The 113290-nt window shown below is 57.9% G+C and carries 109 protein-coding genes and 3 tRNA genes (1 of these 112 cut by a window edge); 54 read left to right on the top strand and 58 right to left on the bottom strand.

Annotated features, from left to right (window positions below; translation table 11 throughout):
- The 3 genes from GOW40_RS00560 to GOW40_RS00550 form a co-directional block, all read right to left on the bottom strand.
- A protein-coding gene (locus GOW40_RS00560; RefSeq protein WP_171129446.1) for an alcohol dehydrogenase catalytic domain-containing protein crosses the window boundary here: on the bottom strand, positions 1–367 show its start. 662 nt of this gene lie to the left of the window's left edge; the window shows 367 of its 1029 coding nt (coding positions 1–367); it begins with the start codon at positions 365–367; the stop codon falls past the left edge of the window.
- 167 nt (positions 368–534) lie between these two features.
- Positions 535–1092 carry a hypothetical protein gene (locus GOW40_RS00555; protein ID WP_171129448.1) on the bottom strand — a complete coding sequence of 186 codons (558 nt, stop codon included), beginning with the start codon at positions 1090–1092 and terminating at the stop codon, positions 535–537.
- A 214-nt stretch (positions 1093–1306) separates the two neighbouring features.
- Positions 1307–1396: transfer RNA gene (locus GOW40_RS00550), tRNA-Ser, on the bottom strand.
- Between the two features lie 123 nt (positions 1397–1519).
- On the opposite strand from GOW40_RS00550, the gene GOW40_RS00545 reads away from it, so the two are divergent.
- The 10 genes from GOW40_RS00545 (at position 1520) to GOW40_RS00500 (ending at position 9497) form a co-directional block, all read left to right on the top strand.
- A complete protein-coding gene (locus GOW40_RS00545) occupies positions 1520–2362 on the top strand; it encodes a DUF2059 domain-containing protein (protein ID WP_171129451.1) in 843 nt (280 codons plus the stop codon).
- A complete protein-coding gene (locus GOW40_RS00540) occupies positions 2362–3165 on the top strand; it encodes a DUF2059 domain-containing protein (protein ID WP_171129453.1) in 804 nt (267 codons plus the stop codon). Before GOW40_RS00545 ends, GOW40_RS00540 begins: the two co-directional genes overlap by 1 nt.
- Positions 3166–3374: 209 nt before the next feature.
- The gene (locus GOW40_RS00535) at positions 3375–4016 is read left to right on the top strand and encodes a 50S ribosomal protein L21 (protein ID WP_171129455.1); all 642 of its coding nucleotides are present in this window, start codon (positions 3375–3377) and stop codon (positions 4014–4016) included.
- An 11-nt stretch (positions 4017–4027) separates the two neighbouring features.
- Positions 4028–4297 carry a 50S ribosomal protein L27 gene (rpmA, locus tag GOW40_RS00530; RefSeq protein ID WP_039535512.1) on the top strand — a complete coding sequence of 90 codons (270 nt, stop codon included), beginning with the start codon at positions 4028–4030 and terminating at the stop codon, positions 4295–4297.
- An 84-nt stretch (positions 4298–4381) separates the two neighbouring features.
- Entirely contained in the window at positions 4382–4882 is a 501-nt protein-coding gene (locus tag GOW40_RS00525) for a GNAT family N-acetyltransferase (protein WP_171129457.1), read from the top strand.
- Positions 4879–5487 (top strand): LysE family translocator, encoded by a 609-nt coding sequence (locus GOW40_RS00520; RefSeq protein WP_171129459.1) that lies wholly within the window; start codon positions 4879–4881, stop codon positions 5485–5487. Before GOW40_RS00525 ends, GOW40_RS00520 begins: the two co-directional genes overlap by 4 nt.
- Positions 5484–6020 (top strand): GNAT family N-acetyltransferase, encoded by a 537-nt coding sequence (locus tag GOW40_RS00515; protein ID WP_171098964.1) that lies wholly within the window; start codon positions 5484–5486, stop codon positions 6018–6020. The genes GOW40_RS00520 and GOW40_RS00515 overlap by 4 nt, the downstream gene beginning before the upstream one ends.
- Before the next feature lie 37 nt (positions 6021–6057).
- The gene (gene obgE / locus GOW40_RS00510) at positions 6058–7092 is read left to right on the top strand and encodes a GTPase ObgE (RefSeq protein ID WP_171098967.1); all 1035 of its coding nucleotides are present in this window, start codon (positions 6058–6060) and stop codon (positions 7090–7092) included.
- Positions 7080–8186, top strand: a complete 1107-nt coding sequence (proB, locus tag GOW40_RS00505) for a glutamate 5-kinase (protein WP_171129461.1) — start codon at positions 7080–7082, stop codon at positions 8184–8186. The genes obgE and proB overlap by 13 nt, the downstream gene beginning before the upstream one ends.
- Before the next feature lie 48 nt (positions 8187–8234).
- Complete coding sequence (locus GOW40_RS00500; RefSeq protein WP_171129463.1) at positions 8235–9497, top strand: glutamate-5-semialdehyde dehydrogenase; 1263 nt, start codon at positions 8235–8237, stop codon at positions 9495–9497.
- On the opposite strand, the gene GOW40_RS00495 is transcribed toward GOW40_RS00500, so the two are convergent.
- Positions 9494–10090, bottom strand: a complete 597-nt coding sequence (locus GOW40_RS00495; RefSeq protein WP_171136394.1) for a histidine phosphotransferase family protein — start codon at positions 10088–10090, stop codon at positions 9494–9496. The genes GOW40_RS00500 and GOW40_RS00495 overlap by 4 nt on opposite strands.
- Positions 10091–10132: 42 nt before the next feature.
- On the opposite strand from GOW40_RS00495, the gene GOW40_RS00490 reads away from it, so the two are divergent.
- The 5 genes from GOW40_RS00490 (at position 10133) to tsf (ending at position 13935) form a co-directional block, all read left to right on the top strand.
- Positions 10133–10315, top strand: a complete 183-nt coding sequence (locus GOW40_RS00490) for a DUF3553 domain-containing protein (RefSeq protein ID WP_008756567.1) — start codon at positions 10133–10135, stop codon at positions 10313–10315.
- A gap of 103 nt (positions 10316–10418) precedes the next feature.
- Positions 10419–11174 carry a GNAT family N-acetyltransferase gene (locus GOW40_RS00485; protein WP_171129467.1) on the top strand — a complete coding sequence of 252 codons (756 nt, stop codon included), beginning with the start codon at positions 10419–10421 and terminating at the stop codon, positions 11172–11174.
- A 4-nt stretch (positions 11175–11178) separates the two neighbouring features.
- The gene (locus GOW40_RS00480; RefSeq protein ID WP_171129469.1) at positions 11179–12015 is read left to right on the top strand and encodes a 1-acyl-sn-glycerol-3-phosphate acyltransferase; all 837 of its coding nucleotides are present in this window, start codon (positions 11179–11181) and stop codon (positions 12013–12015) included.
- Positions 12016–12181: 166 nt separating this feature from the next.
- Complete coding sequence (rpsB, locus tag GOW40_RS00475) at positions 12182–12982, top strand: 30S ribosomal protein S2 (RefSeq protein WP_171098979.1); 801 nt, start codon at positions 12182–12184, stop codon at positions 12980–12982.
- A gap of 77 nt (positions 12983–13059) precedes the next feature.
- The gene (gene tsf, locus GOW40_RS00470; protein ID WP_171129471.1) at positions 13060–13935 is read left to right on the top strand and encodes a translation elongation factor Ts; all 876 of its coding nucleotides are present in this window, start codon (positions 13060–13062) and stop codon (positions 13933–13935) included.
- 390 nt (positions 13936–14325) lie between these two features.
- Here the strand turns inward: tsf and GOW40_RS00465 are convergent, their stop codons facing one another.
- From GOW40_RS00465 to GOW40_RS00455, 3 genes are all read right to left on the bottom strand, one after another.
- A complete protein-coding gene (locus tag GOW40_RS00465; protein WP_171129473.1) occupies positions 14326–15081 on the bottom strand; it encodes a LuxR family transcriptional regulator in 756 nt (251 codons plus the stop codon).
- Complete coding sequence (aroQ, locus tag GOW40_RS00460; protein WP_171129475.1) at positions 15078–15527, bottom strand: type II 3-dehydroquinate dehydratase; 450 nt, start codon at positions 15525–15527, stop codon at positions 15078–15080. Before aroQ ends, GOW40_RS00465 begins: the two co-directional genes overlap by 4 nt.
- A 126-nt stretch (positions 15528–15653) precedes the next feature.
- A complete protein-coding gene (locus GOW40_RS00455) occupies positions 15654–16655 on the bottom strand; it encodes an NADPH:quinone oxidoreductase family protein (RefSeq protein ID WP_171129477.1) in 1002 nt (333 codons plus the stop codon).
- Positions 16656–16778: 123 nt separating this feature from the next.
- Between GOW40_RS00455 and GOW40_RS00450 the strand changes: the two genes are divergently transcribed.
- Together GOW40_RS00450 and GOW40_RS00445 are read left to right on the top strand one after the other, a co-directional pair.
- Positions 16779–17597: an SDR family NAD(P)-dependent oxidoreductase gene (locus GOW40_RS00450; protein WP_171129479.1), complete on the top strand. Its 819-nt coding sequence runs from the start codon at positions 16779–16781 to the stop codon at positions 17595–17597.
- A gap of 11 nt (positions 17598–17608) precedes the next feature.
- Complete coding sequence (locus GOW40_RS00445; RefSeq protein ID WP_171129481.1) at positions 17609–18634, top strand: phosphotransferase family protein; 1026 nt, start codon at positions 17609–17611, stop codon at positions 18632–18634.
- On the opposite strand, the gene GOW40_RS00440 is transcribed toward GOW40_RS00445, so the two are convergent.
- Positions 18618–19223, bottom strand: a complete 606-nt coding sequence (locus GOW40_RS00440) for a 2-hydroxychromene-2-carboxylate isomerase (RefSeq protein WP_171129483.1) — start codon at positions 19221–19223, stop codon at positions 18618–18620. The two genes, GOW40_RS00445 and GOW40_RS00440, sit on opposite strands and share 17 nt — an antisense overlap.
- A 119-nt stretch (positions 19224–19342) precedes the next feature.
- On the opposite strand from GOW40_RS00440, the gene GOW40_RS00435 reads away from it, so the two are divergent.
- Positions 19343–20548 carry a serine hydrolase gene (locus GOW40_RS00435; protein WP_171230824.1) on the top strand — a complete coding sequence of 402 codons (1206 nt, stop codon included), beginning with the start codon at positions 19343–19345 and terminating at the stop codon, positions 20546–20548.
- 35 nt (positions 20549–20583) lie between these two features.
- Positions 20584–21453 (top strand): acyl-CoA thioesterase II, encoded by an 870-nt coding sequence (locus GOW40_RS00430; RefSeq protein ID WP_171129488.1) that lies wholly within the window; start codon positions 20584–20586, stop codon positions 21451–21453.
- Here the strand turns inward: GOW40_RS00430 and GOW40_RS00425 are convergent.
- From GOW40_RS00425 to GOW40_RS00370, 12 genes are all read right to left on the bottom strand, one after another.
- Positions 21450–22217: an SDR family oxidoreductase gene (locus GOW40_RS00425; protein WP_171129490.1), complete on the bottom strand. Its 768-nt coding sequence runs from the start codon at positions 22215–22217 to the stop codon at positions 21450–21452. The genes GOW40_RS00430 and GOW40_RS00425 overlap by 4 nt on opposite strands.
- Positions 22218–22319: 102 nt before the next feature.
- Positions 22320–23549: an acyl-CoA dehydrogenase gene (locus GOW40_RS00420; protein WP_171129492.1), complete on the bottom strand. Its 1230-nt coding sequence runs from the start codon at positions 23547–23549 to the stop codon at positions 22320–22322.
- Between the two features lie 122 nt (positions 23550–23671).
- Positions 23672–24361, bottom strand: a complete 690-nt coding sequence (gene phoB / locus GOW40_RS00415) for a phosphate regulon transcriptional regulator PhoB (RefSeq protein ID WP_171129495.1) — start codon at positions 24359–24361, stop codon at positions 23672–23674.
- Between the two features lie 11 nt (positions 24362–24372).
- Positions 24373–25074 carry a phosphate signaling complex protein PhoU gene (gene phoU, locus GOW40_RS00410; RefSeq protein ID WP_171099005.1) on the bottom strand — a complete coding sequence of 234 codons (702 nt, stop codon included), beginning with the start codon at positions 25072–25074 and terminating at the stop codon, positions 24373–24375.
- A gap of 16 nt (positions 25075–25090) precedes the next feature.
- The gene (gene pstB, locus GOW40_RS00405; RefSeq protein ID WP_305848781.1) at positions 25091–25888 is read right to left on the bottom strand and encodes a phosphate ABC transporter ATP-binding protein PstB; all 798 of its coding nucleotides are present in this window, start codon (positions 25886–25888) and stop codon (positions 25091–25093) included.
- 12 nt (positions 25889–25900) lie between these two features.
- Positions 25901–27232 carry a phosphate ABC transporter permease PstA gene (gene pstA / locus GOW40_RS00400; protein ID WP_171129499.1) on the bottom strand — a complete coding sequence of 444 codons (1332 nt, stop codon included), beginning with the start codon at positions 27230–27232 and terminating at the stop codon, positions 25901–25903.
- A complete protein-coding gene (gene pstC, locus GOW40_RS00395) occupies positions 27229–28701 on the bottom strand; it encodes a phosphate ABC transporter permease subunit PstC (RefSeq protein WP_171129501.1) in 1473 nt (490 codons plus the stop codon). Before pstC ends, pstA begins: the two co-directional genes overlap by 4 nt.
- A 92-nt stretch (positions 28702–28793) precedes the next feature.
- A complete protein-coding gene (locus GOW40_RS00390; protein ID WP_171129503.1) occupies positions 28794–29834 on the bottom strand; it encodes a substrate-binding domain-containing protein in 1041 nt (346 codons plus the stop codon).
- Positions 29835–29989: 155 nt separating this feature from the next.
- Complete coding sequence (locus GOW40_RS00385; protein WP_171129505.1) at positions 29990–31036, bottom strand: ATP-binding protein; 1047 nt, start codon at positions 31034–31036, stop codon at positions 29990–29992.
- Positions 31037–31054: 18 nt separating this feature from the next.
- Positions 31055–31588 carry a gamma carbonic anhydrase family protein gene (locus GOW40_RS00380; protein ID WP_171129507.1) on the bottom strand — a complete coding sequence of 178 codons (534 nt, stop codon included), beginning with the start codon at positions 31586–31588 and terminating at the stop codon, positions 31055–31057.
- Entirely contained in the window at positions 31585–32226 is a 642-nt protein-coding gene (gene gmk / locus GOW40_RS00375; RefSeq protein WP_171129509.1) for a guanylate kinase, read from the bottom strand. Before gmk ends, GOW40_RS00380 begins: the two co-directional genes overlap by 4 nt.
- Positions 32227–32243: 17 nt before the next feature.
- Complete coding sequence (locus GOW40_RS00370; RefSeq protein ID WP_171129511.1) at positions 32244–33134, bottom strand: YicC/YloC family endoribonuclease; 891 nt, start codon at positions 33132–33134, stop codon at positions 32244–32246.
- Between the two features lie 296 nt (positions 33135–33430).
- Here GOW40_RS00370 and GOW40_RS00365 point away from each other — a divergent pair, with 296 nt between their 5' ends.
- Positions 33431–34051 carry a PAS domain-containing protein gene (locus GOW40_RS00365; RefSeq protein WP_171129513.1) on the top strand — a complete coding sequence of 207 codons (621 nt, stop codon included), beginning with the start codon at positions 33431–33433 and terminating at the stop codon, positions 34049–34051.
- Positions 34052–34104: 53 nt separating this feature from the next.
- Here GOW40_RS00365 and GOW40_RS00360 read toward each other — a convergent pair whose 3' ends face one another.
- The gene (locus GOW40_RS00360) at positions 34105–35475 is read right to left on the bottom strand and encodes a class II 3-deoxy-7-phosphoheptulonate synthase (protein ID WP_171129516.1); all 1371 of its coding nucleotides are present in this window, start codon (positions 35473–35475) and stop codon (positions 34105–34107) included.
- 167 nt (positions 35476–35642) lie between these two features.
- Between GOW40_RS00360 and GOW40_RS00355 the strand changes: the two genes are divergently transcribed.
- A complete protein-coding gene (locus GOW40_RS00355; protein WP_171129518.1) occupies positions 35643–36647 on the top strand; it encodes a GlxA family transcriptional regulator in 1005 nt (334 codons plus the stop codon).
- 5 nt (positions 36648–36652) lie between these two features.
- On the opposite strand, the gene GOW40_RS00350 is transcribed toward GOW40_RS00355, so the two are convergent.
- Both GOW40_RS00350 and GOW40_RS00345 read right to left on the bottom strand, forming a co-directional pair.
- A complete protein-coding gene (locus tag GOW40_RS00350; RefSeq protein ID WP_171129520.1) occupies positions 36653–37180 on the bottom strand; it encodes a GNAT family N-acetyltransferase in 528 nt (175 codons plus the stop codon).
- An 81-nt stretch (positions 37181–37261) separates the two neighbouring features.
- Positions 37262–38353, bottom strand: a complete 1092-nt coding sequence (locus tag GOW40_RS00345) for a PQQ-dependent sugar dehydrogenase (RefSeq protein ID WP_171129522.1) — start codon at positions 38351–38353, stop codon at positions 37262–37264.
- A 162-nt stretch (positions 38354–38515) separates the two neighbouring features.
- Here GOW40_RS00345 and GOW40_RS00340 point away from each other — a divergent pair, with 162 nt between their 5' ends.
- From GOW40_RS00340 to GOW40_RS00315, 6 genes are all read left to right on the top strand, one after another.
- Positions 38516–39697, top strand: a complete 1182-nt coding sequence (locus GOW40_RS00340) for an ABC transporter substrate-binding protein (protein WP_171099031.1) — start codon at positions 38516–38518, stop codon at positions 39695–39697.
- A 127-nt stretch (positions 39698–39824) separates the two neighbouring features.
- On the top strand, positions 39825–40613 hold the full coding sequence (locus tag GOW40_RS00335) for an ABC transporter ATP-binding protein (protein WP_171099033.1): 789 nt from the start codon (positions 39825–39827) through the stop codon (positions 40611–40613).
- A 108-nt stretch (positions 40614–40721) separates the two neighbouring features.
- Positions 40722–41435 (top strand): ABC transporter ATP-binding protein, encoded by a 714-nt coding sequence (locus GOW40_RS00330; RefSeq protein ID WP_171129524.1) that lies wholly within the window; start codon positions 40722–40724, stop codon positions 41433–41435.
- A 427-nt stretch (positions 41436–41862) separates the two neighbouring features.
- Positions 41863–42873, top strand: a complete 1011-nt coding sequence (locus GOW40_RS00325) for a branched-chain amino acid ABC transporter permease (protein WP_171099039.1) — start codon at positions 41863–41865, stop codon at positions 42871–42873.
- On the top strand, positions 42870–44183 hold the full coding sequence (locus GOW40_RS00320; RefSeq protein ID WP_171129526.1) for a branched-chain amino acid ABC transporter permease: 1314 nt from the start codon (positions 42870–42872) through the stop codon (positions 44181–44183). The genes GOW40_RS00325 and GOW40_RS00320 overlap by 4 nt, the downstream gene beginning before the upstream one ends.
- Before the next feature lie 162 nt (positions 44184–44345).
- Entirely contained in the window at positions 44346–44597 is a 252-nt protein-coding gene (locus GOW40_RS00315) for a hypothetical protein (RefSeq protein ID WP_171129528.1), read from the top strand.
- Positions 44598–44611: 14 nt separating this feature from the next.
- Here the strand turns inward: GOW40_RS00315 and GOW40_RS00310 are convergent, their stop codons facing one another.
- Positions 44612–46159: a helicase HerA-like domain-containing protein gene (locus GOW40_RS00310; protein ID WP_171129530.1), complete on the bottom strand. Its 1548-nt coding sequence runs from the start codon at positions 46157–46159 to the stop codon at positions 44612–44614.
- 462 nt (positions 46160–46621) lie between these two features.
- Here GOW40_RS00310 and GOW40_RS00305 point away from each other — a divergent pair, with 462 nt between their 5' ends.
- Positions 46622–47194, top strand: coding sequence for an invasion associated locus B family protein (locus GOW40_RS00305; protein ID WP_171099047.1), 573 nt, complete (start codon positions 46622–46624; stop codon positions 47192–47194).
- A gap of 46 nt (positions 47195–47240) precedes the next feature.
- On the opposite strand, the gene GOW40_RS00300 is transcribed toward GOW40_RS00305, so the two are convergent.
- From GOW40_RS00300 to GOW40_RS00285, 4 genes are read right to left on the bottom strand one after another with little or no spacing between them, the layout of a single operon-like run.
- Complete coding sequence (locus tag GOW40_RS00300) at positions 47241–48449, bottom strand: beta-ketoacyl synthase (RefSeq protein WP_171129531.1); 1209 nt, start codon at positions 48447–48449, stop codon at positions 47241–47243.
- Between the two features lie 8 nt (positions 48450–48457).
- Positions 48458–48715, bottom strand: a complete 258-nt coding sequence (locus GOW40_RS00295; protein WP_171099051.1) for an acyl carrier protein — start codon at positions 48713–48715, stop codon at positions 48458–48460.
- A gap of 32 nt (positions 48716–48747) precedes the next feature.
- On the bottom strand, positions 48748–49839 hold the full coding sequence (gene lpxD, locus GOW40_RS00290; RefSeq protein WP_171129533.1) for a UDP-3-O-(3-hydroxymyristoyl)glucosamine N-acyltransferase: 1092 nt from the start codon (positions 49837–49839) through the stop codon (positions 48748–48750).
- A 36-nt stretch (positions 49840–49875) separates the two neighbouring features.
- On the bottom strand, positions 49876–51474 hold the full coding sequence (locus tag GOW40_RS00285; protein ID WP_171129535.1) for a murein L,D-transpeptidase: 1599 nt from the start codon (positions 51472–51474) through the stop codon (positions 49876–49878).
- A 344-nt stretch (positions 51475–51818) separates the two neighbouring features.
- Between GOW40_RS00285 and GOW40_RS00280 the strand changes: the two genes are divergently transcribed.
- Positions 51819–52388: a DUF882 domain-containing protein gene (locus GOW40_RS00280; protein ID WP_171129537.1), complete on the top strand. Its 570-nt coding sequence runs from the start codon at positions 51819–51821 to the stop codon at positions 52386–52388.
- Positions 52389–52490: 102 nt separating this feature from the next.
- Here the strand turns inward: GOW40_RS00280 and GOW40_RS00275 are convergent.
- The 9 genes from GOW40_RS00275 to GOW40_RS00235 form a co-directional block, all read right to left on the bottom strand.
- A tRNA-Arg gene (locus GOW40_RS00275) sits at positions 52491–52567 on the bottom strand.
- 74 nt (positions 52568–52641) lie between these two features.
- Positions 52642–53862, bottom strand: coding sequence for a cysteine desulfurase (locus tag GOW40_RS00270; RefSeq protein ID WP_171129539.1), 1221 nt, complete (start codon positions 53860–53862; stop codon positions 52642–52644).
- Between the two features lie 12 nt (positions 53863–53874).
- Positions 53875–54441, bottom strand: a complete 567-nt coding sequence (locus GOW40_RS00265; protein ID WP_171129541.1) for a Yip1 family protein — start codon at positions 54439–54441, stop codon at positions 53875–53877.
- On the bottom strand, positions 54438–54923 hold the full coding sequence (locus GOW40_RS00260) for a YIP1 family protein (RefSeq protein ID WP_171099073.1): 486 nt from the start codon (positions 54921–54923) through the stop codon (positions 54438–54440). Before GOW40_RS00260 ends, GOW40_RS00265 begins: the two co-directional genes overlap by 4 nt.
- Entirely contained in the window at positions 54923–56203 is a 1281-nt protein-coding gene (gene sufD, locus GOW40_RS00255) for a Fe-S cluster assembly protein SufD (protein ID WP_171129543.1), read from the bottom strand. Before sufD ends, GOW40_RS00260 begins: the two co-directional genes overlap by 1 nt.
- Complete coding sequence (gene sufC, locus GOW40_RS00250) at positions 56203–56958, bottom strand: Fe-S cluster assembly ATPase SufC (protein WP_171099077.1); 756 nt, start codon at positions 56956–56958, stop codon at positions 56203–56205. The genes sufD and sufC overlap by 1 nt, the downstream gene beginning before the upstream one ends.
- Before the next feature lie 71 nt (positions 56959–57029).
- The gene (sufB, locus tag GOW40_RS00245; protein ID WP_171129545.1) at positions 57030–58550 is read right to left on the bottom strand and encodes a Fe-S cluster assembly protein SufB; all 1521 of its coding nucleotides are present in this window, start codon (positions 58548–58550) and stop codon (positions 57030–57032) included.
- An 18-nt stretch (positions 58551–58568) separates the two neighbouring features.
- Positions 58569–59612 carry a cysteine desulfurase family protein gene (locus GOW40_RS00240; RefSeq protein ID WP_171129546.1) on the bottom strand — a complete coding sequence of 348 codons (1044 nt, stop codon included), beginning with the start codon at positions 59610–59612 and terminating at the stop codon, positions 58569–58571.
- Positions 59613–59660: 48 nt separating this feature from the next.
- Complete coding sequence (locus GOW40_RS00235; protein WP_171129548.1) at positions 59661–60119, bottom strand: Rrf2 family transcriptional regulator; 459 nt, start codon at positions 60117–60119, stop codon at positions 59661–59663.
- A gap of 179 nt (positions 60120–60298) precedes the next feature.
- On the opposite strand from GOW40_RS00235, the gene GOW40_RS00230 reads away from it, so the two are divergent.
- The 4 genes from GOW40_RS00230 (at position 60299) to GOW40_RS00215 (ending at position 64572) form a co-directional block, all read left to right on the top strand.
- Entirely contained in the window at positions 60299–60952 is a 654-nt protein-coding gene (locus GOW40_RS00230) for an alpha/beta hydrolase (protein WP_171099085.1), read from the top strand.
- Entirely contained in the window at positions 60952–61197 is a 246-nt protein-coding gene (locus GOW40_RS00225; protein WP_171099087.1) for a hypothetical protein, read from the top strand. The genes GOW40_RS00230 and GOW40_RS00225 overlap by 1 nt, the downstream gene beginning before the upstream one ends.
- A gap of 483 nt (positions 61198–61680) precedes the next feature.
- A complete protein-coding gene (typA, locus tag GOW40_RS00220; RefSeq protein ID WP_171129551.1) occupies positions 61681–63498 on the top strand; it encodes a translational GTPase TypA in 1818 nt (605 codons plus the stop codon).
- Between the two features lie 288 nt (positions 63499–63786).
- Positions 63787–64572 carry a hypothetical protein gene (locus GOW40_RS00215; protein WP_171129553.1) on the top strand — a complete coding sequence of 262 codons (786 nt, stop codon included), beginning with the start codon at positions 63787–63789 and terminating at the stop codon, positions 64570–64572.
- A gap of 111 nt (positions 64573–64683) precedes the next feature.
- Here GOW40_RS00215 and GOW40_RS00210 read toward each other — a convergent pair whose 3' ends face one another.
- The 4 genes from GOW40_RS00210 to recA form a co-directional block, all read right to left on the bottom strand.
- On the bottom strand, positions 64684–65220 hold the full coding sequence (locus GOW40_RS00210; protein WP_254444216.1) for a transglutaminase-like cysteine peptidase: 537 nt from the start codon (positions 65218–65220) through the stop codon (positions 64684–64686).
- A 412-nt stretch (positions 65221–65632) separates the two neighbouring features.
- Positions 65633–65920 carry a DUF1330 domain-containing protein gene (locus tag GOW40_RS00205; RefSeq protein WP_171129557.1) on the bottom strand — a complete coding sequence of 96 codons (288 nt, stop codon included), beginning with the start codon at positions 65918–65920 and terminating at the stop codon, positions 65633–65635.
- 1 nt (position 65921) lies between these two features.
- Positions 65922–68594, bottom strand: coding sequence for an alanine--tRNA ligase (gene alaS / locus GOW40_RS00200; RefSeq protein ID WP_171136398.1), 2673 nt, complete (start codon positions 68592–68594; stop codon positions 65922–65924).
- Positions 68595–68772: 178 nt separating this feature from the next.
- Positions 68773–69840, bottom strand: coding sequence for a recombinase RecA (gene recA, locus GOW40_RS00195; RefSeq protein ID WP_171099099.1), 1068 nt, complete (start codon positions 69838–69840; stop codon positions 68773–68775).
- A gap of 312 nt (positions 69841–70152) precedes the next feature.
- Here recA and GOW40_RS00190 point away from each other — a divergent pair, with 312 nt between their 5' ends.
- Positions 70153–70746 carry a sulfotransferase family 2 domain-containing protein gene (locus GOW40_RS00190; protein ID WP_171129561.1) on the top strand — a complete coding sequence of 198 codons (594 nt, stop codon included), beginning with the start codon at positions 70153–70155 and terminating at the stop codon, positions 70744–70746.
- Between the two features lie 2 nt (positions 70747–70748).
- On the opposite strand, the gene GOW40_RS00185 is transcribed toward GOW40_RS00190, so the two are convergent.
- The 3 genes from GOW40_RS00185 to guaB form a co-directional block, all read right to left on the bottom strand.
- Positions 70749–73040 carry an ATP-binding protein gene (locus GOW40_RS00185; RefSeq protein ID WP_171136399.1) on the bottom strand — a complete coding sequence of 764 codons (2292 nt, stop codon included), beginning with the start codon at positions 73038–73040 and terminating at the stop codon, positions 70749–70751.
- Between the two features lie 103 nt (positions 73041–73143).
- The gene (locus GOW40_RS00180) at positions 73144–74307 is read right to left on the bottom strand and encodes an RsmB/NOP family class I SAM-dependent RNA methyltransferase (RefSeq protein ID WP_171129566.1); all 1164 of its coding nucleotides are present in this window, start codon (positions 74305–74307) and stop codon (positions 73144–73146) included.
- A 22-nt stretch (positions 74308–74329) separates the two neighbouring features.
- Complete coding sequence (gene guaB, locus GOW40_RS00175; RefSeq protein WP_171099108.1) at positions 74330–75778, bottom strand: IMP dehydrogenase; 1449 nt, start codon at positions 75776–75778, stop codon at positions 74330–74332.
- A gap of 216 nt (positions 75779–75994) precedes the next feature.
- Here guaB and GOW40_RS00170 point away from each other — a divergent pair, with 216 nt between their 5' ends.
- Both GOW40_RS00170 and GOW40_RS00165 read left to right on the top strand, forming a co-directional pair.
- Positions 75995–78040, top strand: a complete 2046-nt coding sequence (locus GOW40_RS00170) for an ASKHA domain-containing protein (protein WP_171129568.1) — start codon at positions 75995–75997, stop codon at positions 78038–78040.
- Between the two features lie 24 nt (positions 78041–78064).
- On the top strand, positions 78065–78922 hold the full coding sequence (locus tag GOW40_RS00165; RefSeq protein WP_171129569.1) for a class I SAM-dependent methyltransferase: 858 nt from the start codon (positions 78065–78067) through the stop codon (positions 78920–78922).
- Positions 78923–78930: 8 nt separating this feature from the next.
- Here GOW40_RS00165 and GOW40_RS00160 read toward each other — a convergent pair.
- Positions 78931–79004, bottom strand: a tRNA-Gly gene (locus GOW40_RS00160).
- A gap of 80 nt (positions 79005–79084) precedes the next feature.
- Positions 79085–79456 (bottom strand): VOC family protein, encoded by a 372-nt coding sequence (locus GOW40_RS00155; protein ID WP_171129571.1) that lies wholly within the window; start codon positions 79454–79456, stop codon positions 79085–79087.
- A 39-nt stretch (positions 79457–79495) separates the two neighbouring features.
- On the opposite strand from GOW40_RS00155, the gene GOW40_RS00150 reads away from it, so the two are divergent.
- Entirely contained in the window at positions 79496–80032 is a 537-nt protein-coding gene (locus GOW40_RS00150) for a winged helix-turn-helix transcriptional regulator (RefSeq protein ID WP_171129573.1), read from the top strand.
- A 56-nt stretch (positions 80033–80088) separates the two neighbouring features.
- Here the strand turns inward: GOW40_RS00150 and GOW40_RS00145 are convergent, their stop codons facing one another.
- The 4 genes from GOW40_RS00145 to GOW40_RS00130 all read right to left on the bottom strand — a co-directional run bounded on the left by GOW40_RS00145 (position 80089) and on the right by GOW40_RS00130 (position 84544).
- Positions 80089–81150 carry a methyltetrahydrofolate cobalamin methyltransferase gene (locus GOW40_RS00145; protein ID WP_171099117.1) on the bottom strand — a complete coding sequence of 354 codons (1062 nt, stop codon included), beginning with the start codon at positions 81148–81150 and terminating at the stop codon, positions 80089–80091.
- A gap of 9 nt (positions 81151–81159) precedes the next feature.
- Positions 81160–82086, bottom strand: a complete 927-nt coding sequence (locus GOW40_RS00140) for a methylenetetrahydrofolate reductase (RefSeq protein ID WP_171230900.1) — start codon at positions 82084–82086, stop codon at positions 81160–81162.
- Positions 82087–82112: 26 nt separating this feature from the next.
- Positions 82113–82409, bottom strand: a complete 297-nt coding sequence (locus tag GOW40_RS00135; RefSeq protein ID WP_171129575.1) for a virulence factor — start codon at positions 82407–82409, stop codon at positions 82113–82115.
- A 248-nt stretch (positions 82410–82657) separates the two neighbouring features.
- A complete protein-coding gene (locus GOW40_RS00130) occupies positions 82658–84544 on the bottom strand; it encodes a PhoX family phosphatase (RefSeq protein WP_171230823.1) in 1887 nt (628 codons plus the stop codon).
- Positions 84545–84723: 179 nt separating this feature from the next.
- Between GOW40_RS00130 and GOW40_RS00125 the strand changes: the two genes are divergently transcribed.
- A complete protein-coding gene (locus tag GOW40_RS00125) occupies positions 84724–85836 on the top strand; it encodes a Ppx/GppA phosphatase family protein (RefSeq protein WP_171099123.1) in 1113 nt (370 codons plus the stop codon).
- Entirely contained in the window at positions 85836–86552 is a 717-nt protein-coding gene (locus GOW40_RS00120; protein ID WP_171129579.1) for an RlmE family RNA methyltransferase, read from the top strand. The genes GOW40_RS00125 and GOW40_RS00120 overlap by 1 nt, the downstream gene beginning before the upstream one ends.
- A gap of 3 nt (positions 86553–86555) precedes the next feature.
- Here the strand turns inward: GOW40_RS00120 and GOW40_RS00115 are convergent, their stop codons facing one another.
- From GOW40_RS00115 to GOW40_RS00105, 3 genes are all read right to left on the bottom strand, one after another.
- The gene (locus GOW40_RS00115; protein ID WP_171129581.1) at positions 86556–86750 is read right to left on the bottom strand and encodes a hypothetical protein; all 195 of its coding nucleotides are present in this window, start codon (positions 86748–86750) and stop codon (positions 86556–86558) included.
- Positions 86751–86842: 92 nt separating this feature from the next.
- Entirely contained in the window at positions 86843–88738 is a 1896-nt protein-coding gene (locus GOW40_RS00110; protein ID WP_171136400.1) for a cytochrome c3 family protein, read from the bottom strand.
- Positions 88735–89601, bottom strand: coding sequence for a YihY/virulence factor BrkB family protein (locus tag GOW40_RS00105; RefSeq protein WP_171129585.1), 867 nt, complete (start codon positions 89599–89601; stop codon positions 88735–88737). The genes GOW40_RS00110 and GOW40_RS00105 overlap by 4 nt, the downstream gene beginning before the upstream one ends.
- A 169-nt stretch (positions 89602–89770) precedes the next feature.
- Between GOW40_RS00105 and GOW40_RS00100 the strand changes: the two genes are divergently transcribed.
- From GOW40_RS00100 to GOW40_RS00065, 8 genes are all read left to right on the top strand, one after another.
- Entirely contained in the window at positions 89771–90856 is a 1086-nt protein-coding gene (locus GOW40_RS00100; protein ID WP_171129588.1) for an AI-2E family transporter, read from the top strand.
- On the top strand, positions 90857–91972 hold the full coding sequence (locus tag GOW40_RS00095) for an acetoin utilization protein AcuC (RefSeq protein ID WP_171129590.1): 1116 nt from the start codon (positions 90857–90859) through the stop codon (positions 91970–91972).
- Positions 91973–92085: 113 nt separating this feature from the next.
- Positions 92086–93063, top strand: a complete 978-nt coding sequence (locus tag GOW40_RS00090) for a MoxR family ATPase (protein WP_171129592.1) — start codon at positions 92086–92088, stop codon at positions 93061–93063.
- Position 93064: 1 nt separating this feature from the next.
- Positions 93065–94012 carry a DUF58 domain-containing protein gene (locus GOW40_RS00085; RefSeq protein ID WP_171129595.1) on the top strand — a complete coding sequence of 316 codons (948 nt, stop codon included), beginning with the start codon at positions 93065–93067 and terminating at the stop codon, positions 94010–94012.
- The gene (locus tag GOW40_RS00080; protein WP_171230822.1) at positions 94009–94482 is read left to right on the top strand and encodes a DUF4381 domain-containing protein; all 474 of its coding nucleotides are present in this window, start codon (positions 94009–94011) and stop codon (positions 94480–94482) included. The genes GOW40_RS00085 and GOW40_RS00080 overlap by 4 nt, the downstream gene beginning before the upstream one ends.
- Complete coding sequence (locus tag GOW40_RS00075; protein WP_171129599.1) at positions 94482–95465, top strand: VWA domain-containing protein; 984 nt, start codon at positions 94482–94484, stop codon at positions 95463–95465. The genes GOW40_RS00080 and GOW40_RS00075 overlap by 1 nt, the downstream gene beginning before the upstream one ends.
- Positions 95465–96967, top strand: a complete 1503-nt coding sequence (locus GOW40_RS00070; protein WP_171129601.1) for a VWA domain-containing protein — start codon at positions 95465–95467, stop codon at positions 96965–96967. The genes GOW40_RS00075 and GOW40_RS00070 overlap by 1 nt, the downstream gene beginning before the upstream one ends.
- The gene (locus GOW40_RS00065) at positions 96964–98184 is read left to right on the top strand and encodes a BatD family protein (RefSeq protein ID WP_171230821.1); all 1221 of its coding nucleotides are present in this window, start codon (positions 96964–96966) and stop codon (positions 98182–98184) included. Before GOW40_RS00070 ends, GOW40_RS00065 begins: the two co-directional genes overlap by 4 nt.
- On the opposite strand, the gene GOW40_RS00060 is transcribed toward GOW40_RS00065, so the two are convergent.
- Positions 98181–98840, bottom strand: coding sequence for a Crp/Fnr family transcriptional regulator (locus GOW40_RS00060; protein WP_254444215.1), 660 nt, complete (start codon positions 98838–98840; stop codon positions 98181–98183). The genes GOW40_RS00065 and GOW40_RS00060 overlap by 4 nt on opposite strands.
- A gap of 221 nt (positions 98841–99061) precedes the next feature.
- Between GOW40_RS00060 and GOW40_RS00055 the strand changes: the two genes are divergently transcribed.
- From GOW40_RS00055 to cls, 3 genes are all read left to right on the top strand, one after another.
- Entirely contained in the window at positions 99062–100672 is a 1611-nt protein-coding gene (locus GOW40_RS00055) for an arylsulfatase (protein ID WP_171099149.1), read from the top strand.
- A gap of 75 nt (positions 100673–100747) precedes the next feature.
- Positions 100748–101722: an HAD family phosphatase gene (locus GOW40_RS00050; protein WP_171129605.1), complete on the top strand. Its 975-nt coding sequence runs from the start codon at positions 100748–100750 to the stop codon at positions 101720–101722.
- 20 nt (positions 101723–101742) lie between these two features.
- Positions 101743–103155: a cardiolipin synthase gene (gene cls, locus GOW40_RS00045; RefSeq protein WP_171230820.1), complete on the top strand. Its 1413-nt coding sequence runs from the start codon at positions 101743–101745 to the stop codon at positions 103153–103155.
- Here cls and GOW40_RS00040 read toward each other — a convergent pair.
- Entirely contained in the window at positions 103152–103586 is a 435-nt protein-coding gene (locus GOW40_RS00040; RefSeq protein WP_171129610.1) for an ion channel, read from the bottom strand. The genes cls and GOW40_RS00040 overlap by 4 nt on opposite strands.
- A 173-nt stretch (positions 103587–103759) precedes the next feature.
- Between GOW40_RS00040 and GOW40_RS00035 the strand changes: the two genes are divergently transcribed.
- The 4 genes from GOW40_RS00035 (at position 103760) to GOW40_RS00020 (ending at position 108723) form a co-directional block, all read left to right on the top strand.
- Positions 103760–104407: an ABC transporter ATP-binding protein gene (locus GOW40_RS00035; protein WP_171129612.1), complete on the top strand. Its 648-nt coding sequence runs from the start codon at positions 103760–103762 to the stop codon at positions 104405–104407.
- Positions 104404–106818, top strand: a complete 2415-nt coding sequence (locus GOW40_RS00030) for an FtsX-like permease family protein (protein ID WP_171129614.1) — start codon at positions 104404–104406, stop codon at positions 106816–106818. The genes GOW40_RS00035 and GOW40_RS00030 overlap by 4 nt, the downstream gene beginning before the upstream one ends.
- On the top strand, positions 106808–107842 hold the full coding sequence (locus GOW40_RS00025) for a lipocalin-like domain-containing protein (protein ID WP_171129616.1): 1035 nt from the start codon (positions 106808–106810) through the stop codon (positions 107840–107842). Before GOW40_RS00030 ends, GOW40_RS00025 begins: the two co-directional genes overlap by 11 nt.
- Before the next feature lie 65 nt (positions 107843–107907).
- On the top strand, positions 107908–108723 hold the full coding sequence (locus GOW40_RS00020; RefSeq protein WP_171129618.1) for a sugar phosphate isomerase/epimerase: 816 nt from the start codon (positions 107908–107910) through the stop codon (positions 108721–108723).
- A gap of 2 nt (positions 108724–108725) precedes the next feature.
- Here the strand turns inward: GOW40_RS00020 and GOW40_RS00015 are convergent, their stop codons facing one another.
- The 3 genes from GOW40_RS00015 to GOW40_RS00005 all read right to left on the bottom strand — a co-directional run bounded on the left by GOW40_RS00015 (position 108726) and on the right by GOW40_RS00005 (position 112840).
- Positions 108726–109157 carry a universal stress protein gene (locus tag GOW40_RS00015; RefSeq protein ID WP_171129620.1) on the bottom strand — a complete coding sequence of 144 codons (432 nt, stop codon included), beginning with the start codon at positions 109155–109157 and terminating at the stop codon, positions 108726–108728.
- Entirely contained in the window at positions 109154–111763 is a 2610-nt protein-coding gene (locus GOW40_RS00010; protein ID WP_171129622.1) for a TRAP transporter permease, read from the bottom strand. Before GOW40_RS00010 ends, GOW40_RS00015 begins: the two co-directional genes overlap by 4 nt.
- A gap of 108 nt (positions 111764–111871) precedes the next feature.
- Positions 111872–112840: a TAXI family TRAP transporter solute-binding subunit gene (locus GOW40_RS00005; protein WP_171129624.1), complete on the bottom strand. Its 969-nt coding sequence runs from the start codon at positions 112838–112840 to the stop codon at positions 111872–111874.
- Positions 112841–113290: the final 450 nt, after the last annotated feature.

The following is a 113290-nucleotide window of genomic DNA, read 5'->3' as shown; positions in this document are numbered from 1 at the left end:
TTATCGCCTGTGTCACCACATATTCCGCCCAAGCGCCCGAGCCTGCCGCCACAAAGGCCACGCGCTGTCCGATCAGCCCTTCGGCGCCGTCCCCGGCTGCCACCACGTCACCGCAGCCTTCAAATCCGGCAGGCATGCCTTTGACGCGGGGCTGACCGTATTCACCTTTGATGAAATGAATATCCGAGGGGTTGACCGAGGCCGCCCGCATCCGGATCAGAACCTGACCCGCCGCAGGTTCGGGCAGGGGAACCTCGGCCTCTGCCACCCAATCGGTGGCGTCCTTGATCACAGGCCCGGTGGCCGACGCGGAATAGCCATCATGGGTTTGAACAACAGCAAACATCGAAGCGGGCAGGGTGGTCATTGGGCGATCCTTCGTTTCGGACGTGACCGCACTCTCCGATGCACATCATATCGGACGGTCACGTTGGACAGGTTGAGAAGGAGTCAAACAAACGCGCTGCAGAGCGTCAACCGGTCAAGCGCGTGACCTGAAGGCAAGGGCCGGCCACACGCGCCGACCCAAGTGTTTTATTGCGGTTGCGTCAAAAGCTGCTGCAACTCCTGCATCTTTGTGACCAAGGTCTCGGGTGAGGCTTTGATCTCATCCAAAATCACAATCGCCTGGGTCTTAATCTCTTGCGCCAATGCGCTGTCCCGCACCGACGCGACCATGCTGTCATAGTCGAACTGTCCCGTTGTCAGCGTACCGTCTTCGATCCACGAATTGAACAGATCCTGACCCTGTTGCGACAGCGCTGCAATTTGGTCGCCTGCCTCGGTTGCGGCGTCTTCGACCTGCGTCCCAACAGATGACGCGCCGTCGCTGATCTGATCTGCTGCTGCATTTGCAGTATCGGTCACAGCCTCTTGCGCCGCCTCTGCGGTCTCGGTGGCCTGATCAACGGCACTGTCCAGCGCGTCGCTTACCGCCTGGCGCGCAGCTTCGGTCGCTTCACCAGCAGCTTCACCTACGTCCTGCGCTGCGGATTGAAGCTCTTCCGCCGGTGTCGGTTCGGGTTGGTTCAGGTAGTAATACGCGCCTGCGCCGATGGCGGCTATGGCGACAATCAAAAGTGTGCGTGACATGGAAATGCTCCTTAGGGGTGAGTTGCGAGGGTTCCATCGCCCCAAAAGTAGCGAGTCGAAAGGGGAAAACCGATGCGCCGCACCCCTATGTCCGAATTGGGCCAGTGTCTGCTGATCACCCGGCAGCACAGCGGCAAAAACACGCCATGTCGCTCGCGGCATATTGAAACTGTCGTGCTATTGAAACAATCGCAGCGCACTCGCGCTGATCAAATGGCGGAGAGACAGGGATTCGAACCCTGGGTGGGCTTGCACCCACAACGGTTTTCGAGACCGCCCCGTTCGACCACTCCGGCACCTCTCCGCGGGGGTCTGTGAGGGGGGGATTTAGTGAGGAACGGGCAGGGGCGCAAGCAGAAAATTCCCCAAATTTCCCTTTGTGGGATTTTCCATTGCCAGCCAGCCGAATAGGCCTAAGCTTGCCAGTATGACAAACCTTGCTCGCCACCTGCTTTCGCCCTTTATGCTCACCTGCGCCATAGTTTTTGCTCTGACCGTTCCAGTGTCAGCCGCAAATCGGGACAGGATCGAGGCCTTTCTGACCACCACCGGCTTTGACGTTGCTTTGGAAAGCATCGCGCTGGCCTCTGCCTCGGCGCCCGAGATGCTTGGCATTGATCCCGACGGGTTCGGATCGGATTGGGCCCGCCTGACCGAAGAAGTGTTCGACACGCAAGAGATGCATGAAACTGCCGTATCGATCTTAGAGCAAACCCTGAGCGAAGAGGCCCTGAACCACGCGGTCGAGTTCTATGCCTCGGACCTGGGACAGCGGCTGGTCGTGGCTGAAAACGCCTCGCATATGCAAGAAGATGATGCAGCCACTCAGACGGAAGGGCAGAAGATCGTGGCCGATCTGATTCAACAAGGCTCGGACCGGGTGGAAAGCCTGAAACGGATGAACCGCGCGGTGGATGCCAGCGGGACGTCTCTTCGGGCGTTGCAGGAAATTCAAGTGCGGTTTTTGATGGCCGCAAGCGCCTCGGGCGTGATCGAGCTGCAACTAAGCGGCGATGAGCTGCGCGAGATGATGCGACAGAACGAGGGCGAGATGCGCCGGTCGCTGCAACTGTCGGCCCTGGCCGGTGCCGCCTATACCTATCAGGATTTCTCTGACGCCGATGTTGATGCATATGTCGACGCATTGGAACAGCCGCTGATGCAAGAGGTCTATGAACTGCTGAACGCGATCCAGTACGAAATCATGGCGATGCGGTTCGAAGTTCTTGCCACACGGATGGCCGAACTGCGCCCGGCACAAGATATCTGATGCGGCTTGTCGCTTTACTGATCGCTGCGCTGCTTTGGGCCGGGCCGCTGGCCGCCAGTGACAATCTTGAGCGTTTGGCCAAAGCCATGCACTTGGCAGACGTGGCGGAAATTCTCCGGGCCGAGGGGCTAGAGCAGGGAAAGGATCTGAACGAAACCCTGCTGAACGGGCGGGCAGGGCAATATTACGAGGAACAGATCGACCTTTTGTTCGATGAAACACGCCTGCATGATCAAATCGCGTCCGCTTTGGATCGAAAAATGACCGATGCGCAGATCGAAAAGGCTGCGATTTTCTTCGAATCCGAACTTGGGCAGTCCATCGTCACCCTCGAAAACGCGGCCCGGCGTGCTTTCTGGGATGAGCAGATCGAAGACTATGCGATTGCCTCTTATCGCGACGCTGACCATGACAGCCCGTTCTATCGGCTGATCGAAGAGTACATCCGCCTGAACAATCTGATTGAACTGAACGTTCAAGGCTCGATGAGCGCGCATTACAACTTCTATCTCGGTCTGTCCGAGGGTCGCGACTCTTTTGCAAGCAGTGACAGTTTTCTGCTGGGGCTGCTGGACGATGAAGTTTCGAAAGCGGAAACCACAGAATGGCTCTATTCCTTTCTACTGATGGCCTACCGTCCGCTGAGCGAGGCCGAGCTGCGCGAGAACATCGCCTTTTCGCGCACCGAGACGGGGCGCGCTTTGAACAGGGCCTTGTTTGCGGGGTTCGATGACATATTCGACGGCATCTGGTACCAGCTTGGAACGGCCGTTTCGAAAGAGATCAACGCGTCCGATCTCTAAGACCCATTTAGGGTTGACTTTACCCTCCAATCTCTGGATAAGCGCGCATCCCGGCCGGTTTTCCGCGCCGGGTATCGTTATTATTTGACCCACGGCCATTAGGCCAAAGGTCAGTCACACAGCCCGAAAAGGGCGCGCTGTTCGAGGTGGCGAAAGCCGACAACACCCGTATGGGGACCACAGAACGCGGTATGGAAAAGGAAAGACGCATGTTTGCGGTCCTCAAGACTGGCGGCAAGCAGTACAAGGTTCAGGCGGGCGATATGCTCCGTGTTGAAAAGCTGGCTGCCGATGCAGGTGAAACAGTTCAATTCAACGATGTTCTGATGCTGGGCGGTGACGCTCCGGTTGTTGGTGCACCTTTCGTTGAAGGCGCAGGCGTTCAGGCCGAAGTGATCGAACAGATCAAAGGTGACAAGGTCATCAAATTCGTCAAACGCCGTCGTAAGCACAGCTCGAAGCGTACCGTTGGCCACCGTCAGAAGCTGACACTGGTCAAGATCACCGACATTCTGTCGTCGGGCGCTGACAAGTCGGGCGTCAAAGCCGCAACCGGTTCGGTCTCGGCCACTGCCGTCGAAGCTTCCGCTCCAAAGAAAGCGGCCCCCAAGAAAGCAACCAAGGCCGAAGCGCCTGCCGCTGCTGAAGCGGGTGCAGACGATCTGAAGAAATTGTCGGGTGTTGGCCCCGCGCTTGAGAAAAAGCTTCTCGACGCAGGCGTGACCACATTTGCTCAGATTGCGGCATGGACGGAAGAAGACGTTGCTGCTATGGACGAGAAACTGTCGTTCAAAGGCCGGATCGAGCGTGAAGGCTGGATCGAACAGGCCAAAGAACTGGCCAAAGGCTAAGGAGAGAGAGAATGGCACATAAAAAAGCTGGCGGTTCCTCCCGTAACGGTCGCGACTCAGCGGGTCGTCGCCTTGGCGTGAAACTCTATGGTGGCCAGGCGGCCATCGCGGGCAACATCATCGTACGTCAGCGCGGCACCAAGTTTTGGCCGGGCGAAGGCGTAGGCATGGGCAAAGATCACACCATCTTTGCAACCACCGATGGCGCCGTGAAGTTCCACAAGGGACTGAAAAACCGCACCTTTATTTCGGTCCTGCCAGTGGCGGAGGCCGCAGAGTAAGCCGAAACCCATAAGGTTAGCAAAAAATTCATGGGGGACCGGCAGAACAAGCCGGCCCCCTTTCTCGTTTTCAGGAGCGGTCCTATGACCGAAGTGATCAAAACACAGCGTCTTGTCTTGCGTCGGTTCCGGCGCGAGGACGCATCGCGTTTGGTCGACCTCCTGAATGACCTGGATTTGGTACGGTGGCTGACTGTGGTTCCCTATCCCTACGATACGGACCACGCCATCGACTTCATTAACAACATCGCCGGTCCCTCGGACGCCTTTGCCATTACATTGGATAACAACCTTATTGGTTGCATCTCTCTTGGCAATCAAATGGGGTATTGGATCGAAAAGGGGTCTTGGGGGCACGGTTACGTCACCGAAGCCGCGCAGGCGATGACAGCACGGCATTTCCGAACCGATTGTGAGGATATCGACTCGGGTTATCACCTCGGCAACGAGCGATCAAAGGCTGTGCTGTCCAAGATTGGCTTCCGGCCAACCGGTCGACGCCCGGCCAAAGTCGTGTCGGCTGACGAAGACGTGATCATTCAGGAAATGGCGCTCTCGCGCGCAGATTGGGAGGCGGCGCAATGACGGTTGCCACCACCAGTTTCCTGATCTTTGCTGCCAGCCAGGTTGGCACGCCGGGACCCGCCAACATGGTTCTGCTGGGCACCGGTGCGCGTTATGGCTTTCGGGCGGCGCTGCCATTTGTGGGCGGGGTCATCCTGGGCAAACAGCTGATCATCTGGCCTGTGGGTTTTGGCCTGCTGCAACTGGCCGAACAGGCACCGATTGTGTTTGCCGTTCTGAAATACGCGTCGGCGGCTTATATCATCTGGCTCGCTTGGAAGATCGCCAATACGCGATTGTCCAGACAAGCCTCAGAAGGTGGTGCGCCGGGCTTTTGGGCCGGGTTGATCGTGCATCCGCTGAACCCCAAGGCCTGGGCGATGATCATTGCCGGGTTTACCGGCTTTGTCGCCACAGGAACGCCAAGTTTGCAAGCTACGATCACAATCGCTCTTTGTTTGTTGATTTGCCAGGTCGTGCTTCACCCGATCTGGACATTTGCGGGTGACAGGATCGCCCATGCGGTTGAAGGACGGCCTGCGGAAAAATATCTGATGTGGACCTTGGCGGGTCTCACAGTCGCGTCTGTATTTTTTGTGTTGTTCGGAGGAGGAACGCACTCATGAAACTGGAAGCCATCATAAATCAGCCGGTCATAGAAACCGAGCGGTTCGACCTGCGCCCTCTGCGCCGGTCGGATATGGGGCTTATTGAACATTACGCCAGCGACGAGCGTGTCGCGCGGATGACGACAAAGATCCCGCATCCGCTGCCGCCGGGCTCGATCGAGGCTATGGTCACGCGCTCGATGGCCGAGGACCGCGATGAGGACGTCTGGGTCATTGATGACACCAAGGAAGGCGGGCCGGAACTGATCGGTCTGATCTCGCTGCAGCGGCTGGATCGCAATCAGTCCGAGGTCAGCTATTGGGTCGCGCCGCTCTATTGGAACACAGGCGTTGCGTCCAAAGCGGTTGAGGCTCTGGTGATGACCAACCCGCTGGACAATGCCAACATGTTTGCCAGCGTGTTTCAGGACAACCCGGCCTCGGCGCGGGTACTGACCCATTGTGGCTTTGAGTACCTGGGGGACGCTGAAAGCTATTCGGTGGCGCGCGACGCGAATGTGCCCACCTGGACCTATAGTAAAAAACTCTGACTTGTGGCCGGTGGGGCCTTTGCAGTAGGGGACAGTCATGAAATTTCTCGATCTTGCAAAGGTCTACATCCGGTCCGGGGCCGGGGGTAATGGCTGCGTCAGCTTTCGGCGCGAAAAATATATTGAATATGGTGGCCCCGATGGGGGTGATGGCGGCAAGGGCGGCTCGGTCTGGGCCGAGGTTGTGGATGGGCTGAACACCCTGATCGACTTCCGCTATCAACAGCATTTCTTCGCCAAGAACGGCCAGCCGGGCCGGGGCCAACAGCGCACCGGTAAGGATGGCGATGACATCATCCTGCGCGTGCCCGTGGGCACCGAGATTCTGGACGAAGACGAAGAAACCGTGATCTGCGACCTGACGCAGGTGGGTGAGCGGTTCTTGCTGGCCAAGGGCGGCAATGGTGGCTTTGGCAACCTGCATTTCAAATCGGCCACCAACCAGGCGCCGCGCCGCGCCAATCCGGGGCAGGCGGGGATTGATCGCACGATCTGGCTGCGGCTCAAGCTGATTGCCGATGTGGGGCTGCTGGGGATGCCCAATGCGGGCAAGTCGACCTTTCTGGCGGCCACCTCGAACGCACGGCCCAAGATCGCCGACTACCCGTTCACCACGCTCCATCCCAATTTGGGCGTAGTCGGTGTCGACAATGTTGAATTTGTCGTGGCCGATATTCCCGGCCTGATCGAAGGTGCGCATGAAGGGCGCGGCATTGGCGACCGGTTCCTGGGCCATGTGGAACGCTGCGCGGTGTTGTTGCATCTGGTGGATGGCACGTCCGAGACTGTGGCCGAGGATTACCGGACGATTATTCACGAGCTTGAGGCGTATGGCGGCGCGCTAGCGGAAAAACCCCGCATCACTGTATTGAACAAGGTCGATGCGCTGGATGAGGAAGAAATGTCTCTGGCCAAGGCCGAGCTGGAAGAGGCGGTCGGCGGCCCCGTCATGACCATGTCCGGCGTGGCGCATCTGGGCGTGACCGAGGTGCTGCGGGCCTTGCGCGCGCAGATCGACGAGAACCGTTTGCGCCAGAAACCCGTCGAGGAGGCCGCGCCTTGGCAACCCTAACGTCGGCGCGCCGGCTTGTTGTCAAGATCGGCTCGGCGCTGCTTGTAGACCGTCATAGCGGCCTGTTGCGATCGGACTGGCTGAAGTCACTGGCAGAAGATGTCGCCTGGCTCAAAGGGCAGGGTACCGATGTCGTTCTTGTCTCGTCTGGGTCAATCGCATTGGGGCGTGAGGTTTTGGGCCTTCCGAGGGCAACCTTACCGCTAGAGCAATCGCAGGCCGCTGCCGCGGTTGGGCAAATCCGTCTGGCCCGCGCCTATGAAGAGGCGCTGACCCCGCATGACATCAAGACAGCGCAGGTTCTGGTAACGCTGGAAGACAGCGCGGATCGCCGCCGCTATCTGAACTCGCGCGCAACGCTTGAGACGTTGCTGAGCCTCGGCGTCGTGCCCATCGTGAACGAGAACGACACCGTTGCCACGGACGAGATCCGTTATGGCGACAATGATCGTCTGGCGGCTCAGATCGCGGTTACGGTTGGCGCGGATCAGTTGATCCTGCTCTCGGATGTAGACGGCTTCTATACCGGCAACCCGGTCGAGGATCCTTCTGCCACGCGCTATGACCAGATCGACACAATCACGCCCGAGATCGAAGCGATGGCGGGTGATGCCGGGTCTGGCCTGTCCAAAGGTGGGATGAAGACCAAACTTTTGGCCGCCAAAATGGCCACGGCGGCAGGCTGCACCATGGCGATCACCGAAGGTTCGCCTCTGAACCCTCTGAAATCACTTGAAAACGACGCGAACTGCACCTGGTTCACGGCAGCGCTCGACCCGCATGCGGCGCGTAAACGCTGGATTTCAGCGATGAAGCCGCGCGGGGAAATCACGGTAGACGCGGGTGCGGCCAAGGCGCTGACGAACGGAAAAAGCTTGTTGCCTGCCGGTATTGTCGAGGTGACGGGGGATTTTGAACGCGGAGATCCGGTTGCAATTCTCGACCCGGCAGCGCGACCGCTGGCGCAGGGCCTGACGCGATACACCGCGCAAGAGGCGGATGCCATCAAGGGGCGCAAATCCTCCGAGATCGAAGCCACCCTGGGTTATCCCGGGCGCGCGGTTCTGATCCACCGGGACGATCTGGCGCTTTGACCACCACAGGATTAGACTGAGACAGCCGTTAAGCGAAAGGCAGATGAGATGAAGGATCTAGACAATATTCCCGGCCTGATGGCCGATCTCGGTCAGCGCGCCAAGGCGGCGTCCAGCGAATTGGCCTTTGCCAGTGCCGAGCGCAAGCACGCAGCGTTGATTGCCGCTGCCGAGGCGGTCTGGGCCAATCGGGCGCAAATCATTGAAGCCAATCAGAAAGATCTGGAGTTTGGGCGCAACAAGGGCCTGAGCCCGGCAATGATGGATCGCCTGATGCTGGATGAGGACCGTATTCAGGGCATGGTCGATGGCCTACGTGCCGTGGCCGAACAAACCGACCCGGTCGGAGAGGTTATGGCAGAATGGGACATGCCCTCGGGCCTGAATATCCAGCGGGTGCGCACGCCTCTGGGCGTGATCGGAGTGATCTATGAAAGCCGTCCCAATGTGACAGCTGATGCAGGGGCACTGTGCCTGAAATCGGGCAACGCAGTAATCCTGCGCGGCGGGTCCGAGAGCTTTCATTCCTCTATCGCCATTCACGCCTGTCTGGTCGAAGGCCTGAAGGCGGCCAACCTGCCCGAAGACGCCATTCAACTGGTGCCCACGCGTGACCGGGCTGCGGTGCAGGAATTGCTGACCATGACCGAATATGTCGATGTCATCGTCCCGCGCGGCGGTAAGGGTCTGGTGGGGCTCGTGCAGCGCGAGGCGCGCGTGCCGGTCTTTGCGCATCTTGAGGGCATCGTTCATATCTATATCGATAAATCCGCTGATCCTCAAAAAACCCTGGACGTCGTGCTGAACGCCAAAACCCGTCGCACAGGTATCTGCGGTGCCGCAGAATGTCTGCTGGTGCATCAAGATGTTGCTGAAACGCTCGGGCGCGACGTTGTCGCATCGCTTATGGCGGCGGGAGTCGAAGTCCATGCCGAAGGTGTGCTGGCTCTGGACGGTTCTGTGGGCGCAACCGGTGAAGATTGGGGCAAAGAGTTCCTGGACAGCATCATCGCTGCGAAACCCGTTGAAAACATCGACGCGGCCATTGCCCATATCCGCCGCTATGGTTCGAACCATACCGATTGCATCATGGCCGAAGATGACGCTGCGGTTGCAAAGTTATTTGAGCAGCTCGACAGCGCCATTCTGATGCACAATGCCTCGACCCAGTTTGCCGATGGTGGTGAGTTTGGGATGGGTGCCGAGATTGGGATCGCCACAGGCAAGATGCACGCGCGGGGCCCGGTTGGGGCCGCGCAGCTGACCAGCTTCAAATACCTTGTCCGGGGCGACGGAACGATCCGCGCCTAAAACCGGATCACGATGCGCGTCGATGCAGTTTCCGCACTGACGCGCCGCCCCATCCCGCGCGCGGTTTCTGGCAAAAGAGCGAACTGAACCTTTCCTAGGGTCACCGCTTCGGCAAAGCGCCCACTTGGCAGGCCCGACCAGAGGCCTGTGTCGATCTGGATCTTGTCGGACATAGCGGTAATCGTCCAATCCTTGCCGTCTACGGTAACGGCCACAGATCCGCCCAGAGGCATCGCGGATTCACAGCATAACAAGGCCAGAAACGCCAGCTTCACCTGATTACGGGGGACCGGTTCCGTGACATGCCAATGCACTTTCACACGGCTGGCAATCTCGATATCGGCCAGTAAACCATTGACCTCGGCCCGGCCCAGCGGTTGATCACTGGCTGCCCCAAATGCCACCCGAAAAAACCGGATCTTGGCACCCGCGCTTCCTACGCTGCCCGAGATTAACTCCATCTCGGGGCCCTGCATGGTGCCCACCATTTCCAACAGCTCCAACCCGTTGGTGATCGCCCCGATCGGACTTATCAGATCGTGACAGATCCGAGAGCCGATCAACTCGGCAAGGTTGACGTCTGATGCGCCCATGCGTACCTCCTGCTGTATCTGCTGCCGGATCGGAGCCCTTGCATGACAGACCTCAATGCTATTCTTGCACCGGGCATGTATGTCCGCCACCCTGATTTCCCCGATTGGGGCGTCGGACAGGTGCAGTCCAACATTGCAGGCAAGATCACCGTTAACTTTCGCGAGCAGGGGAAAGTGGTAATCGACGGAACACGTATAGCCCTGATGCCCGTCTTTGATCCGTGAAACTGGTTTATGAATGGTTAACAAATCGCCGACGACAGCGCGGTTCTTGCGCTTGATCGGTCAATCGCGGTAACTGCGCGCAACTTTAAAACGGACACCGCCCATGCCAGAGGCTGGCTCTTCTTTCACAGTCAAACTCGCCGAAACAACCGAGGAACTGCGCGCTGCGCAAAGGCTGCGCTATGAGGTCTTTGTGCGCGAGCTGGGTGGTGGCGGCGACATGGTCGACCACGAAAAGGGGTTGGAGCAGGATCGGTTTGATCCGTTTTTCGACCACATGCTTGCCGTCGACAACGCGACCCAACAGGTGATCGGTGTCTACAGGCTGTTGCCCGGCGACAAAGCGGCTGAGATCGGGCAATTCTATTCCGAGGATGAATATGACCTGAGCATCCTCAAGCACAGCGGGCGCAAACTGCTGGAGCTGGGGCGGTCCTGCATACATCGCGACTATCGCGGGGGGATGGCGTTGTATCACCTGTGGAACGGGTTGGCCACCTATGTGAACGACCACGACATCGAAGTTCTGTTTGGCGTTGCCAGCTTTCACGGTACCGATATCGCGGCTTTGGCACAGCCGCTGTCCATGCTGCACCACAACCATCTGGCACCCGAAGATCTGCGGGTGCGCGCGCAGCCTGACGTATTCCAATCAATGGACCTCGTGGCCCCGGACGCGCTGGACAGGCGAACAGCAATGGTTCAAGTGCCCGCTCTGATCAAAGCCTATCTGCGTTTGGGCGGTTTTGTGGGCGAGGGCGCCTATATCGACCATGCGTTCAACACCACCGATGTCTGCCTGATTCTGGACACCTCGCGGATGAACGAACGGCAGCGCCGTATGTACAGCGGAACCTGAAAGCTTGAACAACGTTTCCTGGCAAAGCGAAGACGCGCCTGATCCCATCGAACTGGGCGTTCTGGGCTGGATTTTAGTGATCTTGCGCGGGCTGCCCCTATCCATCTTGGTCTTTGGCGGTTTGATCGTCTTGTTGGCTGTCCGTCTCGTTGAACGTCCGCTCTATGGCCTGCACCGACCGGTTACGCCCTATATTTCGCAGTTTGTCTGCCGTAACGCGTTTCGCATCCTTGGAATCGGATTCAAGACTTCCGGTGCTTTGATGCAGCATCCCGGGGCCGTGGTCGCAAACCACACCTCGTGGCTGGATATCTTTGCCCTGAACGCGCGCAAAAGGGTCTATTTCGTATCCAAGGCCGAAGTCGCGAACTGGCCCGGTATCGGCTGGTTGGCACGCGCCACAGGCACCGTATTCATCGAACGCAACCCCAAGAAAGCCCGCGAGCAGACCCAAATCTTTGAGGATCGCCTGAAGGCAGGACATAAGCTGTTGTTCTTCCCCGAAGGCACATCGACCGATGGCTTGCGCGTTTTACCATTTAAAACAACGCTCTTCGCGGCATTCTTCACAGAAGAGCTGCGTCAATCCATCTATGTGCAGCCTGTTTCCGTGATATATCATGCTCCTAAAGGGCAGCCGGATCGCTTTTACGGCTGGTGGGGCGACATGGATTTTGGTCCGCATCTGCTCAAGACGCTGGGGGCAAGGCGCCAAGGCTCGGTCGAGCTGATCTATCACGCGCCCGCCAGGGTCAGCGACTTTGAAAACCGAAAACTGCTGGCGGCCCATTGCGAAGACGCCGTGCGCCACGCTCACAGCTGGGCCCGGCTTGAAAAATAAGGGCAAAAGGCCCTTGCGCTGCATGAAAACCTGCCGTATACGCGCGCCATTCAAACCCGCAGGCGGGGTTTGGGACTTTTGAGGGAGACATCCTCATCAGGACCGCCGGTTGGAGCATCCGCTTCTTTCACCCCCGCCCAGGCGTAAACCGGAAAAGGAAAATTGCATGGCTCTTCCCGAGTTCACCATGCGTCAGCTGCTGGAAGCTGGCGTTCACTTTGGTCACCAGACACAGCGTTGGAATCCCCGCATGGGCCCGTTCATCTACGGCTCGCGCAATGGCATCCACATCATGGACCTGACACAGACTGTTCCGATGCTGGACCAGGCTCTGCAGGCCGTCCGTGACACCGTTGCAAAAGGTGGCCGCGTTCTGTTTGTGGGCACCAAGCGTCAGGCCGCTGGCCCGATCGCCGAAGCTGCTGAAAAGTCGGCCCAGTACTTCATGAACCACCGTTGGCTGGGTGGCACGCTGACCAACTGGAAAACCGTTTCCCAGTCGATCAACCGTCTGAACCAGATTGATGAAGCGATGGAATCCGGCGCCGAAGGCCTGACCAAGAAAGAGCGTCTGGGCATGGAGCGTGACCAGGCCAAGCTGCAAGCCTCGCTGGGCGGTATCCGCGAGATGGGTGGCGTTCCTGACCTGCTGTTCGTCATCGACGTCAAGAAAGAGGCTCTGGCCATCGCCGAAGCCAACAAGCTGGGGATCCCGGTCGTGGCCGTGGTTGACACCAACTGCTCACCCGATGGTGTCGATTACATCATCCCCGGCAATGACGACGCAGCCCGCGCAATCGCTCTGTACTGCGACCTGGCCGCACGCGCCGCACTGGACGGTATGACCGCGCAGTTGGGTGCAGCGGGCGTTGACCTGGGCGAGTTCGAAGAAGCTCCGGTTGAAGAAGCGGTGGCAGAAGAAGAAGCCCCGGCCGAAGCAGCAGCAGAAACACCTGCCGAAGCGTAAGCTGCCCGTCACGTAAATGATATGTGGGGCAGGGTATGACCTGCCCCAATTCCGTTTGAATTGAGGAGAGCCTAAAGATGGCAATCACAGCAGCAATGGTAAAAGAACTGCGCGACTCGACCGGCGCAGGCATGATGGACGCAAAAAAGGCGCTGACCGAGACCGGTGGCAACATGGACGAGGCCGTTGATTGGCTGCGCACCAAAGGCCTGGCCAAAGCGGCCAAGAAATCGGGCCGTACCGCTGCCGAAGGTCTGGTGGCCGTACACGTAAGCGGTGGCAACGGTGTTGCTGTCGAAGTGAACTCGGAAACCGACTTCGTTGCGAAGAACGCTGAGTTTCAGGAAATGGTTGGCAAGATCACCTATGCCGCCGAAGGCGTCGACGATGTCGAAGCTCTGCTGGCCGCAGATCTGGGTGGCAAATCGGTTGCTGACACCCTGACCGACAAGATCGCTACCATTGGCGAGAACATGTCGGTGCGCCGTATGTCGAAACTGTCGGGCGACACTGTTGTGTCTTACGTGCACAACGCAGCCACCAACGGTATGGGCAAAATCGGTGTTCTGGTTGCTTTGACCGGTGGGGACGAAGCCATCGGCAAGCAGATCGCGATGCATATCGCAGCTGTGAACCCGGCCGCTCTGTCCGAGGCAGACATGGACCCGGCGATTGTCGAGAAGGAAAAGCAGGTTCAGATGGACATCGCCCGCGAATCCGGCAAGCCGGAGCAGGTGATCGAAAAAATGATCATCGGCCGTATGAAGAAATTCGTGGCTGAATCGACTCTACTGAACCAGCAGTTCGTCGTGAACCCTGATCTGACCGTCGAAGCTGCAGCCAAAGAAGCTGGCGCTACTGTCACCGGCTTTGTTCGCATGGAAGTTGGCGAAGGCATCGTAGTCGAAAAAGAAGACTTCGCAGCCGAAGTTGCCAAAGCGGCACAAGGCTAAGGCCTATGCGGCCTGTCAATTGATCAGGCCGCACATCTACCAAAACCGGCGACGTGGACACGTGGCCGGTTTTTTGTTTTCAGAATCTCAGGATCACCGCACATCAGAATGGGGCTGATCCAGCACAGGGATGAAGGATAGGAAGAGGGGCCCCGCAGATGGGGATGGTCGGGACCCCTCAAAATCCCAGCCGTCGCACGCGGATAAATACGCGCCCTAGTGCCAGATTGGTCAGAGAGCTCTGATATTGCAAAGATCCGACCGAAACGTTCCCTGGCAAAAAGCCACCACTCACGGAACATGGCCATATTGCATTGTCCCGCTGGGCGGGCCTAGTAGTGTATTCCTTACCTTAGGTAAATTAGCGCTTTTTTGACGCTGTTTTTGGATTTAGGCTTCAATAACGAACATTTGGTTCTGCAACGAGGCCTTCAAAACCGCCTGTGCCGTGGTTTCGACGCTCAAAGCTTCGCGTGCCAGACGCAGGTGTTTCTCAACTGTTGCCGATGTAAGCCCCATCAGAATCGCGATGTCCTGAGTTGTTTTTCCGTCACCGACCCACTCAAGTGCCTCGCGCTGACGCTTGGTCAAAGCGCGGTTCGGAGGGTTGTAGGGCAGAGTGAGAATTTTCAGATGAGCCATATTGTTCATCAACAAAATTTCGTCACCATACTGCTGCCACATCTCGTCCAATTCTTCTTGTGACTTGTCTCCAAAATGGGCCATCGAAATCGCCCCTTTTGAACGTATCGACACCGAGGTAAAGCTGATCGTGTACCCTACTGTCGCGCCGAAAGACCTGTTGAAGTCATAAACCTCACGTTCTTTTTCGGTCATGGTGCCAGCCGACATCTTTTCCTGGATCAGCTTCCAGCTTGCAGCGCCCTCATTCTCAAGCGCCCAATGCAGCATCGGCGCATGAAAATAGAGGCCCGAACGCAGGAACCCATCCAAATATTCGGTGCAATGATTGGTGAGGATGATGAAGTCTTCAGGATCACCCAGCGACGTTTCGGTTCGGTATCGCGTATGGCCATAGAGCAGCCGGTCAAAACCATACTCAGCCATCTGCGCGCAATGGGCGGCCCAAAGCTCTTCCAGCGTTTTGGCGTAACTGATGAATTGCAGATATTCGTTCAGCTTCATGACCCATCACCTTCTGACAAGTGGACGGCCAAGGCGTCGAGCGCCATTTTGTAGCCCAGTGCTCCGAACCCGCAAATCTGTCCGATTGCGACCGGCGCAATGTAGGAGTGATGGCGGAAAGCTTCGCGTGCGTGGATATTGGACAAATGCACCTCCACCACGGGCACTTCAGCTGACGCAATCGCATCCATCAGGGCAACAGATGTGTGCGTGAAAGCCCCAGCGTTCAGAACGATGCCATCGTGAACTCCACGAGCGGCGTGAATCGCATCGATCAGCACACCCTCATGGTTGGATTGCAGATGAGAAACCTGCTGGCCCAGGCTCTGACCATGTGCAGCGCACATGTCTTCCACCATCTTCAACGTGGTGGTCCCGTAAACTTCGGGCTGGCGCGTGCCCAACAGATTCAGGTTCGGGCCATTCAGAACCAGGATTTTCTGCATTTTCACTGTCCCCATCTGTATTTTTATTAAACCTGAAACCTGAGGACGTCTAGATATCGCCGTAACAGCCTAAAATGTCTTTTTTGTTTCAGGGCAGCCGACCTCAAACAGAATCGCGATGTCTGGTTATGTCGAATACATCGAAATGACAACTTTTCCGAGAGTTGACCTATCGGCAAGAAGCGTCAAAGCCTCACTTGCTTGTTCCAGCCGAAAACGAGCGGTGATTTTCGGTTTGATCTTTCCCTGAAGGTACAGATCGAACAATTCGCCCACATTGGCTGCATGCGCCTTTGGATCACGGAACACTGACGATCCCCAGAACACTCCAACAATCTGGCAGCCTTTCAGCAGTGTCAGGTTCAACGGAATGCTCGGAATACCCGCAGGAAAGCCAACAACAAGGAAGCGTCCGTTCCAGGCCATGCTGCGCACAACAGGTTCTGCATAGTCGCCACCAACCGCATCGTAGGCAACATCGACCCCTGAACCGCCTGTCAGTTGCTTGATTTGTGCCGACAGTTCTTTCTGCGCCTCGCGCGTCATCTCGCGCGGGTAAATCAACGTCTCATCAGCCCCGATGGACGTGCAGAATTCAGCCTTTTCTTCAGACGACACAGCCGCGATCACCCGCGCACCCATGGCTTTGCCCAGCTCGATCGCTGCCGATCCAACTCCACCTGCGGCACCCAGAACCAAAAGTGTTTCTCCGGCGTGCAGCGCACCCCGGTCTTTTAGGGCGTGGTACGAGGTGCCATAGGTAAACAGGAAACATGCGGCCTCGTCATAGGGCATCGCTTCGGGGATTTTCACCGCAGTGGCGGCTTTCAGACACAGATGAGTTGAAAAACCGCCATGCACCGTCAGGGCAAGCACGCGGTCACCGGGGTCAAAACCGGTAACCCCCTCACCAATGCTCACGACTTCGCCTGCGATCTCACCGCCGGGCGCGAAAGGGCGGGGCGGTTTGATCTGATAGAGATCCCGGATCACCAGCGTGTCGGGGAAATTGACACCAGCGGCGTGTACACGCACCAAAAGCTCACCGGGTTTTGGTTCCGGATCAGGGAGAGTTCTAAGCTCCAAAGTTTCGGGCCCGCCCGGTGTGACGCTGAGTAATGACTGCATCCGACCCTCTCGCCTCTTGCCTTGTATCCGTTGAACGCGTTGGATCAGACTAGAGGATAATACGGCGATTGCCAGCCAAGGGTCCGTGACGTCAATTTGGGCCCAACACAAGGAGGAGAGCACATGACACCCGAAGCCCTGTTTTCGTTGAACGGAAAAACCGCTTTGGTTACCGGTGGTGCCACAGGGATCGGGCGCATGGCCGCCGAAGCGCTGGTGCGGGCTGGAGCGCGCGTACTAATCGCGTCGCGCAAACGCGAGGCCTGCGAAGCTGTCGCGGCTGAACTGAATGCGTTGGGCGCACCCGGTCAGGCCGAAGGTTTCGGTGGCGATGTCAGTTCTGAGGCAGGGATTGATGCGTTGGTGGAAGAGGTCAAGAGCCGCACGCAAACACTTGATATTTTGATGAATAATGCGGGTGTATCGTGGGGGGCACCGATGGGGCAATTCCCCTATGATGCCTGGGACAAAGTCATGTCGGTGAATGTGGCGGGAATTTTCCACCTGACCCAGAAGCTGTTGCCTTTGCTGATGCAATCGGCCAGCGACGATGATCCCGCGCGGGTGGTCAATGTGGGCTCGGTCATGGGCGAAGTGCCTATGGGCGACGGGGCCTATAGCTATTCCGCGTCAAAAGCCGCCGTGTTGCACCTGACCAAAATCATGGCCAAGGAATTGGCTTCGTACCGGGTCACCGTCAATGCTTTGGCGCCGGGGCCATTTGTATCGCGCATGACCGCCTTTGCGACCGCTGACGAAAAGACCCGCGAGAAGGTGGGCGACGCCGTGCCGCTGGGCCGGGTCGGGCGAGAAGAGGATATCGCAGGCTGCATGCTGTTTCTCTGCGGGCAGGGCGGCAGTTATGTTACAGGCGCGGTGATCCCGGTGTCGGGAGGGATAAATGTTCAAAGCGGCGGTAATATCTTTGCGGCAGCGCTTTAAGGGGCTGTGACATGACACAAGCCTTGGACGTTCAGGCCGTAGATGCCTATTTGCAGCACCACCTTGAGGGGTACAAAGGCCCGCTGGAGGCGGAGAAATTCGCGATTGGCCAATCCAACCCGACATTCCTGCTACGCACGCCCAAGGCGCAATACGTGCTGCGGCGTAAGCCCGAAGGCGTTTTGCTGAAATCTGCTCATGCCGTTGACCGCGAATACCGCGTGCAACGCGCGCTGGCAGACAGCAACGTACCGGTCCCCCGAATGCATCTTCTGTGCGAAGATGACAGTGTGATCGGATCTGCCTTTTACGTGATGCAGCATCTACCGGGTCGCATCTTCATGGAACCTGCGATGCAAAGCGAAACAGCTCGGACCCGCGCAGCCGTAATGGAAGAGATGAACCGGGTTCTCTCCGAATTGCACATGGTCGATATCGACGCGGTGGGCCTTTCGGATTTTGGACCGCCCGGCAATTACTTCGAACGCCAGATTGCGCGCTGGACCAAGCAATACCGGGCATCCGAGACGCAAACCATCCCGGTGATGGATCAGTTGATCACAGAACTCGAGCAGCAGATCCCCGAGGATGATGGCCAACGCACCCTGGTGCATGGTGACTATCGGATCGACAACCTGATGTTCGAGCAGGACGGCACTCGCTGCATCGGGGTTCTGGACTGGGAACTCTCGACCATCGGGCATCCCTATGCCGATCTGGCCGCCGTCATCATGCAATGGCAAATGCCGCCCGGAAAAGAAGGGCGCGGGCTGGCCGGTCTGGATCGCGAAAGCCTGGGATTGCCGTCAGATCAAGCCTTTATCGACGCATATTGCAGTAAGCGCGGGATGGCCGGGATCGACAATTTCGGCTTTTATCTGGGCTTCACCTTCTTCCGCATGGCCGGAATTCTTCAGGGCGTCTACAAGCGCGCCTTGGACGGTAACGCCTCGGATCCTGCACGAGCGCAAAAGTTCGGAAACTATGTGCCGATGTTCGCGCAGCATGGGGTTGCCGCGCTCAGATCGACTGTTTGATCTCAAGCTCGAGATTTCCAAGGCTGTTCTTGCCAAAAAACATCTCAGAACCCCAAAACAATGTCGGAACGCCAAACACACCGCGTCGCACGGCAGCCTTTGTTTCGTCTTTCACGCGCTGTTTGATCTCGGGATCAGTCATCGCGTCACGGATCTTGCGCACAGGTAACTCGTGTTCCTGCAACACATCGGTCAGTACGTTCAGATCATCAATCTTTTGCCCATGAACCCATATCGCATCAAATACGGCATCTATATATTTGGATTCCCAAGATTTTTCTTGAGCAAAACTCGCCCCGCGCATTGCAAATTTTGTGTTTAATGGAAAATGCGGGCTCATGTGAAAACTCAAACCCCGACGCCGCGCGAACCGGTGCAGATCATGGGTCAGGTACGAGGTCTTTTGCCGGTTCTCGGAATAAGCCTGAAACGGATTCTGATTGTTGGTCAACTTGAACACAAGGCTCAGCAGAACAGGCTGAAAAACAATCCCTGACTTTGGCCGCGGCTTCAGACCAGACAGCGCTTTATGGGCCAAATATGCGTTCGGACTGCAAAAGTCGTACATAAATTCAATGTGTTGCGACATCCTGCTTCTCCGGTTCAAGATTGTTGAGGGGCCGAATCTTTATATCCAATAGACTAGCATTTTTCATGACATGTGTTTTTTCATGGTCACAGCAGAACATCAAACAGGCGGATTTCATAATGGGATTTGATCCTCAGAGATTGCAACTCATCCGTGATTGGATGCAACGCTATGTCGACGAACGGAAATATGCAGGTTGCGCCCTGTTGCTAAACCGTTTTGGCACCGAAGGCTTCTTTCACAGTTGCGGCCAGCGCAGTGTTGAAAAGGATCTGCCATTTCAACGCGATACGATCGCACGGATCTATTCTATGACCAAACCCGTCACCTCGGTTGCTCTGATGCAGATTTTGGAGCGCGGGATTTTGCATCTGAGTGCGCCGGTCAGCGAATTTCTACCGGAATTCAAGGATATGCAGGCTCTGATTCCTGACGCGCGCAGCATCGATCAGACCGAACCGGCTAATACGCCGACATTGGCGCAGTTGCTGACCCATACCAGCGGGCTGAGCTATCCGTTCAATCCCGGTATTCTGCCCGCCGCAATGGATGAACAAAACCTAAATTTTGCACCCGACCAGGGACCGTTGTCGAAACGCATCCACGATCTGGCCCGGCTTCCGCTTGCGTTTCAGCCCGGAACGCGCTGGGAATATTCGGTCGGGATCGACGCGATCGGTCGCGTGATCGAAGTGGTGTCCGGCCAGTCACTGGATCGCTATTTCGCCACGCATGTTTTCGACCCCTTAGGCATGAGCGAAACCGGGTTTTCGGTACCAGCCGGGGCAGGGGACCGGTTCGCTTCGCTCTATACGCCGCTGGATGGCGACGCGATGGACCTGAACGCTGCTCAAAAAGGCTCGGATACGTTGCGCCTTGTGGATCGTCCTGGCGATTCCCCGTTCGAAGCCGCGACAACGTTTTCTGGCGGCGGCGGTCTTGTCGGCACCATCGACGACTACAGTCGTTTTGCCGAGATGTTGCGCTGCCCAAACAGTGATGTGCTGAGCGCAAGGATCAAAAACTTTATGATGCGCAATCACTTGCCAGGCGACATTGCCTCGATGGGACCGCGTAGCTTTGCAGAACAACCGATGGAGGGCATGGGTTTCGGCATTGGTGGGGCTGTTGTTCTGGATCCAGGACGGCTTCAGGTGCCGGCCGCCATTGGCGATTTCAGCTGGGGCGGCATGGCGTCGACCTTTTTCTGGGTGGATCGTGCCAACGACATGACTGCCGTCTTTTTCACCCAATTGTCGCCCTCCAGCTCTTACCCGTCCCGCGCGCAGCTGCGAGCCCTTGTGCAGGTCGCTTTGGTGGACTAACGCAGACAACATACACCACGACCGGAGCGCGCCCGATGACCGAAGCTGAACGCATTCTGCTGGAATTGCTGAATCTCGAGCGGCTTGAGGTTGACCTGTTCCGAGGCGTCGGCTCGGGCGGTGAGACGCCCACGCGGATCTTTGGCGGACAGGTTATCGCCCAAGCTCTGTCAGCCGCCTACCGGACCGTTGAGTCGCGCAGTTGCCATTCGCTGCACGCTTATTTCATCCGGCCCGGAGACCCGGACAAACCTGTTATTTATCAAGTGGATCGAGCACGGGATGGAGGCTCTTTCACCACCCGTCGGGTGGTGGCTATTCAGCATGGCAAACAGATTCTGAACATGTCGGCCTCGTTCCACATACAGGATGACGGCTGGGACCATCAGCACCCCATTCCCGATGTGAAGGGCCCGGAAGCGCACCCGCTCCGCAACACGTTGCAACAACAGTATCTGTCCCGCGTACCGGAAAAGTTCCAGTCCGAACTGATGCGCGAACGACCTATCGAAGTGCGCGAAGTTGACCACCAGGACCTGTTTCACCCGGCAAAAACCGACGACCGCAACTCGATCTGGTTTCGAATGAATGCCGCCGATCAGGCCGATCCCGTAACTCAGCATCTGCTGCTGGCCTATGCCTCAGACATGAGCTTGCTGGGTTCGGGTTTGCGTCCACACGGGCTCAGCTGGTTCACCGGAGAGGTCAACGCCGCCAGCCTGGATCACGCGCTTTGGTTTCATGCACCGGTTCAGTTCCAGAACTGGCATCTTTATGCGATGGATTCACCGTGGACGGGGCAGGGGCGCAGTTTCAACCGGGGCTCTATCTATGCTCAAGATGGCACGCTGGTTGCGTCTGTGGCGCAGGAAGGCCTTATGCGCCGGGCAAAACCAAAAGGTTAGCTTTGAACGCCAAAGCGCTGATTTAATTTATTCATTCCCTCGATCCAACGGTCATAGTCAGCTGTTTTCAATCGGATGTAGTCCAGAACCTGCGCGTGCGGCAGAATGAGGAACCGTTCTTCCTCGATCGCTTCAACACAGATTTGAGCGACGATTTCAGGCTCTAACATGCCGTCAATAGCCGCAACAGAGTTCTCATGACCCTTCGTCATCTCGGATCGTACCGCCTGAGGGCACAAAACAGACGTCTTGATGCCCTGATCGCTGTACGTCAAAGCAACCCATTCGGCAAAACCGACCGCTGCATGTTTGGTGACACCATAAGGCGCTGCACCCGGTTGGTTGAGCAAACCAGCGGCGGATGCCGTGGTCATGAAGTATCCGCCACCGCGTGCGATCATCCGCGGAATGACATGTCGCGCGGCCCAGACATGCGACATGACATTAACGCGCCAGATTCGATCCCAGTCTTCATTCGGCACGTCCAGACCGCCAAGCGTCAGAATTCCTGCATTGGCGCAAAACAGATCAATCGGACCAATCTCAGCTTCGACTTTGTCAATCAGCGCCGCGGTGTGATCTTCGCTGGACACATCGCAATGAACTGCGTGTCCGCCAATCTGGTCCGCAATATCTTTCGCGCCGGTTTCGTCGATATCGGCACAAACGACACGCGCACCATCACGGGCAAAACGCTCAGCCAGGGCACGCCCAATCCCTTGAGCCCCGCCTGTGATAACTGCGGTTTTGTCTTGTAACTGCATGATAAGCCATAGTTTCTGACGTTTACTTAACCAAGATACACAAAGCGACGTCAGGTGTCTGCACTACTGTTAATATAACATAATACTGATTACACGCACTTCTCAATAAAAAGCCTGCAACCCTGTCTGCGCTCGGCCAAGGATCAAGGCGTGCACGTCGTGGGTTCCTTCATAGGTGTTCACAGTCTCCAGATTGATCATGTGGCGCACAACCTGAAATTCCAGAGAGATACCATTGCCCCCATGCATGTCCCGTGCCATCCGTGCGATGTCGAGCGCTTTGCCGCAATTGTTGCGTTTGACGATTGAGATCATCTCGGGCGCGGCCTGAGCTTGATCCATCAAACGGCCAACCCGCAGGCTGGCTTGCAGGCCCAATGCGATCTCGGTTTGCATGTCGGCCAGTTTTTTCTGGTAGAGCTGCGTCTGGGCCAAGGGCTTGTCGAATTGCTTGCGGTCCAGCCCGTATTGCCGGGCGGCGTGCCAGCAGGCTTCGGCGGCGCCCATGGTGCCCCAGCTGATGCCATAGCGGGCGCGGTTTAGGCAGCCGAACGGGCCCTTCAAACCTTGCACATGGGGCAGCAAAGCGCCCTCGTCCACTTCGACACCGTCCAGGACTATCTCACCCGTGATCGAGGCGCGCAGGCTGAGTTTGTTTTCGATCTTCGGCGCGCTCAGACCTTTCAGGCCTTTGTCCAGAACAAATCCCCGGATCTTGCCGTCATGGGCGTCAGACTTGGCCCAGACCACAAAAACATCTGAAATCGGCGCGTTCGAGATCCACATTTTGCTGCCGGTAAAACGGTAGCCGCCATCGATCTTTTCGGCGCGGGTTTTCATGCCTGCCGGGTCCGACCCGGCATCCGGTTCGGTCAGGCCAAAACAACCGATCCATTCGCCACTGGCCAGTTTCGGCAGGTATTTCCGGCGCTGCGCCTCGGATCCATAGGCATAGATCGGATACATCACCAGCGAGCTTTGGACCGACATCATAGACCGGTAACCTGAATCGACCCGTTCGACCTCGCGCGCGACAAGGCCGTAGCTGACATAGCCCGATCCAAGCCCGCCATATTCTTCGGGAACGGTGATCCCCAACAGCCCCATCTCGCCCATCTCGCGGAAGATTTCGGGGTCGGTTTCCTCATCCGCAAAGGCTTGGGTCACCCGCGGCTGCAGCTTTTCCTGCGCATAGCTGCGGGCACTTTCCGCGATCATGCGCTCGTCTTCTTCCAACTGGTCAGACAGGCGAAACGGATCGTCCCAGCTAAAGCTTCCCAGGTCGGGTTGATCCTTGGCGCGCAATGTCGGTTTGGTGTCGGGGGCGTTCATCTGTCTCTCCGCTGAAGCAGTCGTCGGAGATCATAATCCGACTTGCCCGCGAAGGACAGCAAGACATTCTCAAGATGGCATGACCAAACCGCATAAGTTGGGCTTTGGACGCCCTACCCCGGTCAGCCCAATGCGTATCCTGCGCCGCGTACCGTGCGCACCGGATCCGCGCCGCCATGTTGGGTCAGCGCCTTGCGCAAACGCCCGATATGGACGTCCACAGTCCGCGTATCGACATAAATATCGCGGCCCCAGACCCGGTCGAGCAATTGCTCGCGGCTCCAGACCCGGCCCGGTTTCTCCATGAATGTGCTCAGCAAGCGAAACTCGGTCGGGCCCAGTTTCAGCGGCTTGTCACTGCGACTGACCTTGTGGGTCTCGGAATCGAGGATGATGTCGTCAAACTCCAACCGCAGCCCGACGGTCGCGGGGCGCACGCGCCGCAGCTGAGACCGCACCCGCGCCATCAGTTCGACCACCGAATAGGGTTTGACCACATAGTCATCGGCTCCCGTTTCCAGGCCACGCACCTTGTCGACCTCTTCGGATCGCGCCGACAGCATAATGATCGGGATCGTGCGTGTATCGGGCCGGGTTTTCAGCCGACGGCAGACTTCGATGCCGCTGAGATTGGGCATCATCCAGTCCAGAACGATGATGTCCGGGCTGTCTTCATCGACCAGCAGCAAGGCCTCATCCCCGCTGCCGGCTTTGGACACGCGAAAGCCTTCGGCCTCAAGGTTATAGGCCAACACTTCACGTTGGGCCAATTCGTCTTCGACCACCAGGACCGTTGGTTGATCAGCGGACATGTCGATGCCTCCTAGGCGGATTCTGCGGTCACGTCAGCCTTGGGCCGCGCTTCCGAGGGACGTTCGCCGGTGACCAGATAGACGACCTGTTCGGCAATCGCCGTCACATGATCGCCCATCCGCTCGATATTCTTGGCGATGAAATGCAGATGCATACAGGCGGTGATGTTGCGCGGGTCTTCGGCCATGAAGGTCAGGAACTCACGGAAGAGACCGTTGTACATCTGATCAACCTCCTCATCCCGGTCGATCACGTCGGTGGCCAGTTCCGCATCACGCTGGATATAGGCGTCCAGAGCGTCGCGCAGCATCAGCTCGACCTCACGCGCCATGCGACGCAAGGCGGCCGCGCTGCCGTTGATCTCACCCATACCCGCAAGAACAGTCGTGCGTTTGGCGATGTTTTTCGAGTAATCGCCAATCCGTTCAAGGTTGGCCGAGACTTTCAGGACCGACAGAACCAAACGCAGGTCACTGGCCGTGGGCGCACGCAGAGCGATCAAACGGGCGGTTTCCTCGTTGATCAACTCTTCCAACGCGTCGATTGCCTTGTCGCCGTTTCGAACCTCTTGGGCCAGCTCTTCGTCGCGCGATTCAAGCGACCGGGCCGAGCTCATGATGGCGGCTTCGACAAGGCCACCCATCTTCATGATATGGGCCTGGATCGCTTCCAGATCACGGTCGAATGCAGATGCAATGTGTTGTTCGCTCATAGGAAAATACCTGTGCTCAGCCGATCCGGCCTGTGATGTAGCTTTCAGTGCGCGGGTCTTCGGGGTTGGTAAAGATCTGCCCGGTTTCACCGAACTCGACCAGGTTCCCCAGATGGAAAAACGCCGTCTTCTGGCTGACCCGTGCTGCCTGCTGCATCGAGTGGGTCACGATGACCACCGAATAGCGCGCGCGCAGCTCGTCGATCAGTTCCTCGACCTGTGCAGTTGCAATCGGGTCCAGCGCGGAACAAGGCTCGTCCATCAACAGCACTTCGGGTTCGGTCGCGACTGCACGGGCAATGCACAGACGCTGTTGCTGACCACCGGACAGGCCAGTCCCCGGAGCATCCAGGCGGTCTTTGACTTCATCCCAGATCGCACCTCGGCGCAGGGATTTTTCGACAATCTCGTCCAGCTCGGCTTTGTTCTTGGCCAGCCCGTGGATGCGCGGGCCGTAAGCCACGTTGTCATAGATCGACTTTGGGAACGGGTTGGGTTTCTGAAACACCATCCCCACCTTGGCGCGCAGCTGCACCGGATCGACCCGCTTGTCATAGATGTCTTCACCGTCCAGCAGAATGTCACCCTTGACCTTGCAGATGTCGATTGTGTCGTTCATCCGGTTCAGACAGCGCAGGAAGGTGGACTTCCCGCAGCCCGACGGGCCGATAAAGGCGGTGACGGTCTTGTCTTCGATATCGACATTCACGTCCTTGATCGCATGGGTCTCGCCATAAAACACCTGAACATTCTTGGCGTTGATTTTGATGTCTTGGGAGTCCACAGCTCTCTCCACTCGTGTCATGTCATTCATTGTAGCCTCCATTTACCAGCGGCGTTCAAAGCGGCGGCGCAGGATAATTGCGATGATATTCATGGTCAGCAGGAACATCAAAAGAATGATGATCCCGCCCCAGGCTTTTTCGTAAAAGCCCACATCGGCGCGGGCGGCCCAGGTATAGATCTGTGCGGGCATGGCCGAGTTCGGCTCGGTAAAGCCCGCCAGGAACCCATCAGGGTATCCACGGGCCACAAAGCCAACCATACCAATTAGCAACAGAGGTGCGGTTTCACCCAAGGCTTGCGCCAGACCAATGATTGTGCCGGTTAGAATACCCGGTGCGGCCAGCGGCAGCACGTGGTGGAACACCGCCTGCATTTTCGAGGCCCCTACCCCAAGTGCTGCATCCCGGATCGATGGCGGCACCGCCTTGAGCGAGGCGCGGGTCGAGATGATGATTGTGGGCAGGGTCATCAGCGTCAGCACCAGCCCTCCGACCAGAGGTGCCGATTGCGGCAGGTGCATGAACTGAATGAACACGGCCAGACCCAGAATACCAAACACAATAGACGGAACTGCGGCCAGGTTCGAGATGTTCACCTCGATCAGATCGGTGAATTTGTTCTGTGGCGCGAACTCTTCGAGATAGATTGATGCTGCAACGCCGATGGGCAAGGACAGGACCAACACAACCATCATCATGAAGAACGAGCCCACAACCGAGGCCCCGATCCCCGCGCCGCCCGGGTTGTCCACACCTGAATCTGCACCGGTGATGAAGGGCCAGTTGAACCCCTGCTTGATGATTCCGGCCTCTTTCAGCGCATCGACCAGATCAAGGTCGCTCAGTTGCAGAAAGCGGCTGTCTTGCAGCGTGTCACGCGACACGCGGCCTTTGAAATATCCATCAACGCGGCTGGAGGCGGCCAGATCAAACTCGATCGGCTGCCCCAGCTGATCAGGGTTTTCGGCATAGAAGGTACGGATCGTGCCGCCAACCTTACCCAACAGACGCTCAATTGCGGCATCGTCGAAATCCACTTCGACCCCACGTTCTGTCAGCTCTTTATTGAGGGCTGCGATGAACAGATCGGAATAGGCTTTGGTTTTGAACAGGGTGCTTTCGGCCTCTTCCCGCTGCTGTTCGGTCAGGGTGAAGTCGACACTGACAACCGTGCGCTGAAAGGCCGGGATACCCTGCGACAGGATCGAGGCAAACAACACCACCAGAAAGAACAGACCGGTTGCGATGGCGACAATGCCATAGGTGCGGAACCGTTTCTCGGCCTTCGCGCGTTTGATCGTACGCGCATCGGTTGCTGTCAGAGACGCTGCGTGGCGACCGGTTTCGGGGCTTTGCATGCTGGCGTCGGTCATTCGTACTGCTCCCGGTATTTGCGCACGATATAAAGGGCAAAGACATTCAGCCCCAAGGTCAGAACAAACAGTGTCATGCCCAGGGCAAAGGCCACCAGCGCCTCGGGCGAGGCAAAGTCGGCATCGCCTGTCAACTGGCTGACGATCTTGGCGGTCACGGTTGTCATCGCTTCAAACGGGTTGAGGCTGAGGCGCGCAGCCGCGCCCGCCCCCAGAACCACGATCATGGTCTCGCCGATGGCGCGTGATGCGGCCAACAGGATGGCACCGACGATGCCCGGCAAAGCTGCGGGCAGCACCACCTGACGAATGGTCTCGGACTGGGTGGCGCCCAAACCGTAAGACCCGTCGCGCATGGCCTGCGGAACCGCGTTGATGATGTCATCCGACAGCGACGACACAAACGGGATCAACATGATCCCCATGACGACACCCGCCGTCATCACCGCGGTCCCGGCTTTCATCCAGCCCAGACCATCGGCACCAAAGATGTTCAGCAGCAGCGGACCCACTGTCAGCAAGGCAAAAAGCCCGTAGACGATGGTGGGGATACCGGCCAGCACCTCAAGCATCGGCTTGGCGACCGAACGGACACGCGGCGAGGCGTATTCGCTGAGGTAGATCGCGGCGAACAAGCCGATGGGCACGGCCACCAGAAGCGCCACGAACGAGATATAGAGCGTACCCCACAGCAGCGGGATGATCCCCAACTCGGACAGGCCTCCGCGCCCTGAAAAGCTGGGCGACCAGGTCAGGCCAAAGAAGAAATCCGTGGCGGGGTAAAGCTTGAAGAACTCCCAGGTGTTGAACACCAGAGAAAGCACGATACCGACCGTTGTCAGAATGGCGATGGATGCAGCGGCCAGCAGCAAAACGCCCACACCCTGCTCGACCACGTTGCGGGCGCGATAGTCGGCATTGGTCTGCAACCAACCTGCAGCGGCGCCGATCAAAGCGACAAACAAAACCACGAAGGACATGATCGTATAGCCGGTCGCGTTCATCAGGCGATAGCGCTGAGCAGCATTCAAGACCGGCTGAGAAATATCCGAGGTAACGACCTGTCCGGCATCTTTCAAAATCTGCGTCAATTCGCTGACATCGGCATCTGCGTTGTTTGCTGCTGTTTCGGACAACGTGCCCTGGGCAACAGCATTGTCCAACCCAGACGCTGTGCGTCGAACTTCGGCCATAACCAGGCTACGCGATGAGCCTTCCTTGATGGCGCTTTCCGGGATCATGTCCGAGATTTGAGAATTCACGAAGAGAGGCTGTGCCAGCAGCCACAGGATCAACAACCCAAAGGCTGGCACAACGGTTTTGAGTGCAACATTGGTGCCGTAAAAAACCGGCAGAGAATGCAAACCCCGGCTGTCCCCGCCGGCACTTTGCAAAGCGCGTGATCGTCCCAGAACATATCCGACCGCCGCAATCGCCAGCACGATCAGTATAAGCCAAGCTATTGGCATGACACCCCCGTTGCTCTCGGTTGAGAGACTTTAGAAAGACACAGAAGGGGGCGACTGTCCGCCGCCCCCAAACCGTCAAACCATCATCAGGCTTAGCTGCCCGAACCCATGGTCACTTCGTTGTTGATCGCTTCCTGAGTTTTCGCCAGCTCAGGGTCTGCCACCAGGCCATAGTTGGCCAGAGGACCCGACGGACCTGCGATTTCGTCAGCAGTAAAGAACTGAGCGTATTCTTTCAGGCCGGGGATCACGCCGATATGCGCTTTCTTGACGTAGAAGAACAGCGGGCGCGAAACGGGGTATTCACCGGTCGAGATGGTCTCGGTCGAAGGCGCAACACCCGACATGGTGCCCACTTTCAGCTTGTCGGTGTTGTTCTCATAAAACGCCAGACCGAACACGCCGATGCCGTTGGGGTTGGTGTCGATGCGGGCCAGTGTCTCGGTATAGTCACCGTCGATATCGACCGACTTGCCATCGGTGCGAACGGCCAGACATGCATCTTCCGCGTCATCTTCGCTCATGCCGCCATCGATCATGGCCTGCATCGCGCCGGTTGCTTCACAGCCGATCAGCAGAACTTTTTCTTCGAACACTTCACGGGTGCCGTGCTTGGTGCCCGGGATGAAGCCTGCGATTTCAACATCAGGCAGGTCCGGGTTGAACTCGGCCCAAGTGTTGTAAGGGTTATCAACAACTTCGCCGTCTTTCAGAACCTTCGCGCCCAGGGCGTTGAAGATGTCCGAAGGCTCGAACGCGTTGAAGGCCGGACCGGTCTGCTGGCTGGCGAACACGATGCCGTCATAGCCGATGCGGACTTCCATGATGTCGGTCACACCGTTTTCGGCGCAGGCCTTGATCTCTTTTTCGCGGATTGCACGCGAAGCATTTGCCACGTCGATGGTGTTCTCACCAACACCTTCGCAGAAACGCTTCAGACCAGCGGAAGAGCCACCCGATTCGACAACGGGTGTCGGGAAGTCAGTGTTTTCACCAAACAGTTCCGCAACGATCGAAGCGTAAGGCAGGACGGTCGACGAACCCGCGACTTGAACATTGTCACGCGCAGCAGCAGCAGTGGCCGAAACGGCAGCGATGGCCAGAGCCGAGGCCGACAGTTTTACAAAGGACATTCCAGTCTCCTTGATAGAAAAGTGTTGTGATCACCCCCATGATGATCTTGAGCGCAGCCCTAAATCGCGCTCGTAAGCCTTTTGTGACAGCTATGTAACAGTTTCATGACAGATCGCGTTTTTCGCGCATTTTTTGTCACAAAAGATGCGACGGCTCAGCGGGGCAGGATCACGGTGAAAACCGAACCCTTGCCCAGATCGCTTTCCACCCGCAACCGACCGCGATGTCGGTTGACGATGTGTTTGACGATGGCCAGCCCCAAACCGGTGCCGCCAAGTTGGCGTGACCGGTGGCTGTCGGCGCGATAGAAGCGTTCGGTCAGGCGCGGCAGATGGACAGAATCAATGCCCGGCCCCTTGTCGACGATCTGCACGCGCACCGCTGGGCCACGCATCGCCGTGTCGCGCTCAAAGACGCGCAGCTTCAATTCGACGCTGCCACCGGACCCACCATATTTGATCCCGTTTTCGATCAGGTTGGTGAAGACCTGGCGCAATTGATCGCTGTCGCCGGGGATCAGCACAGGATCATCGGGGGCGGTCAGTATCAGTTTAACGTCGGCGTCATCCGCCAAAGGCCGCAGCGTATTGATGGTGGATTGCAGCAAACCCGTCAGCTCAAGCTGTTCCTTCGGACGGACCCGTTCTTCGCTTTCGACCCGGTTGAGCGACAGAAGATCCCCAACCAGACGGTTCATCCGGTTCGCCTCATCTTCCATGATCTGCAAGAACCGCTCGCGCGCGACCGCGTCTTCCTTAGCCGGGCCGCGCAGGGTTTCGATAAACCCCATCAGCGCTGTCAGAGGCGTGCGCAGCTCGTGGCTGACATTGGCCACGAAATCGCGCCGCATCTGGCTGGCCTGTTCCAGATGGGTCACATCCTGAAACACCACCAGCGCCGCCCCGCCCGAAACCGCGCCAACACCGTTCAGATAGCGACATTCAACCTCAAACGTCACATCCTGCGCCCCATCATTTGTCAGATGGCGCGCTTTCGCTTTGCCCTTGCTGCGCAGGCTTTGTTCGATCGCCTCGATCACCAGCGGCTGACGCAGGATGGTGGCGAAATGGCGACCGGTGATGTTCTGCCCCAGAATGGTCGTCGCATCCGCATTGGCCGCGATGATGCGTTCGGTCTGATCGACCATCAAAGCGGGCAACGGAAGCGCTGAAACAAATTCTTCGGTCAGGTCTTGGGACATGATTATGCCTTTGATGCGTTAGGCGTCTGTCGAGACCTTTGTGAGGGTGTCACGAAACTTCCGCATGTTCTGCTGATAATGCAGCGCGCTTTGCGTCAAGCGCTGGGCGGCGGCCTCGTCCAACTGACGCACGACCTTGCCCGGCGCTCCCATGACCAGCGAATTGTCGGGGATCTCTTTGCCTTCGGTTATCAGCGCCCCTGCCCCGATCAGGCAATTGCGCCCGATCCTGGCACCGTTCAGCACAATCGCACCCATGCCGATCAGGCTGTTATCGCCGATCGTGCAACCGTGCAGCATGACCTTGTGACCGATGGTGCAGTTCTGGCCGATGCTCAGCGGATAGCCCGGATCGATATGCATCACACAGTTTTCCTGCACATTGCTGCCGGCACCCACCCGGATCTCTTCATGGTCCGCGCGCAAGGTGCAGCCAAACCAGACCGAGGCGCCCTGCTCCAGCACCACTTTGCCGATCAGATTGGCGTCGGGCGCGACCCAAGTGTCGTCGTGTATCTGCGGCGCGTCATCGCCCAGAGCGTAAAGCATCACGACTGTTCCTCGAATTCCATCTGCAGTTTGCGCACATGCTCTTGCAGCGCGGGTTGCTGGATTCGGCGCATCCGTTCGGCGCTGATGATGGTCTTCAGCTTTTCTTCGGTCGCGTCCAGATCATCATTCACCAGAACATAATCGTAATAACCCCAATGGCTGATTTCGTCCCAGCTTTTGAGCATCCGCTTGCTGATCACATCTGCGCTGTCCTGGCCCCGGCTTTCCAGCCTGCGTCGCAATTCTGGGATCGAGGGCGGAAGAATAAAGATCGACAGCGCGTGTTTGCCAAGATCCGAATTGCGGATCTGCAAATCCCCTTGCCAGTCAACGTCGAACAGAACGTCCCGGCCGCTGGTGATCGAGTCGCGCACCGGAGCGACCGGCGATCCATAGAAATTGCCAAAAACATGCGCGTGTTCCAGCATCTGACCGTCGGTCACCTGCTGTTTGAACGCTTCTTCGGTCAAAAAGTAATATTCGCGCCCATGCGCTTCGCCCGGGCGCGGCGCGCGGGTGGTGGCCGAGATTGAGAACTCCAACCCATCGTCCCACTGCATCAGTCGCCGGGCCAAAGTGGATTTGCCCGCGCCCGAGGGCGAAGACAGAATGATTAAAAGACCTCGGCGATCAGCCATCGTTTCCGTTCCTGCTTCTATTCTACGTTCTGCACTTGCTCGCGCATCTGATCAATGACGGCCTTAAGCTCCAGACCAACGGCGGTCAGCTCGGCGTTTTGCGACTTTGAACACAGCGTGTTGGCCTCACGATTGAACTCCTGCATCAGGAAATCAAGCTTACGCCCCACCGGACCATCCTGTTGCAACAGATCCCGAGCGGCCTCCACATGGGCGGCCAGCCGGTCAATCTCTTCTGTGATGTCGGCTTTAACGGCGATCAGGGCAAGTTCCTGCGCCACCCGATCCTCATCCGCTCCCTGACTGTTGTCCAGAACGCGGGCCAGATTGGCGCGCAGGTTCTGTTCCATCTCGCCTCGTCGCTGTTCAGCCAGACCCGCAGCCGCCTGGGTGAGTTCGGCAATCCGGTTCAGTTGATCGGCGAGGATCGCGGCAAGCGCCTGCCCTTCGGTTTGGCGCATTTCAAGAAACGCCGCCAAAAGGGGCCCGAATTCAGACTTGAGCTGTTCCACCAACGGCGCTGCGTCATCGTCTTCGCTTCCAGCCTCCATCATGCCCCGCAGGGACAGGAGGTCGCTTGCCCGCGATTGCGCCAGCGTGACGCCATGGGCATTGGCCATCTGCTCGGTGCGCGCAATGGCCTCAAGCGCCGCTTCCATTGCAGGGATATTCAGCCGCAGATCAGTTGCAGTTTCTTCCCGGCTGACCCGCAAAGACAGTGTAACGTTACCGCGGTTGACATTGCGCGTCAGCTCGGCCCGCAATGCTGCCTCCAGCCCGGTCAGCCAGTCGGGCAGACGCAAGCGCATATCCAGCCCCTTGCCGTTCACGCTGCGCAATTCCCAGCTCCAGGAATGAGGGCCAAACGCGCCTTTTCCAGCAGCAAAACCGGTCATGGATCTGATCATGTATGTCCCTTTTCGCAACGCATCGCCCCGCATCGGACGCACCTAATGCCATCAGGCCACCAAGAGCAAGGCCCCGCTCAGTCTCTGCATTACCGTGTTGGGTTAACCATTCGTTAAAGATTTCCTCCAAAATTGTATTAACCCCTGTCAATCTGGTGGAAACCTAAGCCGTGCTGCCAAGACCTCTGACCAGTATGCGGCATTTTAGGAAAAACGGCTTGGATTGACGTAAAGGTTGGAAAATGAGTTCTTTTTTTGGGAGTGAGCCCCGACAGGAATCGGGAAAAATCGTTGCGATGGACCGCTTTGACAGTGGGCGTAGCCTGTCCCCAATTCGTCAGGCCGAAGCGTATTGGACCGTATTGCTAACCGGCAATGCGGTGCCGATGCGTTCCCAGATCGATCCGCGTGGGCTTGAGAATATTCTTGAATACACTTTCATTCTCGAACGCATCGCCCCCGGTCTCGCCCGGTTTCGCCTTGCGGGTAGCCATCTGAACAAACTGGCGGGGATGGAAGTGCGCGGCATGCCGATGACAGCCTTCTTCGACCCAGCATCGCGGGACCAGATTACAGCTCATCTGGAACGTGTCTTTGCCGCTCCCGCCGTGGCCGAGCTGAGCATGATCTCGAAAGGCAAACTTGGGCGCACCAGCTTGCATGCACGTATGATCCTGCTGCCTTTGAAAAGCGATTTGGGGGATATCAGTCGCATTCTGGGGGTGATGGTCAGTGACGGGGTTATCGGCACAACACCGCGCCGCTTCACATTGACAGGCGATCACATTCGCAATGTCTCGGACGTGCAGCGCCCGCCGCAGAAGGTCAGTGAACCGGAACCAGGTTTTGCCGAAGACCGGAGCGAATTTCGTCCGGCAGGCCGTCATCTGAGACTGGTCGTGTCGCGCGACGACTGAAACAAAAAACGGCGGACCCAAGGCCCGCCGCTTTCAGTCACAAAGCGATCACACTAGCCTGTTGCGCGTTTGCTGCGATCACGGCGCAGGTTGGTCAGCTCTTCGGCCACCAGGAAGGCCAGTTCCAGCGATTGCGAGGCGTTCAAGCGCGGATCACAGGCAGTGTGGTACCGATCCGACAAATCCTCTTCGGTCACAGCGCGCACGCCGCCGGTGCATTCGGTCACGTCCAGACCGGTCATCTCGAAATGCACACCACCGGGGATGGTATCTTCGGACTGGTGCACGCCAAAGAAATCACGCACTTCGCGCAGGACCGAGTCGAACGGGCGCGTTTTGTACCCGGTTGCCGACTTGATGGTGTTGCCATGCATTGGGTCGCAGACCCAGGTGACCTTGGCGCCCTCTTCCTTGACGGCCTTGATGAGCCGCGGCAGATGCTCACCCACATTGCCAGCGCCAAAGCGCGCGATCAGGGTCAGGCGCCCTTCTTCGTTCTTGGGGTTCAGCTTGGACATCAGAACCTTGAGGTCTTCAGCCGTGGTTGTCGGTCCGCATTTCAGGCCAATCGGGTTCTGCACACCACGGCAAAACTCGACATGCGCACCATCGGGCTGACGCGTGCGGTCACCGATCCAGATCATATGACCAGAACCGGCCAGCCATTTGCCCGAGGTGGAATCCAGACGCGTCAGCGCCTCTTCATATTCCAGCAACAGGCCTTCATGGCTCGTATAGAACTCGACGGTCGAGAACTCATGAGTCGTGTCCGCCGTGATTCCGGCCGCACCCATGAAATCGATGCTGTCCTGAATCCGGTCCGCGATCTCCGAGTATTTCTGAACGTCCTGTTCATCGGCAAAACCAAGCGTCCAGGCGTGAACACGGCTCATATCTGCGAAGCCACCGGTGGAAAACGCGCGCAGCAGGTTCAGCGTGGCGGCTGCCTGCGTATAGGCCTGCAGCATCTTTTCCGGGTTCGGAATGCGCGCTTCGGGGGTGAAGGCCAGATCGTTGATGATGTCACCGCGATAGCTGGGCAGTTCCACGCCATCCACTGTCTCGGTCGGTGCGCTGCGCGGTTTGGCAAATTGCCCCGCCATGCGGCCCACTTTGACCACCGGCACTTTGGCCCCATAGGTCAGAACCATGGCCATTTGCAGCATCACCTTGAACGTGTCGCGAATCGCATCCGCGCTGAATTGCTCAAAGCTTTCGGCACAATCGCCACCTTGAAGCAGGAAAGCCTCACCGCGCCCGGCAGCGCCCAGCTGCTGTTTCAGACGGCGCGCTTCACCGGCAAAGACCAGCGGAGGATATTGAGAAAGCTGAGACTCTACCTTGGCCAACGCAGCCGCGTCGGTATAGTCGGGCATCTGAACCCGGGGCTTGTTGCGCCAGTTCGATTTGTGCCACTCGGTCATAGCTTTGGTCTCCACTGAGGTAATTCAGGTGGTCTCTATACAAAAAGCAATTCAAGGACGCCATATCCGAATTGCGCCTCTTGACGTCGCAATCAAGCTTTGACCAAGGTGGCGGGCAAAACTTCTGCCTGGTGGGTACCGCAGGCACGCAGCAAGGACACGACGTCATGCAAGAGCAACGCCAAGTTGTCACAGTGGACGGCACCGACGCCAAGCCCAAGAATTTCGTTTTTGTCTTGCTCGAGGGCTTTTCACTTTTGTCCTTCGCATCGGCGCTGGACAGCCTTCGTATCGCCAACCGAATGGCCAACGAAACGATTTATACGTGGTCCCTGGCCGGTGAAGGTGGTGAAATCGCCAAATGCTCGGCCGGAACATCATTTCAGCTGGATTCTGATTTGGATGAGTTGCAGCGGGACGAAGTTGTGCTGGTCTGCGGCGGTGTGGACGTACAGACCGCGACCACCAAGCGCGTATTGAACTGGCTGCGGCGCGAGGCGCGCAAAGGTGTCAAGATCGGCGGCTTGTGCACGGCTGCCTATACGCTGGCCAAGGCTGGGCTTCTGGACGGTAAAAACGCGACGATTCATTGGGAAAACTCGGACAGTTTCACCGAAGAGTTTGAAGACGTTCACCTGACCAAATCCGTGTTCCAGATCGACGGCAACCGGATGACAACGGCGGGTGGCACTTCCTCGATCGACCTGATGCTCAAACTGATCGCGGATGACTACGGCGAAGATCTGGCTAATGCGGTGGCAGACCAGATGATCTATTCCTCGATCCGGACAGATCAGGATACCCAGCGCCTGTCCACGCCGACGCGGATCGGCGTGCGCCATCCCAAGCTGAGCCAAGTCATCCTGATGATGGAAAAGAACATCGAAGAGCCGATCTCGCCATCGATCCTGGCCAAAGATGTCGGCATGTCGACCCGCCAGCTGGAACGTCTCTTCCGCCGGTACCTGAGCCGGTCGCCCAAGCGCTATTACATGGAGCTGCGCCTGCACAAAGCGCGCAACCTGCTGATGCAGACGGATATGAGCGTCATCAACGTGGCGCTGGCCTGCGGCTTTGCCAGCCCGTCACATTTCTCGAAATGCTACCGGGCGCATTACAACACCACGCCGTATCGTGAGCGTGGCGCACAAGGCGGGCGCCTGTCGGTGTGACGCCTTTACAGGTGCTTTTCGAAATAATGCAGATGTGGTCGCAGCATCGGCTGATCCAAATAAGTCGTTGTTTCAATCGGATCCTCTAACTCGACAAATCCGAGTTTGGGATAGAGATCGCGCATTTCGACATTGGGTGTAAGCGTATCGGCAATCAGTCGCGTCAGCCCCATATCCCGTGCAGCCTGCTCTCGCGCTTCGATCAGAGCCCGCCCCGTGCCGGTGCCCCGAGCCGCCTCAGTCACGAAAACCCGTTTCAATTCGCCCGTGACGTCATCAAAGCGTTTCATCATGCCGCAACCGACGATCTCGCCCGTCTCACTGCGCGCCACAACCAGGCACCCTTTCGGAGGCAGGTAATCATCCGCATTCGCCCAATACTCGGCCAATGCGCTTTTTGGGGCAGCCGGATCGATATCGAACCCCATGGCGCCCATACGTTCAACGATCAGCCCGTAATACTGCATCAGAATGTCATTCAACGCCGCTTTGGGTGGCATTTCGGTGCAAAGTTCAATGTCAAAAGCGCTCATGACTGCAATCTGGCATAACGGGCGGCCGATGAGAAAGTCTTTCGTCTGAAACAGCCCGCGATCACATTCATTTGGTGAAAATCACGGCGTCATGCGATAGACCGCGCCCTCGCCCACCGACAAGAACCAGATCGCCCCGTCCGGGGCCTCGACGATGTCGCGCACCCGCGCGGTCTCAGGCCCTTTGATCTGCTCAACCTCGCGCACAGGCGATCCGTCAAGTCGGGCGATATAGTCGAACTTCAACGACCCAACGAACAGGTTGTCCTTCCATTCGGGCCAGAGCTTGCCGGAATAGACCAGCAACCCAGACGGCGCGATGGACGGATCCCAATAGTGTTCAGGTTGTTGCATCCCCGCTTTCGAGGTGCCTTCACCGATTTTCTGGCCTGAGTAGTGCACGCCATAGGAGATCACTGGCCATCCGTAATTCGCGCCGGGTTCCACCAGATTCACCTCGTCACCGCCCCGCGCGCCATGTTCCGACACCCAAAGCCGCCCGCGCGCATCCAGACCCGCGCCTTGCGGGTTGCGATGACCGTAAGACCAGATCTCGGGCCGAACGCTGCTTTCGCCGATGAACGGATTGTCTGTGGGCACCGATCCGTCCCGATTGATCCGGATCACCGATCCCATATGCGTCAGCAGATCCTGCGCCGAGGGCCGGTCGCCGCGGTCGCCGATGGTGACGAACAGGCTGCCATCCGGCGCTTCAACGACGCGCGATCCGAAATGCCGGCCACCGGACCCGCCGGGCGTGGCCTCAAAGATCACCCGGAGGTTGGTCAGTCGCGCTCCGCTTTCAGTAAGCCGCGCCACTGCCAGAGCGGTGCCCGCACCGCCGTTTTGCGGCTTAGAGAAGGTCAGGAACACCTCGCGGCTCTGGGCAAAATCCCTTGGAATGGTCACGTCCAGCAACCCGCCCTGCCCGCGCGCTGCGACCTTGGGCACACCGCGTACCGCCTTGGCTTGGCCATCTTTGACATAGAGCAACTCGCCGTCTCGCTCGGTCACCAGGAAATCGCCATCCGGCAGGATGCCAATGGCCCAAGGCGTATCTAGGCCGCCGATCTGTTTGGTCAGAGTGACCGGCCCCGCGCTGGTTTGGAGCGTATCAGCCATGGCACCGGGGACGAACAGGATCAGAAGCAGTGACGAAACAAGTCGGAGCATTTCAAACCTCTTGCAAGCGGGACAAGCGTTCCAAAGAACAAACCTATCAAAGCAAATAGTTTTAGCCTGCGTAAAAGCACGTTTGCGTTAAGACTTTTCTTTTGCGAACGGCTTGCCTAGGGTCTGTCGCAGAAGAAGACTATGACAATAGGGAGTAACACAATGAAAAAGCTGCTGACAGCAACCGCAGCAACTGCTCTGCTGGCGGGCACCGCTATGGCAGACGATGTCAAACTAGGCATCCTTTTGGGCTTTACCGGTCCGATTGAATCGCTGGCCCCGGCCATGGGATCAGGCGCCGAGATGGCGATTGCCGAAGTCACCGAATCCGGCAAGCTGCTGGACGGCACCACAGTGACTGGTGTGCGCGCCGATACAGGCTGTATCGATAACGGTCTGGCCACGTCCAATGGTGAACGCATGATCGCCGATGGTGTCGCAGGCATTATCGGTGGTGACTGCTCGGGCGTGACAGGGGCGATCCTGCAGAACGTGGCGATTCCGAACGGTATGGTGATGATATCACCTTCGGCCACCTCACCGGGTCTTTCGACCATGGAAGACAATGGACTGTTCTTCCGCACCGCTCCGTCGGATGCGCGTGAAGGTCAGGTGATGGCGGACATCCTGAATGATCGCGGCATCAGCTCAATCGCGCTGACCTACACCAATAACGACTACGGCAAGGGTCTGGCGGACGCGATCCAGTCCTCTTTCGAGGCATCGGGTGGTGAAGTGACCATTGTGGCCGCGCATGAGGACGGCAAGGCCGACTATTCCGCTGAAGTGGGAGCGTTGGCCTCGGCTGGTGGCGACATTCTGGTCGTCGCAGGCTATCTGGACCAAGGCGGTCTGGGCATCATCCAGTCGGCGTTGGACAGTGGCGCTTTTGACACTTTCGGTCTGCCCGGTGGCATGATCGGAGATTCGCTGCCAGCCAATGTCGGGCCTGACCTGAACGGCTCGTTCGGTCAGATCGCCGGTTCGGGCGGTGAAGGCGCTGAGAAGTATTTTGCCATGGCCGAAGCCGGTGGCTTTGACGGCTCGTCGCCCTATTCGCCGGAATCCTATGACGCCGCGGCGTTGTTCATGCTGGCCATGCAAGCCGCAGGATCGACCAACCCGGCCGATTATGCAGCCAAGGTCATGGACGTGGCCAACGCACCGGGCGAAAAGATCTATCCCGGTGAACTGGCCAAGGGTCTCGAGTTGTTGGCCGCGGGTCAAGAGATCGACTATGTCGGTGCCTCGGGTGTAGAACTGATCGGCCCCGGTGAAAGCGCAGGCTCTTACCGCGAGATCGAAGTCACCGACGGTGAAAACACAACCGTCAACTTCCGTTGATCCTGCGTAAACGATCATAAACACAAGCAGCCCGGGCCTTGTGCCTGGGCTGTTTCAGTGACAAAAGGCGCCACCTTTCTCAGGGTCGGGGCAATAAGAACGCCAAACAGGGCGGCAAGGGGATATGATGATCGTCGTCGAAGACGTGCACAAGCATTTCGGCGGGTTTCATGCGGTGGATGGGGCATCGCTGGAAATCCAGGAAGGCTCGATCACCGGGTTGATCGGACCAAACGGAGCCGGGAAAACCACTCTGTTCAACGTGATCGCCGGGGTTCTGCCCCCCACCAGTGGCCGGGTCTTCATGGATGGCGAAGATATCACCGGCCTGCCACCGCATGATCTGTTTCACAAAGGTCTGCTGCGCACGTTTCAGATTGCGCATGAGTTTTCCTCGATGAGCTGTCGCGAAAACCTGATGATGGTGCCCGGCGCGCAATCAGGAGAGTCGCTGTGGAACACCTGGTTTGGGCGCAAACGCATCGCCGATGAAGAGCGCGCTTTGAAAGCCAAGGCCGATGAGGTGCTTGAGTTTCTGACCATCGAACATCTGGCCGATCACAAGGCCGGTCAGGTCTCGGGCGGGCAGAAAAAGCTGCTGGAGCTTGGCCGCACCATGATGGTTGACGCCAAGATCGTGTTTCTGGATGAGGTCGGCGCGGGTGTGAACCGCACCCTGCTGATGACCATCGCCGACACGATCCTGCGTCTGAATGCCGAGCGAGGATATACCTTTGTCGTCATCGAGCATGACATGGACTTCATAGGTAAGATCTGCGATCCGGTGATCTGCATGGCCGAGGGCAAAGTGCTGGCCCAAGGCACGCTGGATGAGATCAAGGCCAATGAACACGTGATCGAGGCCTATCTGGGCACCGGTTTGAAAAACAAAGACAAACTGGAGGCCGGGGCGTGATGGATGTGATCCAAATGAGCGCCTGCGGCGCGCTTTGTTTTGCAGGATGGGGGCTCTGCCTCCAAGACCCCCGGGATACTTATGGCCAGATGACAGGGGATCCGGTTTATGGGTGAGCCTTTTTTGATCGGTGACACCATGACCGGTGGCTATGGCAAGGGGCCGGATATTCTGCATGACTGCACGATTGCGGTGGATGCCGGTGAAATTGCCGTGATTGTCGGGCCCAACGGGGCGGGCAAATCGACGGCGATGAAGGCCGTCTTTGGGATGCTGGACGTGCGCGCCGGTACGGTGCGGTTGGATGGCGAGGATATCACAGGGCTGTCGCCGCAGGATCGGGTGGTCAAGGGTATGGGGTTTGTGCCGCAGACCGCGAATATCTTTACCTCGATGACTGTGGAAGAAAACCTTGAGATGGGGGCGTTTATCCGAACCGATGATTTCTCGGACACGATGGAGCAGGTATTTGATCTGTTCCCCATCCTCCGCGACAAGCGGCATCAGGCGGCTGGAGAGCTGTCGGGTGGGCAGCGTCAGCAAGTGGCTGTCGGCCGGGCGCTGATGACCCAGCCCAAGGTGTTGATGCTGGATGAACCCACGGCCGGGGTTTCCCCCATCGTGATGGACGAGCTCTTTGACCGGATCATCGAAGTGTCGCGCACCGGTTTGCCGATCCTGATGGTCGAACAGAACGCGCGGCAGGCGTTGGAGATTGCCGACAAGGGCTATGTGCTGGTTCAGGGGCGGAATGCCTATACCGGCACCGGCAAAGAGCTGTTGGCCGATCCTGAAGTGCGCAAGAGTTTCTTGGGGGGGTGAGGATGAAATTTACCCTTTCAGCATCGTTCGCTTGGTTGATCCAAACTTCCATTCTATCTGCCGCGTGGGATCAGTCCGGCTACCCCGCGAATTGCTTTTTGTACTCCGCTTGTGAAGGTCAAGTCTGTGTGAGTGCGAGTATGCCTCTCAGCTCAGTAAAACTAACCCTAGATGGAGACACATACCATTTAGAGGGTCGTGGAAATGAGCGTCTAAAGCTTGGATATTTCAAGGACTTAGATCAAGCGGTCAACTACCTAGAATCAAGAACTAGACCAGACTTTTCGACCGTTATTGTGCCCAACTACGAAATCGCTGACGCCTTTGGAATGAACCTCATTCCGCTTGTTCGTCGCGGTGACAGCACTGTTATGTCTAATCGAGTTTCCAAAATACTGTGCAGTGCAATAGCGGATGGGCTCTACTAATGGACTTCCTCAACGCCCTTGTGGCGCTCTCCAACTTTGTTCTTGTTCCCGCGATTGCCTATGGCAGCCAGTTGGCGCTGGGCGCGCTTGGGGTGACGCTGATCTATGGTATTCTGCGGTTCTCGAACTTTGCCCATGGCGACACGATGGCTTTTGGGGCGATGATTGCGGTTCTGGTTACCTGGGGGCTGCAAGCCGCCGGGGTCAGTTTCGGGCCGTTACCCACCGCCCTGCTCGCCCTGCCCTTTGCCATACTCGGCTGTATCATTCTGGTGCTGATCACGGACCGGCTGGTTTACAGGTTCTACCGCGAACAAAAGGCCAAGCCCGTCATTCTGGTGATCGTGTCGATGGGTGTGATGTTCATCATGAACGGGTTGGTGCGTTTTGTGATCGGGCCCGATGATCAGCGGTTCTCGGACGGGGCGCGGTTCATCGTGTCGGCGCGGGATTTCAAGGAAATGACCGGGCTGCGCGAGGGGTTGGCGATAAAGACCTCTCAGGGCATTACGGTGATCGTGGCCGTTCTTGCCGTGGCGCTGCTGTTCTGGTTTCTCAACAAGACGCGCACCGGAAAATCGATGCGGGCCTATTCCGACAATGAGGATCTGGCGCTGCTGTCCGGCATCAATCCCGAGCGGGTGGTGATGATCACCTGGATCATCGTGGCGGCACTGGCGACCACAGCAGGCGTGCTCTACGGGCTGGATAAAAGCTTTAAGCCCTTTGTCTATTTCCAACTGCTGCTACCGATCTTTGCCTCGGCCATTGTGGGCGGATTGGGCAACCCTCTGGGCGCGATTGCGGGCGGGTTCATCATCGCCTTTTCCGAGGTGACGATCACCTATGCCTGGAAGAAGGTGCTGACCTATCTGGCCCCCGAAAGCCTTGAGCCTTCGGGATTGGTGCAGTTTCTGTCGACCGATTACAAATTTGCGGTCAGCTTTGTGATCCTTCTAATCGTGCTGCTGTTCAAGCCCACGGGTCTGTTCAAAGGGAAAGTGATATGAGCGAGCCCGTCAAAAACACGCTTCTCTTTGTCGTGGTCGGTGCGCTGATCCTGTTGACCGGGTTCACGCAGAGCTGGAACGCAGCGATCCTGATCCTGAATATGGGGCTGATCTCGGCCATCATGGCCATCGGGGTGAACCTGCAATGGGGGTTTGCGGGGCTCTTTAACGTGGGTGTCATGGGCTTTGTGGCGCTGGGCGGGCTGGCGGTTGTGCTGGTTTCCACCCCGCCGACTCCGGGGGCGTGGTCGTCGGGCGGCTATGGCATAGTGCTGGCCCTGCTGTTGGGGGCCGCGACCGTGGTGGCGGCTGTTCTTGTTGCGACGCGGATGGCTACGGGCCGTATGCGGACGCTGACCATCATCGGAATTCTGATCGCGGGGTTCTTTATTTATCGTGCCGTGTTCGACCCCAGCGTTGCAGGCGTTGAAGCCATAGATCCTGCGATTGCGGGCAATCTGGGCGGGTTGAACCTGCCAGTGCTGCTGGCCTGGCCTGCGGGCGGCTTGTTGGCTGCCGGGGCGGCGTGGCTGATCGGGAAAACGGCGCTGGGGCTGCGCTCGGACTATCTGGCGATTGCAACGCTGGGCATTGCTGAGATCATCATCGCCATCATGAAAAACGAAGACTGGCTGGCCCGGGGCGTAAAGAATGTTTACGGCATTCCGCGCCCGGCCCCCGTGGTCGGCTATGAAGTCGAACTACAACAAGACCCGGCCTTCCTGGCGCGGGCCGAGTGGTTCGGGCTGGAACCGGTCACCGCGTCGACCCTGTCGGTCAAGCTGGGGTATTCACTGCTGTTCATGATCGTTCTGCTGGTGCTGCTGTGGATGGCGCAAATGGCATTGAAAAGCCCGTGGGGCCGGATGATGCGGGCCATTCGCGACAATGAGGTCGCGGCCGAGGCAATGGGCAAGGATGTCACCCGCCGCCATTTGCAGATCTTTGTTCTGGGCTCGGCCATTTGCGGTATCGCGGGTGCGATGATGACCACGCTGGATGGCCAGTTGACCCCAAGCGCCTACCAGCCCTTGCGGTTCACCTTTCTTGTCTGGGTGATGGTGATCGTTGGGGGATCGGGCAACAACTTTGGTGCGGTTCTGGGTGCGTTTCTGATCTGGTTCCTTTGGGTTCAGGTCGAACCCATTGGGCTGTGGCTGATGAACCTGATCACGGCAGGCCTGCCGGATGGAAGCGCTTTGAAAGCGCATCTGGTGGAAAGCGCTGCGCATATGCGCCTGTTCACGATGGGGCTGATTTTGCTGATTGTCCTTCGGTTCAGCCCACGGGGCCTTATCCCCGAAAAATAGACGAAACATCGCCTCAGTCATACAAGCCGCGCCGTTCGACGGCGCGGTTTCTTGCTATTTGGTTAATAAAATACTAATGCAGGGACGCACCACTCAACGGCTCTGGCCTATTTGGCCAGTTGTTAAAGATCGCCCTGTTAACTTGGAAAGCCTTGTTTCGTGATGAAGAAATCGCTCACCTTCTCTCTTCTGACATCGGCTGCTGTCCTGATGGCTGCATGTGTCCCCAGCCCGTCCGATTTTGAGACAACACCCGTTCAGGTTTCAACATCCAAGGGCGTGGTGACCTGTCAGCTCTATCGCCTGGATCGCGTAGACTGGGATCGCGCGATTGATTTCCCGGCTACCAAAATGACGGTGCCCGAAGCGGATCAGATCTGCCGGGATGAAGGCCTGCGGATCAAGAATTCCTAAGCGCTGAGGCACACCTATCGGTTCTTGAACAATCCACCCAGAATGCCGCGAACTATGCGGCGTCCGGTTGTGCCTTTCAGCTCTTTGATCACAGCCTCACTCATGGCGGTTGCGAAGGTGTCCTTTTTCCGGCTGACACGAGACGAAGATCGTCCGACGCGGCTGCCGGAATAACGCCTTGCCGAGGCGTACTCGCGTTCTGCAGGCGATTGGCGTTCGAATATGTCGTCAGCCTCAGCCGCCTCGGCCTCTTTTGCGGCGGCATCCGCACGGGCCTTAAGGATTTCAAAGGCTGACTTACGGTCTTTCACGGCATCGTATTTTCCGGCCATCGCAGAGCCTGCCATGACTGCGGCCCGGTCTTTCTGCGTGATCGGACCAAGCTGCGACCCCGGAGGGCGGATCAGCGTACGCTCGACCATACCTGGGATCCCCTTTTTCTCGAGCATCGAGGTCACGGCTTCGCCGACTCCCACTTCGCGGATGGCGGTTTCGGTATCGAAGGCCGGGTTCTCGCGATAGGTCTCGGCAGCCAAGCGCAGGTTCTTGCGATCCTTGGCGGTAAAGGCGCGCAGCGCGTGTTGAATACGATTGCCCAGCTGTCCCAGAATATCTTCTGGAATATCTGCCGGGTTCTGCGAGATGAAATAGACCCCAACACCTTTGGATCGGATCAGACGCGCCACTTGCTCGACCTTATCGACCAGCACTTTGGGCGCGTCTTCGAACAGCAGATGAGCTTCATCAAAGAAAAAGACCAGTTTTGGTTTTTCCGGGTCACCGACTTCGGGCAATTCTTCGAACAACTCGCTGAGCAACCACAGCAGGAACGTCGCATAAAGACGCGGTGCGCCCATCAGCTTGTCGGACGCCAGAATGTTGACCATTCCATGCCCGTTTTCATCTGTCCGCATCAGATCTGACAGCTCCAGCGCCGGCTCACCGAACAACCGCGTCCCGCCCTGGTTTTCAAGCACCAGCAACCGTCGCTGGATTGCCCCGATTGATGCGGTGGACACATTCCCGTATCGCAGCGACAGCTGAGACCGGTTCTCGCCGATCCAGACCAACAATGCCTGCAGGTCTTTCAGGTCCAGCAGCGGCAGACCGTCCTCATCAGCGACGCGGAAGGCAATGTTCAGAATACCCTCTTGTGCCTCCGACAGCTCGAGCAGACGAGACAGCAGCAACGGGCCCATTTCTGTGACAGTTGTACGCACCGGGTGGCCCTGCTCGCCGAACAGATCCCAGAACGTGACCGGGCAGGCGGAATAGGCAAAATCAGGCAGACCGATCCGCGTTACGCGATCCATGAATGCTTGATGCAACTTATGCGTTTCACTCCCGGCAAGGGCCAAGCCGGACAGGTCTCCTTTGATGTCCGACAGGAAGACAGGAACGCCTGCTTTCGAAAAACCTTCGGCCAAAATTTGCAGCGTTACCGTTTTGCCGGTTCCTGTTGCCCCGGCGATCAAACCGTGGCGGTTGGCATAGTTCAAAGACAGCCCTTGCGGCTGCCCATAGTCCTGACCAGCGCCGCCCACAAAAATCTTGTTTTCCATACTATTCTGTCCCAAAGCTCAACGGTTTGGTGCAAGCATACAAAGTTAACCTTTGCCTGCGATAGTCATTTTGTTTTCTCGCGGGGTTAGCCCCCAAAAGAAGGCAAACTTCCTCCCTGTCGACTGGCCGTGCCTTCGGGCACGGCTTTTTCCTGCCCTGAACCCTAAAAACCTCTGTAACAACAGATTAAATTTCGAGGATAACAGTTGACCGAGCGCCGCCCCTTTCGTAACGTCTGCGCATAAATAAGTCGGCCAGTCCGACGGGGAGAACTATTATCGAAAAGGGGGCTGGTCGAACGGCTCCCTTTTTGGCGTTTTTGAAGGCAGCTCGCGTAGCGCAGGATTCAATTTGCCGAGCGAAAAACGTTCATTTTTGCCAGCTGTGCACGGTTTGAACCTGACACCGCCCCGCCGCGATGGTAGACCGAAAAAAACAGAGATCAGCAGCATGAGGCAATTATGATCAGGACCCTTCTCCCACTCTCGGTGGTCGCCACAGTGGTTTGCACTGGAATTGCTACCGCACAGGAAGCTTCCGACAACGGAACCGGCCTGGACCTTGGTCAAACAGGTCCACGAATTGGCGAGCAATACGTAAAAGAAGAATCCGGTTCATGGAACATTTCTTGCATCAAAGCGGAAACCGGCGAAGATCCCTGCGCCATGGTTCAAATCCTGAACGGGCCCCGGGATGAACCGATCGCAGAGGTGACGATTGGCAAGCTGCCTGAAGGCAATGCCGCCGTCGCTTGGGCCAATGTCATTGTGCCGCTTGAAACACTCTTGCAAGCTCAACTGGCCATGTCGATCGATGGTGCTCCGCGCAAGCTTTACAATTATCACCATTGCATCCCGGTCGGGTGTGTCGCGCAACTGGGTCTGACCCAGGGTGATATTGATGCGATGCGGTCCGGGTCTTCCGCCATACTCTCGCTGGTGCCGGCGCGCGCGCCCGATCAAATTCTGGATATGGAGATGTCTTTGTCCGGCTTCACCGCCGCATTTGATCAGATCGGCGTATCGCTCAACTGATTCAAACCATCTGAACAGAAAGCCGTCAGCCTATCTGACGGCTTTCTTATATTCGTTTGAGCGCAAGCACCGCGTTCAAGCCACCAAACGCGAACGCGTTGCTGATCGCAACATCAACTTTTGCCTCTCGCGCATCGTTGGGAACAACATCAAGCGCACATTCCGGGTCGGGCTCTTCATAGCCGATGGTCGGAGCGATGACCCCTTCACGCAGCGCCATGATACAGGCCAAAAGCTCGACCGCGCCGGTACCACCGATCAGATGTCCATGCATGGATTTGGTCGATGAAATCATCAGATCATCCGCGTGCTGGCCAAAGACATCCGCCACCGCAGCACATTCGGTCTTGTCATTGGCCGCCGTGCCTGTGCCATGGGCGTTGATATAGCCAACCTGATTGGCGTCCAAACGCGCATCCGCCAAGGCGCCGGCCATCGCGCGTGAGGCGCCTTGCTTGCTGGGCATTACGATGTCGGCCGCATCCGAGGACATGGCAAACCCCGCAACCTCGCACAGAATATCTGCCCCGCGAGCACGCGCATGTTCGTACTCTTCGAAGACAAAAACGCCCGCGCCTTCACCCTGCACCATGCCGTTGCGATTCGCACTGAAGGGGCGGCAGGCGTCTTTGGACATCACCCGTAGCCCCTCCCATGCTTTGACCCCACCAAAGCACAGCATCGACTCGGACCCGCCAGTCAACATGGCCGGTGCGGCACCGCTGCGCACCATCTGAAACGCCAGAGCCATGGCATGGTTTGACGAGGCGCAGGCGGTCGAAACGGTAAAGCTGGGCCCTTTGAGGTTGTATTCCATCGACACATGGCTGGCGGCCGCGTTGTTCATCAGCTTTGGAACAACAAAAGGATGCACCCGGTTTTTACCATCCTCATAGACCGAGCGGTAATTGTCGTCCCAAGTCGAAACACCGCCCCCGGCAGTCCCCAGAACCACGCCGGACCGCGCGGCCAAATCGCCATGGAACACAAGGCCCGATTGCTCAATCGCCTCTTTGGCTGCGGTCAGCGTGAACTGCGTGAACCGATCATAGAGCGACATTTGCTGGCGGTTGAAACGGCCCTCGGCCTCGAACCCGCGTACCTGACCACCGATCTTGATCGCCAGACGTTCAACATCGCGAAACTCAAGCTCGGTGATCCCGCAGCGACCTTCCCGCATCGCTTCAAGCGTGTCCGGCACCGAATGGCCCAGCGAATTGATCGTGCCGGCGCCTGTGATGACAACGCGTTTCATCGTCTATGTCAGACCTTTTCCGCCACAAGCTTTTCTATGCCTGCGATAATGGCCGCCACATTTGTGATGTCAAAATCGCTGGCGCTGGGTTCGTTGGCGTTGAAGGGGATCGAAATATCGAACTCTTCCTCAATAGCGAAAATGCTTTCGACCAGACCAAGACTGTCGATGCCCAGATCTTCCAGCGTGCTGTCGGGGGTCACATCCGATGGCTCCAGAACGGCCTGCTCTGCAATGATTGCGATAACGCGGTCGCTGATGCTCATGTCGATACCCTGATTTTCTTGTTGGGCATGATTTAATCGCTCGTGCCCGGTTTGAAAACAGCCTTTTTGAGCGCTTCGATGTCGCGGGCCAGCCGAGGCAGTCTGCGTTGCGACTTATAAATCTCGGTATGGCTCTCCATTTTGATGCCCGGATACCCCATGATGACGCGGCCCGCAGGTACGTTGGACAGGATCTTTGTACCACCACCCGAAATCACACCGTCACCGATAAAGATGTTATCGACCACGCCAGTTTGGCCCCCCAGTACCACGTTATTGCCGATCTCGACCGAGCCCGACACACCGGTTTGTCCGCAAAGCAGACAATCGCGTCCAACGCGTGTGTTGTGACCAACATGAACGAGGTTATCCAGTTTCGACCCATCGCCGATGACCGTATTGCGAATGGTGCCGTTATCGATCGTGCAATTGGACCCGATCTCAACATCGTCGCCGATCTGAACAGCCCCCAGCGAGTGAATCCGCATCCAGCTTTGTGCTTTTGCATCGCCCTGATCACCCATTGTCTTGCGCGCATTTTCTGCGCCCGAAACCTCTGGTGTGACATAGCTGAACCCATCTCCGCCCACGCGTGCGCCGGGTTGCGCGATGAAACGGTCGCCGATCTTTGCGCGCGCGCCGATGCTGACCATCTCGCGCAGCAGCGCATTCTCGCCCAGAACGGCATCCATACCAACAGTAGCATGGGCCCCTAGGATCGAACCCGATCCGACCCGCGCCCGGGCGCCAATCACCACAAGCGGGCCGATTGAGACGTTTTCGCCGATCTCGGCTGTCGGATCAATCACGGCAGACGGGTGGACACCCGGAACGACACCCTGCCCGCGATCCATCATCGCGGTAACACCCGCCATCGCCCGGCGTGGGCGTGCAACAAAGATGGCGGCTTCAAGCCCAAGCGCCTTCCAATCAGCCCCGTCCCACAATACCGCCGCACGGGCGGTGCCACCGGACAGAGACTCGGCGTATTTCGGGGACATGGCCATCGCCAAATCCGTTGGTCCCGCGTCACCCGGTTCGGCGGCGCGCAAAACGGTCAGGTCGGTATTGCCCGCGGCCTCAACACCCAGGGCATCGGCGATTTGCTGAATGGTGAACTGCATGTGGGGCGTCCTTCTGGCAGGATTTGCGCCCCGTGCTTACCCCTGAACGTCCGGCAGGACCACCCCTGCCTTTTGCAACGCCTCCCAGATCTTGCGATCCCGGTCATAAACGTCGCGGCGATATTGAACCTCGCCTTTTGGGCCGATGAAAGCCGTGCGATAGATCAGATGCACAGGGATGGGTTGGTCGAGTTTGACCGTAGCTTCGCGCCCCGCATCCAGCACGCGGTGGAAAAACGCTTTTGGGTCTTCCTCTTGGACAGCCAACAAGGCGTAGGCGAACTCGAAGGGTTCCGCCAGTCGAATACACCCGTGCGAGAAAGCCCGAACCTCACGCGCAAACAGGTTTTTCTGAGGCGTATCATGCAGATAGATGTTGTACTTGTTGGGGAACATGAATTTCACCAACCCCAGCGCGTTGCTGCCGCTGGGTGGTTGACGCATCGCAAACGGGAAGTCGCGCGCAGTGAAAGTGGTAAAGTCAACAGCCCCGCGGTCAACCCGGCGGCCGCTACGATCAGTGATCTCAAGATGGCTGACCGCATTCGGGTTGGTCTGCAATTGCGGCAGATATTCTTTGGTGATGATCGAGCGTGGCACATGCCAGCTGGGATTGATCACCATATGCTCCATCACATCCGAAAATTCAGGGCTGCGACGGTCATGCACATTCTTGCCGATCACTGCGCGCGTTTCGAAGGTGATATGCCCGTCGTCGACGATCTTGGCCGAGAAATCCGCCTGATTCACCAGCACATGTCTGGGCCCGCGTTCATCAGGCAACCAGCGTTCCCGCTCCAGCGCGACCAAAACAGCACGCAGGCGGTCCGACGCGGGCCGGTTGAGCTCGGTCAGGGTGCCCTGCCCGGCCACACCATCCGCCGCCAATCCGTGCGCGGTCTGAAAGGCCTGTACCGCCGCCAGCAGGTTGGCGTCGAAGGCGGGGCTGGCTGTAGGCTTCATATAGCCCATCGCAACCAGTCGGTTGCGCATCTTGATAACTGCGGGACCCGTATCGCCAAGTTCCAACTTGGCCACTGGAACCGTCGGCCCCCAGCCGCCGTCGGCAATCAGCTGTTCCAATACCAATTTCTGCTTCATCAACGCGCGATACTGGCGCGACTGCGGCATCAAGGAATGGAAGTATTGTGTTGCGTCTGCTGAGGAAATTTCTCTCAGATAGTCCTGGGCCAAGCGGTATTCGACCTCGCGCACCAAACCGTCGTCGATGCTGCCTGGTTTCAGGAACCCTGACTGCAATTGAGTGGCATAGTCCACAAAAAGCTGGCTCAATTCCGCTTCAATCTGCCCCAGATCCCGCAGCGAGCGCGCAGTCTCAAGCCGGTTGAGCAAAGCTTGCACATCCGCGCGCTGCGGCAGGCCATGCATATGAGCCGATGACAGGGCTCGGATCAGCCCTGCGCGCCGGGCAGCATATACCTCACCCTCACCGACCCAAATCGGTTGGAAACCTGTCTCGCGATAGAATGCCGCTATATCGGACCGTTCTGACGATTGCTCGGCTACAGCCATCCGGAACGCGGTTCCCTCGGTCGCGGCCTGAGCAACCGAGGCGGCCGCCATGAAACAGGCCGCAAGTAAAGCACGTGTTGAAGTCCGAAAAACTGAGGTCATGGCATAGCCTTGGATCTTGAAACTGGAACGGCGCGAAAAAGGAGCGCCTGAAAATAATGTTTTCCTACGGAAATCTTGTCCATTCACAAGTACATCACCCAACGGTTCATCTGTCACCTGATGCGCGTTTGCATCGTGACTGGAAAAATGCACGTTATAATTGCACAAAAACATCAATTGCGCAGAAATTTGCCGAAATTTCCCCCTTGCCGGCGGATTGTTCAAAGTTTCCTTGGCCCGCGAATCTGCTTGTGCCATACATTCTGCATCTGGGATGGGGAAAAAATTAAGACGGCGCGCGTAACATCGTGCGCAGGCAGGAACTAGTACGGGACGAAACAAAAATGACCACGAGCAGTTCTTCGGGCTTGACCCGACGTGCATTGTTGGGTGCGTTTGCAGCCACAGCCGTTGTTGGAGCCCCCACCTATTCAAACGCAGCAGGTTTTCTACGTGGCGGCGGGGATATCCGCCGCATCCGTATGTATTCGGGCCGCACGGGCGAGCGGATCGATATGGTATATTGGGTGGATGGCAAATACATCAAGGATGCCGTCAAAGAAGTGAACTACTTCATGCGGGATTGGCGCAGCGATCAGGTCAAGAAAATGGACCTGCGCACCATCGATATCATGGCTGCCTCTCACAATCTTCTCGATGTGAGCGAACCTTACATGCTGCTCTCGGGTTATCGCTCACCCCAAACAAACGCCATGCTGCGATCAAAGTCGCGCGGCGTTGCGCGTAACTCCCTGCATATGAAAGGCCAAGCGGCTGATCTGCGGCTGTCCTCGCGCTCGGTCACGCAAATGGCCAAAGCCGCCATGTCCTGCCGTGCAGGCGGCGTCGGAAAATATTACCGCTCGAACTTCGTCCATATGGATTGCGGAGATATCCGCACCTGGCGCGGCTAACCCAAAGCCATAGCCAATTACCCCCTCGAACCCCCGTCAGCTGAGCTGGTGGGGGTTTTGTTTTGCCTGTTTCAAAACGTCGGGAACAACAAAATGGTGAAATGGCGCACCTGAGAGGATTCGAACCTCTGGCCTCTGCCTTCGGAGGGCAGCGCTCTATCCAGCTGAGCTACAGGTGCGTTGGGGTTTAGCTACCCTCGTTCTGATTTGGGCGCAACTGCAAAACGCTGCGCGTGCGCCCGGTTCTTTGCGCTCAGGCAAAGAGTTCATGGGCCAGTTCCAAGGCCTCGATCAGCGTGTCGACCTCATCTGTGGTGTTATAGAGCCCAAAGCTTGCGCGGCAGGTTGCCGAGACACCCAGATGATCCATCAACGGGCCTGCGCAATGGTGGCCTGCCCTTACGGCGACACCCTTTTTGTCAAGGATGGTCGAGATATCATGCGGGTGTCCTGCCCCGTCCAGCGTAAAGCTGAAGATGGCGGCCTTGTTTGGCGTTGTGCCCTGAACCTGCAGCCAGTTGAGCCCGGTGAGGCGCTGCATGGCATAGTCGCGCAAACCCGCTTCGTGGGCCGCGATATTCTCCATCCCCAGGTCCATCATGTAGTCCAGCGCCACGCCCAGCCCGATGGTTTGGACGATACCCGGCGTTCCAGCCTCGAACTTCATTGGCGGATCGTTATAGATGACCTGATCCTTGGACACTTCCTTGATCATGTCGCCACCGCCGATAAACGGCCGCATCTCGGCCATGCGTTCGGATTTGATATAGATCGCCCCCGACCCTGACGGGCCGTAAAGCTTGTGGCCGGTGATCGCGTAGAAATCGCAGCCAATATCGGCGACGTTCACCGGCATATGGACAGCGCCCTGGCTGCCATCGACCAGCACGGGCACCCCCTTGTCATGCGCGCCCTGTGTGATCGCTTTGACGTCAACAACCGTACCCAAAACGTTCGAACACTGGGTGACCGCGACCAGCTTGGTCTTGGGACCAATCGCATCGATCACCGCTTGCGGATCCAGATGCCCCACCGCATCCACATCGACCCATTTCAGAACGACGCCCTGCCGTTCTCGCAGGAAATGCCAGGGAACGATATTGGCGTGATGCTCCATCACACTCAGAACGATCTCATCACCCGCCTGCAGGCGTGGCATGGCCCATCCATAGGCGACCAGATTGATCCCTTCGGTCGTGCCCGAGTTCAGAACGATCTCATCCTCGTCTGGGGCCCCAAGAAAGCGTGCGATTGTTCCGCGCACGGATTCGTATTTCTCGGTCGCGAGGTTCGAGAGGTAGTGCAGCCCGCGGTGCACATTCGAATATTCATGCGCGTAGGCCTGCGTGATCGCATCAATCACCACCTGCGGCTTTTGTGCCGAGGCACCATTGTCCAGATAGGTCAGCGGCTTCCCATTCACCTCGCGGCTGAGAATAGGGAAATCGGCACGGATTTTCTGTATGTCGTACATGAGGATAAGTCTCTAGACCGGGCCGCCCGAAAACAGCATCAGAACAAAGGGAATGGCCACAACGCCCGAAATCAGGATCACCACGAAAGATCGGCCGAGCGAGTCAAACTTGTGCGCCTGATTGAGGAAATGCAGCGTGATGAACAGGCTCAACCCCAGCATCGCCAGGCTGAAGGGCAGGAACAGGAAGGGCAGCGCCAAGCCGCAGATGATCACGAAGGCCTGGCCGACGATCTGCAGCAGTTGCAGCCAGATGACCAGTGTCATGATCTCATAAAAATTTGCGGTGCCACCCAGCAGACGGCCGACGAGAAGGAAAGAGGCCACGCTGATCAGGATCGCTGCGACCGAAACCACAAGCGTGCGCGACAGCGGTTCAGCGACCTGAAGCGTGTCGGGGCTCAGAGCGGGCAGCATGATGTTCGCGACAGATTGCAGCGCTGCGTTCAGGATCACGGCCAGCGAAAATGCCAGCCACAGCACGTCGCCGCCAAGCTTCATGGCCAGCAAGCGCCGGGCAGCTTCGGCAGGATTGGTCAGGGTGAGCCCGACAAGGTTCAGTAATGATGCAGTATTCATGCCCTAACCCATAGCGATTGCTTCAGGCCAGACAACCAAAACCACAGAAAAACCGCCACCCAAAGTAGACCGGCCAGCGTCAGAGCTGGTCCGGGACCAATGAAACCGGCAACAAGACCGTTCAACAACACCAGCGGTGTCGAGGCCAGCAACGCCCAGAACAGCGCCAGACGCGCACCATAGCTGGACCCACTGCCACCGAACAAGCGAGCCACCCCGTGTGAGATCCAGGCCAGCACGTAAAGCAGCAGAGGCAGGATAAAGACCGACCCCATCAGCGCGCCGCCCATCAGCATGTTCAGCTCAAGATCTTCCAGATGAGCCCGACGCGCCAGGCTGGGCAGTTGCGCCACAAAGCCAATCACGCAAAAAGCCATAACAAAGGCCAGCGCGCGATCTTCGCGCGGGCCCATCTTCATCAGACGCCCGACCACCCGGCCGGGCCCGCGATAGGTTGCAACGATATCAGTTGTGACAGGCATCAGCGGCGGCGGGACAGCCATCCTTGCAAACGCTCGACAATGACCTCTGACAGAGCCTCGTTTTCGATCTCGTCCACGGCTTCGGCCAGGAAGGCCAGCGTCAGCATATCGGTGGCATCCGCAACCGGAACGCCGCGAGAGCGCAGATAGAACAGCGCCGTTTCGTCGATCGCGCCCGAGGTCGAGCCGTGTGAACAGGCCACGTCATCGGCATAGATCTCTAATTCCGGCTTGGCGAGGAACTGGCTGTCATCATCCAGCAGCAGAGACTGGCTGATCTGATACCCGTCCGTCTTCTGCGCCCCCTCTTTCACAAGGATCTTGCCTTGGAACACACCGGTCGCGCCGTTGCGCAGCACTTTCTTGAAGACCTGACGGCTTTCGCAATTCACCGCATCATGGGTAACGAACACCGTGTCGTCGTGATGGAAATCACCATCGCCAACACAAGCGCCGGCCACATGGGCCACAGCGTCATCGCCTGTCAGTTCCACAACCTGTTCATTGCGCGTAAGCACACCGTTCACGGTCAGAGTGAAGGATTTATAGACAGATTCCTTGCCCAGACGCGTGAACATATGGGTGGCCGCACGGCGCTGATGATCACGACCTTGCGCCCGGATGTGATGCAACGTGCCATTGTCGGCGATATCGATTTCCATGCACTTGTTAAAGCGCGAGGCCGCCGGGCCGTTCTCCAGAATGGTCACCTCGGCATCGCTTTCGACCCGCACGATATGGTGCAGGATGGCGTCCGAATCCTCGGAAGCATGGCGATAGACAAGATTGATCGGTTTCGACGGCTTGCCGGTGACACGAATGGCCACACCATCCGACGCAAAGGCCGTGTTCAACGCAGCCAGCGGGCGCTGAACCGGCACCTGACCACGCGTTTCCAGCACGCCATAGAGATCCTTGGCCCAATGGATATCCTTGCAGCAGATGTCCTCGAGCCGGTCAATCGAGACACCCTCAAGCGTCAGGTCGTCCGACTGCTCAGGGCTGAACACACCGTCAATGAATACGATCTGAAGGCGATCAAAGTCGTGGAAGATGTCAGGTTCTTCTCCGTCAAACAGCGCAGCGTGGGGTGCTTCGACCGAAACCAAAGTGTCGGGCCGGGTATATTTCCAATACTCGTCGCGACGCCCGGGCAGGCCCATCTCGCGCACGCGAGCAATCGCTGCCTCACGCGCCTTTCTGGTGCAACCGGCATCCGGCAGGCTGAGCGTTGCCAGCCGCTCTTCGGTCGCAGTCTGTTTTGCTTGCGGTAAAGCCATCAGTTCACCTCGGCCAGAATGTCGGCGTATCCGTTGTTTTCAACCTCAAGCGCCAGCTCGGGTCCGCCCGATTTCACGATCCGGCCATCGGCCATGATATGCACAACATCGGGTTTGATGTGATCCAGCAGGCGCTGATAATGCGTGATCACCAGGAACCCACGGCCCGCATCACGCAGCGCATTAACACCTTCGGACACCAGCTTCATCGCATCCACATCAAGACCCGAGTCAGTCTCGTCCAGGATGCACATCTTGGGTTCCAGCATGGCCATCTGCAGGATCTCATTGCGCTTTTTCTCACCGCCCGAGAAACCCACATTGACCGGGCGCTTCAGCATGTCGGCGTCGATCTTCAGCGATTTCGCTTTCTCACGCACCAGCTTCAGGAAGTCGGCTGCCGACAGTTCTTCCTGCCCACGCGCCTTGCGCTGTGCGTTCACGGCGGTCCGCAGGAAAGTCATGTTGCCCACGCCGGGGATTTCGACCGGATATTGGAACGCCAGGAAAATACCGGCTGCCGCGCGCTCTTCGGGCTCCATCTCCAGCAGGTCTTCGCCGTCCAGCGTCGCCGCGCCATCTGTGACCTCATAGCCGTCACGCCCCGACAGCACATAGCTGAGCGTCGACTTGCCCGAGCCGTTCGGCCCCATGATCGCGTGCACCTTGCCGGCCTCGACCGTCAGATCAACACCTTTGAGGATTTCTTTCTCTTCTTCCTCAAGTTTCACGTGCAGGTTCTTGATTTCCAGCATGTTTTGTCCTTTTGCATCTCGCAGGGGAACCCGCAGGCTCCCAATGTATCTATTCGTCAGGGAAGTCGAGCTTAGCCCACAGATCCTTCAAGGCTGATCGCCACCAGTTGCTGTGCTTCCATCGCAAATTCCATTGGCAGCGCCTGCAACACGTCCTTGCAGAACCCGTTGACGACCAAGGCCACGGCCTCTTCCTCGTCCATACCGCGCTGGCGGCAATAGAACAGCTGGTCGTCATCCACCTTGGATGTGGTCGCCTCATGTTCCACACGGGACGAGTTGTTGCGGACCTCGATATAAGGCACCGTATGCGCGCCGCATTTATCGCCGATCAGCAGGCTGTCACACTGGGTATAGTTGCGACTGTCTTTGGCCTTGGGGTGCATCGACACAAGACCGCGATAGGTATTCTGCGCCTTGCCCGCGCTGATGCCTTTCGACACGATCCGTGACTTGGTGTTCTTGCCCAAGTGCACCATCTTGGTGCCGGTATCGGCCTGCTGATAGTTGTTGGCAATCGCGATCGAATAGAACTCACCCTGGCTGTCATCGCCGCGCAGGATGCAGGACGGGTATTTCCATGTCACGGCAGAGCCGGTTTCGACCTGAGTCCACATCACCTTGGACCGATCACCGCGGCAATCGGCGCGTTTTGTCACAAAGTTATAGATGCCGCCCTTGCCGTTCTCATCCCCAGGGAACCAGTTCTGAACGGTCGAATATTTCACCTCGGCATCTTCTTCGATGATGATCTCGACCACCGCTGCGTGCAGCTGTGCGGTGTCGCGCTGGGGCGCGGTGCAGCCTTCGAGGTAAGAGACATACGAGCCCTTGTCGGCGATGATCAGCGTGCGTTCGAACTGACCGGTGTTTTCCGCGTTGATGCGGAAATAGGTGCTCAGCTCCATCGGGCAGCGCACGCCCGGTGGCACATAGACAAACGAGCCGTCCGAGAACACGGCCGAGTTCAGGGTGGCATAGAAATTGTCGGACACCGGCACAACCGAGCCCAGATATTTCTTGACCAGTTCAGGATGCTCTTTGATCGCCTCGGAAATCGAGCAGAAGATCACACCAGCCTTTTTCAACTCGTCCTGAAAGGTCGTGCCGACCGAAACCGAGTCAAACACGGCGTCCACCGCAACCTTGCGGCCCTCGGCAGGCATGTTCTCAGCACCTTCGACACCAGCCAGAATCATCTGTTCTTTCAGAGGAATACCTAGCTTTTCATAGGTCGCCAGCAGCTTGGGATCGACCTCATCCAAAGACTTGGGCTTTTCTTCCATCGATTTGGGACGGGCATAATAATACTGGTCCTGAAAATCGATCTCAGGATAGTTGACCATCGCCCATTTGGGCTCTTCCATCTGAGTCCAGCGCTCGAACGCGGCCAGGCGCCACTCGGTCATCCATTCGGGTTCTTCATTCTTTTCCGAAATCAGCTTGACGATATCGGGGTTCACGCCTTTGGGGGCGTATTCCATCTCGATATCCGTTTCCCATCCGTATTTATACGTGCTGACCTCGCGCACCGCATCCACGGTTTCCTGATCGACACCCTCTTTTACCTGGGTCTGGTCCAATGCGGCCATGTCTTACCCTCCTTGGGATCACGCAGCGCGCGCGTGATGCTTCTTTGCTTTATCAAGCCACGTCTCAGCGAAACGCAGCACGTCTTCTTCTGTTGTCTCGGGTCCTAACGATACCCGCACAGCGCTTGCCGCAACGGTTTCGTAATAGCCCATGGCCGTCAGAACCGCGCTTGCCCGCACCTTGCCGCTGGAACAGGCCGAGCCCGCACTGATGGCAAAACCCGACAGATCCATCTGCATCACCTGTGTTTCCCCTTTCCATCCGGGGGTCGCAAAACACAGCGTATTCGGAAGGCGATCCTGATCTTTCCCGACAAAAATAGTTGATTTAGGTCCGGCCTCAAGGGCATTTTCTAGAATAATTCTAAGATTCTCAACTTTTTCCCAGACACCATCGGCCAGATCCCGCGCTGCCGCTTCAGCTGCGGCCCCGAAGCCCGCGATTCCAATGACATTTTCAGTGCCCGAGCGTCGACCCATCTCTTGCCCGCCACCTTTGATCCTCGCGGCCAGTTCCGTGCCGCGTTTCAGCACCAAAGCGCCAATGCCCTTGGGACCGCCCAGTTTATGGGCCGAGATCAACGCCATCTGAGTGTCGAGCCAGTTGAACGCCACTGGAAGCTTGCCAAAAGCCTGAGTCGCGTCGGTCACGGCAAGCCCTTTGGGCAAAGTCTGGATGATCCCGGTTTCGGAATTGGCCAGCTGCAACGTAGCTTGTGCTGGGTCGGCTATGGATACCAAACCCGAGGGTGAAACAGGCAAAACCTCATCCGTCCAGGCGCGCACCGCATCATGCTCAATCGGAGCGCCAAGCAGGCCCCGACCCTCCAGTGCCAAAGCCGCAGCTTCGGTAGCGCCCGAGGTGAAGACAATATCGGCACCATCGGCACCAAACGCCTCGGCCACCTGCGCGCGGGCCCGTTCAACCAAGGCCTTGGCTGCGCGCCCTTCGGCATGAACCGAGGACGGGTTTCCACAAAGCTCCATCGCTGCAATCATCGCAGTACGCGCTTCGGCCCGCAGCGGGGTCGTTGCATTGTGATCCAGATAAACGCGCTTCATGGATGCATCTTTTCTGGTGCGATGAAGGAAGCTTGCGTGGACATCGGCCTATTCATCCACAACGGCAAACAGGCTTGGAACAGCCGGGCAAGGCGCGAGGTCGTTCTCGATCACATCAGACAAGCGAGTCTGATGCAGGAAAACATAGACATGCGCGCTGAGGCTTTCCCACAGACGGTTCGTCAACGACTGTGCGCGGCTGCCGGACGATCCACCGGACGCCCCCGCCCCCTTGTGCATGGCATCCACAGTTTCATCGACCGCTGCCAGAATCTCGACCACACGGATTTCCGACGCCGGGCGCGCCAGCTTATAGCCACCACCGGGCCCCCGGACAGAAGAAACAAGTTCGGCACGACGCAGCTTGACAAAAAGCTGTTCGAGATAAGGTAAAGAAATGTCTTGGCGGCCAGAAATTTCGCCCAAAGTCACCAATTGCTCCGCCGGTTGCAAAGCAATATCTGCCAATGCCACCATCGCATAGCGCCCTTTGGTCGACAGTTTCATGCTTTACCCCACCGGAAGTCGCGTGAAATCATTGACGTTACAACAGCCAGTGCGTATTTCCCACTGACAGCGTGTTCACGCGATGCAATGTAATTAGAACCGTTCTAAAGTGCCCGACGATTATCGTCAAGATAGTCCCGCTGAAGACGCGTTAAAAAAGAGACAGGACGAAAGCACTCATGCCCGAGGTGATTTTTCCCGGACCCGAAGGCCGCCTGGAAGGCCGCTACCACCCGCAAAAGGAAAAAGACGCACCGATCGCCATCGTGCTGCATCCGCACCCCCAATTCGGCGGGACCATGAACAACAAGGTGGTCTATAACCTGCACTATGCGTTCTATAATATGGGTTTCACCGTATTGCGCTTTAACTTCCGTGGTGTGGGTCGCAGCCAAGGCGAATACGACCAGGGTGTGGGCGAGTTGAGCGATGCAGCCTCGGCGCTGGACTACCTTCAGTCGATGAACAACAACTCCAAGCATTGTTGGGTTGCAGGCTTTTCCTTTGGCGCGTGGATCGGGATGCAATTGCTGATGCGCCGCCCCGAGATCACCGGCTTTATCAGCGTTTCGCCCCCGGCCAATATGTATGATTTCTCGTTCCTCGCCCCCTGCCCGTCGTCGGGCCTGATCATCAACGGCTCATCCGACCGTGTGGCCCCGCCCGCAGATACTGCGGCATTGGTCGACAAGTTGCATGAGCAAAAAGGGATCACCATCACTCACAATGAGGTCGAAGGAGCCGATCACTTCTTCCAGGATCGTCACATGGAGACGTTGATGACTGATGTGACCGACTATGTAAAACGCCGCCTGACCGAGAACACGCGCTGATGTCCGATACGGTTTCGACCCTCGCCGCCCGACTTGCGGAAGACACGTTGAAAGTCATGGATGAAACCGGCGACGACCGCTTCTTTGTCGAGGTGGGCGACCTGTTGGGAGCGTCGTCCCAAACATTGGAAGAGGCCTTTCTGACCGAAATTCGAGTTAGGCTGGCCGAACGCAAGGCGCGGCAGTTTGTCGTGAAACGCCTGTCACAATACCGGACAAAACAAAAAGCAATCGAAAAACAATAAGCTGAACCGTTCAACAGGATGGAAGATGCACAATGAAAAAGGAGCCCGAAGGCTCCTTTTTCACCGGTTACGACGCGACAACCACAAAACAATAAAACCGTTCAACATCAACGGATTGCAATAGAATAGACGGACCCCCCGTCTGCAAGCCACCCAATTGCCACGATCAGAACCGACACGGTTATGACGGATTTAACAAATATCGTCATGTCTAAAAATACTCATAAAAATCAAAGCACTATTTAATAACGACACCTCTACCATAGATGTTAATGCTTCGAAAAGTCTGGTTTCCCTGACCTATGGTAAACTTGACGCCAATGGGTTAGCCCAACCGCTCCAAAATCTGCTTCGTTTCTAATCTGTCCTCTGTGCTATTTGCGTTTTTCCAACGCTTCGGTCGCTGAACGCGCGTTTGGGCTGGAAGTTTGGTCCAAGCCGCGTTATGCGCGCGGCAACTTTCCGTTCAAAGGCTGACCTCTCATGGACCTGCGCAATATCGCAATCATCGCTCACGTGGACCACGGCAAAACGACCCTGGTGGATGAGCTGCTCAAACAATCCGGTGCGTTCCGGGAAAACCAGGCGGTCGCCGAGCGCGCCATGGACAGCAACGATCTGGAACGCGAGCGCGGCATCACCATTCTGGCGAAGGCAACAAGTGTCGAGTGGAAAGACACGCGCATCAACATTGTCGACACCCCCGGCCACGCCGACTTTGGCGGAGAGGTCGAACGGATCCTCAGCATGGTTGACGGCGTTGTTCTGCTGGTCGACGCGGCCGAAGGCCCGATGCCACAGACCAAGTTTGTCACCTCCAAAGCGCTGGCCCTGGGTTTGCGCCCCATCGTGGTGCTGAACAAGGTCGACAAGCCAGACGCAGAGCCTGACCGGGCCCTGGATGAGTGCTTTGACCTGTTCGCCAATCTCGGTGCCGATGACGACCAGCTGGATTTCCCCTCCATGTATGCCTCGGGCCGGTCGGGCTGGGCGGATATGGAGTTGGACGGGCCGCGCAAGGATCTGAGTGCGTTGTTTGACCTGATCGTCGATCACGTCCCGGCCCCGAAACAGGTGGACAAGAAAGACGAACCCTTCCGTATGCTCGCCACCACTCTGGGCAGCGATCCCTTCATCGGTCGTATCCTGACCGGTCGCGTCGAAAGCGGCACTCTGAAAGCCGGTGATACGCTCAAGGCGCTTAGCCGGGATGGTACGCTGATCGAAAACTTCCGCGCCTCAAAAATTCTGGCCTTCCGCGGTCTCTCGCAACAGCCCATCGATCAGGCCGAAGCGGGCGACATCGTCACCATTGCCGGAATGAGCAAAGCCACTGTCGCCGATTCTCTGGTGGCCCCCCAAGTGGAAGAAGCCCTTCCCGCGCAGCCGATCGATCCACCCACCATCACTGTAACCTTTGGTATCAACGATTCCCCGCTGGCCGGGCGCGATGGCAAAAAGGTGCAATCGCGCGTTATCCGGGATCGATTGATGAAAGAGGCCGAATCCAACGTGGCTATCCGCATCACCGACACTCCGGGCGGCGAGGCATTCGAAGTTGCCGGACGTGGCGAATTGCAGATGGGTGTTCTGATCGAGAACATGCGTCGCGAAGGGTTCGAGCTTAGCATCTCGCGCCCGCAGGTTCTGTTCCGCGAGGAAAACGGCCAACGTCTGGAACCCATCGAAGAGGTCACGATCGATGTGGATGACGAATATTCGGGCTCTGTCATCGAAAAGATCACCGGCGCGCGCAAAGGCGAACTGGTCGAGATGCGCCCAGCCGGCGCAGGCAAAACCCGCATCATCGCTCATGTGCCGTCGCGCGGGTTGATCGGCTATCACGGGGAGTTCCTGACCGATACCCGTGGCACCGGCGTTCTGAACCGCGTGTTCCATGATTGGGCCCCGCATAAAGGCCCGATCCCAGGGCGCCGCGCAGGCGTTCTGATCTCGATGGAGAAAGGTCAGGCCGTGGCTTATGCGCTGTGGAACCTGGAAGAGCGCGGACGGATGTTCGTGGGTCCGCAGGTCGAAGTCTATCAAGGCATGATCATTGGAGAGCATTCGCGCGACAATGATCTTGAAGTGAACCCGCTTAAGGGCAAGAAACTGACCAACGTGCGCGCCAGCGGATCGGACGACGCTGTTCGCCTGACACCGCATGTGCAGTTTTCACTGGAAGAGGCCATCGCCTATATCGACGATGACGAGTTGGTCGAAGTGACGCCAAATGTAGTGCGTTTGCGCAAGCGATACCTTGATCCGCACGAGCGTAAACGCATGTCCAAGGCCTCGTAACGCCGTTTCTAGGACGGCCACAATCACCCATATGTTGCATTTTTGCCCACATATGGAGAAACAATCAGGCGCCAAGACCCTATATAGTATAAGGTCTTAGCGCCCTTTTTTTACTCATTTTTCCGGAATTCAAGTGTCCGACCGCTGGTTCTTGAACTTGCGTCGTCTTGAAAGTCTGGCATTACGAAGGTGTATTTGCGGCCAAAGTGTGACGCTGTTCATATAAGCGCTTTGCCTGAATCTGTATCAGTCGTCGCAGTCGAGTTTATGAGTTCCAGGAGAAGCGCCATGCGCATCAAATCCAAATTGCTTTCTGTTGTACTGACCAGTGCGACTATCCCGTTTGTTATGTCTGCTCCCGCCTATGCCGATCAAAGATGTACGGTCGCGACCGGAAAACAATCCGTGGCAACGCAGACCTTGTGCGAATGCAAAGTAGTAACAACCGGCCTTATCAAATACCTGCAGAAACGTCCCGATTTTGACGACATTGTCGCCCGCACTGCATCGGAATGTGCACCGTTTGCAGCTGTGCTGACCGACTTCCCGACCTCATCAGTATCGGGCGCAGCCGACAACCGGTCGGGTGATGGCCCTGCCGACGAGAATGGCGCAGACAACTTCGGCGAAACCACCGGCGAAAACGAAAATACTGCGAACACCGGCGGCGGCGGCACCTCTGGTGGCGGTTCGAATGGCGGCGGCGGATCTTCCAGCGATACCGGCACAAACGGCGGCGGAGACGACACTGGATCCGAACGTGAAGAAGAGCGTGAGGAAGAAAGAGAAGAAGAACGTGAAGAAGAGCGTGAGGAAGAAAGAGAAGAAGAGCGCGAAGAAGAGCGCAAGGAAGAAAAAGAAGAAGAGCGCGAAGAAGAGCGTAAGGAAGAAAAAGAAGAGAAGCGCGAAGAAGAGCGTAAGGAAGAAAAAGAAGAGAAGCGTAAAGAAGAACGCAAGGAAGAAAAGCGCGAAGAAAAAAAGAAAGAAGAGCGTAAAAAAGAAGGCTACGAGGGCAAAGGCGAGAAGAGCCACGGCAAAGGAAAAGGCGGGAAAGCTAAGGAAGGCAAAAAGTAAACAGTAACAGTTTGCTTCCGAGGCAAAGCATCGCAATCGCGAGTTGCCTGACCCACCTATCAAACACCCACACGGCGCCGCCGAATTGTTCCTTGATGAGCGATGGCGGCGTCAGCTTTGCAGGTAGACACCAACCCAGTTTCGCGGTTGCCTGGGATCCTGCATCCTCAGAAACAAGTAGCGCGTTACAGACCAAGGCTTGATACGATTGGTCAAGTTATCCAGTACCAAATCTCCCTGGCTTGAACGATAGACCAATACCGCGTGTGCGTTTCGCTTTCTGTCCAGAACCGTCGCGATCAATAGCTTGCTGGGGTCGATCCCTGCTCGGATCAACTCACGCTTTTTGAGCAACGCAAAATCTTCGCAGTCACCGCCGCGCCTTGTGGGCAAAGCCCAGCGTTCTTGCATTCGGTACTGAGATTGATCGGTAACTTCCCGGGTCGACGCATTCACATGTCGATTGATCCGCCTGACCAATTCCATCTCGCGCTCACCCGACATCGAGACCGAAGTCGCGCTGGCACAAGCCCAGCTATACTGATCGCAAAGTTGGAGAGCGCCCGAAGGCGGTGGCGATGCGGAAACGACCGGCAAAAACGCAGTCCCGGACGCAACGGCCGTAGAGGGCAGTCCAGATGTACCCATGCAAAAAAGGGCCGCACCCAGCAGGGCAACCCCTCGTTTCAAAAAGCTTTTGTCCCTCGTGCCAACGAAAAGCATGACAGTCCCCCCAGGCGTCAGTCCGTTTAGGCGTTTGGCAAAATCACAATACATTCGTATTCCAGAAAGTATTCCTGAACATTTCGCCAACCGCAATGGTTATGACAGGTTGGTCCTGAAAAGCGGCGGAATCCCGATCAACTTCATGGCCATTTCGGTGCATCATCGTGGCAGGCCATGACACAATTTGAGCGACAAATTCGTAAAATATCGTTAAATTACTTAATCTTAACCAAAGACGCTCAGACGCACCCCGTCGGCCAACGGAAATGCGAAATCGCCGTCTGCAAAACGCAGATTCGTCAGGTTGGAACCGGTCAGCGCGCCCAAGTGCTTCCTATTCGGTGATCTCGACCACCATCAATTCGCGCTCGCTTGCCCCTCGCGCATGGGAAAGGGCTTCTTGATAGGCGTCTGAGTTATAGCATTCCACCGCCGCTTCCACCGACGGAAACTTTGCCACGACGTTGCGTGGGCGCTCTTTGCCTTCCAGTTGTACATAACGCGCTGCCCGCGCGATGAAATGTCCGCCATGGGCCGCGATTGCTGGGCCAGCCAGTTCAGCATATTTTCCGTATGCTTCCGCGTCTGTCACAGTGACATGTGCAATCCAAAGTGCAGCCATCTTACCCTCCCAATACCTGTTCTGCGGCCTTGATCGCGGCTTCGGTGTTCGACGCATCCTTGCCACCGCCTTGGGCCATGTCCGGGCGACCACCGCCCCCCTTGCCGCCCAGCTCGACCACTGCGGCCTTGACCAAATCAACAGCGGATATCTTGTCGGTCAGGTCTGGCGTCACACCGGCAGCGACAGCAGCTTTGCCGCCCGTATCTGCAATCAACAGAACCGCACCCGATTGCAGCCGCGCTTTGTGTTCGTCGATCAGCGACGGCAGGTCCTTGCCAGACACACCTGTGAGCGCCTGCGCCAGAAAGGCCACCCCGTTGATGTCGCGCGCCTCGGCACCGCCACCCTGCCCGGCCCCGCCGGCCATTGCCAAATCACGGCGCAGTTGGGCCACTTCGTTCTGCAAGGCCTTGCGCTCATCCAGCAACGCTTTGACACGCGGCACCACATCGTCAGGTTGCGCTTTAAGCTCCAACGCGACCTGCGCCAGCCGGTGATCCTGCGCCGAGAGATAGCGGAAGGCCTCATCGCCGGTCAGCGCTTCGATCCGGCGCACACCTGCACTGCTGGCGCTGTCGCCCAGCACAACAAAGGTGCCGATGTCACCGGTCTGGCGCACATGGGTGCCACCGCAGAGTTCAATCGACCAGGTTTCTCCATCTTGCCCTTTGCCGGTCGGCGCCTTGCCCATCGAAACAACGCGGACTTCATCACCATATTTCTCGCCAAACAGCGCCTGAGCTCCCAGGGCTCGCGCATCGTCAGGAGTCATGATCCTTGTTTCCACAGCCGAGTTTTGCCGAATGAAATCATTGACTTCACGCTCGACCTTCTGGATCTCTTCCAGGCTCAGTGCCTTGGAATGGCTAAAGTCGAACCGCAGCCGGTCCGCGGCGTTCAACGAGCCGCGCTGCGCCACGTGATCCCCCAGTGTCTCGCGCAGTGCTTCGTGCAGCAGGTGCGTGGCCGAGTGGTTGGCGCGGATGGAAGACCGGCGGGCATGATCAACCTCCAGTGCGATCCCGTCGCCTTTGGAAAGCGTGCCGGATTCGACGGTGACCTTGTGGCCATAGACCTTGCCATCGGCAAATTTTCTGGTGTCCGTCACCCGGCAAACATGCTCGCGATCTTCCAGACGGCGCAGCTCACCAGTGTCACCGATCTGACCGCCAGCCTCGCCATAGAATGGGGTCTGATTAACCACGACCCAGGCCTCTTGGCCTGCGCTGATACTGTCCGCCTGTGCGCCATCGACGATCAAGGCTGCCACCTGCGCCTCGGCGTTTTCGGTGTCGTAGCCCAGGAAATCGGTGGCCCCGGCATAGTCGAGCACATCAAACCAAACGGCCTGATCCGCAGCCTCGCCAGACCCGGCCCAGGCCGCGCGAGCCTTGGCCTTTTGTTCCGCCATAGCCGCATCAAACCCATCTGTGTCGACCTCACGGCCTTTTTCACGCAGCGCATCCTGGGTCAGGTCCAGCGGGAAGCCGTATGTGTCATAGAGTTTGAACGCCGCCTCACCCGACAAAGGTGCACCTTCAGCCAGGCCCGACACTTCGTCATCCAGCAGTTTGAGCCCGCGATCCAGCGTTTGCTTGAATCGAGTTTCCTCCAAAAGCAGCGTTTCTTCGATCAATGGCTGCGCCTGAGACAGTTCGGTATAATGGCCGCCCATCAGCTGCACCAGAGTTGATACAAGACGGTGCATGACCGGGTCTTTGGCCCCCAGCAGGTGTGCGTGGCGCATAGCGCGGCGCATGATGCGGCGCAGCACATAGCCGCGCCCGTCATTGCTTGGCATCACCCCATCGGCGATCAGAAACGAGGTCGAGCGCAAATGGTCTGCAATCACCCGATGATGCACGTTCTGGTCGCCGTAAGGATCAACACCGGTCGCCTCGGCCGACGCCTCGATCAGGGTTTTGAACAGATCCGTGTCGTAATTGTCGTGGCTGCCCTGAAGCAACGCACCAATCCGCTCCAACCCCATCCCGGTGTCAATCGACTGCATGTCAAGTTCGACCATCGAGCCGTCCTCGAACTGTTCGTTCTGCATGAAAACGACGTTCCAGATCTCGATAAACCGGTCGCCATCTTCTTCGGGTGAACCCGGAGGGCCGCCCCAGATATGGTCGCCGTGATCGTAGAAAATTTCGGTGCAGGGACCGCAGGGGCCGGTCGGGCCCATCTGCCAGAAATTGTCGCTGGTGGCGATGCGAATGATCCGATCTTCGGGCACGCCGACCTTCTTCCAGATCTCAAACGCCTCGTCATCGGTGTGGTAAACCGTGGTCAGCAGGCGGCTTTTGTCGATGCCGTATTCCTTGGTGATCAGGTTCCAGGCAAAGGGGATGGCCTCATGTTTGAAATAGTCGCCAAACGAGAAATTCCCCAGCATTTCAAAGAATGTATGGTGGCGCGCGGTATAGCCGACATTATCAAGGTCATTGTGCTTGCCGCCGGCACGTACACATTTCTGCGCCGTGGTCGCGCGTTTATAGTCCCGTGTCTCAAGGCCGGTGAACAGGTTCTTGAACTGCACCATGCCCGAGTTGACAAACATCAGCGTCGGATCGTTGCGCGGCACCAGAGGGCTGGACGCCACGACCTCATGCCCCTGTTTTTCAAAATAATTCAAAAAGGTTGATCGGATATCGTTCAGGTTGGGCATGGGGCTCTCTCGGCGCGCAGAAATCTTGGTTTTCGCAGGTTTATCCCCCCGGATTCAGACTGTCCACAGCCCAGATGACCGGATACGAAACAAGGCGGCCCGTTTGGACCGCCCTGCTCCACGTATTCTCAGCACCGTCGAAGTGCCGGGGGATTTAAGCTGTTCCCGTCAGCAACCTTCACGCTTCGAGGATGTCGTCATCCTCTGCCGCGCCGGGTGGCATGTCGAAATCAAGCCCATGTGCCGCGCGGATCTTGTCCTCGATCTCAAACGCAATGGAGGAATTGTCGCGCAGATATTGCTTGGCGTTCTCACGCCCCTGCCCAATCCGCTCATCACCATAGCTGAACCACGAGCCCGATTTCTCGACCACGCCCGCCTTGACGCCCAGATCCAATAGCTCACCCATCTTCGAGATGCCTTCACCATACATGATGTCGAATTCGACCTGTTTGAAGGGTGGTGCCACCTTGTTCTTGACGACCTTTACGCGGGTCTGGTTGCCGACCACTTCATCGCGGTCCTTGATCGCACCGATGCGGCGGATATCCAGGCGGACCGAGCTGTAGAATTTCAGCGCGTTGCCCCCGGTTGTGGTTTCAGGGCTGCCGAACATCACGCCGATTTTCATGCGAATCTGGTTGATAAAGATAACCATACAGTTCGAACGGCTGATCGAGCCGGTCAGCTTGCGCATCGCCTGGCTCATCAAACGGGCTTGCACGCCAACACTGCTGTCGCCCATGTCACCCTCAAGCTCGGACTTCGGCGTCAGTGCCGCGACCGAGTCTACGATGACCATATTCACCGCCCCCGAGCGCACCAGAGTATCGGTGATCTCAAGCGCTTGTTCGCCGGTGTCGGGTTGCGAGATCAGCAGTTCGTCAAGATCAACACCCAACTTGCGGGCATATTGCGGATCCAGCGCGTGTTCGGCGTCAACAAAGGCGCAGACACCACCGCGTTTTTGCTGCTCGGCAATGCAATGCAGAGTCAGCGTCGTTTTACCCGAACTTTCCGGGCCATAAATCTCAACAATCCGGCCCATCGGCAAACCACCGATACCCAGCGCAATATCCAGGCCCAGCGACCCGGTTGAGCTGGCTTCGATATCCTGCTTGGCGTCCTCGCCCAGCTTCATGATCGAGCCTTTGCCGAACTGCCGTTCGATCTGGGCCAGCGCGCTGTCGAGCGCCTTTTGCTTGTCTGCGTTTTTCTTGTCGCTCATCGTCAGAAGATCCGCCATTGTCCTGTCGCCTTCCTTTTGTCACACCCATGTACGGGCGGCAATCACTGCTTTGTTCGCCTCTTGTTCCTGATAGGACCAAAAAGAGAACATTTCAATAAAAACTTACTAAGCTCACCTTTTCCCAAACCGGTTAACGAGTGGTTTATTTCTGAAATAAAAAGTCGCACATCGAAAATTCGCGAGCTATCCGTATGTTTTGAAACAATTTTGCAACCCGATCCAAGGCGGTGCGCGGCCCGAGATTGGCGTCTCAGGCAGATTGCGATAAGCCTGTCCGTGTCATCCATTCTCGGAACCCCCGTCAGCCACATGCTTGTTTTTTTTGAAGAACGCCTTGCCCTGCTATCCATGCCCAAAACCGGCAGCACGGCCTATATCTCGGCCCTGAAGGACCGCGCGGATCTTGTGATCTCGCATCCACCCGAGCTCAAGCACGCGTCGGTCAGGCGGTTTGACCGGTTCTTTCAGACGATGTTTCAGAAAGTGTTCGACGCCGAGATGGAGATCATGGCTGTGGTGCGCGAGCCCGTAGACTGGCTGGGCAGTTGGTACAGGTATCGCAGTCGCCCGGATTTGATCGGGTCAGAGAACTCGACCCGGGATCTGAGTTTCGACGACTTCATCCAAGCCAATTTGCAAAAATCGCCCCCCGCTTTTGCCGATATCGGCCGCCAAAGCGATTTCCTCAAGCCCCGAAGCAATGGCGCAGGTGCAACCCACATTTTCAAATACGACCACCAAGGGGAAATCCGCACCTTCCTTGAAAACCGGCTGAACTGCGCGGTCTATCCGGCGCGCGAAAACGTCTCTCCGCGCCGGTCGCTGGAACTTTCAGAGGCCACACGATTGCGCCTTCGGTCCGAACTTGCGGCAGAGTTCGCGCTCTATGAGGCGGCGCAATAGGTCTAGTTCAGCCGTTGGAACACCGCTTCGGTCAGTTGGTTGAGCGAAAAGGGCTTCGGCAGGAAGGTGGAGTTTTCGACCTGCGGCCCGGCTTCATCAAAGGCGCCTTCAGCGTAGCCTGACATAAAGATCACCTGCACCCCGGGGCGTGTTTTCAACGCCTGGCTAACCCATGTGGGGCCATCCATCCCGGGCATGACAACATCGGTGACAAACACATCAACCGACAGATCCTTGTCCTCAAGCAGGGTCAAGGCGGCTTCGGCCGAATCCGCCTCGAGCACGGTATAGCCTTTCAGCCGCAATGCGCGCGTGGCAAAGGCCCGGACTGGCGCTTCGTCTTCGACCAGTAGAACCACCCCTTCGCCTTGGCGCCCGCCCAGATCCGGCACCGTTGCCGGGCCTTTTGGCGTTTCTTCAGGCAGCGCAACGCTGACCGGCAGATAGACTGTAAACTCGCTGCCGTGCCCCACAACGCTGTCGACAAAGATGAACCCACCGGTCTGCTTGACGATCCCGTAGACGGTTGAAAGACCCAGCCCCGTGCCCTCGCCCGTGCGTTTGGTGGTAAAGAAAGGCTCAAAGATCTTTTGCAGCTTGTCGGCGGCGATCCCCGTTCCGCTGTCGATGACTTTCACCGTCACATATTCACCGACCGGCACAGTGGCACGGTCACGCGTCAACGGTTGGTCAAGAGATAGGATCTCGGTTTCAATCCTGATCTCACCCCCCTCGGGCATCGCGTCCCGTGCGTTCACCACCAGGTTCATCAACACCTGTTCCAACTGCCGCTTATCCGCCCGTACGGGTTTGAGCACCGGATCATGGCTGAGGATCAGGCGGACTTTTTCGCCAACCAACCTGTTGAGCAGGTGGATCAGGTCGGAAATCGTATCGCGCAGATCCAGCATCTCGGGCCGCAGGGTCTGCTTGCGCGAAAAGGCCAAAAGCTGACTGACAAGAGCCGCGGCACGGTTTGCGTTTTGATTGATCTGCACCAGATCGCTGTAATTGGCATCGCTTTGGTCATGACGCAGCAGCAACAGGTCGCAATGCCCCGAAATCGCTGTCAAAAGGTTGTTAAAATCATGCGCGACACCGCCCGCCAGCTGCCCCACGGCCTGCATCTTTTGGCCTTGTACGAATTGCGCCTCAAGCGTCTTTAGCTCGGTCGCATCGTTCAGCACGGCGATCAGGCAGGGTTCACCATCACGCAGGATGCGCGACAGGGTCATTTGCACAAAAGTCTCTTTGTCCTGCCGTTTGAGACGCAGGATTTCTGTGTGCGGTGTCGTATCTTGCTCGGCAGTTTCGGCAAGCCAATCCTCAATTGGCCTGTTCAACCCTTGCATCATTTGGTCGATATTAGTTTTTCCGGGCAGCAAATCTCCGATCAGACGCGAGGCAAGCCGGTTGGCCTCAAGAATTTCGCCCTGCAGCGACAGGCGCATGATCGGGACCGGAAGATCCGAAAAGGACATCACCCCAGCCTGCCCGACACCGTGTTCCAGAGGCGCCAGCAGCAATGCGCGATCCAACCCTTTTTGTCGTAGTGTGGTCACAAGGAACGCCTTGGGTCCATGAACCGTTACAAGCCGTGTGACCCCTCCCGATTGCGCAACATCCGGTGGTAATAGGTGTTCGAGCTTGGGAGGAACACCACTCAGGAGCTTTCGGGCAGGTTCATTGGCATGCAAGATGACATCGTTTCGACCGATGTTCAGAACCGGAAGCTGAATGCTGTTCCAACTCTGCTGCGCCTGCAAATCGACACGCCAGTAGACCATCCCGTCGTTGAGCCAGGTTGCTGCGACGGGGATTGCGACGCCGCGGGTTGCGATGTCTTCCGATGCATAGCCAGCTTCTTGTGCCAGAGACTGCAAGCGGACCAAAATCGCGGCCGGATTGGCGAAAATGGATCTTAAGCAGGCCGCCATATGCGAACCCTGCACGGCCTGAAACCGGCTGCTCGCGAGCGTGTTCGCCAAAAGAACATTGCCTTCGATATCCGCTACGAAACAGGCAGCATCCTGGTTTTCCAACACCTTGGCGAGCACGTCTTTTGTCTGTGCAGCAGTTCGTTTTTGCAAAGTGTCGCGGCCAAGGATCACCGCTACGACACCCAGAAACGCCAATCCGATCGCGATCAGGCCAGCGCCCCAGGCTGGTGGAGCGATCCCCATCGCCGGAGCGAGCAAAAACATGATTGAAACCAAAATCAGTGAAATGACGCGTTTGCCTGAAACACCCACAAAGCGAGGGTCTTCGGTAATAAACTCAACAGAATCTGTCATATACGGCCCTGAATAGAACGTCGCAGAATATCAACTCGATATGGTTAACGACTGCTTAAAGGATCAAGCTGCCACTAACCCGTTAAAGTTGTATCTCAACGGTCTATTTTCGCGTCAAGTGTGCGCAAAAGAAACCATCCGTTCCGTGCGACACAGGCCACGCTTTACCAAAAATCGACGTCCAGTCCGGGCACGCTTGCAAGAAAGCATCCACGACCGCCTGGTTCTCAGCAGCCAGCACAGAACAGGTTGCGTAAGCCAGAATGCCTTTTTCCGCAACCAGAGGGATCACGTCACGCAGGATTTGCCCTTGTGTCACAGTCAGGCCGCGCAATGCGTCCTGCGTCAATGACCATTTCCCGGCGGGTGCACGGCGCCAGGATCCGCTGCCGGAACAGGGAACATCCGTCAGAACAACGTCGAACGGAGCCAATTTGGCCAGTTGCCCGTTGGAGAGTATAGGTATCTTTGCACCGGCCCGCTCCGCGCGTGCAGGCAGGTCGCGCATCCGCCCGGGATTGGCGTCATGCGCAAAGACCTCAACTTGCGGATCACGTGCAGCGATGGCCAAGGCCTTTCCGCCGCCACCCGCGCAATAGTCCAGAACACGCAGGCCCGGCTTCAGCGGGATGGAGGCTACCACCGCTTGGCTGGCAGCATCCTGCAGTTCAACAGTACCGTTCTTGTAGGCGTGGCTTTGCGCGATTCTTCTGGCCCCTTCGGTCACCTCAAGCGCGGTGTCGCAGGCCGGGTGGGCTTGGGTCGAAATGCCCTCCTGCGCTAATTGCGTGATGGCTTTCGCACGGGTCGTCCGTTGCAGATTCACGCGCAGATGCACCGGCGCGCGCGACTTTAGGGCCTGCGCCGCCGCCGCCGCGTCGTCCCCGAGGGACAGGGTGAATTCAGGCCAGAGCCAATCGGGGATGTCGAGCCGCTCAGCCTCGGACGCAAAGGCGCGCGGTGCTTCATCCTCACCAACCGGTGCCGACGCGTGCCGGTCGCCCGAGAACAGCATGTCGATGGCAAGGCCATGTGCACGGGCCAAGCCGATCATCAACCCTCGGCCACCCGGCGCACCACCCAATGCAGCGAAGGACCGCCTGTTCCTGATTGCATCAAACACATGATCCCGGATCGCCGCACGATCCTTGGACCCCGCAAACCGACTGCGCCGGGCCCAGCCGGTCAGCGCCTTTTCGACCGGAGCCCCTGACAGGATGTCGTCAAGGATCTCGATCGCGGCCTGCACACGGGCTGCCGGGGTCATGGCTGTCTCCGATCCTGGTCGGTTACATCACGCGGTAGTTCGGGCTTTCGCGGGTGATCTGCACGTCATGCACATGGCTTTCCTTCAGGCCCGCCCCGGTGATTTTGACAAAGTTGCAGTTCTTGCGCATCTCATCCACCGTGGCACAACCGGTATAGCCCATGGCCGCCCGCAGACCGCCCACCAGCTGGTGCACCACCGCGCTGGCCGAGCCTTTATAGGGCACCTGACCTTCGATGCCTTCGGGCACCAGCTTGTCATTGGCCGCATCTTTCTGGAAATACCGGTCGGCCGAGCCGCGCGCCATCGCACCCAAGCTGCCCATGCCGCGATAGGATTTGAACGACCGGCCCTGATAGAGGATCACTTCGCCCGGGCTTTCATCCGTGCCTGCAATCATCGAGCCGACCATGGCGCAGGACGCCCCTGCTGCGATGGCCTTGGCAAAATCGCCCGAGAACTTGATCCCGCCATCGGCGATCACAGGCACATCGCCAGCCGCTGCGGCGCAATCCATGATCGCGGTCAACTGCGGCACACCAACACCTGCGACCATCCGCGTGGTACAGATCGAGCCCGGCCCGATCCCCACCTTGATCGCATCCGCGCCCGCGTCGATCAGCGCTTTGGTTGCCTCAGCCGTGGCCACGTTGCCCGCGATGATCTGAACCTCATTCGACAGGGTCTTGGCGCGCTTGACCGCATCCAGCACCCCTTGCGAATGGCCATGCGCCGTATCGACCACGATAATGTCGACGCCGGAATCTACCAATTGTTCGGACCGCTCGAACCCGGCATCTCCGACCGAGGTCGCCGCCGCCACGCGCAATCGGCCCAGCCGGTCCTTGCAAGCGGTCGGGTTCAACACCGCCTGTTCGGTATCTTTCAGCGTCAGCAGGCCCGTCAGCTTGCCAGACCCATCCACAACCAGAAGCTTTTCGATCCGGCGCGCACGCATCAGGCTTTTGGCCTCTTCCAGATCCGCGGGCTCTTGCAGCATTGCAAGGTTGTCTGCGGTCATCATGGCATGAATCGGCGTGTCATCCGAAGTGGCAAAGCGCATGTCGCGATTGGTGACGATCCCGACCACCCGGCCATCGCCGTCCACAACCGGGAAACCGGTAAAGTTATAGCGTTCCACCAAAGCCTGCGCATCTGCCAGCGTTTGATCCGCACGCAAAGTCACCGGATTGTACACGATGCCGGATTCAAAACGCTTCACGCGGCGGATCTCACGGGCCTGTTCTTCGACCGACAGGTTCTTGTGGACCACCCCGATCCCTCCGGCCTGCGCCATAGCAATCGCCATGCGTGCCTCGGTCACCGTATCCATCGCCGAGCTGAGCAAGGGGATGTTCATGGTGATCTCACGCGTGACCCGCGTGCTGGTATCCGCCGTTGCCGGCAGCACAGTGGATGCGCCCGGAACCAGGAGAACGTCGTCAAAGGTGAGTGCCTCACGAATCTGCATCTGATAACCCCATGCAAAAGCCCGTTTGACGGCGACCCTATGGCATGGATTTCAACCAAGGGAAAGCCCCGAACCCAAGTTGTTTGCCTCTGCGGGGTTCTGCCGCGCCCCAAAACGACGCCTCTTGATCAAAACCTGCCGCGGAATGGCCTTTCCCTTTGCGAATTAACCCATATCTTGCGCGGCAGATGCGCGAATACAAAAGGCAGGCCTTTCATGACCACCGATCCTCTTGTCGTTTTTACCCCCTCGGGCAAACGCGGGCACTTTCCAGTCGGCACGCCGATTCTGACGGCAGCGCGCCAGTTGGGTGTCGATCTGGATTCGGTCTGCGGCGGACGCGGGATCTGTTCGAAATGTCAGATCACCCCAAGTTATGGTGAGTTTCCCAAGCATGGAGTCACCGTATCCGAGAACGCGCTGAGCGCGTGGAACGCAGTCGAGCAGCGCTATGATGACAAACGCGGGTTGAAACCCGGGCGTCGGTTGGGATGTCAGGCCACCGTACAGGGCGACGTGGTGATCGATGTGCCGCCCGAAAGCCAGGTACACCGCCAGGTCGTGCGCAAAGCCGCCGCCGCGCGCGCGATCACCATGGACCCGGCGACCCGCCTGTATTTTGTGGTGGTGGAAGAACCCGACATGCACTCTCCCACCGGCGATCTGGAACGGCTGGAACGTGCGTTGCAGCAACAATGGCAGATCGACGCCGTGACTGCCGACCTGTCGCTGATGTCCAAGCTGCAACCGGTTCTGCGAAAAGGCAAATGGGAGGTCACCGTCGCCTTGCACAAAGGGCACAAGGACAGTGTGGCCCGCATCGTCGAAATCTGGCCTGGCCTGCATGAGCAGGGCCTTTACGGTCTGGCCATCGATCTGGGCTCGACCACCATCGCCGCGCATCTGACCGATCTGGAAACCGGCGAGGTCAAGGCATCTTCGGGCCTGATGAACCCGCAGATCCGCTTTGGCGAAGACCTCATGAGCCGCGTGTCCTACGCGATGATGAACCCCGGCGGCGATCAGGAAATGACCAAAGCCGTGCGCGAGGCAATCAACGATCTGACCACCTCGATCGCCGAGGAGGCCGGGATAGACGCCGCCCTGATCGTCGAGACGGTTTTTGTCTGCAACCCGGTGATGCACCACCTGTTGCTGGGGCTGGATCCGGTTGAACTCGGCCAGGCGCCCTTTGCGCTGGCCACGTCTGAAAGCATGTCTTTGCCCGCGCGCGAGATGGGTCTGACCACCATGAACCCGCGGGCTCAGGTTTACATCCTGCCCTGTATCGCGGGCCATGTCGGTGCTGATTGTGCCGCCGTGGCCTTGTCGGAGGAACCCTGCAAATCCGATGATCTGGTGCTGATCGTCGATGTGGGCACCAATGCCGAGATTTTGCTGGGCAACACCCATCGTGTTCTGGCCTGCTCCTCGCCCACTGGGCCTGCGTTTGAGGGCGCTCAGATCAGCTCGGGCCAGCGCGCCGCACCCGGGGCCATTGAACGGATCGAGATTGATCCGGTCACCAAAGACCCCCGCTTTCGCGTTATCGGCTCCGACAAATGGTCGGATGAAGATGGGTTTGATATCGACATTGCCACCACCGGCATTACCGGTATTTGCGGATCCGGCATTATCGAGGCTGTCGCCGAAATGCGCATCGCGGGCCTGCTGGACGAAAGCGGGCTGATCGGCTCGGCGGCACAAACCGGAACTGAACGCTGCGTGCCCGAAGGACGCACCCATGCCTATCTGGTCCATGACGCCAGTGCCGAAGGCGGCCCGCGCATCACGGTGACCCAGGGCGACATCCGTGCCATCCAACTGGCCAAATCCGCGCTCTATGCCGGGGCGCGGCTGTTGATGGATGAGATGGCGGTCGACAAAGTGGATCGTGTGGTGCTGGCGGGCGCGTTTGGCGCGCATATCTCGACCAAACATGCGATGGTTTTGGGCATGATCCCGGACGCACCTTTGGACAAGGTGACAAGCGCTGGCAACGCGGCAGGCACTGGTGCTCGGATTGCGCTGTGCAATATCGGCTCACGGGCTGAAATCGAGCGCGTCGTGCGTGAGATTACCAAGATCGAAACCGCAATCGAGCCAAAGTTCCAGGATCACTTTGTTGCGGCCAACGCGATCCCGCATAAATCCGACCCGTTCCCGGAACTGGCTCAGGTGGTCACCCTGCCCGCGCCATCGTTCAACACCGGAGGTGCGGATAGCGAAAAATCTGGTCGTCGGCGCCGAAGGCGGTCATAGTCCCCCTCATGCAGGAGGCGCACCATGTTGACGATGAATCTGGACCAGGAAGAATACTGGGGTAAGTCCGATCAGGGCGTTAAGTGGCTGACCTTCGAGGACCAATTGGATCAGCTTTTTGCACCGGTTCTTGACCTTGTGATAGACCGGGCCGCGCTGTTGCCGGGCCAGCGGGTGCTGGATATCGGTTGCGGGACAGGCATCAGCACGCTGGCCGCAGCAGAATGCGTCGGGCCCAAAGGTCATGTTCTGGGCGTGGACATTTCAAAGCAGTTTCTGGATCGTGCCCGTGCCCGCGCGGCGCAAAACGATCTGTCGAACACGACCTTCCAATATGCCGACGCTCAAGCGCACTATCTGTCACCCGGCGATCGCGACGTGGCGATTTCACGCTTTGGCGTCATGTTCTTCGAAGATCCGGTCGCAGCGTTCGCCAACATGGCGCGGGCGTTAAAGCCCGGGGGCCACATCGTCTTTGCGGCCTGGGGAGAATTATCGCAAAACCCCTGGTTCAAAATCCCCCATGTTGCGGCCGTCAAGCGCATGGGTCAGCCCCCCAAAATGGACCGAAACGCCCCCGGCCCTCTGGCCTTTCACGACCGTGACCGCGTGGCGGGTTTGATGACGCAGGCCGGGCTGTCCGAGGTCTCGGTCGACGCCGTCCCCCTGAAACTTACTGGCCCCGACACCGCAATTGGCGCAGCCGCCCTCAGCGCCCGGATCGGGCCCTCAGCTCGCACCATCGCGCATTTTGATGGCACCGAAGAGGACGAAATCGCCGTGCGTGATGCGGTTGCACATGAATTTGCACCGTTCGAGACATCTCAGGGCACGCGGATTCCCGCGCTGATCAACATCTTGCAGGCGCGACGCCCTTCCTGAGGAGGTTCTGGAGCGGGTAGCGGGAATCGAACCCGCGCGTTCAGCTTGGGAAGCTGACAGGCTACCATTACATCATACCCGCCGCGAAAGATTGAATAGCACCGCCCAGAACCCAGGTTCAATCTCAAATTGCGGTTCGGCGCGGTGTTAATCGTTTGGCGTTCACTTGGTCAGATCTTGCGCCAGCATAAAGGCGTTGTTGTCGGGGTCATAAAAGGTTGCGGTGCTGACCATGCCTTCGACCGTGTCGGTCGGGCCGTCAAACCGAACGCCAGCGTCTTCCAGTGCTGCACGCGCCTGAGCGATGTCAGCGACACCAAAGACGGGAACGCAATTGCCCGGCACGGGTTCGGCCTGCTCGCCCAAACCCAAGGTCACGCCTTTGGTTTTGGTTTGCACCTCGCTCCAGCCCGCCTCATCGATGTGATACAGCAGCTCAAAGCCGAGATTTTCCAAATACCACGCAGCGCTTGCATGCCGATCGCGGACAGAAAGCGCCAAAGTGAGGGTGTTGTCGAGAGAAACGCGGGCCATGTGCTTTACCTATGTCTGTAATTAAAGTAACTATACTTTATGGACATTACGACACTTGTCAACCTGACATCTCGGGCCTGGTGCCTGAGTATCTTGGCGGCCCTGAACGCGGGCACGCCCGGGCGTCAGGCACCTTTGCTGGCGGCGACACAGGCCAGTCGAACGTCATTTCGGGCAAGTCTGGACCATTTGATTGACATTGGCCTTCTGGAACGAAATCCGGGCCATGGTCACCCCTTGCGGCCCGAGTTTCGGCTAACACCCGCCGGCGCCGAGGCCGCGCAAATGGCCAGAAAAATCATCAAGGCAGTTCCGAATGCAGATGAATTTGCCCTTCTTCGCAAAAGTTGGAGCGTTCCAGTGCTGGCCCTGACCCAAACCCCGCAACGGTTTTCGATCATGAAAACCAAGTTGCACAGGGTCACGGATCGCGCGCTGTCAGCATCGCTGCTTCAACTGGAGGAAGGTGAATTAATCCAAAGGGATATCAACCTGTCTGAACGCAGGCCTTACCCGACCTATTGTGCGATCAATGCCGGGCGTGAGGTCAGTCATGCGGTTGGGTTGAACTTTTAGTAACAAACGAAAAAGGCCAGGCAAATGCCCGGCCTCTTGTGATTCGTTTGTCTGGCTTACGCCCGGCGGCGACGTCCGCCTCCGCGACGCCCGCGCCCTTCGCCTTCGGCTCCGGGTGCATCAGCGGGTTTGTTGGCGCGAATCCACTCGCCCCCATGCGGGTCATTGTTGGTCAGCAGGTTGGCAGCGCGGATGGCCTCCATCTCTTTGCCCGAGCGCGGCTTGGTTGAGCCAAGACCAAACATCTGAACAAAACTCTCATCGTCCATTCCGTCCGGCAAAATGATCCCAGCAGCGGCTACGGCCTCTTTCTTTTCGGCAATCTTCTTCTGTGTCACCGGCAGCGCGACCGGGTTCATGATGGCAGAGGTCATGCCAGCCCCCATCGCCATGGGCAGAAACGCGTTGTTGATGCCGTGGCGGTTGGGCAGACCGAATGAGATGTTCGACGCGCCGCAGGTGGTGTTCACACCCAATTCTTCGCGCAGACGACGGACCAGAGCAAAGACCTGCAGTCCAGCCGTTGCCATCGCACCGATGGGCATCACCAATGGATCAACAACGATGTCATGGGCTGGAATACCGAAATCGGCGGCGCGTTCGACGATTTTCTTGGCCACGTCGAAGCGTACATTGGGGTCCTCAGAAATCCCCGTGTCATCATTCGAGATCGCGACAACCGGCACGTTGTATTTCTTGACCAGTGGCAGAACCAGTTCCAGGCGTTCTTCCTCACCGGTGACCGAGTTCAGCAACGGGCGGCCTTCGGCGGCTTCAAGACCGGCCTCTAGCGCGCCGGGCACCGAGCTGTCGATACATAAAGGCACATCCACAAGCCCCTGAACCAGCTCAACAATCTGACGCATCAACGGCGGCTCGGTCTCGTTCGGGTTGGGGTTCGAATTATACACGACGCCCGCATTGATATCGAGAACAGTCGCGCCCGCAGCCACCTGCGCCAACGCGTCTTTTTCGACAGTCGAGAAATCTCCGGCTTCCAGCTCTGCGGCAAGTTTCTTGCGGCCCGTTGGATTGATCCGCTCACCGATCACGCAGAACGGCTCATCAAAGCCAAGAACGGCCGTTTTTGTTTTTGATTCTACGACTGTACGAGTCATTTCCGTTCCTTAAGCATTTGCAGGCTGCGCCGAGGCGCCGCCGTTATTGATCGCCCAGTTGGCGTTGGTCTTGATCCCGCCCAGCGGGAAGAAGTGCACGTTTGTGATGTTGAAATCTGGGTTGGCCGCCTTGTGGTTGGCCAATTCAGTCAGGACATCGGATGGCTCATAGGGCAGCAGCAGTTTCGAGACATCCATCGCGCGTTTCTGCAGCACCTTCAGCGAGGGGCCGACACCGCATGCGATGGCGAACTTGATCAGCGTCTGCAATTTCGCAGGCCCCGCGATACCGATATGGATCGGAATATCGATGCCCGCCTCTTTCAAACTGTCGGCCCAGGCGATGATCGGCTTGGCATCAAACGCGAATTGCGTGGCCAGGGCCATTTCGGCGTCTGTTGTCTCGCTGAATTTCTGCTTCCAGCGCAGCGCCTGATCGACATTCTTGGTCGAGCCGTCCGGGTCGATATCCTTATTGCCTTCGGGGTGGCCCGCCACATGCAGGCGTTTGAACCCTGCCTTGTCGAACAAGCCGGTTTCCAGCAACTGCATCGAGCTATCGAAGGCGCCATGCGGGGTGGCAACACCGCCCGCCAGCAGCAGCGCTTGCTCGACACCCGCCTCGCCTTGATACATGGCGATCCAGTTTTCCAGCGTAGCGGCATCCTTGATGATCCGCGCCGGGAAATGCGGCATCACCGGATAGCCTTCAGCCGCAAGACGTTTGGCGGTCTTGACCATGTCTTCAATCGGCGTGCCTTCGATATGGGCGATATAGACGCGCGTACCCTGAGGCAGCAGCGCGCGGAAATCTTCGACCTTTTCGGCAGTACGCGGCATCACTTCGATCGAATAGCCCTGCAAAAAGGCTTCGACGGTGGGATTGACCGGGCCGGTTTCGACCGCGTCACGTTTCTTGAAGTTCAGCAAAGCCATTGCGGCCTCCCATAGCTGTCTGGGGCTCATGCCCAACCGTCATTGGCGATCAGAGCCTTGATGCGGTCCTGATCATACTCGGTCTCAAGACGCAGGGCCTGCGCTTCGGCGATGTCCGAGGGGTCACCCTCGACCGCAAAAGGTTCGGCTTTGCGCCATTCGGCCAGATAGGCATCACTGTCCTTGGCATTCACCTTCATGGCGGCACGGTCGATGGCTTGTTCGAACCGCTCTTCCAATTGCCGCTTGGCCCCGCGACGGCCTTTGCCGACGATGACCTGAGCGGGAATGTCGCGCCAGTATACGATGGTGACGTCAGGCATTACTGTGATTCCTCCTAACCCGATAGGCAGGTTCTAAACTTCAATATGGGCGCGGGTCGGTCGAATTTCGACACACGGCGCTTTCACAGCGACGTTTTCACCCCGCACCGGGATACAGGGCTTTTAACGAGTTCCGGCGCAGATACGCATATCAAAATTCTCAACGTCTCTATGAGGACGCTGCATAAACACGAAAAACCCCGGACGAAGCGTTCCGTCCGGGGCATGATTTCGATAGTGATCAGGCGTTAGCCGACCAGGCCACCATCTTCGCGTGTGACCGCAATGATGGCCGAACGCGGAACGGCATTGCCGCCTTCGGGCCAATGGCTGTTGCCATCTTCGCCGGGGTGCTGAATGCCCACAAACATCGTGCGGCGATCCGGCGACCAGCTGAGGCCGGTGATCTCACACTCGTTCGGGCCCACGAGGAAGCGGCGGATCTCACCGGTGACCGGGTCGCCTGCCAGCATCTGGTTGTTGCCCTGACCGGCAAAGTCACCTTCGTTGCCATAATTGCCATCAGTCTGGATCCACAGCAGGCCGTTGCTGTCAAACTTCAGACCGTCGGGCGAGTTGAACATGTTGTCCGCGCTCACATTGTCCGAACCGGCATAGGCGTCGCTGTGTACGGTCGGGTTGCCCGCCAACACATAGAGATCCCAGCCAAAGCCCGGCGCGGTGTGATCGCCGTCAGCAGGACGCCAGCGCACGATCTGGCCATAGTTGTTGGCCTCACGCGGGTTCGGACCGTTGACCGACGTGTCGTCGCCACCGGCATTCGGCTTGACGCCACGGTTCTTGTTGTTGGTCAGGCAGCAATAGACCTCGGCCACATTCGGGTTGGCAGCAACCCATTCTGGGCGATCCATCGTGGTGGCTCCGACTGCCGAGCCAGCCTGACGGGTGTGAATGCTGATTTCCGCCTGCGAGGCCATACCTGTGGTCTCAGGCGTCAGCTCCAGCCATTCACCTGTGCCGTCGTCATTGAACTTGGCAACAGACAAGGTGCCGTTTTCCAGCAGCGCGTTGGTGTCGACACCAGCCGCGTAGACGCCGTCCGAGACAAAGCGATACAGGAACTCGCCGCGCTCATCGTCACCCATATAGACAACAACGTGACCATCGTTGTTCACGATCGCTTCGGCATTTTCGTGCTTGAAGCGGCCCAGAGCGGTCAGTTTGCGCGGGGTCGATGTCGGGTCAGTCGGGTCGATCTCGACCACATAGCCAGCGCGGTTCGGCTCGTTGGGGTTTTTCGAGACGTCGAAACGGTCGTCGATCTTGGCCCAGCCATAGCCCCAGTCGCTGGCCGACACACCATAGCGTTTCAGCTCGGGGCTGACCTCGTGGTTCTCGTCTTCTGCCGAGAAATAGCCGTTGAAGTTTTCTTCACAGGCCAGGTAGGTGCCCCAGGGGGTCATACCATTGCCGCAGTTGTTCCAGGTGCCTTTCGACGTGGTCCCGGTTGGATCCGCTGCGGTTTTCATCAGATCGTGACCTGCCGCAGGGCCGGTCAGAGCCATATCGGTTTGCGGCGTGATGCGGCGGTTATACGGGCTGTCCTTGACGATGCCCCATGTTCCGTCGGTATTGGCTAACTCAACAACGGTGACCCCATGGGCCATCATGCCCTTGGCCACGTCATCATCTGATGCGGCTTTGGCATCGGGGTTGTTGCCCCAAATGATGTCGCGGTTGGTGTATTCGTTGTTCACCACAAGCAGCACGTGCCCGTCATGGAAGAACACATCCTGACCGTCTGTGTTGTCACCAAAAGCGCGCTCCTGGCTGGCTGCCGTGCCACGGGTTGCCGGATCAAACTCGGGCGCGTCCGACCACAGCGGATCACCCCAGCGCACCATAACCTCAGCCTTGTACCCGGCTGGCACCACAACCTCGTCCGCAGTCGATACAGGGATGGCTTCGAACGAAAAACGATTTGCTGCAGCGCGCGCACCCGAGGGAAGAAGCGCACCGCCAACGGCTGTGAAACTGCCCATGGCCAGAACGCCACCCAGAAAGCCGCGACGCGACAAGGCACGTTCAACCACACGGTCAAACTCACATTCCTCGGGGCGGGGATTCACGACCTCATCGAATTCATCAAAGGTCAGAATGCGCTCATCTTTCATGGCAATCTCCGTATCTGGCTGAGAGCTTGTAAAGAATCCCTTTAAGGGATCGGCACGGACTTCGCATGTCTACATGAATGCTTTGTGACACTTCCGATAATTTCGAAATCGAATTCACTTGCGCGTCGGCAAGACCCCGCCTAGGGTCAAATCAACTCGATAATCGGAGGGCGTGACAAATGGCGCCCAAGCGTCCCAAAGGTGCGGGCGCGTTCCCGAAGGCGGTCGAAAGCCCCGCGCCGGCAAGGCCTGATCCGGATGCTCTTTATGCGGCATTGGATTTGGGTACAAATAGTTGCCGCATGCTGATTGCCCAGCCCAAGGGCAGCGGATTTCATGTGGTCGACAGCTTCTCCAAATCGGTGCAACTGGGCGCCGGTCTGGAACGTACCGGACGACTGTCACGGGCGTCCATGTCGCGCACCGTTCAGGCTCTTCGGATCTGCCAGCAAAAGCTAAAACGCAACAAAGTCAAGCGGATGCGCCTGATCGCGACCGAGGCGTGCCGGCGCGCCAAGAACTCGCGCGATTTCATCCGGCAAGTCAAACGTGAAACCGGTCTTACGCTGGAGATCATCCAGCCCGAGGAAGAAGCACGCCTGGCCGTCATCTCCTGTGCGCCGCTTGTTTCGACCAAGACCGAGCAATTGCTTGTGGTGGATATTGGCGGCGGCTCGACCGAGCTGGTGTGGATCGACATCTCCTCCGTGCCGCGCCGCGATCGCCCCGCGGCGATCATGCGGCTGCATAACGGGTTTCATACCGCCGAGAGCCCATTTCCGGCGGCCAAGGTGGTGGATTGGATCAGCGTTCCGCTGGGTGTGGCCACCTTGCGCGACCAGTTCCATGACGTCGAGGATGACGCCGCCCGTTTTGCCCTTATGAGTTGGTTTTTCGAAGAGAACCTGGCCGATTTCGCACCCTATAAGGACGAACAGACCCGCGACGGGTTTCAGATCGTTGGCACCAGCGGCACAGTTACTACCGTTGCCGCCTCGCATCTGGGGCTTAAACGCTATGACCGTACCAAAGTGGACGGGCTGCGTATGACCAGCGATCAGATTGACAAAGTGATACGCGGCTATCTAGAACTCGGCCCTCAGGGTCGCCGCCGCGATCCCCGGATCGGGGATGACAGGCAGGCCCTGATCATGTCCGGCTCGGCCATTTTGCAGGCGTTGCTCAGATGCTGGCCCACCGACCGCCTGTCAGTGGCGGACCGGGGCCTGCGCGAAGGCCTGCTTTATGCGCAAATGAGCGCGGACGGTGTATTGGAAGACGGACCGTTCTGATGGCAAAGACACCTACGGGGAAAAACAATTCGGGCCGCGGACAACGCGACCTGAAGGTCAAGGTGAAAACAGCGCGCGGGCGCAAGCTCAGCTCGACCCGCTGGCTCGAGCGGCAGTTGAACGACCCTTACGTCAAACGCGCGAATGCCGAAGGTTATCGCGGGCGCGCGGCGTTCAAGATTCTGGAACTGGACGACAAGTATCGCTTTCTGGTGCCGGGCGCGCGCGTGGTGGATTTGGGCTGCGCGCCGGGTGGCTGGTTGCAGGTTGCGGTCAAACGCGTCAACGCGCTGGGCGAGAAAAGCGGTAAGCGTATCGGCACTGTGCTGGGCGTCGATCTGCAAGAAGTCGAACCCGTAGCAGGGGCCACTGCCCATGTGCTGGATTTCATGGAGGATGACGCCGACCAGAAGGTCAAGGACTGGCTGGGCGGCAAGGCGGATGTGGTGATGTCGGACATGGCCGCAGCCTCATCCGGACACAAACAAACCGACCATTTGCGCATCATGGCGCTCTGCGAAACCGCTGCCTATTTTGCCTTTGACGTGCTGGAAGAAGGCGGCACGTTTGTGGCCAAGGTTCTGGCTGGCGGTGCCGAAGGGGACCTGCAAAAGCTGCTCAAGCAGAAATTCACCAAGGTCGCCAATGTCAAACCACCCGCGTCGCGATCAGACAGTTCGGAAAAGTTTGTCGTGGCGACCGGGTTTCGGGGCTGACGCTCAGTCCAGTTGGATCTTGTTCGACGACAGGGTTTGCGCGCGCAACGAGGCGTTCGCCATACCCTGCAACATCAATGCCTGACCGTGGTTGATATCTGTGGGTGCGCGGTTGCGCAGTTCTTCGATCCGCGCCTCCATTGTCTTTTTCCGCCGTCCCAGGCGGGGTTCAACAAAAGTCGCTGCACGTTTCAACATGGGGCACCTGATCTATGACAGACTGTATCAGTGCCCAGTCTTGCGTCAGATTATGCCACCAATAGGGCTGAATTCAGCCCGTTTGAAGCCAATTACCGTCCATATTGGATTGCCAATTGCCGCAAGGCCGGATCGTCTGGCAAGATCGTCAGCCCCTCATCCAGAGCTTGCAAAGCGGCCTCGGTGCCTCGGTTCAGTTGGGCCAGTTGCACGATCATGGGCCAGGCTTCGGCGCGTTGCGGGTCAAGGGCGACCACCTCGCGAAATGCGCCTTCGGCAGCGCGAGAGTTGCGTAGCGTGAGGGCAAAACCGCCCAGAACCAAATGGGTTTCGGGGAAATCCAGTCGTGTCGCAATGCTGCGCTGCCAATCCGCAATCCCTGCCCCAGCAGCTTCGCTTTGCGCTTGGGTCATCGCTTGTGTCGGGATCGTCAGGAACTCTTTCGCGGCCGATATGCGCACATTGCGCAATGGGTCCGATAGCAGTGGTTCCAGCCGTGTGACACGGTCAGCGATCGGGGCGCCCCGTTGAACGGGGGCCGCATTGGCGCGGATCAACGGGTCGGGATCAGAAAGTAACGGAGCGACAGCCGCAGCGACAGCCGCGTTTGCCACGGGCTGTAGCAGAAACAGGGCGGTCGCACGGACGATACCTGCCTGATCCGGATCCAAGGCGATGGCGGTCAAATCTTGGGCACCCGTCAACTGACCCGATACAGCGGCATCGAAAGTTGTCCCGAAATGCGGCTCGCGCTGTGTCGAGGCCGGGTACCAACCCGCGATCTGCTGCGCCGCCCATTGTTGCGTTTCACCCGTGTGGCAATCGGTACAGGCATCCGCCCCAAACCCCAGATCCGGGCGCGGGATGCGAAAGCTGTGATCTTTCCGCCCATCGACCCCCATATAGACCCGCTCGATCATATGGCACGAAACGCATTGCGCCCCTGCGCTGTCCTCGGAGTGATGGTGGTGATCCGGCGTATCGTAAGCCTTGAGCGACAGAGTTGGGAAATCCGGGTTTCCGGCAGGCGAATGGCACTGGGTACACAGCCCGTTGCCCTCGGCGATCGTTTCAGCCCGGTGCGGGTCATGGCACTCCATACAGCCGACACCGCGTGCGTACATTTTGGATTGCAGGAATGAGCCATAGACATAGACCTCATCCAGGATCTGCCCGTCGGGGTGATAGAGCCCCGGGCGCAGCACAGCCAGGTTATAGGCATCGTGATAGGGCGTTCCCGGCAGCGGATTGCCATCCGCCAGTGCCTCGCGCCGGGAATGACAGGTGGCGCATTGCTGGATACCGGCCTCGGTCGTTCCCCAATCCATGGAAAACCCGTATTCGCTCAGCCCATCTGCCAGCACCTGCCCGTCCAACCAGCTAAGATGCGCGGAGCCCGGCCCATGACACGCCTCGCACCCGACGCCGATTTCCGCCTGTTGCGAGGCATAGCTGCGCGTCTGTGCATCATAGTCTTTGACAAAGCCTGTGGCGTGGCACTCGGCACAGCGGGCGTTCCAATTCTTGTAAGGCCCAGTCCAGTGCAACCCGTCGTCGGGGGGCAGGTCTTGATCGGGATAGAGGTGATACCAGCGCTTGTTTTCTGTATCCCAGACCACATCAAAGCTTTGCAATCGGCCCGGTTCGGTCTCGAACAGGTATTGCTGCAGCGGTTCGATCCCCACGACCGAATGCATACCGTATTCTGTTGTCACACCATCCTTTTCGGTGACCTGCGCAAGAGGCACTCCATCGCGCAGCGCAAATGTGACATGCATCCCATCATGGCTAAAGCTTGATCCGTCAAAATCCGCGCGTAATGTGCCGCTGTCAGTTTCCGTCCAGGCCAATGCGTGGTGCGAGCCCGACCAGGCCTCGCCCTGTTCCTGATGGCACTCAATGCAACTGTCCGATCCGACATAGCTCTGCGCATGAGCAAGCGTTGCAGCACCAATGACCAAGGAAAATGCAAGAAAGAAAAGCTTCACGCGGCATCCTCGGACTCAGAGCGCTGTAGATCAATCAAAGCGCCGTTATATTCGGCCCCCAGGATCAGCATCGCGGAACACAGGTACAAAAAGATCAGCGCGGCCATGGCACCAGCCAAACCGGCATAGGTGGCGCTGTAGGTGGCGAAATGGGCGATATAGATTGAAAAGCCCCACCCCCCGATCGCCCAAAGCGCCAATGTCAAAAGCGCCCCGGGCAGGATCTGCGACAGCTTGTGTCGCCGGGTCGGCAAGACCAGATGGGCAATCAGAACCGTACCTGCGGGCACCGCGACCGTGAAGGTCCAGCGCAGACGGTCAACAGACAACCATTCGTTCACACTGACATCGGTGCGCTCAGTCACCAAGTTTGTATAGGCTGGCAGCACAACCTCGACCACGGCAATCGCCAGAATCGAAGCACCCCCAGCGATGACCAGCCCAAAGCAGAGCAGGCGCGCCTTCCAGAACGGCCAGCTGTCCTGATCGTGATAGGCCTGGGTCATGGCCTTGCGCACTGCGACAACCCCGTTTGAGGCAAAGAAGATCGCAAGCAGGCCGCCAAGGGTGATCACCCCTGTTCCAGCACCGTCCAGTACAGCGCGCAGCTCGGCCACTATGGGGTCGGAGACGTCGCGGGGCCAGGCCCCAAAGATCAGCTCGATCAGATCCTCGGTGACATAGCCCTGCGACAGCGCCCCGGCCAAAGCCACCGTGAACAGCGCAAAAGGAAACAGGGCCATCATCAGCGACATGGCCACATGGCTGCTCATGACGAACCCGTCCTTGCGGTTGAACCGCCCAAGGGCCAGCGCGAGCGCGCGCAGAAACATGCCTGGCGAGGGAATCATCGAATGCGTCATGCCCCGACCCTAGCCCGCCTTGTGTGGTGACTGAACCCACAGTGACCCAGCGCGGGTCGAAATCCGGCAGATAAGAGCCTGACCGGATTGAAAAAACGCCGAACCTGTGCAGGATCAGGTCTGACCCTTGCGGGACCTGCGCCCGCCTCATGCCCGATAAGGCCCGTTCATGACCCCGCAACCAGACAGCCAGACAGACCACCCCCGCCTGAAATTGTCGGTGATCCGCGACGTGACAATTGTTGCGACGCTTGTGGTGCTGGCGCTTTATGCCGGGGCCAGCTTTCTGATCCCGCTGACCATGGCGTTACTGATCAATGTGCTGATCATCGCCCTGGCAGATCGCGTGATCGCCCTGACCCGCGCCCCGGTCTGGTTGGCCAATCTGGTGGGAGTGGTGCTGGTTCTGGCCGGTTTGTTCATGATCATGTATGTTCTTGGCAGTCAGGCGACGCAATTTGCGCGTACCATCGGCACCTACGAGACGCAGTTCGACAATGCGGTGAACCGGATCACCGGTCTTGTGGGCAACGATGTGACCAGCTTTATCCGCGACAACCTGATCAGCATCGACATGTCTTATGTGGCACGGCTTTTGCTGGGCAGCGCGACCTCGTTGCTGAACCAGTTCTTTCTGATCAGCCTCTATGTGGCCTTCCTGATGGCCGAGCGTCTGGCCTTTCGCAAAAAGATCCAATTGGCGGCTGGTGCACCAGAATTCGGAGCTGATCTGGCTTCGGTCCTGGGGGCCATTTCGTTCAGCCTGCAGCGCTATGTCGGCGTCAAGACGCTGATCAGCCTGATCACTGCCGGCATCAGCTATTCCATCTTTCGCGCCCTGGGTCTGGAATATGCCGAGACCTGGGCGGTTCTGACCTTTGCGCTGAACTTCATCCCCTCGATCGGATCGATCATCGCCGTGGTGTTTCCGGCGCTGATCGCGCTGGTGCAGTTTGAAAGCATCGGCCCGTTTCTGGTGGTGGTGCTGGGATGTGGCACGATCCAGTTTGTGATTGGCAACTTCGTCGATCCCGCGATGCTGGGTCGGTCGCTGAACATGTCGACCTTTCTGGTGATCCTGGCCCTGATGTTCTGGACCACAGTCTGGGGCTTGATCGGCGCTTTCCTCAGCGTACCTCTGACCGTGTGCATCCTGATCATTTTCAGCCATGTCCCGGCCCTGCGCCCGGTGGCGATCCTGATGTCTCTGGACGGCAGGCTTGGGGATGATGACCCGCAACAGGCCAAATCGTGAATGCTGGACCACCCAGTTTTCATCGGGTCCGAGATCTATCGCCATTCGACATATGGCAGACAACATCCGCTGGCCATTCCGCGCGTCTCGACCGTGATGGACCTGTGCCGTGCCTTGGGTTGGCTGACACCCCAGAGCTATCGCGTCAGCCCCCGCGCCAAGCCCGAGGCGTTGATGGCCTTTCACACTCCCGACTATATCGCGGCGCTTCAGGCGGCTGAACGGGCGCAGGCCGTGTCAGACACCGTGCGGGAGCGATACGGGCTGGGCACCCTGTCCAATCCGGTCTTCCCCGAGATGTATCGTCGCCCTGCGACCTCTGCGGGCGGATCCATGCTGGCGGCCGAGCTGATCCGGGACGGTGGCATTGTCTACAACCCCGCAGGCGGCACGCATCACGGGATGGCAGACCGCGCCAACGGGTTCTGCTATCTCAACGATCCGGTTCTGGCGATCCGCACCCTGCTGAACGCAGGGCTTTCGCGCATCGTCTATGTTGATATCGACGCCCATCATTGCGACGGGGTCGAGGCAGCGTTTCACGGCTCTGCCCAAGTGCGGATGATTTCGGTGCATGAGGCCCGCAGATGGCCCTTTACCGGCGCTTTGTCTGATGATGCGGGCGGTGCGGCCTGGAACCTGCCGGTCGCGCGCAACCTCAATGACAGTGAATTCGACGCGATCCTTGATCAGCTAATCCTGCCGGTGACACAGGACTTCGACCCACAAGCCATCGTCTTGCAATGCGGTGCCGATGCTGTGGCCGAAGACCCGTTGTCTCGGTTGACCCTGTCTAATAACGCCCATTGGCGTGCGGTGGCTCAGCTGAAACCGCTGGCCCCCCGCTTTCTGGTTCTGGGCGGTGGCGGGTATAACCCGTGGTCGGTCGGACGGTTGTGGAGCGGTGTCTGGGCCACGCTCAACGGCTATGAGATCCCCGACAAGCTGAACTCCAACGCACAAAGCATCCTGCGCGCCCTGTCCTGGAACCGTGCCGCCGGACGTCAGCCACCCAGGCATTGGTTCGACACGCTGCGCGACCAACCAAACGAAGGCCCGGTACGCTCCGAGTTGAAGGCCGACCTGCATAAGCTCGCTGCGCGAAATTCACGCTAGATCACACCCTGAATCGTTGCTAACCTGCGATCATTACAGAACATTTCCAACCGCTTTCTCCTGGGCATTTTCGTGATGCCAAGACCAACCAGAGCATTGATTGGACGACCTAAATGAATGCACTTAATCAGATGAATGAACTTAAATCGCGCATGAGTCAGGCCATCATCGGCCAGACCGACGTGATTGACCGATTGGTCATTGGACTGTTGGCGAACGGCAATTTGTTGATTGAAGGACTGCCAGGGCTGGCAAAAACGCGCGCGGTAAAGGCCATGGCCAAGAATCTGGATTCCAGTTTCAGCCGTATCCAGTTCACACCCGATCTGCTGCCTTCGGACGTCACTGGAACTGAAGTATTCCAGCAAACCGAACAAGGTGGAACATTCCGGTTCGATCCCGGCCCGATCTTTGCCAATATCGTTCTGGCCGATGAGATCAACCGCGCCCCCGCCAAGGTTCAGGCCGCGCTGCTTGAGGCTATGGAAGAACGGCAGGTTACGGTGTCCGGCACGACGCATAAGATGGAACCTCTGTTTATCGTAATGGCGACTCAGAACCCGATCGAACAGGAAGGCACCTACCCTCTGCCAGAGGCGCAAATGGACAGGTTCCTGATGCATGTTCAGATCACCTATCCCCCGGTCGAGGATGAAGTCGAGGTGATCCGCCTTGTGCGCGGCGAGGAAGTCGCAGCAAGCAACAGCACCGCACCCAAGCGCGCTGATCCGATTCCGCAAGAAGCCGTGTTTACGGCGCGCACCGAGATTGGCCAAATCCACGTATCTGATGCGATGGATCGTTATATGGCCGATCTTGTACAAGCGACCCGTACACCCGAGAAACTCAGCGACGACCTTGCCCGCTGGATCGAAGTCGGTGCCAGCCCTCGCGCTTCGCTCGCGCTGGACAAATGTGGCCGGGCCCATGCCTGGATGAACCAGCGCGACTATGTCGATCCAGCCGATATCCGAGCCATTGCGCCGGATGTCTTCCGGCACCGGATCACGCTGAGTTTTGAAGCTCAGGGAATGGGCAAATCCGCTGATGACGTGATCACCGAAATGCTGTCGCTTGTTGCACTGCCGTGACATGTCGCACCCGGCATCATATCAGAACGATCCCCGCATCCATGTTGACGCGGACCATTTGCTTCGTCTGGGGCTACAGGCCCGCGCAATCAGCCTGTTGCCATACCAACCGGCCCGTTCAATCCTGAACGGCCGGCACGCCTCGCGTCTGCGCGGGCGTGGCCTGAATTTCGAAGAGCTGCGCGCCTACCTACCCGGCGATGACATTCGCACGATTGATTGGAAAGTCACCGCGCGCACCCGCTCACCCCATGTTAGGGTCTATACCGAGGAACGCGACCGCCCTGCTCTTTTGCTTGTCGATCAAAGAGTTTCGATGTTTTTCGGAACCAAAACATATATGAAATCGGTTATCGCCGCCGAGGCCGCTGCCATTGCCGCCCACCGCATTCTGGCACAAGGAGATCGTGTCGGCGGCATCGTGTTCGGCGACCGCGATCTGGCCGAGCACCGCCCCCAACGGCGCGCCAAAGCACTCATGCGGTTTCTGTCTTCGATCGGCGCGATGAACATAGCCCTGAACGCGGCTCTGCGCCCGGAACCAACTGTGTTCTTGAATGACATATTGGCGTCTGCCAACGCTTTGGCTCACACCAATACGCTGGTCTGTGTCTTTTCCGATTTCGACGGGCTGAATGACAAGAGCGAGGCACTGATCCGCAACCTTGCGCGCTCTAATGATCTGATATTGTTCAATATATCCGATCCGTCCGCACAGGATCTTCCAAAAGGCCTAAAACTCACCGTATCCGACGGCACCGACCAAATCGAGGTAGACAATACCGATCCCGCGCTTTCCGCACGGATCAGGACAGCGATGGAAAACCGACTGTCGCAACTGCATCTCTGGTCGCAGCGCTATGGGTTTCCGGTCGTCCCATTGACGACAGCGCAACCGGCATTGGATCAGTTGCTGCATCTGTTCGGACATCGCGGGAGGCGCAAATGAGCATCCAGACCGATGGGAAATCCCTTGTGGATCTGCTGAATATGCTCGAACCCGCTCCGGACCCTGCCCCGATTTCCATGCTTCCGCAAACCTGGGGATGGGCGGTTCTGGCTACGATCCTGGTTGTGTTGGCGCTCAGGGCTCTTTGGTTATACCTCCGACACCGGCGCCAAAACGCTTACCGCCGTCAGGCACTGAAAGAACTGGACCGATCCGCCGATGACCCTCGATTAGCCTCCGAGATCCTACGGCGAACCGCATTGGTGGCTTTTCCCCGACAAGAGGTCGCAGGACTATTCGGCGATGAGTGGTTGAGCTTTCTTCGACAAACCTCTGATCGAATGACTTTTTCCGGAGAAACCTGGATGGCACTCGGCTCAGCCCCCTACAAAGCGGCATCACCGAACAAAGATGTCACGCGATTGGTTAGAACATGGATCACCTTGCATAAGTCCGGAGGCGCAAGCTGATGTTGTCCTTCGCCTCCCCTTGGGTTTTCCTGCTGCTGCCGCTTCCCGCGTTGGTCTACTGGTACGCACCGCCTTATCGCCAGCCAAGCCAGGCCATTCGAATTCCCTTTTTTCGGAACGTCGCCAAAGCGGTCGGAGCCGCACCACATTCGGGCGTCGCGGTCGCTGGGCGATCACGGCTGCAAACAATTGTAGTGATCTGTATCTGGGGCCTGCTCATCTGCGCCATTGCCCGGCCCGAACGACTGGGTGATCCGGTGGTGGTCGAAAAATCCGCCCACGACGTGGTGCTGTCACTGGATATTTCAGGTTCGATGGATCAGCGCGATTTCCGTTCCAGCGCCGGCACCCCGAAACAACGGTTGGACGCGGTCAAAGAGGTTTTGCGTGGCTTCATTGCCCAAAGGCAAGGTGACCGAATGGCTTTAATCATCTTCGGAACGCGCGCATTTGTACAAGCGCCTTTCACTGAAGACCTCAACAGTTTGAATGGCTTCCTCGACCAAACTCAAGTTGGTATGGCAGGTCCAAATACGGCTTTGGGTGATGCAATTGGCCTGGGCATCCGCACCTTCGACACCAGCGAAGTGGAACAGCGACTTATGATCGTTCTGAGTGATGGTGCTGACACATCCAGCCGCATGACGCCGATCAACGCAGCAGCGATCGCAGCAGAAAAAGGTGTGGTCGTCTACACGATTGGCGTTGGGGACCCAAATGCCACCGGAGAAGACCGGGTTGATCTGGGCGCATTGCAACAGATCGCGTCGCGCACCGGTGGCGCGTATTTCTTTGCAGATGACGAAGCCGCTCTGACCGAGATCTATCAGCGCATTGACCAGCAGAATCCCCGTATTGTGGAAACACAAAGCTACCGACCCAAACAAAGCCTTGCGCATTTCCCACTGCTGTTTGCTTTGCTGCTGATTCTAGGCAGTTCGATCACCTTGCACATTGTCCATTCGCGCCGAGGTGTATCGTGATGCAGTTTTTGGCGGAATTTCATTTTTTGCGAGCGGGTTACCTTCTGTTCCTCATTCCGATTACGATTCTGTGGTGGCGATTGCGCCCCCGAAAAAGCGCTGCGCAAAAACTGCCAGACGGGATCGCCCCACATCTGAGTGCTGCGCTTCTGCTGGGTGCGGATGATCGACGGCGTGTCTATCCGACTGATCTTGCGATGTTGGCGGCACTCCTGATCACGCTAGCGGTCTCTGGGCCCACATGGTCGCGGGCGACGAATCCGTTGATCGCAGATACCGCGCCTTTGGTGATTGCGCTGAAGGTCACGGACAGTATGGAGCAGACAGACCTGACCCCTACGCGTCTGGAGCGCGCGAAATACAAGATCACCGATATGATCACAGCCCGGTCTGGCGCTCAGACTGCTTTGATCGCTTATGCTGGCTCGGCCCACCAGGTGGCGCCGTTGACCGAAGACCCGAATATCCTGCGCCCATTGTTAGAAGGTCTGGTTCCGTCGGTTATGCCACAGCAAGGCGACGTCGCATCCAGTGCATTAGATTTAGCATTAAACATATTGGAAAGCAACGAAACTCCTGGGTCTGTCTTGTTTATTCTGGACGACTTCGACCCTTCTCAGGCACAAGGTTTCGACACCCAAGGACTCGATATTTTCTTCCTTACGATGCTTCCCGACGGTGCGCGCATCGTCCAACTGGACAACCTTTCCAACGCAACTGTCGTACCGTTTACTCCGGACGATCAAGACATCAACAGATTGAACAGGCGTATTCAATCGGCCTATGCCGACGCATTGGATGATGATGACCGGTTGGATTGGACAGACCAAGGTTGGCTGTTGGCTTGGCCTGCGGCCTTTCTGTGCTTGTTGTGGTTCCGCAAAGGCTGGGTGATCCGCTGGGCCGTACTTGCCTGCATCCTCGCAATTCCGAGCGGTCCGGCACAGGCTTCAGGCTGGCGCAACTGGTTCCTGACACCGGATCAACAGGGGCAGGTCGCGATGAACCAGAAACGCTATGGAGATGCTGCTGACCTGTATCAGGAGCCGTATCACCGTGGCTATGCGATGTTGAAGGTGGGTCGATATCCCGAGGCGGCCGAGGTTTTTGCGCAAATGGACACGGCCGAAGCAGCCTTTGCCGAAGGATTGGCCCGCATCCGAAATCGAGAATACCGGCCTGCTATCGCTGCCTTCGAAACTGCGTTGGACCGCAGGCCCGGCTGGCCCGAGGCGGAGCACAATTTGGAGGTTGCGCGCGCGATACTTGAATTTGTCGAGACCACCCGGGAACAATCGGACACGGGGGAAGAAGCCGGGATCGGCGCGGATGATACCGTTTTTGACAACGAAGACAGCAAAGGTGCGCAAACCACCATTCAGGCCCCGAAAGACGGTGCCGAAGGCTTGTCTGCAGACCAGTGGATCAGCGCAATTGATACCGATATGCAGGACTTTCTACGCAATAGGTTTTTGCTCGACAACCAGGCTTTAAATCAATGAGATACGTAGCGCTGTTCATATGGGTTTTCTGGGGCATTCCGACATTGGCTCAAGTCACGCCCAACGTGACGGTCCAGGTACCGGACGACGCAACGACTGTTGGCCAACCCGCCATTATCCGCGTCAAGGTGCTGGTCCCGACCTTCATGCCATCGCCGCCAATTTTCCCATCGCTTGAGCGCGAAAACCTTCTGGTCCGTTTGCCTGAACGTGCCTCGGGGCCCGTAAGTGAAGCGATTGAGGGAGAAACTTGGTCAGGCGTGCAACGCAGCTATCGTGTCTATCCCTTGACCGCAGGCACCTTTGACCTTGGTGCACAGCAGGTTGTCGTCACATATGCGGATCCGGACACAAACGTGCCCATTCAGGCTACCGTGGACCTTCCCAGGATAACTTTTGAGGCGACTGTACCCGATGCGGCACGCGGACTGGACCCGCTGATCATCGCGACCGGTTTCGACGTCACGCAAGAGATCGACGGTGAACGCACACTCAACCCCGGAGACGCCATTACCCGTCGTTTGACCGCACGTATTTCCGGCACTACCCCAATGCTGATTCCGCAATTGATGCCGGATCTGCAGGGCACCCTGCTGCGTTCCTATCCGAAAGAGCCAAAACTAACCGAGACCGAAGATCGCGGCGTGCTGTCCGGGCAGCGCGTGGATGAGGTAACCTATCTGGCGCAGAATGGTGGAGACACCCAGTTGCCGGCAGTCTCGATCCAATGGTTCAATCTGACAAGCAACGCAGTCGAAACAATCGAAATCGACGCCATAGACTTGACCTTGGTGCCACCCAAGGCTCCACCACCTGACGCTGCAGACATCGCACGTTATCTTGGATGGATTGCGATCCTCGCCGGGATATTCTGGACTATATACCGCTTTGGAAAACCGCGTTTGAACACCTGGAAGAGCCGACGCAGACAAACCTATCTTGCGTCGCCGGAACACGCCCTTGATCAGATCAAAGCAGGGCTTCAAGCACATGATTTAAAGACAGTTTACACAGGTTTGGAAGAGTGGAAAAGCAAAGCCGATTGGCCAGCAGACAGCGCGGAGCTGGAGGCAGCGCTTACGCAGATTGGTGCAGCGATTTACGCTCAGAACAAGCCGAACAAAGCGGATTGGAACGCTGCCGGGTTGGCACTTGACCGTTTACGTTGGTCAGGGGACAAACCGCATACTGCAGCTCTGCCCCCACTGAACCCTTAGCTTTGGCAACTGGCAATCAATGCCCGTCTGTCGCTGAGCTTTACCCTGCCATATCCCAACTCGATCAAACCCATATCCACCAGGCGATGTAAGCAGCGATGCAGCGTTGGTGCTGAAACCGCCACCATCTCGGCCAGCTCCTCTTGCGAGACGACAATCCAGTCGTCTTCTGTTGTGTTGCACTCATCGAGATGCAGCAACCGCAAGACCAGCCGCTTCTCGGTCCCTGTGACGGCAAGATTGGCCATGATCCGCAGCGCCGTTTGGATGTTTGCGTGGCTCAACGCATAAAAATCCCGAACGTAATCCGGGTTCGAGCGAACCAGGTTTTCGATCCGCGTATTGGGAAAAAACAGGGTCTGACTGCATTGAGTCGTCACAACGCTGACAAGACGCGAAGCCCCTGCAAACAAGGCCAGATCTCCGACCCAAAATCCATGACCTTCACGGTGAATAACAAATTCCTGCCCATCATCTGCAGGTGCTGTAATCTGAACCGCCCCGTCCAGTATCGCGTAGATACCATTCGCTTCATCGCCATAACGATAGAGCGTTTCACCCGCGGCAAAGGCTTTTGGTACGCCAATGGCCAGCAGGCTGTCTTGAAAGGTTTTGGATCGCGTCGCAAACCATCCGGCTTCGCGTAATCGTCTCATTTTATTCACGTTATCTGACATTACCATTTTGTAATATTATCATATGATGAGTTCTAAATTTCCACGATAATCTAGAATGATTGCATTCGATTCCCAGTGCTATCTGACTGCCTCTTCCTGGGCATCGAACCATTTCGGACTATCCGACATCTTTTATGCCGGATAGTCCCATTTGATTTTCTTTCGGGGCGCCTGGCGTCCAAACAAATCAGGAGCACATCATGTCCCCACCTCGCACGATTGCAGACAATTGGCGCGGCGCCATTCGCCGGTTCGCGGTTGCGTCAGTCGCCATTGCTATGGCGCTTCCTGCCTGGGCACAGGATCAGAAACCCAACATCCTGGTGATTTGGGGTGACGATATCGGTCAGTCCAACATCTCGGCCTATACGATGGGGCTCATGGGGTATCAGACCCCCAATATCGACCGTGTTGCCAAGGAAGGCATGATCTTCACCGACTATTACGGCGAACAATCCTGTACCGCGGGCCGGTCGTCCTACATCATGGGACAGTCGGTTTTCCGTACGGGCTTGTCCAAAGTAGGTCTGCCCGGCGCTGATCTAGGTATGCAGACCGAAGACCCGACCATCGCGGGCCTGCTGAAAGATCACGGCTATGTCACGGGTCAATTTGGCAAGAACCACCTGGGTGACAAGGATGAACATCTGCCCACAAACCACGGTTTCGACGAATTTTTCGGAAATCTTTACCATCTCAACGCCGAGGAAGAGCCCGAGAACGAAGACTATCCCGGTGATATGGTTCTGGCCGATGGCCGCACCTTCCGCGAAACCTATGGTCCGCGCGGTGTTATCAAGTCCAAATCGGACGGCACCATTGAAGATACCGGCCCGCTGACCAAAAAGCGCATGGAAACTGTTGATGACGAAACCGTCGCGGCGGCGATCGACTTCATCAAACGCGCGCACGAACAGGGTCAGCCTTTCTATGTCTGGTGGAACGGCACGCGTATGCACTTCCGCACCCATGTCAAAGAGGAGATGCGAGCGCAGGCGAACGAAATCTTTGGCGGCGTGGCGGATGAATACACCGCAGGCATGATCGAACATGACATGCATGTGGGTCAACTGCTTGATCTGCTGGATGAACTTGGGATCGCCGACAACACGATCGTGCATTACTCGACCGACAATGGTCCGCACATGAACACCTGGCCTGACGCTGCGGCCACGCCGTTCTGGGGCGAAAAGAACACCAACTGGGAAGGCGGTTGGCGCGTTCCGTCGATGGTGCGCTGGCCCGGTCAGATCGAAGCGGGTTCGGTCACCAATGAGATCGTGCATCACATGGATTGGTTGCCGACCTATCTGGCCGTTGCCGGTGATCCGGACATCAAGGAAAAGCTGAAAGCTGGCTATAGCTCGTCCGGTATGGGCCGTGACTATAAGGTTCACCTGGATGGCTATAACATCCTGCCGCTTCTGACGGGAGAAACCACAGAAAGCCCGCGGCAAGAGATCTTCTATTTCTCGGATGACGGTGATCTGACTGCGCTGCGCTTTGACGATTGGAAGCTGATCTTCCTTGAGCAGAAAGCCTGGGCAACCCTGCGGGCCTGGATCGAACCCTGGACCGAGCTGCGCATACCGTTGATCGTCAACCTGCGTCGTGATCCGTATGAGAGGGCCTATCGCACCTCCAACACCTATTACGACTGGCTGTTGGATCGCGCTTATTTCCTGGTTCCAGCTCAGCAATATGTGGGCAACTTCCTGGCGACATTCCAGGAATTCCCACCACGCCAGAAGGCGGCCAGCTTCAACCTGGATCAGGTGATGGAGAAGCTGAACAGCCCGACCAACAACTAGGTCTGGCTTCTTTGAAACCTTCGGGGTCGCCGCAATGGCGGCCCTTTCTTTTCAACAGTTTTCAAAGGGTTTCTGATGCGAAATTCAGTTCTTGCCGCATTCCTGTTTCTAGCTCCGGGTGTGTTGTGGGCCGATCCCCTGCCCAGTTGGGCGGAGGGAGAAACCAAGACGCAAATTGTAGATTTTGTTGACGAGGTTACCGATCCAGACAACCCCGCTTATGTCACCCCGGCCGAACGGATCGCTGTTTTTGACAATGATGGCACGCTTTGGGCCGAGCAACCGGTCTATTTTCAGTTCATTTTTGCCATGGATCGGCTGGCGGCGCTGGCCAAGGAAGACCCATCCATTCTGTCGAGCCCAACGCTGAAAGCTGCGGCACAAGGCGATCTGGCGACCGTTCTTGAGGGTGGCCACGACGCGCTGATCGAAGTCGTCAACGCCACGCATGCCGGCCTGACGGTCGACGCGTTTCAGGATGCGGTTGCCGAATGGCTGGACACTGCCCGCCACCCTTCAACCGGCCTGCCCTATGATCAGATGACCTATCAGCCCATGGTCGAGCTGCTGCGCTATCTGCGCGATGAAGGCTTCAAGACCTATATCGTCTCGGGCGGAGGGCTTCATTTCATGCGTGTCTTTACCGAGGAAGCCTATGGCATCCCGCCCGAACAGGTCCTGGGCACCTATTCCGAGACCACATATGACACCTCTGGCGATACTCCCGTTATCGCCAAGGCCAGCGGTATCGTGTTTGTGGACGACAAAGAGGGCAAGCCCATCAATATCGAACGCACAATCGGGCGGCGGCCGATCCTTGTTGGCGGCAACTCCGATGGTGATTTCGCCATGATGGAATGGACCACCGCTGGCGACGGGGCACGGCTGGGTATTCTTGTGCATCACACGGATGCCGAACGCGAATGGGCCTATGACCGCGACAGCGCCATCGGTCGGTTGGTCGATGGGCTGGACAAAGGCCCCGATATGGGCTGGGTCATCGTGGATATGGCGCAAGACTGGTCACGCGTCTACACTGGCGCGAACTGATCTCTGACTCATGGCCGAATATGTGGACACTTCTTGTTTCTCTTTTTGTCTTCGCGCTTTACTGCACGGCCATCGTTTTTGCCGTACGCTCGGCGCAGACCGCGCGAACGCCACAAGGGGCCATGGGTTGGGTCGTCTTTCTGCTGTCTGCGCCGATGCTGGGCGTGCCCCTCTATCTGTTCTTAGGCCACCACCGGTTTCGCGGCTACCGCATCGCCCGGCGTGAGAGCGAGCGGGTGGTTGAAGGCATCAAAGCCTTTGCCGATTTCTCAAAACCCGATCCTGATCGCGTGACCATCAACCCTCGACCCTTCGAGGCGCTGTCGCATATGCCCGTCTCACGCGGGAACGGGGCCGAGCTTTTGGTGGATGGAGAGGCAACGTTCAAATCAATATTCGAGGCAATTGATAGCGCGCAAAACTATGTGCTGGTGCAATTCTATATCGTGCGCGATGACCGGTTGGGGCGGCAGTTGCAGGACAAATTGATCGCTGCGGCGAAACGCGGCGTGCATGTGCGCTTTATGACTGACGCGGTGGGCAGCTATGGCCTGCCAACAACATATCTGGACGCATTGCAGGACGCTGGTGTGGATGTAGCTGATCCGCGTGAACAGCGCGGGCCAAACCACCGCTTTCAGCTGAACTATCGCAACCACCGCAAAACCTTGATCATTGATGGCGAGACGGGGTTTATTGGCGGGCACAATGTGGGCGTCGAGTATCTGGGCGAAAGCCCCCGCTTCGGGCGCTGGCGCGACACGCATGTGAAGATGACTGGCCATGTGGTCCGGCAGTTGCAGTTGATCTTTACCGAAGACTGGCATTGGGCCCGCGACGAGGATCTGATCGATCAACTGGACTGGTCCGGCAGCGAATCCGATCAGGATATGAACGCCTTGCTGGTGGCGACAGGCCCTGGCGACGAAACCGAGACTGGCGCGATGATGTTTTTCTCGGCTATTGCCGAGGCGAAATCCCGGATCTGGATCGCCTCGCCCTATTTCGTACCTGATATCGACATCATGGCCGCGCTGCAAAACGCGGCCCTGCGCGGGGTGGATGTGCGCATCCTGTTGCCCGATGTGATTGACCACCGCCTGCCATGGCTGGCTGCTTTTGCCTATTTTAACGAGATCCGGGACAGCGGCGTCAAGGTCTTGCGATATACCGATGGTTTCCTGCACCAAAAGGTTTTTGTGGTCGATGATGCGCTGGCTGCCGTGGGCACCACCAATCTGGACAACCGGTCCTTTCGCCTGAACTTTGAGGCGATGGCGCTGTTTTTCGATGAACGTGCAGCCCAAGCCACGGCCAAGATGCTGGAAGAAGATTTCACTTCAAGCTATGAGCTGACGCGCAATCTGGCACAGCAGCCCGCCCATATCCGGTTTGGCGCTCCGATCGCCCGGCTGTTTGCACCGATCCTCTAGTTGAAGAACCGCTCCTGAAACACGCGCGTCATCAGAGCCACAAGGAAGGCGGTCGACAGCCCAAAGGCCAGCAGACCGGTGACCGAGGCAAAAGCTCCGAAAATGCGCAGCTCTTCACCCAGAACGATGTCGCCATAGCCCAGCGTCGTAAAGGTCACGAGCGAGAAATACAGCGCCGTGTTCCAATCCGGTAAAACGTCACCTAAGACCCAGACAATCGCCCAGATCCAGACCTGAAGCGTATGGATCAGAATTATGAAAACAAGTGCCACACTGATCGGGCCTGCTGTTGCCAGTATGGGCCGGGTCACCTCCCACTGTTCAACCAGTTTGCGCACCACCAAGACGCACCATGTCAGAAGAACAAGCTCGATCAGAAAACAAAGGCCCAGATAGACGCTTCCCCAAACTATCTGCTGCGACAATGTCATACGCCAGGCCTTGTGATCGAGATGTGAAAACCGCCCTCAGAATGCGGGTTTGCACGGAAGAGAACAAGCCCGGTACGCCACATCGGGTGCGGCGAAAGGCATCGCCGCTTTTTGGGCACTGGACACGGGCGGGCGCGGTTGCACATTGTGACGGGCACAATAAGAGATCGCGGATGCTGCTCACCATTGACCACGTTCAGAAAACCTATCCCGGCGGACGACCTGTTCTGAAAGACGTGTCGCTGGTACTGGACCATGGCCAAACCCTTGCGCTGACGGGTGAAAGCGGCAGTGGCAAAAGCACCTTGCTGCACCTTGCTGCAGCGCTGGATGGGTTTGATGGGGGTGAGATCACGTTGGATGGCACCCCGCTGTCTGGTCTGGAGGACGCAGGGCGCGCCGCGCTTCGGCGGCAAACCTTGTCGCTCGTGTTTCAGCAGTTCAACCTGATCCCGTCGCTCACCGTGGCGCAAAACCTGTCGATCCACGCACAGATTGCAGGCCGTCACGATCCCGAATGGGAAGCGCATCTGGCACAACATCTGGGCCTTGGGGATCTGTTGGATCGGTTTCCCGAGAACTTGTCGGGCGGGCAGCAGCAGCGTGTTGCGATTGGGCGCGCGATGGCGACGCGACCGGCCTTGCTGCTGGCGGATGAGCCCACGGGCAATCTGGACGAGACCGCCAGCGCCACAGTTCTGGACCTTATGCTTGGGCTCGTAGCCGATACCGGCACGGCACTGTTGCTGGTCACCCATTCCCTCGACATCGCTGCACGGCTAGACCGACGGGCACATTTGTCTGGTGGGCAAGTGACGTGACCGCTACCGTCATCCGAACACTGCTCAGCCATTGGCGCAGCCATCGCTTGCAACTGATCACGCTGCTGACCGGGATCGCTCTGGCCACCGGCCTGTGGTCGGCGGTTCAGGCCATCAATACCGAAGCCCGGGCCAGCTATGCGCGGGCCAGTGCACAACTGGCGCTGGGACAGTTCGATGAGATTCAGAATTCCGACGGGTTTATCCCGATAGAAACCTATGTGGCCCTGCGACGCGATGGCTGGCAGGTGGCAGCGGTTCTGGATGGCACGCTGCGTATTAAGGGACGGTCCGTTCGGATCATGGGCGTGGATATGGTGAGCTATCCCGCCTTGCCTGCGGTCACCGAGGCAGAACAAAGCCAGGCCCCGCCCGATCCCGCGGATATACTGACCGATCCCGGCCGGCTGTTGATGACTGCAGATCTAGCCATGCTGTTTGACGGGGCCGAAGGCTTTCCACCGGTTTTGACCAGCACAGCCTTACCCCCGGATCTGGTGTTGACCGATATCGGCGTGGCTGAACGCCTGCTGGACCGTCCCGGCCAGATCTCGCGTCTTGTGATCCTGCCCGATCAGCCTCAGGGGCGGACGCCGCTGGCGGATCTTGCACCCGAACTGCTGCGCAGCAGCCCGTCAGCACAGACAGATACGGCACAACTGACCGACAGTTTCCACCTGAACTTGGCGGCCTTTGGCTTGCTGTCCTTTGCAGTCGGTCTGTTCATCGTGCACGGCACTGTCGGTCTGGCCTTTGCGCAGCGTCGCGGGATCATCCGCACCTTACGGGCCTTGGGCGTGCCCATGCACCGACTGATCTGGTTGATCCTGACCGAGCTGGTTTTGCTGGCCCTGATCGGAGGTCTCATCGGGCTGCTGATCGGGTTCTTTCTGGCCGGAGCCTTGCTGCCCGATGTCGCCGCCACCCTGCGCGGGCTTTACGGTGCTCCGGTCGAAGGCCAGCTTTCGTTGCGTCCTGCGTGGGTGGCCAGCGGCCTGGCCATGGCGGTCGGCGGTACTCTGGCCGCGTCGGGCCACGCTTTGTGGAAACTGTCGCAGATGCCATTGCTTTCAGGTGCGGGCTTGCAGGCCTGGGGCAACGCAGCCGCGCATCGTGTGATGGGCGGTGTCGGGCTTCTGCTGTTGGTTGGCGCCGGGCTGATCTATCTCAGCGCGCAGGGGTTGCTGGCAGGTTTCGCGATGCTCGGCGCTCTGCTGACCGGTGCCGCACTATTGCTGCCATTGGTCCTGTCGGCGCTGTTGGCGGTGCTGGGCCGACACGCCAAAGGCCCGATCTCGACCTGGGTCTGGGCCGACATGCGCGCGCAATTGCCCGGCCTGTCGCTGGCGCTGATGGCGCTGCTACTGGCTTTGGCGGCCAATATCGGTGTGGGCACAATGGTCTCAAGCTTTCGCCTGACCTTTCTGGGATGGCTGGACCAACGCCTGACATCCGAGCTGTATTTCAGCGCCGAAGATGCCGAACAGGCCGCGTTGATCACCGATTGGCTGAACCCGCAGGTCGACGCGATCCTGCCCATCCGAAACACAGAACTCAGCCATGAGACCGGGCCGCTGTTCCTCTACGGTGTCGTGGATGACCAAACCTATCGCGAAAAATGGCCCCTGATTGCGCGTAGCCCGGACGCTTGGGACAGGGTAATGCAGGGCGAGGCCATCCTGATTAATGAACAGCTGGCCCGCCGCGCAGATCTTTGGCCGGGGGACATCTTGCATCTGACATCGTTGCAGTCGCGCGTGATTGCGGGGGTTTACTCCGACTATGGCAACCCAACCGGGCAGGCTATCGTTTCGATGCGGCAACTGGACGTGCTGGCACCGGATACGCCGCCCGCCTTGCGCTTTGGCATCCGCCTGCCCGAGGTCCGCGCCGCAGAGATGGCACAAAAACTGCGCGACCAATTTGATCTCCCAACGCAAGCGGTGATCCGGCAACACGCTCTAAAGGCGCAATCCGTGGCGATATTTGAAAAGACCTTTGTCGTCACCTCGGCCCTGAACGTGCTGACGCTTGGCGTGGCCGGCTTTGCGATCCTCACCAGCCTGCTTACCCTGTGGACCCAGCGGTTGCCGCAGGTTGCGCCGGTTTGGGCCCTTGGCCTGACAAGGCGGCATTTGGCAGGGCTGGAGCTGCTGCGCAGCTTGTTGCTGGCCGCACTCACCGCGGTGCTGGCCTTGCCTTTGGGGCTGATCCTGGCCTGGGTCTTGCTGGCCGTCATCAATGTGCAAGCCTTCGGTTGGCGTCTGCCGATGTTCCTGTTCCCCGGCGACTGGCTGCGTTTGTTCGCGCTGACCTTGGTCGCAGCGGCTTTGGCTGCTGCCCTGCCCGCCCTGCGCCTGATGCGCCTGCCGCCTGTCCATTTGCTGCGGGTTTTTGCCAATGAGCGTTAGGGTGTTCCTTTTGGCCCTGTGGCTACCTGTCACCGCATGGGCGCAAGGATATGCCGGGCTGGGCGGCTCGGCCGAGGGGTTCGACACGCCCGACCCCGATTACGTGTTCTCATTCCCGCGCGACCATGGCCCCCATCCCAGCTTCCGCATTGAATGGTGGTATCTGACCGCGAATCTGACCGGCGCGGATGGGCAAGACTATGGTGTGCAATGGACCTTGTTTCGCTCAGCGCTCAAACCGAAGGAACAGGAAGGATGGCAAAGCCCGCAAATCTGGATGGGCCACGCTGCGATCACCACACCCGATCAGCACTTCTTTGACGAGCGTCTGTCGCGCGGCGGTATCGGACAGGCCGGTGTCTCGGCCCAGCCCTTCGAGGCCTGGATCGATGAATGGCACATGAGAGGCGACAATTTCGACCAACTGGAGCTCTCGGCCAACAGCGACACTTTCAGCTATGACCTGCAACTGTCGGCCACCGGGCCTTTGGTGTTTCACGGCCAAAAGGGCTATTCAGTCAAATCTGCGGATGGTCAGGCCAGCCACTATTACTCGCAACCGTCCTACGATGTTCAGGGCGTTTTGCGCCTGCCTTCGGGCGACGTCACGGTCACGGGCAATGCCTGGCTGGATCGCGAGTGGTCGTCGCAGCCGTTGGCCTCGGACCAAAGCGGATGGGATTGGTTCTCACTCAGCCTCAACGATGGTCACAAGCTGATGGCTTTCCGCCTGCGCGGCGGGCGCGGTGATTTCACGGCGGCCACATGGATATACCCCGATGGCACAACCGCGACTTTGCCCGACGGGGCCGCGCAGTTCGAAGTGCTGGACACGGATGAGGTGGCAGGTCGCAACGTTCCAACCCGCTGGCGCATCACCCTGCCCGCGCGCGGCATTGATGTCGAGGTGGCGGCGATGAACCCACAGGCCTGGATGGGTACACGGTTTGAATACTGGGAAGGCCCGGTGCGCGTGTCCGGCAGCCATGCGGGGCGCGGCTATCTTGAGATGACGGGGTACTGACCCGCTGTCGTCAGACTGTCACACAGCCCCTTTAGGCCGGAGGCAAACGTAAGAAGGTTTGCCACATGACGGAATTGAAACTGGGAGCTGCCCTGATGGTCTCTGATCTGCCCGCACATCGCGACTGGCTGATTGACGGGCAACGGGATCTTGAAATTCAGGATTTCATCTTTGCCGAGAACCTGGGCGACGCGGCGCTGGATCTGGTCGCCACAGCCAAATCCCAGTTGATCGGCTATTCCGGTCGGCTTGGGATCCACGGGCCTTTCTATGACCTGCCCCTGGATTGCCGCGACCCCGAGGTGCGGATGATCGTGCAGAAGCGTCTGGATCAAGGGCTGGATGCAGCGGCTGCCTTGGGCGCTACGCAGATGGTCATGCACTCGCCCTATTCGACCTGGAGCGCCTACAACCTCGACGCTGATATCAAGGCGCGCGCCGAAAAGTTAAAACGTGCACACGACACTCTGATCCCTGTTGTCGCCCGCGCCGGTGCTTTGGGTGTTGAGCTTGTGATCGAGAATATCGAGGACAAGAACCCTATGGACCGGATCACGCTGGCCGACAGTTTCGGCGTCGATCATGTACGCGCGTCACTTGATACCGGTCATGCGCATTACGCCCATGGTGCGACGGGTGCGCCTCCGGTGGATTACTACGTCCGCGTGGCCGGGGCCAAGCTGGCCCACGTTCATATTCAGGATGCTGACGGCTTTGCCGACCGGCACTGGGCGCCTGGTCAGGGAACGGTGAACTGGCATGCGGTCTTTGCGGCATTGGCTGAAAGCGCGCCAATGGCCCGGTTGGTGCTGGAGCTGAAGAACAGCGCCGATGTCATCCCGGGCTTTGAATATCTGCGCGATCTGGTCTTGGTCGCCTAAGCTCAGCGCACCACATAAACCGAGGCGTCCGAGTGCCGCACGACACGCGCTGCATTCGGACCCAGAAGATAGTCTTTCAGGTCCGGCTTATGGGCTCCGATCACGATCAGATCACTGCCCGCACTTTTGGCGGTTTTCAGGATCTCTTGATAGGCCGTTCCAGTGCCAACCACGTGGCGGATCGTATCATTGCGCCCCTCGCCCAATACGTTTGTGCACAGCTCAACCAGCTTGTCATGCGCCTCGTCCACGGCTTTTTCATGGAAATCCGCTTCAAAAAAGCCCGACACCCAGCTTTCGCCGAAATCCGGTAAAACCGTTACCACGTCCAATTGTGCCGCGTTTTGATCGGCCATCGCGGCTGCAGTTGTCAGAACTTGGGAATCCAGCGTTCCATTGCTGATATCGACGGCGCAAAGTACAGATTTGATCATGCGAGCACCTCTTGTCTGGCGGCGCGGCCGCGTTGCAGGAATGCGATCAACCCCAGAAGAAGCAGTGCGGGGATAAAGACCAGCTGTTTCGGCGGCTGGCTGGTCGGCAAACTGACCGAGGTTATGCGCACTGCGTCATCACCGTAATAGTCAAAGATACCCAGTTCGTCCGCCACAGGCGTTCCAAAGAGCGGCTCATCCAGTTTGACCAGGCCATCCTCGGCAATCGGCAACAGGCCCATTGCTTCGACGCGTGCCGCGCCTCCGTCTTCTTCACCGACAGTGACCACAACAGTGGTGTCCACCATCTCGAGCGTGTCGAAATCAGGCCCGGCCACGACAAGTCGTAATTCCGTTCCCGGAGCCGCGTTGCCCACGGTTTCCTCCAGCGCCGCCGGTTCAACGGACACAAAGGGCGGAGCGATCCGGTTCATGAAGTAGTCGGGCCGGAACAGGGCAAAGGCCACAAGGATCAGCGCGACGCTTTCGTAGATGCGGCTGTGAGTCACAAAGTACCCCATTGTTCCCGCCGTGAAGACAAGGATCGCAATAGTAGCGGAAATGGCGACAATTATCCCCTCGACCCAAGTCACATCGATCAGCAACAGATCGGTGTTGAAGATGAACACGAAAGGCAATGCGACGGTGCGCAGGCTGTAGAAGAACGCGGTAAAGCCCGTCTTAATCGCGTCCCCGCCAGATACGGCTGCGGCGGCAAAGCTCGCAAGACCCACAGGCGGGGTCACATCCGCCATGATGCCGAAGTAGAACACAAACAGGTGCACCGCGATCAGCGGCACGATCAGCCCGCTCTGCGCGCCCAACTCGACCACAACCCCGGCCATAAGCGAGCTGACGACGATATAATTCGCCGTGGTCGGCAGGCCCATACCGAGGATCAGGCTGAGGATACCGACCATGATCAGCATCAGGATCAGGTTGCCGCCCGACAGGAACTCAACCAGATCGGCCATCACCTGCCCCACGCCGGTCAGGGTCACGGTACCTACGATCACGCCCGCCGTGGCGGTCGCCAAGGCGATCCCGATCATGTTGCGGGCACCGTCGATCAGACCCTGCCACAGATCGGCAACACCCTCGATGAAGGTGTTGTACAGGTTGCTTTGTCCCCGGAACATCGCCTTCAACGGCTTTTGGGTCAGCAAGATCACAAACAGCAGCGCCGTGGCCCAGAAGGCAGACAGGCCGGGTGATTTCTGTTCGATCATCAGGAAATAGACGAGCACAATGATCGGCAACAAATAGTGCAGACCGGCCTTATAAATCTCGGCAATCACCGGCAAGGTCACCTGCTTGGCGTTTGGATCGTCGGGCTCCAGATCAGGAACGGTCGCTGCCATCCTGAGAAGCACGACATAGATCGCCACAACAATCAGCGACATTATCAGACCTGCCATGCTGGGTTGCCAGGCTGTGATCGCTTCGACCGGGAATTGCGAGCCATAGCAGAGCCCGGCAAAGACCAGGAAGAAGGACAGCATACCCACAATCGTGCGCGCCAGATGCACGTCGCGGTCGCCCAGCGTGGGCATATTCCGCTTCACCGCTTCCAGATGCACGATATAGACCAGCGCGATGTAGGAAATCGCAGCGGGCAGGAAGGCATGGGTGATGACCTCGACATAGGAGATACCCACATATTCCACCATCAGGAAGGCCGCAGCCCCCATCACCGGGGGCATGATCTGACCGTTCACCGACGAGGCGACCTCGACCGAGCCCGCCTGCTCACTGCTGAACCCCACGCGTTTCATCAGCGGAATGGTAAAGGTGCCGGTGGTTACCACGTTCGCAATGGAAGAGCCCGAAATCAGGCCGGTCGCGGCAGAGCCCACGACAGCGGCCTTTGCAGGACCGCCCCGCAGGTGACCCAGCGCGCCAAAGGCCATCTTGATAAAGTAATTCCCAGCCCCGGCCTTATCGAGCAAGGCTCCGAACAGCACAAACAGGAACACGAATTTGGTAGAGACGCCCAGGGCGATGCCAAACACGCCCTCGGACGTGATCCACATATGGCTCATCGCCTTTTTCAGGCTGGCGCCCTTCCAACGGATAACCTCGGGCACCCATTCAGATGATCCGAAGAAAACATAGGCCAGAAAGATCGTCGCTATGATCGCCATCGCGGGCCCAAGCGCGCGGCGCGCGGCCTCGAACAGCAACAGCAACCCGACCAGAGCGACCCATTTGTCAGTGTCGTCGGCCAGTCCGCCGGCATCCACGATCTTCTGATAGAAGAAATACCCATAAAGCGCGACAAAGGCGCCCAAGACCCCCATGATCCAATCCTGCACCGGGATATAGTCGCGCGGGCTGGATTTCAGGGCCGGATAGGCCGCAAAGGCCAAAAACATGGCAAAGGCCAGATGGAACTGACGGGAATTGTTCACGACACTGCCGGGCAGCACATAGTTGGCCAGCGGCGAGGCCAAGGTGACCTGAAAGATCGACCAGACCGCCGCAACAATGGCCAGGAATATCCCGACATTGCCGACCGGATTGCGCCCGCCTGCGTCGGAAGAGGCAACAAGATCCTGCAGCTCTTCTTCGGATAGCGGGCGGTTGGATTGTGTGTCGGAACTCATGACATGTCTCCCCGTCGTGGCCGGTTTTTGTGGCCTACCGTCTTGCCCGTTTTGGTCACGGGTATCTTGGGTGACAGGGCGCCCATGGGCACCCTGTCTTGAACTGGCTTACTGAACCCAGCCTTTTTCTTTGTAGTACTTCTCGGCACCGGGGTGCAGCGGGGCCGACAGGCCGTCTGCAATCATTTCTTCGGGCTTGAGGTTGGCGAAGGCCGGGTGCAGCTTTTTGAAGTCGTCGAAGTTCTCAAAGACCGAGCTGACCACCGCATAAACGGCGTCTTCCGACACGTCCGCCGAGGTCACGAAGGTCGCGCCGACACCAAAGGTCTGGGTGTCAGCATCCGACCCGCGATACATGCCACCCGGAATGGTCGCGGTGCGGTAGAACGAGTTGTCATCGACCAGCTTGTTCACAGCGTCGCCGCCCACGTTCACCAGAACCGAGTCACAAGCGGTGGTGGCTTCCTGGATCGAACCCGAGGGGTGACCTACAGTATAGACCATCGCGTCGATCTGGTTGTCACAAAGCGCTGCGGACTGTTCCGCCGCTTTCAGCTCGGTCGCCAGTTCGAAATCATCGGTTGTCCAGCCCATCTCGCTCAGCAGCACTTCCATTGTGCCGCGCTGACCGGAACCGGGGTTGCCGATATTGACGCGCTTGCCTTTCAGGTCCTCGAAATTGGTGATCCCGGCATCCGCGCGGGCCACAACGGTGAACGGCTCGGGATGCACCGAGAAGACGGCGCGCAGATTCTCGAACGGGCCGGCCTCTTCGAACTTGGATGTCCCGTTATATGCGTGGTACTGCCAGTCGGACTGGGCGACACCGAATTCCAGTTCGCCTTCGCGAATGGTGTTGATGTTATAGACCGACCCACCTGTCGATTCGACCGAGCACCGAACGCCATGTTCTTTGCGGCCCTTGTTGACCAAGCGGCAAATCGCACCACCGGTCGGGTAATACACACCCGTCACACCACCGGTACCAATGGTGATGAACTCTTCGGCATAGGCCGCAGGTGCCATCATCGCAGCGGTCACAAATGCGCCGAGGCTAAGCTTGCTGCTGTTTTTCATGTTCGAACTCCCAACATTTTTTTGTTCGCGGGAGGCCACGCAACCTCAGGGTTTGAGGTTGCAAATATCACCTTCGGCCCGTGCTATGACGGGTATAGGTCTGATTTTTCGATAGTCTCCCAACTCCTGAGACGTTTCATTCTGAGATACTGCTTGTCAAGGCCAGAGCCAATGCAAACGCCGCTCGGGCTCAGATTTGACGCCGAGACGACCATTTTCCCCGTCAATTGCGCCATTGCCCGTTCTGACAAAGGGCTCCAGCGCTAGGTTGCTGGGGCTGAACATTTGGAACCTGCATGAGGCGTGTCTCGCAAATGCGTCTACGCTAACCGCTGTGCATGTTCACCAAGGTCTTTGATGCTCCCGTTAATCGTGCAAAGAAGGACAGATACACGTGTCTTTGCCCCCTAAAATTGGGCCACTACTTTGGCCGAGAAGGGGGAACAAGGG

Source organism: Ruegeria sp. HKCCA6707, assembly GCF_013033515.1.
Taxonomy (GTDB): Bacteria; Pseudomonadota; Alphaproteobacteria; order Rhodobacterales; family Rhodobacteraceae; genus Ruegeria.
This window is presented reverse-complemented; position numbering and strand designations above follow the sequence as displayed.

Excerpts from the sequence above, each read along its gene's own strand:
- GOW40_RS00020 (WP_171129618.1), top strand. The coding sequence starts at position 107,908 with ATGACGGAATTGAAACTGGGAGCTGCCCTGATGGTCTCTGATCTGCCC.
- GOW40_RS00335 (WP_171099033.1), top strand. The coding sequence starts at position 39,825 with ATGATCGTCGTCGAAGACGTGCACAAGCATTTCGGCGGGTTTCATGCG.
- tsf (WP_171129471.1), top strand. The coding sequence starts at position 13,060 with ATGGCAATCACAGCAGCAATGGTAAAAGAACTGCGCGACTCGACCGGC.
- GOW40_RS00060 (WP_254444215.1), bottom strand. The coding sequence starts at position 98,840 with ATGAGACGATTACGCGAAGCCGGATGGTTTGCGACGCGATCCAAAACC.
- GOW40_RS00150 (WP_171129573.1), top strand. The coding sequence starts at position 79,496 with ATGGACATTACGACACTTGTCAACCTGACATCTCGGGCCTGGTGCCTG.
- cls (WP_171230820.1), top strand. The coding sequence starts at position 101,743 with ATGTGGACACTTCTTGTTTCTCTTTTTGTCTTCGCGCTTTACTGCACG.
- GOW40_RS00365 (WP_171129513.1), top strand. The coding sequence starts at position 33,431 with ATGGACCGCTTTGACAGTGGGCGTAGCCTGTCCCCAATTCGTCAGGCC.
- GOW40_RS00495 (WP_171136394.1), bottom strand. The coding sequence starts at position 10,090 with ATGGGCGCATCAGACGTCAACCTTGCCGAGTTGATCGGCTCTCGGATC.
- GOW40_RS00025 (WP_171129616.1), top strand. The coding sequence starts at position 106,808 with ATGAGCGTTAGGGTGTTCCTTTTGGCCCTGTGGCTACCTGTCACCGCA.
- GOW40_RS00100 (WP_171129588.1), top strand. The coding sequence starts at position 89,771 with ATGACCCCGCAACCAGACAGCCAGACAGACCACCCCCGCCTGAAATTG.
- GOW40_RS00300 (WP_171129531.1), bottom strand. The coding sequence starts at position 48,449 with ATGAAACGCGTTGTCATCACAGGCGCCGGCACGATCAATTCGCTGGGC.
- GOW40_RS00280 (WP_171129537.1), top strand. The coding sequence starts at position 51,819 with ATGACCACGAGCAGTTCTTCGGGCTTGACCCGACGTGCATTGTTGGGT.
- GOW40_RS00490 (WP_008756567.1), top strand. The coding sequence starts at position 10,133 with ATGACAGACCTCAATGCTATTCTTGCACCGGGCATGTATGTCCGCCAC.
- GOW40_RS00130 (WP_171230823.1), bottom strand. The coding sequence starts at position 84,544 with ATGAAAGATGAGCGCATTCTGACCTTTGATGAATTCGATGAGGTCGTG.
- GOW40_RS00120 (WP_171129579.1), top strand. The coding sequence starts at position 85,836 with ATGGCAAAGACACCTACGGGGAAAAACAATTCGGGCCGCGGACAACGC.
- obgE (WP_171098967.1), top strand. The coding sequence starts at position 6,058 with ATGAAATTTCTCGATCTTGCAAAGGTCTACATCCGGTCCGGGGCCGGG.
- pstA (WP_171129499.1), bottom strand. The coding sequence starts at position 27,232 with ATGACCGACGCCAGCATGCAAAGCCCCGAAACCGGTCGCCACGCAGCG.
- lpxD (WP_171129533.1), bottom strand. The coding sequence starts at position 49,839 with ATGCAGTTCACCATTCAGCAAATCGCCGATGCCCTGGGTGTTGAGGCC.
- GOW40_RS00425 (WP_171129490.1), bottom strand. The coding sequence starts at position 22,217 with ATGCAGTTACAAGACAAAACCGCAGTTATCACAGGCGGGGCTCAAGGG.
- GOW40_RS00455 (WP_171129477.1), bottom strand. The coding sequence starts at position 16,655 with ATGCAGTCATTACTCAGCGTCACACCGGGCGGGCCCGAAACTTTGGAG.
- GOW40_RS00330 (WP_171129524.1), top strand. The coding sequence starts at position 40,722 with ATGGGTGAGCCTTTTTTGATCGGTGACACCATGACCGGTGGCTATGGC.
- GOW40_RS00500 (WP_171129463.1), top strand. The coding sequence starts at position 8,235 with ATGAAGGATCTAGACAATATTCCCGGCCTGATGGCCGATCTCGGTCAG.
- GOW40_RS00435 (WP_171230824.1), top strand. The coding sequence starts at position 19,343 with ATGGGATTTGATCCTCAGAGATTGCAACTCATCCGTGATTGGATGCAA.
- GOW40_RS00055 (WP_171099149.1), top strand. The coding sequence starts at position 99,062 with ATGTCCCCACCTCGCACGATTGCAGACAATTGGCGCGGCGCCATTCGC.
- GOW40_RS00215 (WP_171129553.1), top strand. The coding sequence starts at position 63,787 with ATGCGCATCAAATCCAAATTGCTTTCTGTTGTACTGACCAGTGCGACT.
- GOW40_RS00485 (WP_171129467.1), top strand. The coding sequence starts at position 10,419 with ATGCCAGAGGCTGGCTCTTCTTTCACAGTCAAACTCGCCGAAACAACC.
- GOW40_RS00285 (WP_171129535.1), bottom strand. The coding sequence starts at position 51,474 with ATGACCTCAGTTTTTCGGACTTCAACACGTGCTTTACTTGCGGCCTGT.
- GOW40_RS00210 (WP_254444216.1), bottom strand. The coding sequence starts at position 65,220 with ATGGGTACATCTGGACTGCCCTCTACGGCCGTTGCGTCCGGGACTGCG.
- GOW40_RS00340 (WP_171099031.1), top strand. The coding sequence starts at position 38,516 with ATGAAAAAGCTGCTGACAGCAACCGCAGCAACTGCTCTGCTGGCGGGC.
- rpmA (WP_039535512.1), top strand. The coding sequence starts at position 4,028 with ATGGCACATAAAAAAGCTGGCGGTTCCTCCCGTAACGGTCGCGACTCA.
- GOW40_RS00515 (WP_171098964.1), top strand. The coding sequence starts at position 5,484 with ATGAAACTGGAAGCCATCATAAATCAGCCGGTCATAGAAACCGAGCGG.
- alaS (WP_171136398.1), bottom strand. The coding sequence starts at position 68,594 with ATGCCCAACCTGAACGATATCCGATCAACCTTTTTGAATTATTTTGAA.
- GOW40_RS00155 (WP_171129571.1), bottom strand. The coding sequence starts at position 79,456 with ATGGCCCGCGTTTCTCTCGACAACACCCTCACTTTGGCGCTTTCTGTC.
- GOW40_RS00190 (WP_171129561.1), top strand. The coding sequence starts at position 70,153 with ATGCTTGTTTTTTTTGAAGAACGCCTTGCCCTGCTATCCATGCCCAAA.
- GOW40_RS00230 (WP_171099085.1), top strand. The coding sequence starts at position 60,299 with ATGCCCGAGGTGATTTTTCCCGGACCCGAAGGCCGCCTGGAAGGCCGC.
- GOW40_RS00420 (WP_171129492.1), bottom strand. The coding sequence starts at position 23,549 with ATGAACGCCCCCGACACCAAACCGACATTGCGCGCCAAGGATCAACCC.
- GOW40_RS00005 (WP_171129624.1), bottom strand. The coding sequence starts at position 112,840 with ATGAAAAACAGCAGCAAGCTTAGCCTCGGCGCATTTGTGACCGCTGCG.
- GOW40_RS00440 (WP_171129483.1), bottom strand. The coding sequence starts at position 19,223 with ATGTCGCAACACATTGAATTTATGTACGACTTTTGCAGTCCGAACGCA.
- GOW40_RS00520 (WP_171129459.1), top strand. The coding sequence starts at position 4,879 with ATGACGGTTGCCACCACCAGTTTCCTGATCTTTGCTGCCAGCCAGGTT.
- GOW40_RS00305 (WP_171099047.1), top strand. The coding sequence starts at position 46,622 with ATGATCAGGACCCTTCTCCCACTCTCGGTGGTCGCCACAGTGGTTTGC.
- pstB (WP_305848781.1), bottom strand. The coding sequence starts at position 25,888 with ATGAATGACATGACACGAGTGGAGAGAGCTGTGGACTCCCAAGACATC.
- GOW40_RS00310 (WP_171129530.1), bottom strand. The coding sequence starts at position 46,159 with ATGGAAAACAAGATTTTTGTGGGCGGCGCTGGTCAGGACTATGGGCAG.
- sufD (WP_171129543.1), bottom strand. The coding sequence starts at position 56,203 with ATGGCTTTACCGCAAGCAAAACAGACTGCGACCGAAGAGCGGCTGGCA.
- GOW40_RS00265 (WP_171129541.1), bottom strand. The coding sequence starts at position 54,441 with ATGAATACTGCATCATTACTGAACCTTGTCGGGCTCACCCTGACCAAT.
- GOW40_RS00040 (WP_171129610.1), bottom strand. The coding sequence starts at position 103,586 with ATGACATTGTCGCAGCAGATAGTTTGGGGAAGCGTCTATCTGGGCCTT.
- GOW40_RS00085 (WP_171129595.1), top strand. The coding sequence starts at position 93,065 with ATGTCGCACCCGGCATCATATCAGAACGATCCCCGCATCCATGTTGAC.
- GOW40_RS00370 (WP_171129511.1), bottom strand. The coding sequence starts at position 33,134 with ATGATCAGATCCATGACCGGTTTTGCTGCTGGAAAAGGCGCGTTTGGC.
- GOW40_RS00185 (WP_171136399.1), bottom strand. The coding sequence starts at position 73,040 with ATGACAGATTCTGTTGAGTTTATTACCGAAGACCCTCGCTTTGTGGGT.
- gmk (WP_171129509.1), bottom strand. The coding sequence starts at position 32,226 with ATGGCTGATCGCCGAGGTCTTTTAATCATTCTGTCTTCGCCCTCGGGC.
- GOW40_RS00065 (WP_171230821.1), top strand. The coding sequence starts at position 96,964 with ATGAGATACGTAGCGCTGTTCATATGGGTTTTCTGGGGCATTCCGACA.
- sufB (WP_171129545.1), bottom strand. The coding sequence starts at position 58,550 with ATGGCCGCATTGGACCAGACCCAGGTAAAAGAGGGTGTCGATCAGGAA.
- GOW40_RS00095 (WP_171129590.1), top strand. The coding sequence starts at position 90,857 with ATGCTGGACCACCCAGTTTTCATCGGGTCCGAGATCTATCGCCATTCG.
- GOW40_RS00240 (WP_171129546.1), bottom strand. The coding sequence starts at position 59,612 with ATGAAGCGCGTTTATCTGGATCACAATGCAACGACCCCGCTGCGGGCC.
- GOW40_RS00205 (WP_171129557.1), bottom strand. The coding sequence starts at position 65,920 with ATGGCTGCACTTTGGATTGCACATGTCACTGTGACAGACGCGGAAGCA.
- GOW40_RS00390 (WP_171129503.1), bottom strand. The coding sequence starts at position 29,834 with ATGTCCTTTGTAAAACTGTCGGCCTCGGCTCTGGCCATCGCTGCCGTT.
- GOW40_RS00145 (WP_171099117.1), bottom strand. The coding sequence starts at position 81,150 with ATGACTCGTACAGTCGTAGAATCAAAAACAAAAACGGCCGTTCTTGGC.
- GOW40_RS00270 (WP_171129539.1), bottom strand. The coding sequence starts at position 53,862 with ATGTACGACATACAGAAAATCCGTGCCGATTTCCCTATTCTCAGCCGC.
- GOW40_RS00360 (WP_171129516.1), bottom strand. The coding sequence starts at position 35,475 with ATGACCGAGTGGCACAAATCGAACTGGCGCAACAAGCCCCGGGTTCAG.
- GOW40_RS00350 (WP_171129520.1), bottom strand. The coding sequence starts at position 37,180 with ATGAGCGCTTTTGACATTGAACTTTGCACCGAAATGCCACCCAAAGCG.
- GOW40_RS00140 (WP_171230900.1), bottom strand. The coding sequence starts at position 82,086 with ATGGCTTTGCTGAACTTCAAGAAACGTGACGCGGTCGAAACCGGCCCG.
- pstC (WP_171129501.1), bottom strand. The coding sequence starts at position 28,701 with ATGCCAATAGCTTGGCTTATACTGATCGTGCTGGCGATTGCGGCGGTC.
- GOW40_RS00080 (WP_171230822.1), top strand. The coding sequence starts at position 94,009 with ATGAGCATCCAGACCGATGGGAAATCCCTTGTGGATCTGCTGAATATG.
- GOW40_RS00320 (WP_171129526.1), top strand. The coding sequence starts at position 42,870 with ATGAGCGAGCCCGTCAAAAACACGCTTCTCTTTGTCGTGGTCGGTGCG.
- GOW40_RS00555 (WP_171129448.1), bottom strand. The coding sequence starts at position 1,092 with ATGTCACGCACACTTTTGATTGTCGCCATAGCCGCCATCGGCGCAGGC.
- GOW40_RS00075 (WP_171129599.1), top strand. The coding sequence starts at position 94,482 with ATGTTGTCCTTCGCCTCCCCTTGGGTTTTCCTGCTGCTGCCGCTTCCC.
- GOW40_RS00105 (WP_171129585.1), bottom strand. The coding sequence starts at position 89,601 with ATGACGCATTCGATGATTCCCTCGCCAGGCATGTTTCTGCGCGCGCTC.
- GOW40_RS00445 (WP_171129481.1), top strand. The coding sequence starts at position 17,609 with ATGACACAAGCCTTGGACGTTCAGGCCGTAGATGCCTATTTGCAGCAC.
- GOW40_RS00450 (WP_171129479.1), top strand. The coding sequence starts at position 16,779 with ATGACACCCGAAGCCCTGTTTTCGTTGAACGGAAAAACCGCTTTGGTT.
- GOW40_RS00325 (WP_171099039.1), top strand. The coding sequence starts at position 41,863 with ATGGACTTCCTCAACGCCCTTGTGGCGCTCTCCAACTTTGTTCTTGTT.
- guaB (WP_171099108.1), bottom strand. The coding sequence starts at position 75,778 with ATGCAGATTCGTGAGGCACTCACCTTTGACGACGTTCTCCTGGTTCCG.
- GOW40_RS00125 (WP_171099123.1), top strand. The coding sequence starts at position 84,724 with ATGGCGCCCAAGCGTCCCAAAGGTGCGGGCGCGTTCCCGAAGGCGGTC.
- GOW40_RS00465 (WP_171129473.1), bottom strand. The coding sequence starts at position 15,081 with ATGAAGCTGAACGAATATCTGCAATTCATCAGTTACGCCAAAACGCTG.
- GOW40_RS00050 (WP_171129605.1), top strand. The coding sequence starts at position 100,748 with ATGCGAAATTCAGTTCTTGCCGCATTCCTGTTTCTAGCTCCGGGTGTG.
- GOW40_RS00010 (WP_171129622.1), bottom strand. The coding sequence starts at position 111,763 with ATGAGTTCCGACACACAATCCAACCGCCCGCTATCCGAAGAAGAGCTG.
- GOW40_RS00535 (WP_171129455.1), top strand. The coding sequence starts at position 3,375 with ATGTTTGCGGTCCTCAAGACTGGCGGCAAGCAGTACAAGGTTCAGGCG.
- GOW40_RS00295 (WP_171099051.1), bottom strand. The coding sequence starts at position 48,715 with ATGAGCATCAGCGACCGCGTTATCGCAATCATTGCAGAGCAGGCCGTT.
- GOW40_RS00345 (WP_171129522.1), bottom strand. The coding sequence starts at position 38,353 with ATGCTCCGACTTGTTTCGTCACTGCTTCTGATCCTGTTCGTCCCCGGT.
- GOW40_RS00355 (WP_171129518.1), top strand. The coding sequence starts at position 35,643 with ATGCAAGAGCAACGCCAAGTTGTCACAGTGGACGGCACCGACGCCAAG.
- GOW40_RS00180 (WP_171129566.1), bottom strand. The coding sequence starts at position 74,307 with ATGACCCCGGCAGCCCGTGTGCAGGCCGCGATCGAGATCCTTGACGAC.
- GOW40_RS00540 (WP_171129453.1), top strand. The coding sequence starts at position 2,362 with ATGCGGCTTGTCGCTTTACTGATCGCTGCGCTGCTTTGGGCCGGGCCG.
- phoU (WP_171099005.1), bottom strand. The coding sequence starts at position 25,074 with ATGAGCGAACAACACATTGCATCTGCATTCGACCGTGATCTGGAAGCG.
- GOW40_RS00035 (WP_171129612.1), top strand. The coding sequence starts at position 103,760 with ATGCTGCTCACCATTGACCACGTTCAGAAAACCTATCCCGGCGGACGA.
- GOW40_RS00170 (WP_171129568.1), top strand. The coding sequence starts at position 75,995 with ATGACCACCGATCCTCTTGTCGTTTTTACCCCCTCGGGCAAACGCGGG.
- GOW40_RS00260 (WP_171099073.1), bottom strand. The coding sequence starts at position 54,923 with ATGCCTGTCACAACTGATATCGTTGCAACCTATCGCGGGCCCGGCCGG.
- GOW40_RS00235 (WP_171129548.1), bottom strand. The coding sequence starts at position 60,119 with ATGAAACTGTCGACCAAAGGGCGCTATGCGATGGTGGCATTGGCAGAT.
- GOW40_RS00430 (WP_171129488.1), top strand. The coding sequence starts at position 20,584 with ATGACCGAAGCTGAACGCATTCTGCTGGAATTGCTGAATCTCGAGCGG.
- GOW40_RS00015 (WP_171129620.1), bottom strand. The coding sequence starts at position 109,157 with ATGATCAAATCTGTACTTTGCGCCGTCGATATCAGCAATGGAACGCTG.
- GOW40_RS00545 (WP_171129451.1), top strand. The coding sequence starts at position 1,520 with ATGACAAACCTTGCTCGCCACCTGCTTTCGCCCTTTATGCTCACCTGC.
- rpsB (WP_171098979.1), top strand. The coding sequence starts at position 12,182 with ATGGCTCTTCCCGAGTTCACCATGCGTCAGCTGCTGGAAGCTGGCGTT.
- GOW40_RS00315 (WP_171129528.1), top strand. The coding sequence starts at position 44,346 with ATGAAGAAATCGCTCACCTTCTCTCTTCTGACATCGGCTGCTGTCCTG.
- GOW40_RS00070 (WP_171129601.1), top strand. The coding sequence starts at position 95,465 with ATGCAGTTTTTGGCGGAATTTCATTTTTTGCGAGCGGGTTACCTTCTG.
- aroQ (WP_171129475.1), bottom strand. The coding sequence starts at position 15,527 with ATGCAGAAAATCCTGGTTCTGAATGGCCCGAACCTGAATCTGTTGGGC.
- typA (WP_171129551.1), top strand. The coding sequence starts at position 61,681 with ATGGACCTGCGCAATATCGCAATCATCGCTCACGTGGACCACGGCAAA.
- GOW40_RS00525 (WP_171129457.1), top strand. The coding sequence starts at position 4,382 with ATGACCGAAGTGATCAAAACACAGCGTCTTGTCTTGCGTCGGTTCCGG.
- GOW40_RS00165 (WP_171129569.1), top strand. The coding sequence starts at position 78,065 with ATGTTGACGATGAATCTGGACCAGGAAGAATACTGGGGTAAGTCCGAT.
- GOW40_RS00135 (WP_171129575.1), bottom strand. The coding sequence starts at position 82,409 with ATGCCTGACGTCACCATCGTATACTGGCGCGACATTCCCGCTCAGGTC.
- GOW40_RS00115 (WP_171129581.1), bottom strand. The coding sequence starts at position 86,750 with ATGTTGAAACGTGCAGCGACTTTTGTTGAACCCCGCCTGGGACGGCGG.
- sufC (WP_171099077.1), bottom strand. The coding sequence starts at position 56,958 with ATGCTGGAAATCAAGAACCTGCACGTGAAACTTGAGGAAGAAGAGAAA.
- recA (WP_171099099.1), bottom strand. The coding sequence starts at position 69,840 with ATGGCGGATCTTCTGACGATGAGCGACAAGAAAAACGCAGACAAGCAA.
- GOW40_RS00385 (WP_171129505.1), bottom strand. The coding sequence starts at position 31,036 with ATGTCCCAAGACCTGACCGAAGAATTTGTTTCAGCGCTTCCGTTGCCC.
- GOW40_RS00090 (WP_171129592.1), top strand. The coding sequence starts at position 92,086 with ATGAATGCACTTAATCAGATGAATGAACTTAAATCGCGCATGAGTCAG.
- phoB (WP_171129495.1), bottom strand. The coding sequence starts at position 24,361 with ATGTCCGCTGATCAACCAACGGTCCTGGTGGTCGAAGACGAATTGGCC.
- GOW40_RS00225 (WP_171099087.1), top strand. The coding sequence starts at position 60,952 with ATGTCCGATACGGTTTCGACCCTCGCCGCCCGACTTGCGGAAGACACG.